Here is a 115,343-nt window from a genome sequence, read left to right on the forward strand (position 1 = left end):
TTGCCCGCCTCAGAGCGCTTAACCATGGAAATGAAAGTGCGAGAAGCAGTTGATAAGTCTATTGTGTTTCTAGAGTCAGACAAATCACTCAGAAGCTAATCCTCGTAACGCGCCAATTCAACAACACAAAAGGGCTCGCCTCTCGGTAAGCCCTTTTGAGCAATTCTTTCTATTTTATGCTTTTATTCGCCTGCAAATAGTTTAGCCCCCCGCCCTCACTCAGAGCTTCGAGCATCTTTATATTTCAGCTCCAAACAGGGGCGCCAATCATAGACTTCAGACATCACGCCATCAATCACGTTGCTATCCATAAATCCGGCGACTGTATCACCTAGTGAGACAGCTTATGCCAAGCAGCACTATTTTTTAACTACCATAACCGCTCTATCATCAGCTTCAACATTTAAACATTAGCCACGCAATCGTGTTGCTTGGCAACATCCCGTATAGATAATTGGAGGTCGTGATCATGAAAAATAAACAACCGCTCGGAACGCTTTTAATGGCTGCGATGGCAATGTTATTAGCCGGCTGTGCTTCAACACCAAAAGTTGAAGCGGATTATGCCAATGACTTTAACTTTGCCCATTTAGAAACCTTTTATATGGTGCCAATTAGTAACAACACGTACGCAGGCCAACCAGGCTACAGTCTCACTGATCAGCGTATTAACGAGTCGGTCAAAACCTATTTGACCAACCGAGGCATGAAAGAAGTACCAGCAGAGCACGCCGACGTGTTGGTGTCTCATTACGTCACCAGTGAGGACAAAACCCAAGTGCGAACCCATAACACCCGTTATGCGCACAGCTCCAGATACAACCGGTATGCGGTTGGCCATGGTTGGGGAAATGACATTAGTGTGCGCCAATTCACTGAAGGGCAATTGCTCATCGACTTGGTCAACCCTAAAACTGATTTAGTGGTGTGGCGCGGTGTTGGCAGTAAGAAACTTAAAAGTTCAGCCAACTCTGAACAGAAGACAGACACTATCAACGAATACGTTGAAGCCATGTTTTCGGAAGTACCAGGCTGGTAACAAACGCCTCAACAATCCGGTCAATTCGCCCCTTTAACGCCTCTCGCGTTCAAAGGGGCTTTTTGTTTTGGCTAATCCGTCACCGAACGCTTCCAGGTAGCCGTAAAGAATCAACCAACCGACGCTACCTCAAACGACTTTTCATTCTTAACTGTTCCACTCAGCGGTACAGTCATTTCCAGTTCAACCTGTTTTTCCCTGCCACAGCAGCGCATAAAATGAGTCCAACATTGAGTCACACAACAAAACACATTTGGAGAACATCATGACCATTATTAATCGCAAACGTATCGCGCTGCTATCAGGTATTTTTGGCCTTCTGTCGGTTTCATCCGTATCGGCGGTTGAACACACAAGCGCAGAACAGCACTTAATTAATGTTGCAGGCAAAGCCATTTATATGAACGAGCATTGCGGTACCGACATCGAGAAAGAAAAGTTCTTCGAAGTTGCCAAACTGTCAGTGTTTGCCAATGGTATCGACTCGAGTGACATGGCCAATGTGGACTGGCAAGGCCTGCAAACGTCAGCTCATCGCGCCTATTATGACTATGCTGTGGCCAACCCAGATGGAAAGGCTTGTAACGACTTGTTAGATCGCTCCGCAAGTGTATTGCCCCTTATAGAAAAACGCGGCATGGCGCTTGATATGGACTTGGAAATGGAACAAGAAATGGTGCAATAGGCGCGGCGAGATTAAGACCTTGTTGTCCCCTCAGCCAGCGCAATTTTCTAGTTCGCCCACCAAGTCGCTCCGAAACGAGCCAACCGCGCATCAAGTATCTTCACCGAAGCCACCATCTAGGTGGCTTTTTTATTGCTACGTAACGCGGTTATTTCGTGACCTTCCGCGCTCGTAATTCAACTGGGCAATCGATATAGTTTGGTAACAAGACCAAAAAAGAATGCGAGCATATGAAGTTAGAAGACATGGAGCTGTTTGTAGTCGTTGCCGAGCTTGGCAGCTTTACCAAAGCTGGCGACTATTGCGACATTCCCAAAAGCACCGTCAGTCGGCGCGTTAAAGAACTAGAGGACAGCCTCAAAGTTCGATTGCTAAATCGCACCACTCGGGCGCTCCACCTCACTCAGCAAGGTGAAGTCTTCTATCAACGGGCGAAAACAATCTTAGAAGATATTAGCCGTATTCAAAACGAAGTGGCCGATGAGCAAGCCACGGCATCGGGACGAATTACGGTATACGCTCCTAGCCTGTTGTTTCATGTATTCGCCCGCTGGATGACCGAATTTCGTAAAAAATTTCCCAACATTTCACTAGAGCTATTATCGCGCGACGACAATGCACCGCTCGGTGACGACAAACGATTTGATCTATTAATCCAAGCTGGGCAATTGCAAGACTCAAGCTTTATCGCCAAGAAGCTTGGCGATATTCCCGGCGGTTACTTCGCAAGTCCAAGTTACCTTGCAGAAGCTGGCACACCGAGCAAGCCAGAAGACCTCACAGAGCACAACATCTTGTTTCGCGAATTAGTGCATGGTGAAGAACCTGAATGGCATTTTTATGATGACCAAGGCGAGCACGTCGTTAGGCTGGAGCCTAGCATCATCACTGACTCACCACAGGGGCTGTTAGCGTTGACCTGTCACGGAGGAGGAATAGCCAGGTTATCGAAGGTTCATGCGAAACCACTTGTTGATGAAGGGAAGCTCGTTTCTTTATTTGATGACCGATATCAACTTGCCATTCCTCTTTATGCCTTGTACCCATCACGTCGTTATATGCCTGAACGCGTCCGTTTATTATTACAATACCTTGAGTCAGAGCTGCCGAAAGCGGTTGCTCAATTAGTTCGTTAACTCGCCGAAATTCAACAATCATCGAAACAAAAAACGCCGCAATCATGCGGCGTTTTTTTTAATCAATGTTATGTCGAGATTAATTGGGAAGATTGATCGCTCTCAATTGGCTTAATGGCCCTTGTAGCTGCGCCAGCAACTCACAGCTAACTGCAGTCAGCTCGGCATTGCGAGCAGTTACGTCCAGCTCCAGATAATACCCTGGGTCAACTGAGTCCAATTCAACGAGGCTGTGGAATATATTTTCAATCGTCACCTGTCGATTGTTGGCCAGTTGCGCACAGCTGCCAGCTTGCTGTAAATCGGCTAGCAATTGAATCGCCGCTGTATTTAAAACCATGTTTGCCACCTTAATAGTTTGCATTGTGGCGCCACTATATCGGCTAGGAGGTAGCGGAAAAATGGCCGTGAGCGGAACAGCTTGTTCCAACAAAAACAACAATCATGAACGTATCAATACAGCGGTGAAGCAGTATATAAGGAAACCAATGAGGTGATTAGATAATGAAGGGTTAATGTTTGCATCAAAAGATTGCATAACCCCAGACTAAAAATCAGTATGTTAGACTAAAATTTGCAGCATAAGTTTGCATAAAATTGAAGCGTAAGTTTAGCATTCCATCAATTTGCCGTAGTAAATTTACAATATGCTTTTGCCCGTATTTTCTTTGCTAGCGCACTCGCCGTCATAAAGGGAACGCTCAGTTTATTCACTTCGTATGAACAAGCTGAGCGTTTCACTCAAAGCTGACAAGTTGTGGTCCAGAGAGAATAGCTATATGTCTCAACGCATTTCTGCACAAAAATGAATTGCTGTTAGCGAATATTGTTGAGCACTTTTTTAGCGACTCTTTTTCCTCCCCAGCGCCCAACTTCTCTAGTGTACTCCGTGTAACATTGTCCAAACTTACTGCCGAGAAAGCGTTCTTCAGGGATAATCTGAAATCGAGTGATGTAGGCCGTGAAGCCAAACACAAGCCCAAGAGCAATCAAATTACAAAGATAGAATGCCCACCCAACCAAACACAGAGCCATTCCGAGGTACATTGGATTTCGCGTGTAGCTAAAAATGTCTGACACCACCAAATGGCTTGAAGCATTTGGGACTCGTGGATCGACTGTTGTTTGGTGGTGCCGAAATACCTGTACACCACGTCCAATGACAATCAATCCAGCAATAGCGAAAAACCAACCTACAGCTTGAGCTGCTGGTACATCAAATGAGAACTGCTCAGTAACTTCCGATGCCAAAAACATTAGGCAGGCGATCAAAAACATCACGATGATTGGCGGAATCTTCAGCTCAAACTTTGATGAATGCCACATGCTTACATACCTCACTAACAACATTAGTGAGCCTATGTTAAAACCTCTAGTAACTAGAGGTTCAAGGCTTATTTTGCTCACGACGAAATGACACGAAAAAAAAATACAGCATCTTTGTCTATAGGGCAGCTGTCTAAAGCTGCCAACGTAAAAGTGCCCACTATTCGTTACTATGAACAGCAGCAACTTATTGCTGCCGTAGGCCGCTCAGAGGGGAATCAACGCCAATATTCTGAACAAGAGTTACAGCAGTTGAAATTCATAAAACATGCGAGGGATCTGGGGTTCTCTCTAAATGACGTACGCACTCTCATTTCACTTGATCACCAGCCAAATGCTTCTTGCGAAAACGCACACTCAATAGCAGCTAAACATTTGGAATCCGTTCGCTGTCGCTTAGCACGTTTGAAGCGGCTAGAGGATGAACTGGAGCGAATTGTTTCGCAGAGTGATAGCGGCTTGAATGATCAATGTTCGGTTATTAAAGCACTTGCTGACCATTCACAGTGCGAGAGTGAACACTAAGACTTAATCAAAGGGTAGCCTACCGCTTCGAGCTGAAGCGGTAGGCTACTTAGTTATGAAGTTTCCTGTAATTTTCCTTTTGAAAACCAAGCAAATAGCACTGGTAGTACAAAGAGTGTTAACAGCGTTGCTGTTACCAACCCTCCGACAATAACGGTAGCCAGTGGTTTTTGGATCTCAGCGCCAACACCATTTGAGAGTAACATCGGGATGAGCCCCAGTGCCGAGGTCATTGCGGTCATTAGTACCGGCCTGAGCCTTGAGAGCGCACCATCAAACACGGCGCTTTCAACAGGTGAACCATCTTTAATGCGTTGATTGATGCTTTCAACCATCACTACACCGTTCAACACCGCGACGCCAAAAAGCGTAATGAAGCCAACAGAACTTGGCACTGATAAGTATTGGCCAGATAGCCACAAAGCGAACACGCCACCAATTACAGCTAATGGAACATTCACAAGGATCAACATCGCCTGCCCAACGGAAGCAAACGTGAAATACAATAGCAGTGCAATTAAACCAAGAGATAGCGGCACAACGAGTGACAACCGTTGCTGTGCCCGCTGCTGGTTTTCGTACTGCCCCCCGATATCCACTGAATAGCCAGGAGGTAAATCAACCTTCTTGGCAATCGCCTCCTGAATATCAGCCACCACACTGCCCATATCTCTGCCATGGACGTTGGCTTGAACAACGACCCTGCGTTGAACATCATCCCGGCGTACTTGCGGTGGACCAGACTCTACCGACACCTCTGCTACATCCCCCAAGCGAACCCATGCACCAGAAGGAGAGCGTAAACGAAGCTCAGCGATTTGTTCTCTGTCTTGGCGGAACGACTCAGCTATTCGCACATAGATGTCATAGCGTTCGTTACCGTTAATGATCTGTCCCGCACTTACCCCTCCCATTCCGTCACGAACCAATGACATGACATCTTCAACATTTAAGCCATATCGGGAAAGAGCACGACGATTAGGTTTCACTACCAATTGAGATTCGCCAGCGATTTGCTCCATGGCGACATCACGCGCACCAGCTACATCCTTTACTGCGGACTCTATCGCTTGCCCTTTCTGCGCCAAAACAGTTAGATCAGGCCCAAACAGTTTAATTGCAAGCTGAGCTTTAACCCCGGAGAGTAGCTCATCGACCCGAGTTGCAATAGGCTGAGAGAAATTGAATAGCAGGCCCGGATGCTGCTCAAGCTTATGCTCCATAAGCTCTTGCAACTTGTAGCGGCTATTTGCACTTGTCCATTCAGCAACGGGCTTTAAGCCAATATAAATTTCTATGTTGTTAACAGGCTCAGGATCGCCACCAATTTCCGCCCGGCCAATACGAGACATGGCATAGGTTACTTCGGGAAATTGCATCAAGATAGCTTCGAGCTTAGGCGCAACTTCTAGTGCTGTATTTAGGCTGGAAGATGGAGCCAATGTAACGCGTAGATTAATCGTTCCTTCTTCAAGCTCGGGTACAAACTCGGTCCCCAGGCGTGGGACTACAATCGCCGTCCCAATGACCAGTAAAACAGCGACACCGACTACAACCCGACTGTGATTCAGGCTCCAGCGAAGTCCTGCTCTATATGCTCGCTCAAGAGGCTGAAGCACAAAGCTTTGCCGTGCTCTGATACCATTTCTGAACAGATATGTCGCAAGCGCAGGTACGATCAACAAAGCGACCACCACCGCAGCTAGCATTGCTAACATGATACTCACGGCCATGGGTTGAAACAGTTTTGCTTCCACTCCCTCGAAGCTAAATAGAGGCATGAATACAACCAGAATAATTGCGGTTGCAAAAAAGATAGGTCGCGCCACTTCCCGACCTGCGAGCTGAAGCCTAAGAGCAATGCTACTTTTGTTCGGAATACCACTCCTAAGAACGCTGGCCGAGTTTCCTGCTCTGGCAGAGCTCTGTTCATCATGTTCAGCATCAGGGTGACTTAAGTGCTTAAACATGTTTTCTACCATCACCACCGAGCCATCAACGAGCATACCAATCGCAACGGCGATACCTCCCAATGACATCAGATTAGCCGAGAGACCAAACCACGCCATCACCATTAGGGCGATACCAATGGAAATGGGAATGGAAAGCAAAACCAGCAATGTTGCTCTGAGGTTCATCAGAAACAGTGCCAATATCACCACGATCAGCGCGAAGGCCAGTAACAGCGCATTGACTACTGTCTGCACCGCTTGCGAAATCAGATCAGCCTGATCATAGAAAGCTTCAAAGTGAACCCCTTCTGGCAATGCTTGATTAATACGCTCAACCCTGTTGTTGATCCCATCAATGGTTGCTTTGGTATTTGCTCCCATACGCTTAAGAACGATGCCAGAGACAACCTCGCCAAGGGGATCGATAGTGCCATCTTCGGCCTTTCGGCTCATGGTTACCGCACCTTGACGGATCTCCCCTCCCAACGAGACATCAGCAACGTTGGCAACAGTGACAGTAACACCGTCAATAGTTCTGACTGGAACCTGCCCAAGTTGCTCCAGCCCAAGATCACCCGAGGCTACCCAGCCAGTTCCTCTGATCACGAGTTGTTCTTGGCCTCTATTCATATACCAACCGCCAACATTGGTATTATTTCGTTCCAGAGCAGCAATTACATCGTTTTGAGAGAGCTCGTATGCCAATAATAGCGAAGGATTTAGGTTGACTTGATACTGGCGAACCTCACCACCGAATGAGAGCACATCGGTCACCCCTTCTGCTGGAATAAGCAGCAGCTTCACAACCCAATCATTAAGGCTCCGTAAGGCCATTGCATCAAATCCAGAATCGGGTTCAGCGACCAAAAGGTACTGATAGACCTGACCCAAACCTGACGTATTCGGCCCCATTTCTGGCGTACCTACGCCCTCAGGAATGAGCTCTTTAGCAGCTTGAAGCCTTTCAAACACCAATTGTCGGGCAAAGTATATGTCGGTGCCTTCTTCGAATACGACAGTCACACCCGACAAGCCTGTCTTTGATATAGAGCGTACTTCCTTCACATCGGGTAGCGCATACATAACCGCTTCAATCGGATAGGTAATAAGCTGCTCAACCTCTTCGGCAGCGAGCCCAGGTGCTTCGGTATTCACTGATACCTGAACATTGGTGACGTCAGGGAATGCGTCCAAATTTAGTTTAGGGATCAGAAACGTAGAACTAACAATAATGACAATGAGGGCTATCAGTACCAACAACCTGTTGGCCACAGCCCAATCAATAATTCGATTAAACATCGGGACTCCAGTTACTTAGTGGTTGTGGGGGTCAAAACCGCCCTTGGCGATCTGTGAAGCAACGAAAAATGCTCCCTTAGTCACAACCCGCGCTCCCGGTTTCATTCCCCGAATTTCGCGAACTTGCCCATAGGAATCTCCCAACTTGACTTCCATAGGAATAAATTCCCCTGGATGATCTTCAACGAAAACAGTCCAATCACCATGTTCATCTCGAATCAACGCCGACTCTGGTACTGCAATTACTGAATGTTTAGTGCGAAAGTTAAAGAACACTTCAGCAAATTGACCTGGGTGAAGTTGATGAGCAGCATTATCAACGACCAGCCGCACGAGGCGTGTACGCGTAACCGGGTCGATGGTATGGGCTTCTTGAGATACAATGGCTTCTAAGCTTTTACCTGCGCTTACCACTTCGGCTTTTGAGCCAGCTTCCAATGACATATCCAAGTTTGGTGATAAGTGAGCCTCTACCCAGAGCTGCTTTTCATCGGCAATTAGGATGAGGGGCTCGCCTGAGTCAATACGTTGCCCTTGTTCAAATTCATCGGATAGTACCGAGCCATCGATTTCAGCTCTCAATGTATACTCACCCAAAGATGGTGCGCTCTGCTTTTTCAAGCTTTCTAAATCACTGAACGACAACCCATACGCCAGCAAGGTCGCTTGAGCCGCTTCAAGGTTCGACTTTGCTTCAACATAGCGTTGAGCGCCAACCGTTTGTTGGCCCAACGATTTGACTCTTTGCCATTCAGGCCATGCGGTACGAAACTGAGATTGAGCTATGGCGACACTTTCGCTAAAGAGCGTGACTAGCTTTTGTCCTTTTTCAATATGCTCCCCCAGAGTTACATGGCGACTTAAAACAACAGAAGGAACGCGAGGTGAGACTCGATAACTTGTGTAGCCATTGGTTAGGATCTCTCCGGGAGCATACAGCTGATAATCAATTTGTTGGAATTGAAGTGGCTCGACAACAATATCAGCAAGAGCCATTTGCTCTGGGCGAAGTGTTACCGCACCGTCAGCATCATGCTCGTTGCCTACAGTGTGTGGCTCGTCTCCAATCTTATGGTCGTCGTGCTCGTCGTGTGCATGTTCACTATGGTCATGCTGACCATGCTCCTCATTATGTTCCTCTTCATGCTCATGAGATTCTTGATGAGGTTCGTGGCTATCAGTTCCTGAGGCTACATGAGCATGCTCTGTCACAGATGCCAATGTAGCCGACGAACTGAGCAATCCGGCAATTAAAATAGTCATAAATTTCATGTTCATTGATACCGTCCTACGCTTAGTTCATCGGTTGAATGAGAGTGGCCAATTGCCCGGATTGGTAGAGTGCTTCTGTTAATGCAAGCAATGCTTGTTTTTCAAGCTCGATACCTGCCAATAGACTCTCTGTGCGCTGGTTTAAAGCTAATAAATAATTGGGGGTTGAGAGGTCGCCACTTTTCCATTGACGCTCTAACAGTTGTTCGCTGTTGTTGACTCTATTGCCTAGTAGAGACTGCCAAGAGTTAAGGTGGTACTCATATCGTTGCCAACTGCTACGTGCAGCCCGCCAATTAACTCGCTGTTTACGAAAGGTCGCTATCCATTGCGCTTCAGCTTCAAGTTCTAGGCTTTGTGCCTCACGACTCTCTGCATCAAAGTTATTTCGCACATGAAGTGGAACGGATACTGTGAGCCCAACTAAGCTATCGCCACCATCCCGGCCAGCATTTATGCCAAATGTGGGATCGGGTTTCGCCGCCCGACGAACAGATTCAGCATGCTCTATTTTTGAACGCCACATTGCTTCAGAGCTTGCGACCAGTGGGTATTGACTAAGATTTTCGTCGGTAGCTTCGACAATTGAGGATGGCCAAAAGTCGTCGGGAAGACCACCTCTTGATTGTGACCATTCGGGCAGAAGCTCCTGAAGTTGAACCTCGGCCCGAACCAAGTTTGCCTCAATATCTGCGACTTGGGCGATTTGCTGCGATAACGACAACAATGTTAGCTGCGCATCAACAGCCCCGATATCGCCAGTCTTTTGCTGAGCATCGACCAATTGAAGTAATGAAGTGAGCTGCACCTTCTGTGATTGAGCAATATCGGCAGCCTGGCTCGCGGTTTTCCATTCAACTAAGGCCGCAACAACCTCCGCAGTTTTATTCAGTACTTGCTGCTTGTACATGTGCATAGCCGCTGTTTTTAGGTATGCGGCCTGCTTGGTATTCACCGACCTTCTATCCCAAAGGTCAATAGTTTGCTCTAAACCCACCACATAATTGTTTTCATCGCCATTGCGATCCGCCCCAACAGACAGTGCGGGGTTGTAAATAGGCTGACCCATTGCTTCAGCATTGGCATTCACCCCCTGCCAACGCTCCTTTGCTTCAAGTACATCAGGGTGCTGATTAATCTGCGTGGCTAACCAGCTATTCCAGTCGCCAGCTAGTGCTTGTGATTGAAGAAATGAGGCACAGACTACGCCAAGCGGAAAGCACCTTATTGCGCCAGTCAGGCGCTTCAAAAAAAGATTTGTCATTGTTTCGACCAAACATTGAATATCGTTAGATACACAGAGGCACGTTGCCTCTGCGAGCTTAAAAAATGAAAGAGTCGATTACGCTATTGGAGGACGGAACAACGGGATAGGTAAGTAATTTGTTTGGCTAGGCAAAAAATCGACAGGCGTTTCCACTGAGGGTAGATACGGGGCTGTAGGAATAAGAACAACAAGAGCTGCTGATGTATGGCCGTGGCAATGTCCACATTGGTGGCAATCATTTGCGGGTTGATCGATGTTTTCGGCATGGGAGGCTGTTTCAATATGTCCAACTGAAACACCAGCACCCTCGGCATGTTGATGAGAATGGTTTGTTTGGTAGTGTTCTAAATCTGATTGATGCGGCTCATAAGTGTACGCAATAGCCAATCCTGATTGTAGAACAACCAGTAGAGTCAGCAGCGATACAAAAAACTTACGAAACACCAGACGACAAATCCATAAACTGACCCAACAAGAGAGGTGAATTTATCAAAGCAATACTCTTTCGACAAGTTTGGAGCTTAATCTGAAGCACTTAGCTCGGATTTCCAAACTAACGTCCTCTGCTACAGATGTATCGACTTCAGGTCAATGAGCTAGCTCAACGCCTTTGGCACGTTATGGATTAGAAAAAGTATCCTTCTCACATCTTGCCCCTGAGAAGGAATGGGGCACTTCCGTGCTAGACCTGCTAGCACGTTGGTGGAGGCTTTTATTTCTTGTTTTCTTTAAGGCAAGAACAAATTGAGCCAGAAAATTTTGGTACTGTGCATCGTTTCTAAACTTGGAGTTTGTTTGAATCACTTCAACTAAAAACAACAAACGAGACAACTGCGACAATGACCGCTATTGCCCATAGTACTGGGTTTCCCCAATTCTCATTTTTTCCGGCTAGGTATTTGGTCAACGGCTTCTTGTTAAGCACGACATGAAATAAAACCAAGGCAATGCTTATGAAACCCAAATACAAATGGATATCTTTGTATTGATGCTTCGTCAAACCAATCCAAGCCCACTGACTTGAGCCGGGGCCATGAGGAGCAACAAATAGGATCAGCCCAGTCACCATCAGCACAGTAAACGAGAAAGCCAAAATAACCGCCGTATATGGCCTTAAACGATTCAAATTCATTCTGTATCTACCCCAGTTATGGAGAACTTTATAAGTTCGCTCATCTGAATAGAGTAAAACCTAGAGCCTATGAAACTAAGTCGAGCGTCGACAGGGGGGCCGAGCTAGAAACTCTTCTGCACTGATGAAACCATCTTGGTCTAAATCGTATTGCTCGAATATTTTCGAAGAGTCGGCAGCATTTCTTTGTAACTTCGCTTGACCAACTCGCCTTAATTGACGAACTGAATGAAAAGTTTCGAACTCTTCTTTGGAAATGAAACCATCGTTATTCGTATCAATGTCGATAAACTCCGGTTGTTGTTGCCTGCCACCGTAACCTCGGCTATCGACTTGCGGGGCAATAGAAATAGCGAGCATACCTACGATTATCGCAAGGGCTAACCTGTTCATTTTCATTTGCCTTACAGAGAGTACACATCTAGGTATAGAGCATAATAACCACTAACTCTGTAAGGTTTTGTAAACTCAACTGCTGATACTGCAATTACCCTGTGACTCAAGGCTCATTGCGTATAATCATCACAACCGCTGAAATGCTGTACCAAGGGTTATCGACCCGAACTGAAGTCATCTTTGAATATTAGCTCAGAGGGAACGCCACTATTGATGAGGATATTCTCAACCTCTATCATCATCTTACTTGGGCCACATAAATAAAATTCAGTAACCTCCCCATTTAGCCAATGTTTGATTTGCCCTAAGATGACCTGCTGAACGTAACCTTGCTTTCCCTCCCAATTACAGGAAGGACTTGACAGAGTGGGTAGATAAAAAAAGTTACCCATCTCTTCCGATAATGTTTCGAATTCTTCATTGTAAGCAAGTTCATCTTCATTTCTTGCGCCTTGAATGAGCCAGGTTTCATGACGATCAGAACCGAGCTCAACCTGCTCCCAAATTATTGCTCTCAATGGTGCCAATCCCGACCCCGCTCCAATTAAAACTCTTCGAACCACTTCATTCTCAGACGCAAAAAAATCAGAAAATGGACCGCTTGCGATAACTTTATCCCCGACATTAAGAGCTCCCAAATAGCTGGAACCCAAGCCTGCTGCTGACTCATGAAGTTGCCACCTAACATTGAATATCAGCTTGTTATCGAGCGAGTCATAGGTTGCCAACGAATAATGCCGCACACCTCCTTGATGAGTGAATGTACCACTAGGAATCTGTTGCCAATATCTCTCATAGTGTTGAGGCAAATCCTTAGGTCTGATGAAATTTGTACCGCCAGGAATGATAAAGCTCATATACGCCCCAGCGCGGTATGGAACTCTCTTTCCTCCAGCAGCGGTAAATTTTATCTCCTTTATAAATGGTGTAACAAACTTGGTCTCCACCGTTGTTAACTCATAGGTCTGAACCTCTTGAGGGGCATCAATTTCTATCTGTTCTATGCCCGAAACAAAATGTTGGCATGCAAGCCTGTATCCTCGATTTAGTTGCTCTGGCGAGAGGAGATCTTGATCTGCCGTTGTTTGGGGAAGGTTTTTACTCGACTTAAACTTGCATGCCCCGCATGTTCCCCCTCCGCCGCAACGAGATGGAAGAAATACTCCTGCCTCAGCCAACCCGTGCAAAATCGTATCTGCTTTGGGTAAGGCTAAATCTGAAGTCGTACCTGAAGCTAAATGCCGAACAGATAATTGCTTTCTATTTTTAGCAAGAGGGACTCTTAGCAGTCCGCTTTTAAATAAAGCGATGAGCCAGACGATCCCTGTAACCGATAGAGTTAATGTCAATCCAGCAGCCGAAACTATGAGCCAATGATTGAAACTTCCTGAATTTCCATAATCCATGAAGTGCAGCCTAAACATAAGATCACGCAAGCGCCGATCATCGTCAATATGGCTGATGACTCGTCCATAATTTTTATCAATGTAAACATTGGTGTGACTGGGATCATCGAATGATACCTTCCAAACAGCATTTTCTTCTCTCGGCAACTCGCGAACAGGAGGCTTTACCAAAGACACAGCAATAACATTTGCAGTTCCGGTGTAGGAACGATTTGCTATCTTTTTTACAAAAGGTTCTGTTAGAACAAAAGGCTCTCCAGAATAGGCATTGAAGAGTTGCACATAATGCTTCTGGTAACGATGTTCGGGTTTCGTATGTATAACCTGATAGTAAGGCTGCTCCAATATCCACAGTAGTTTTACGCTCTCAGCACTTTGCCCAGTTAAGTTCATCCACGGTATAAGTGGCCTTGTTTTAACTCCTTGGTGGTTAACCGAAGTTTTACTGGCATTTCCTCCCGCTACATGATGGTCGACTAGAGCAAAGTAGCCTCCGGTTCCTATCCAAATCATTATTTGGAACCCTACAGCGATAGAAACCCATTTATGTATCGACTTAGTGAAGCCAAGGAGGCTCATAAAGCCTCCTTGGCGAAGTCAGATCGCAACCGCAATACCAATAATATGATGCCAGTCAATCCTGCTGCTAAGGCCGTAGTTGCGCTTAAGATGAACAACAAATTTGAAACATTTTCTCCTTCGGTGTAATCCATAATGTGAAGCCGCCACATCCAATCAAAAATTCTCCATGGGGTATGGCGCTTAGTCACAATTTCGCCAGTATATTCATTGACATAAAAAGTCGGAGCCGAATAGTGATCAAATGTCACTTGCCATACAGGAAGGTGTCTAGCAGATATTTCTGAAGGCTTAAGAGACGCATCTGATATGAGTTTTACGTGACTGATTTCGTCATTACCTGCGTAACTGTATTTCGCAATCTGCCTTGCTTGATGTTCTTTAACTGGAGGAATTCTTTCACCAGTATTTGCATCCACCGCAGCTCCGTGACCTTGGGGAGTTACAAATCGATAGATAGGATGCCCTGAGCTCATTGTTAGCTCGACATTGATAGCTTTAGGGTTGTCTCTAACTAAAGAATCAAACGAATAATTTACCTCCCTCCCGATTAGTTCTTCCCTAGAGTCGACTGAAAGAAATTCACCATGAACATAGTGAATATTCATCAGCACCATGTATAAGCCACTGATGGCCCACAACAGAAACTGTGCTCCCACAACTACCATCAACCACTTGTGGATTACTCTTATGACTCTAATCATTGCTTAACCATATCGGTAATTAAGATTCGAAGGCATTACACACTAACTCAAACTAGCTAATGAACGGAGCAAGAGGGTCTCTTCCCCTCATGCTCCGAAGTCAGAGCTAGTGAGCTGCCGTAGATTTCACATCAATAACGTGTTGCTCCAATATGTTCTGACGCACCAACAAATGTTCAAGCAGCGCCACCACCATAATCAATTGAGTATCCTGGTGGCTTTCTAATTGATAACAGGTCTGCTCATCTGCTGTTTGCCGCTCTAAACATTCAGCATTGGCTATGCGCTTTGCGCGGACCATTTCAGTCAATTGCTCAATACCCGTTGCCATTGCCTCTCGGTGTTCCTTCATAACCCCTTGATTTGGAACTGTGGTGCCATTCACCAGAGTCTTTTCTAATAACGAATTCATTGACTTTATCGTCTGATGCATCTTTTCTTGGTGTTGATACATAGATACAGAAGTATCGTCGGCCATTACAGCCATTGAAGGAGCCGTTAGTAACAAGGCAACAATGAGTTTTTTAACAAAAATTTTCATGGTGAGATTCTCTATTTGAGTGAGTTCGAGTCTTATACGGAAAGTTATATGGGCTAAGAATCTCTATTCTCTAAACACTTCAAACAAGAGAAAAATAGGCGCCTTACGTTGGGCGCTTGGCCTTATCTGCGAGCAGGCATATCTCCTTTGCCGCTCAAAATTTCGCAGCAGTTGCATGCTGGAGTCACTATGAGCAACATCAAATTTTCGCTTTGATTGCGACTCTAGAGCCTGCGCAGCCCTGCAACTTGACAATTCACAACAATCAGTCCGTTCGGCGGATCGCACTTTTACTGAATGGCAGCCTATCTTTTGCATGCCATCATGTTGAGCTATTTTGGGGAACGAGAAGGGTTCAGCACAGGAGCTTAAAAAGCTCATCGCGGATAGCAGACCAAGCAATAAAATCGGGGTAAGTAACTTGGCTTTACAACTAGCAAGCCTACCGTAGTTGCCATACATCAAGGTACTCATCATCATACGTTCCAGTTCGGTGCTTCCGCTCTGTGGCTCCTCACCGCTAAGGAGTGAACGCTATATTTCATGTGAACGTCCTCGAAAATAGCAATGGGCCTGTCCAAACAAGCTTCAAACACAGTTGAGCTGACGAATAACCGAGTCGCAATATGTGACTAAAGAGGCGACAAGAAGCCGCCTCTTGGCTATCAATGGTAATGACTAAACTGCGAAGTTTGTCCATCGTGATGAACAGCAATCACGCTGTAAGCATCTTTACGATTCCCTTCCATTCCAGGTGAGCCCATCGGCATGCCGGGCACTGCGATGCCTTTAATATTTGGGCGCTCATCCAACAATCGCTGAACATCTTTAGCGGGAACGTGACCTTCAATAAAATAACCACCAACAAAAGCGGTATGGCAAGAAGCTGCCGCTGGTGTCACTCCGGCTTGCTCCTTTAACTTGCTAAGATTGTTTTGAATAACAACATTCAATTCAAAACCTTGCTGTTGCATGTAGTCCACCCACTTCTGACAGCAGCCGCAATATTCAGACTTGTACACTTCAATCGTCTCAGATGCAGTGGCAGCCCCGATACTGAGCAAGATACTTGCTACTAAAGCTAACTTTTTCATTTTCACTCTCCGCTATTCTTGCTCGACATCCGGTGATGCTCGCTATGATCCATACTCTGATGGTGACTATGATCCATGCCCTGATGTTGGTTATGTTCACTTTTTCGATGTGGGCACTGCTTGTGCTCCTCTGCCCCTGAGTGGGCTGTTCCTTGTTCTAGGTGAGGACACTGTTTTTTGTCTTCATGTGTGCAGTCGCCAGAGTCGTGGTGAGGACACTTTGTCTGCTCTTGGTGCATGCTTTGATGTTGGCTGTGATCCATACCATTCATCTCGGAGTGTTTCGCCATAGATGTTTCGGCAGCATTAAGGCTCCAAGAAATGGAAGCTGTAGCAAAGAATGCTGCGAATAGAATGTTTTGTAGAGTTAATTTTTTCACTTTATTTTCCTTTCAAATAAGGTTTGATTGTCTGTTTGCACCACAGGTAGTACACAGCAGGCACAAGCAATAGCGTAAGTAAGATGGAAGAGACCATGCCGCCAACCATTGGGGCAGCAATGCGTTGCATGACTTCGGAACCAGTTCCTGTTCCGTACATGATGGGTAATAGGCCGACGATAATAGTGGCTGCAGTCATTACTTTGGGGCGTAAACGTAATGCCGCGCCTTCGATCACTGCATCCTTCAGTCCGCTTAACGTAATTGGTTTTTCTGCTTGCTGACATTCATCAAGCCAGTCATCGAAAGCGTGCCGAAGGTAGAGCAGCATTAGCACACTCGTTTCCACAGCAACCCCAGCCAAAGCAATGAACCCAACGCCAACGGCAACCGAAAAATTAAACCCTTGCCAATAAATCAACCAGATCCCGCCAATCAAAGCCAACGGAAGCGTCCCCATGATGATCAGCACGTCACTAAACCGACGGTGGCTCAAATAAAGCAGTACCACAATGATCGCCAGTGTTAATGGAATCACATAGGAGAGCTTCTCTTTAGCCCGAAGCATGTACTCATATTGGCCGGACCAAGTAATCGAGTAGCCCGGAGGTAGAGCAAGCTCTGAGGCAACAATTTCACTTGCCTGCTCGACATAGCTACCAATATCTACATCTTCCAAGTCAACGTAGGTCCAGCCATTCAGTCGGGCATTTTCACTTTTGATTCCTGGAGGGCCATCTTCGATATAAACATCGGCAACATCACTCAGAGCAATCCGTTGATTAGACGGAGTTACGATCGGCAGCAGAGCAATGCTCTCTGGTGAATCACGATAGGTTTGGGGGTAGCGCAAATTGACCGGGTAACGCTCAAGTCCTTCAACGGTTTGAGTCACGTTCATCCCGCCGATTGCTGTCGCTACGACTTGTTGCACATCAGCAATGTTTAATCCATAGCGAGCAGCCTGCGCCCTATCAATATCAACCTTGATATAGCGCCCTCCCGCGACCCGCTCGGAATAAGCAGATGCGGTGCCAGGCACATCTTTAAGTATTTGTTCTAATTGTTGCCCAATGGTTTGGATTGTATTTAGTTCTGGTCCCGCGATTTTAATGCCAACAGGTGTCTTAATGCCTGTCGCTAACATATCGATGCGAGTTTTGATGGGCATGACCCATGCATTTGTTAACCCAGGGAACTGAACTAAGCTATCGAGCTCTTGTTTAAGAACATCGGTTGTTACTCCTTCTCGCCACTCTTCTTTCGGTTTCAACTGAATAAAGGTTTCAACCATCGTCAAAGGAGCAGGATCTGTAGCAGTATCAGCACGGCCAACCTTACCAAAGACATTCTGAACTTCGGGAATAGTTCGAATCAGTTTATCGGTTTGCTGTAGCAGCTCTCTTGCTTTGCCAATCGAGACCCCCGCGTAAGTGGTTGGCATGTACATTAGATCGCCTTCATCCAGAGGAGGAATGAATTCCGTGCCAATTTTATTGACCGGCCAAAAGCCTATAGCAGTGATCAAAATCGAAACTGCAATGGTCGATTTGGGGTATTTCAGTACGCCGTTTAATAGCGGCATATACAAAGCCATCAGGATACGGTTCACCGGGTTTTTGTTCTCAGCAACAATGTTGCCGCGAATGAAATAGCCCATCAGTACCGGAACCAAGGTAATGGCCAGAGCAGCAGAAGCTGCCATTGCGTAAGTTTTTGTAAAGGCCAATGGAGAAAACATCCGCCCCTCTTGCGCTTCAAGAGTAAATACCGGAAGAAAGCTAACGGTAATAATCAATAGCGAAAAGAATAGTGACGGGCCAACTTCAATTGCAGCCTTGGAGACAACTTGCCAACGGTTCTCATCTGTCACCTTCTCTTTTTCCATGTGTTTGTGCATGTTTTCAATCATCACGATCGCGCCATCGACCATTGCGCCAATTGCAATGGCAATGCCTCCTAACGACATGATGTTGGCATTCAAGCCCTGTAAATGCATCACAACAAAAGCGGCCAATATGCCCACTGGGATAGTAATAATGCCCACCAATGACGAGCGCACATGAAAGAGAAAGATCAGGCAAACCAATGCGACAACAATGAATTCTTCCAGTAGCTTGTGCCAAAGGTTGTCCACCGCTCGCTCTATTAACCCAGATCGATCATAAACAGGCACTATCTCTACACCTTGGGGTAGGCTGGGCTTGAGTTGCTCTAAACGACTTTTAACGGCCTCAATTGTTTTTTGTGCATTCTCGCCAAAGCGCATCACAATGACACCACCGACCGTTTCCCCTTCGCCATTCAGCTCAGCAACCCCACGTCGCATTTGTGGCCCTAATTGAATATCTGCAACATCTCTTAAAAGCAGTGGAGTACCTTGCTGATTAACGCCCAACGGAATGTTGTTTAAGTCGTCAATGCTTTGAATATATCCGGTCGCCCGAACCATATACTCAGCTTCTGAATTCTCGATAACCGAAGCGCCAACCTCCTGGTTTCCTCGTTGAATAGCGGTTTGAATCAGGCTAAGGGGAATACCAAAGGCGCGGAGCTTATCGGGGTCAACTTTGACCTGGTACTGCTTGACCATGCCGCCGACAGTTGCTACTTCAGAGACCCCAGCAACAGTCTGTAGCTCATACTTTAGAAACCAGTCTTGGATGGAGCGAAGTTGTGATAAATCACGCTGGCCGGAGCGGTCTATTAGCGAGTAGATGTAAACCCAGCCCACACCTGTTGCGTCAGGGCCAAGTTGCGGCTTAGCGGTACTTGGTAAGCTCGGAGCAACTTGACTCAAGTATTCTAAAACTCTACTTCTGGCCCAATACAAATCGGTATCATCGTCAAAGATCACGTATACATATGAGTCCCCAAAAAACGAAAAGCCTCTCACAGTTTCAGCACCAGGTACCGACAGCATGGCGGTTGTCAATGGGTAGGTAACTTGCTCTTCAACAACCTGCGGTGCTTGTCCTGGGTATGACGTTTTAATGATGACCTGAACATCAGAGAGATCAGGAATCGCGTCGATCGGTGTTTGCTTGACTGCCCATAGTCCTCCCACCACTAATATAAGCGTCATGAGCAGTACCATGAACCGGTTGTAAATCGACCATCGGATAATGGAAGCAATCATTGCTGTTCTCCACTCTTAGCCTTGTTGGAATTAGAAGCAGAACCTGAATGCTGACTATGATCCATGCCTTCGTGCCCGCTGTGTTCCATGGTTTGATGCTGGCTATGATCCATGCCTTCGTGGCCATTGTGTTCCTTGGTTTGATGCTGGCTATGATCCATGGCTTCGTGTCCGCTGTGTTCCATGGTTTGGTGCTGGCTATGATCCATGTCTTTGTGGCCATTGTGTTCCTTGGTTTGATGCTGGCTATGCTCCATGCCTTCGTGCCCACTGTGTTCCATGGTTTGGTGCTGGCTATGATCCATGCCTTCGTGCCCACTGTGTTCCATGGTTTGGTGCTGGCTATGATCCATGCCTTCGTGGCCGCTGTGTTCCATGGTTTGATGCTGGCTATGATCCATGCCTTGGTGGCCGCTATGCTCTCCCCCAGGAGTCGAAGAGCGGTCTGATCCCGAAGAAATAATGTGAATGCCCTGAATGCTGTATGCATTGTTGGCTTCAGCAATTTCAAAGTGCAGATGTGTGTCAGGCGTCAGCAATTCAATGTCTACTACCTCTGCAACACCGAACTTCATTGTCATAGCGGGCCACTGCCACGCATCAACAGGCTCGTGTTCAACCGTTACTTCTCTATCGATAGGGTTAACCGACTTCACAACACCTTCAGCCCAAACAGTTTTCGCAAGTGCAGTATCAGCCGATGACATCCGTAAAAAATCTGAACTAATGCTGGATTCAGAATCGAGCAAAAACTGTGCGGAAGAGACGATGGAGTCTCCTTGCTGAACTCCGGCAATCAGCTCCGCTTGCTCCGAGTCAATGCGGCCCACTTGAACTGCAACAGACTTGTATTTTCCTTCTCCCATAGCGAGAACAACTCGATCTTGCGAGCCTGTTCTTATGAGCGCTTCTCGAGGCACTATCAGGGTATCTTTGTCAGAATCTGCGTGAATAGCGACTTGAGCAAACATGTTCGGTTTTAACGTCTCGTTTTTATTAGCAAACCTGAGACGAACTCTGGCAGTTCGATTGTCTTGATCGAGCATTGGGTAGATGTAGTCGACACGCCCTTGCCACTCACTCTCTGGCGCGTAGTCCAATGTCATCGAGACCTTGTCACCCACATTGACTAAATTAGCTTGTCTTTCGAATAACTCTGCCGTAACCCAAACTTCATCCAGAGGCCCCACTGACAAAATTGTCTTGCCGGGCTTGACGAAGAACCCTTCATACACATCGAGATTGGCAACTACACCCGATTGAGGTGCCACAATTGTTATTGTCCGAGACACAGCTCTATTCTCAACAACAGCTTGTATTTGGGATTCGGGAACCTGCAATGCTCTCAGGCGCTCTTTAGCGGATTTGATGAGTTTTGTACTTTTTCTATCTAGAGCAAGAAGAAGTTCTTCTTGAGCATTGACAAGCTCTGGCGAGTAGATCGAAAACAGCGGATCCCCCTGAGTCACTCGCTCACCTTCAACTTTGACGAATAACGTCTCAAGCCAGCCTTCAACGCGAGGGTGAACGTGAATTAGCGCATCCTCGTTGAAGCCTACGTAGCCAACCGTGTTGATTTCCGAATGGAAAGGTTGGTGACTCACGTTGATTACTCTGACGCCTAGGTTGTTTTCAACTTCGGGAGAAATGGTCACTGTTCCGGGACTATTTGCACCTTCGCTGTCTGCATAAACAGGAATCAAATCCATTCCCATTGGAGACTTTCCTGGTTGATCTCTTCGGTAATTGGGGTCCATAGGCGCAACCCAATAGAGCGGTTCATCAGCCGCGCTTTGATGTTGAAGAGTTGGCGTCGGGTTCAACACATGGTAACCAGCGGCACCTAACACAACACCCACGGTTATTGTTAGTGATGTTTTGACAAAAGTATTCATTGATTCAAATTCCCTTAAATAACTTCACCGGCTAGTAAGTAGTTGAGCTGCACAACCTTTTTCAAACGCTCGACTTGAATTTGGCTAGCTTCAATCTGAGTGTTGAGCACAGCAATGTATGCACGCATGACTTCTGCAAAGTCTCCGCGATCAGCGGTGTAAGCATTCAAAGCTGAGTCGGCCTGCTGATTGGTTTGCTGCAACAACTTTTGGCTGTATTGAAGTTCGCGTCGTTCTAATCGGTTGATTTGAGCAGTGAGCGATTCAAATTCGGCGCTCAACTTTCGCAATAGCAGTTGGCGTTCGGTTTCAACGGAGAGTGCTCGATAGCGAGCAGCATCGACTTGCTTGTCTTGGCGAGACTCGGTGAAAATAGGCAAATCAAAAGTGACCCCTACTGATAAAAAATCAGCTCGACTGTTGCCGTAAGGATCATCTTGACGATAACCATAGCTTGCGGTCAGTCCCCACTCTGGTTTGTAACTTTGCTTAGCTATTTCAACATCGGTATTTGCAATTTCTCGTTGTTGCTCAATACCTCTTACTGTTGGATGCTTGGCCAGCACTCGTGTCAACGCACTTAATTCTCCAGCTTTGAATACAGCCAGTGGTTCGATTTCAGGCGCGTCGATCGTTAGCGCATTTGCTATTGCTTCAGGTGGTAACCATTCCAATAGCAACTGGAGGCTAGTGTCGAATTGTTGTCGAATTCTTAATACGCGCTCATCTAAACGAGCCAGCTCCAAGTCGGCTCTAATTAAGTCCTGCTGGCGAGTGTTGCCTGCAGCAGATGTGTACCCTTTTTCGGTTACATCAACCAATTGCTCGAACAAATATCGATTGTTTTCGATTAAATCTGCAATATGTTGAGCTAGCCATGCGTCTAGGTATATTTGACTGACGAGTGAAGTGACTTTGGCAGATCGAACTTTTGCAGCAATTAACGTAAGCTCATTTTTTTCTTTTCCCTGCTCACGTCGCAGCTGCAGTGTATCCCCTCGGGGAAACATTTGACTCACGCCAACTTTCAGCTGCGTCATACCTTCTTGGTCGAAGTTGAAAGTGTCCGTTGGAATATTTGCTGCGGAGATGTTTATTCTCGGATCAGGCAAAGAGCTTGCGGCAGTCGCCTCACTCAAAAATGCTTGCCCATTGAGTTTGTTTCCCTCTTGCCAAATATCGCCAGATAGCGCCAGATTGACAGCTTTAGCCAACGATAGTTTGGTCTCTTCAGCCCAAACTCCTGAGGTGTGAGCCAAGGGCAAAAATGAAGCAACTACCAGCGCACACAGGCGCAAGTTACGATTTGGGTTCATCATGTACGGGCCTCTATAAGCCAAATGATTAAATGTACAAATAGGGTTGTGCTGCACTCAAAGAGCACAGTTAATTGGGGTGTTCGGAACTATGTGGCTAATTCAGCAGGCGCTGAATTGTCAGGAAGATGGGGGGGTATCCCGATGTGGGTACTATATGACGCTTTGGTCGAAGGATTGGTTTAGGTCGCACGATGAATAGCGATAGCATTAGTGCCAATACAACAACAACGGCAAGCGTTTGGAAGTTATCTGTTTTAGAGTTAACCAGTTTGGTTATAGAAAAATCATCAGCATTGTCACCACAGCATCCGTGCTCCGAAGCAGCAGGGTCTTCCGTAGTCATGGGTTGGTGGTGCGCATGGGAATTTGCTTCTGTGAAAGCCATATGCTCGGAAGTGCTGACTTGAGAAACGGTATCATCATGAGCAAACAGATTTGAGCAAGTCACCGTGACACAAAATATAAACCACACAGACAGAAGTGCTGCCGTGCGATAGTTGTATTTTTGTAGACGCAATAGTGACATTGATCGGATTGCTAAAATGAACGTTATAAGATGCATCTTAGACCCTTCCCTAAGGGTAAGGTCAATAATAGTTTTAAATTTTTTCTAACGAAATGTTAATCCACTCACTTGGTCAATGAAGCTAAAATTGAGCATGTTGATTTCTCATTGTTCTCACATCGAGTAGCCAACGCAATCAAGTGTTCTTTGATGTGTTCCAACTGAGCTTGTTGCTTTTCAATAGCTTCAACTTTTTGGCAAATAAGTTCATGTACGTCTGCACTATGACGTGCTGGGTTGTTGAACAGCTCAATCAACTCCCGACACTCGTCAACAGAAAAACCTGCGGCTCTTGACCGATGAATCAAGTTGAGGATCGGAAGCACTGAATCGTCATAGCTTCGATACCCGTTTTGCTGTCGAGCTGGCTTTGGGATTAAACCTACATTTTCATAATATCTGACGGCCTTAACCGTCAACCCTGCTTTTTCTGCCACTTCGGAAATTTTCATTGTACTGACTCAAACCTTGACCTTACTGCAAGGGTAAGGTTTAAGCTATTCAATAGCAACACTCATTAATAAAGGTCGTGATATGAAAATGTTTGCCACTTGTGCTCTGCTCGTAGCCATTGTTTTGCTGTACTTGAGCGCCGGTATCGTACCAATCGCCGCTTTAATCCTTGTTGCATTAATTGCGCTTGTTTTCATCAAAACGGCGTCTCAGGGCCGCGACTGTTGTCAAACTAGCAGCTCAAAGTCCAACTGCTGTTCATCTAAGGAGGAGTTGTAATGTCCTTATCTCCAAGCCGGCCTAAAGCGGGTTCGACGCCCAACGGTGAAATTTGGTTATCGGTCACTGGGGCTAAATGTGCCAGTTGTGTCAGTAAAATTGAACAAGCCCTTATTCAAATCGAGGGTGTCAGCAATGCCCAAATGAACTTTGCAGACCGAACAGTTGCCGTAACCGGAAATGCTAGCGCAGAGCGGCTTATATCAACCATTGAACAAATCGGTTACCAAGCCAAGAAATTCGATGAAGATAATTTGTTAGATTCTCAATCAGCGCAGGAGCAACAAGACATATCTACGTACCGCAGCCGTTGGCGACATGCAATCCTGGCCCTAGGGCTTGGTTTCCCTCTGATGCTTTATGGACTGCTCGGTGGTGATATGTCGATTCAAACTCAGAACCAGCAGTTCATTTGGTTGCTGATTGGGCTAGCGACCGGAGGAGTTCTTTTCGCCTCTGGCAAACACTTTTTTGTAGGTGCATGGAAATCGCTCCTCAATCATACGGCAAGTATGGATACCCTAATAGCATTGGGGACAGGAACGGCTTGGCTTTATTCCATGGTTGTTGTGCTCTTCCCTGACGCTATTCCGTTGGCTGCGCGCCATGTTTATTTCGAAGCTTCAGCCATGATCATTGGTCTAATCAACGTGGGCCTGGCACTAGAGCTCAAAGCTAGAGGCTCGGCCTCTTCTGCGATTAAAAAGTTGATCGGCTTGCAAGCTAAAACAGCAAGGGTCTTGCGCAATGAGCTAGAGCTAGATATTCCCATAGAGCATGTTTTGGCTGGCGATCTGATCCGCATTAGGCCAGGAGAGAAGATTCCGGTCGATGGGAAAATCATAGACGGAAGATCTTCTATTGATGAGTCCATGCTGACCGGCGAGCCGATGCCTGTCAGCAAGGAGTCGGGCGATCGCGTATCTGCAGGCACTATTAACAAAAATGGGACGCTTGTTTTTCAAGCGACGCACGTTGGTAAAGAAACCGCTCTTGCGCGAATCATTCACATGGTTAAGCAAGCTCAAGCCTCTAAGCCTTCAATTGGTCGACTTGCCGACTCGATCTCATCGTATTTCGTGCCTGCCATCATGATCATCTCAATCGTCTCTGCGCTTGCTTGGCTCAATTGGGGGCCGGATGGAGCACTGAGTCTAGCCATTATCTCCGCTACAACTGTGCTTATCATTGCCTGCCCCTGCGCATTGGGTCTAGCAACTCCAATGTCGGTTATGGTTGGCGTTGGCAAAGCAGCAGAGTCCGGCGTTTTGATCCGCAACGGCGAAGCACTGCAAACAGCCTCACAATTAACCACCATGGTATTGGATAAAACCGGAACCATCACCGAAGGCAAACCGCAAGTGACGGATCTCAAATTGTTAGGTGACTTGGAGGAATCGCAGGTTTTAACTCTATTGGCAAGCGTTGAGTCAGGTTCAGAGCACCCTATTGCCGAGGCGATATTGAGCGCCGCTCAAGAAAAAGAGCTTTCTTTAAGCCCGGTCGATCAGTTTGACTCAATTGATGGGCATGGCGTGAGTGCCAAGTCTGACGGTAAACATATTCTGATTGGCAACGATAAGCTGATGAATCGATTTTCCATCGAGTATGAGGCCCATGCGATAGCAACCAAAGAAATTGCACAACAGGCCAAGACCCCGTTATTCGTTGCGATAGATGGAAAATTAGAAGCCTTAATCGCAATTTCAGACCCAGTAAAAGCTGATTCTCTAAGCGCAATTCAGAGCCTTAAAAATAGCGGTCTTAGGGTCATCATGATTACTGGTGATAACCAGCACACAGCTCAAGCGATAGCTTCTCAAGTCGGAATTGATGAAGTATTCGCTGAAGTTCTGCCAGAAGGAAAAGCACATGAAGTTCAAAAGCTACAGCAAGCCTTTGAGGTTGTAGGAATGACTGGAGATGGGATTAACGATGCTCCAGCCTTAGCACAAGCTGATGTTGGTTTTGCTATTGGTACAGGAACCGATATAGCAATCGAAAGCGCGGATATAGCACTGATGCAAGGCTCTTTGCACGGCCTCGCTGACGCCATTAATATCAGTAAAGCAACGCTCAAAAATATTAAGCAAAACCTATTTGGAGCATTCATCTATAACGCTGCGGGGGTTCCAATCGCCGCAGGTGTTTTGTATCCGTTTTGGGGAATACTGCTGAATCCAGTTATCGCGGGAGCGGCAATGGCTCTTTCATCTCTCACCGTGGTTAGCAATGCCAATCGCCTGCGTTGGCTTAAACGAAACATGAAGGGGGCTTAGCAGCATGACCACCATCAATATTATCGGGCTTGCTATCATCTTACTAATCGTTTGGTGGTTCTGGCTTTATCGTCCTAAGCCCGCTGTTAAATTACAAAGTAATCTAGTTATTACCGTCGAGAATGGGGTATACACACCAGCTTTTATTCAAATTAATGCGATGCAACAATCTCAACTCACTTTTCATCGTAAAGATCCATCCCCATGTGCAAGCTCTATTGTTATTCCGGCAGCAGATTTTTCTATTGAGCTTCCGTTGAACAAGTCGGTGAGCTTAACATTACCGCCCCTTGCAAAGGGAGAATATGAATTTCATTGTCCGATGAAGATGTATAGCGGAAAAATTCGGGCGGACTAGCTACTCACAAGAGAAGAACCTAGAGCTCCCAAACTTAAACTTGCACAAAGCAACAGCCCTAAAAAAGAAACCCAACCAAATTAGTGGGTTCTTGTTTTCTGCTTGCTCAGCAGGTTTGGTTGCTTTCTTCCTGATCTATTTTTAGCTGCCTATGCGGCAGGTCACTTACTACATGCAAGTGTGTTTGTGCTCGCTATCTTTTTAGCTGCCTATGCGACAGGTCACGATGGCATGTGTGTCAGTATTGCCATTGAACTCTTTTTAGCTGCCTATGCGACAGGTCACACTCAGCGCCTTGAGCTACTACAAGGGTTGATCTTTTTAGCTGCCTATGCGACAGGTCACTATTAAAATTAGTCAGCAAACGCATGAATTACAAGGTGTTTCCTGATCAGGTAATTAGAAAACCAACAATTTATAGGGTTAATTAAGCGCCTGATTTAAAAGATAAATATTGCAACTTAAGAAAAAAGGGGTAAATCGATATTCGGCACGCTTCCTTGCCAACGCTGATTGGTTGCTAGACCATAGGAGTTGAAACCAGCTGCATTCACCTCACGAGCATCCTGCTTTTGCACATGCAAAACAAACTCTTGTTGTGAGCATTTACTTTCGATTGGTATGCGGTGAAAAAAGTCAAACTCACGTTCTTCTGAAGCTTGAGGTATATAGTTATCGCAGCCACTTCGCTCAATAGCCCTGCTCATTCGTCTTCGTTTAGATGCAACAAAGGTTTTAGCAATAGTCTGGTTTCTCACAAAGCGTACTTTAGGCAACTGTTCTGGTAACACTTGCACGCTAGACACATTGAAAAGCCCTTCCTGCTTCATCATCGAGAAATACGGCTGGTAGCTTAGACCGACTAGTTCTTTCTCTGATGGACCGACAAAAGCGATGGCTTTGCCAACCGACTGAATCCCCCAGAGCGGGAATGCAACACCAATGGAGTTTGCTGCGTTTTCATTCGAGCTCAAGAAACCATGCAACGTTTTGATGCACCGGCCTGCAAGCAAGTTGCAATCGGCAGACTCAGGAACAAACTCAACAACAAAGCCATAGCGACTACTCATTTCTTACCCTTAGATGCTCCGTTGAATACACCAGCTTTGATCAAAACAGCCATGATGAAGTGCACTTCGTTTGGGATTTCTTTTCCCTGCTCTAGTCGTTCAATCCAGTGCTCGGTACGTCCGACAAGCTGGTAAAAATCATTCCCATTCTTAGGGTGCCTGCGGGCAATCACATATTCTCTATCAGATCCATACTCATTGACTCTCAATCGCTTATCTGCATTTGGTTGCCACCAATCATCAATCATTTGCAATGCTGCGCCCACCTTTTGCGCATGAAAGGCAACGGTTTCTTGCCCGTTGAGCAGGGTCTTTGCCAACTGTCTTGAGGGCACACCATCATGCTTTGAATCAACGAACTCTTGACTAGGATAAATTTCGTCACCGCCACCCACTGTGAGTTTGGCGTTTACATCGAGGTAATAGAGAGAGTTCGGATCAGTGAGACCTTTTTCGATAAATGCTTTTAGGTTTTCTAGCGCGTCTTGTGCTTCACCCTTCCAAGAGCTTGCCCATTGGAGGCTATATGCGTTTGAGATTGTTATGACTCGGTCGTCGTTCGTCAAAACCTTAATATCTAGTGAGCGGCAGGTGCGATTACGCCACAGCCATGTTCCCATGAGTATGTTCTTCGCAATCCTCTTGGCTATTTGGGCGTAGCCTCCGCGCTGTTTATATAGCTCAGCGAGAGCAGTTAAGGTTTGTCTTGTTTCATCAAGAGCACACACGTTGGGCTTCAGGGAATTAGCATTGATACGCAGTGAAAAGTCACAATAAATCTCAGAAACCCTTGGCGGCACGTAACACTCTTCAATGAACTGCGGGTTCGAATAGGCCAGAGCTTGCGGTGCCGTATCCTTAGGTTTCATGCCTTTGGATTCAAAACCCTCTGCAAAACCAGCTTTTGGCGCTCTAATACGAGTTCGATCGACACCGATAGGCTGTTCTTTGTCATCAACGAGATAATAAAAATATGCCTTACCCGGAGAGAGCGAGCGACAATAATTCAGCTGAGAGCACAATTCCATAGAAGCTTAGTCCTGATCCTTTTCTATAAGAATAGACTCATGACTTGACCTCATGCGCCAAAAAGCGCTGCTAAAAAAGTGAGGTTGGCCAAGTAATCGCACTTCAATGGGATTCAACGCCTTCGCGATTCCCAGCAAGTTATCTGCGTAAGAATGCATCGAAGAAACGCTCCCGCTTCGCTCGCAGGGCGTATGCATATGTTGATAACCAGGCGCCGTTGCGATGAAAGACTCATCTTGCTCTAACTCGTTTAACAGTTCGTAAAACGAATCCGTATGAAACCCTGCCGGGTAAACCCAACTTGCACTGCAATCGATACCCTTAAGAAGAAAAAACAGCTCCGACCGGCAGCTAAAACTTCGAAGCCATGATGTGTTTTTTTTAAGTTCAGGCGGAAAGACAGTTCCCCCGGCCAGCGTTAAAGGAAGGTTCGCCTGAAGACTTTGATATCGCGCCGCTAAGTCGATATTTGTATGGACTTTGATAACAAGATCGAACTCTAAATCAGATCGCCAATTGCATCTAGTGGTAGGTCGCTTGGCCGCCGAAACCACTCGTTTTTTTGCAACGCTTTTCGGCTCGGCCAAGTTTGCAGCATTAAAAAGACGTTCTGAGCGCACGACCAAAGCGAAACTTATGAAGCTTAGCGGTTCACTCTCTTTAAGGCTTGCCCTCATGCCTCGTTCAAACTGATGCATAAAGCCCCAAAATGCTGTCAAACTTGGCAGGCCAACCACAGAAGGGCTGCTTTGTGCATTACAATCTTCTGCTCGCATTTCGGTTAGATAAATATACTGTTCAGTGGATGGCAACTCCGTTGACAACGTTTTTTGAAACTGTTTCAAAATCCAATTGATTTGAGTTCGAATGGGCTGGATCAATCGACCATGAAACGCAAATCGTTTGGAATATTTATTGTTCTGCAAAGTTAAGTGAGCCTGCTGGCTCAGTGCTTTGCCAAGCCTGGTGATCTCATCGGTAGGTAGCTGAATAAACTCCTTAGCAATGGGAGTAAGTTCCTCTGCATCAACCGTTGTCTCTTCGTATTGGTCCCTCAATTCAATCATTGGAAGTAACCACAGCGCCAAATACTTGCGTAAAACTTTGACCTGACTATTGCGGGCTCGGTGATAGTCTTGGCGGGTAAGTGCAGGTTCATAACCGCACAAATGAGCTAATACGTTGCAAATTCTCCGATTGGTTAGCTGATAATCATCAAAATACTTGGCGCGGTTCTTTCGGCTTTGCAACAGGCCATGTTGGGGCTTATGCTTCGTCTGGAGCGGCGAGAAAAGTTGCCTGTGATTACCACCAATACTGGCGCTGAGATTGCTAACGCTTGCAGGATGTGGCAGTTCCGAACTCACAAAGCGATGGTCTGTTTGCATGCGACTTGCTCGTTCCGCTTGAACTTGCTGGGCATGGCTAACAACAGGTGTGACAGAAACATAACCCTGCTGATAAGGGAATTGAACCTGAGGCGAGTATGGGCTTACTTCATCTGGGTACGATGGAATTCTTATACTTTCTCGAACTGTTTCCGTTAGTTTTTCTAACCGATCTTTGTTTAAGCCCAGTTTTTTGAGAGCCCAAAGCCATGCACGGGCCCTCTGCCGCACTTCCTCCATCAAGGAAGTTTCTCTTCCTTCCCACAAAAATGTATTGAACAACCAGATAGTGTGGCGGTAGCACCCCGAATTGTGTGCCCAGCCAAGTTCTGGAGGATTGGCATGCTCAGTAATAATACGCTGCCCATACACTCGCGAATCTGGATATTTAAGGTTGTGAGTATGCGCCCATACCAACTCGCCAAGAGCAATGTCAAAGAAGCTCTCGTGCTCAAAGTAACTTTTGGCACGTTTAACGTCTAAATAGTCGTTGCAAACCGGTTTGCTTAGCGACAGGTTGAGTAGAATTACCAGCGCACTTAATTCGTCTCCGGTAACATCCACAGGCTCGGTATACAGCATGAATGCCCGCTTGATAACCTCTTGCTGCTTTGTCACAGGCTCAATTTTGGTGAGCTCTCGTAATTGCTTCATAATCCACCTTGGGCGCAATCATTAGCGGAACTATTGAAAGCAGTCCCCAACAAGGCGAGCCTCGTATCGACGATCGAACTAAGTGTAAAAGCGGGCTGATATGAGGGCAGCTTGCTATGCAGACTAACTCGGGTTGCAAGCTTAACTTCACCCTGTTCATACAGTAGATAGATTCGGTTGGTCGAGCAAGACAGCAACGCAGCTGCATCAAGTACACTCACCAAAACGTCGCCAAGACCACCAGTCTTCGAGGTTGGCACCGACACTGCAGAAAGTAGCCCTTCAAACAAAGCACTAAGCACAATATTACGTTTGAAATCTCGATACGGTAACCGCGAACAATCGCGTAAGGTTGTGCCCAAGACATCATCGAGCGAAGTTTGTTGCCAGGGCTTCATCCGTGTTTGATCCGCTTTAGCCATCGCGTCTTTGAGTTCAACTTTGAAATTTTCAGGCCATTCACGGCAATAATTATAAAACCATTGAATATCGATATCAGATTCAGCTCGGGAACGAAGAAACCATGACAAGAAGCCGAACCTTGCCGAGATGTCTAAATCGCTCAAGCAATACCCCTCTGCTTTGGTTACCACCAATATGGTTGATAGCCACAGGCTAGCCTCATTTGCCGGCTTCGTTTGCGCATTGCGAAAGTCAAAACCACAATCGCAATGAGTTATATCCTCCGAGTATTTAAAGTCACAACTTTTGCCACATTCTGGGCATTGGTGCAGCAGCTCTCTCCCATGAAAATGACAGGCTGTGTACGGAAGTAACTCCCAGCGCTGTCGAATATAGGCTCTATGACGAAGGCATTGAGGGCATACAGGAGTGTTATTCATGCGGAGCATTGCTAGTGGGAAATCAACGCCCATTCGGTGAACTGCACGTTGGTCTGGCGAGAGATGAGTATCCGAGCGTGTCAAAGCCAACTTGAGAATGGAAAAAGGCTCTAACTGCAAATCCGTTTCTAGTTGGCGCAGGACTCTAACACGCAGTTGGTGACTGCTTTGGGCATGATAGACATTGATGCGCTCTAGTTCTTTGGGTAATGCCCCCGAAACAGCCTCGTTCTGTTCCAGAAAGCGACAAAGACACTCTTCGGCAAAGTGAGTAAAGCGCTCATAGCCTTGATGCTGGCAAAGGCGTAGCAAGCAGCTTTCCAGCGACTCATCAGGGTAGAAGGTGAGATTGCGGTTTTCCATAACACACCAAAACTTAGTTAATCTAAGTTTTAGTGTGTTGTATTTTGCCCTAGTTGCCAGCCGAAGTAAGTCCATTTGTTAACACCGTGACATGTATCAAATAAAACTGGATTAGTCTGGACGTAATCCGTCACTCTTCGGCTCAAGGCTAGAGCAGATCTGGCAAGTATCTCTAACTAGTTTATGCCCCGAAGTGAGTTAGGCCATTGTGCAACATTGACGCCTTAAAGGACGTCTCATCCAAATTTAGGTAATGACATTAATATAAGTTATTTCTAATTTATTGACCCAAGTCTCTTTATGAGTGGCGGGCTGAGAGTAGCTTTGGATAACGTTGGAGGTCAGGTTTTATAACCAAGTAATGTTAAGACAAGGAGTAAACATGGCTGTTAAACATACACCTACAGGAGTTGTTCACAAGGGGGCCAAAGGAGGAAAGACAGGTTGTGGGGTTGACACAAAGAAGCACTCGGCTCATTGGACACCGTCATCACAAAGAATTACCTGTGACAAAAATGGCTGTAAAAATTAGGTAGTAACTCTGTATTCGCCAAGTTTAGAAATGCTTCAGTATTTCAGCTTGGCGAATTTTCATTCGCTCTAGCCCACTAAAATACGGCATAAAATCAAAAAATAGCCGAACTCCGAAGGCTGGGTGTTCCCTGTGTTGATGACTAGCCAAGTGACGATATAAAAGGAATTATTATGATTAGGGCTGAATATCTTCGATTCATGCAAACCCTTCAGGGGCCAAGTACGACGGACTCTGTGCGTAGAATAGCGAACATTGTGTCATATCATTTAGAGGAATTAACTCCTTTAAGTACTCATCAGGGACAGCGTATAAGAAAAATGGTTGACCTATCCCATGCTAACTGGGAAGGGGCTCCAACTCATATTCCACCAATTCCAGACGACAGTGCTGCACCAGAGATACAGCTATCACGATTAAAAACTATGACTGTCGGTCCATTCAGAGGTTTTGCACAACAGGAAGAGTTTGACCTAAACAGCCGTCTAGTACTGGTCTATGGCCCCAATGGAACTGGCAAATCAAGCTTTTGTGAGGCGCTGGAGTATGCATTGCTGGGTAACGTAGCTGAAGCGGAAAGCAAGCGTTTTCGTGATCAAAACGAATACTTAAAAAATGCTCACGTTAATGCTTTTACTGCCCCTGTGGTAGTGTCAGAAGATGAGCAAGGGAGCGATATTAGCGTCACAGCGAATGAGTCAGCATATCGATTTTGTTTTGTCGAGAAAAACCGCATTGATAGCTTTTCAAGAATAGCTGCGCAAGCGCCCGCGAGACAAACTGAGTTAATTGCAACGTTATTTGGCCTAGAGTCATTTACCAGTTTTACACGCAACTTTACCTCAGAAATTAGCAGTCAATACATAGACTTACAAGGTAAGGAGGCTCTTTTGCTTGCACAAAAACAGCAAAGCCTTCAGGGAGCGCAACAACAGATTCAATCAAGTTCCGCCGAGTTACATCGAATTGCCGAGGAAGAACAGAGGTTAGCTAATAGTTTCAGAGCAGGCACCAGCTTTGAGCAAATGAAAGTGGAGCTTAGCGGGAATGATCACACTCCTGGACTAATACAGCAGTTAGAGGTTGAATTACAACACCCAACACCGCTTAAAAGTGGCCTAAGCAAGGGAGCTATAGAGGCTATGGGAAATGAAGCGGCCTCCATGATTTCCGAGTTAAGGATAAAGCAACAAAAATTAGTTGATTCTAGTCATCAGGTCTCATTTAAACAGCTTTATGAAGCGGTAGTTCAAGTCCAGCAGAGTAGTTCAGATGCATGTCCTGCTTGTAAAACACCATTGCAGCAAGTTGTGGTAAACCCGTATATGCATGCAGGACAAGAGTTAACTAAATTGCAGGATTTGGCAGCACTTCAGCAGGGCGTGATTCAACTTAAACAATCTGTACTACAAAATTTGTTTAATATTTCACAAACACTCAACACCTGCTTGAAGTTCTTCTCTCAGGGTAACCCTTTAAAGCCATTTGAGATTGTGAATGCACAGCCCGAATTAACGTGGTGGGATTCGCTGTTGAGGCAGTTGCCAGATAATTATACGGCCTGGCAGCACTTAGTTAGTCAAGTTGAGCAGCTTGAAGCAAGTGATAAAAAAGCAGAAGAAGCGTTAAGACTCAAAGGCGAAAAACAAAATGAACTAAACCGGTTGCGTGACTTAGCACGTCAGGTGACGGTATTAGAGACTCAAATGCAAACAGTGACGAATAACACACTTGCATCTCAAAGGGTTATTGATAATTTTCAGATAGATAATGCTCAATTAATTGAGAGTGTAGAAGCTGAAAAGGCTGTCATTGTAAAGAATCAGGAAATTGTTGCTGCATACGCAGCATTTGTTCAGAAGCTAACAAGCTACAGTAATAGTCTGCCAGCACAGCTAGTAGCTGATTTGGGTGAGCAGGTTGTCCGATTGTATAACTCGTTCAATCGGAATGACGTTCAAAGTGAGTTATTGGCAGATGTGAAGCTTCCATTGGCTCAAAATCAAAGACTAAGAATAGCTTTTCAAAGCAAACCTGAGCAATTTTTCGATGCTCTACACGTCCTGAGTGAGGGGCATGTACGTTGTTTGGGGTTAGCCATTTTGTTGGCCAAAAACCTGAAGGAGCAAGCTCCTTTACTTATCTTTGACGATCCTGTAAATGCGATTGACGATGATCACCGCGAGTCAATTAGACGAACCTTGTTTGCAGATCATTTTTTCATGGCCAAGCAAGTTGTGTTGACCTGTCATGGAGAGGAATTCTTTAAAGATATTCAGAACTTGCTTTCGGTCGCAGACATTCGAGAATCTAAATTACTGAGTTTCTTACCGAGGTTAGGTGAGCAGCATATACGAGTAGATTATAACTGTGCACCAAGAAACTACATCTTGGCAGCAACAACCCATATAGAACGAAATGAGGTGAGAGAAGCGTTAGCAAAGTCCCGTCAGGCACTTGAAGCCCTAACCAAAGATAAGATCTGGAAATACGTACACAGGCACGGGGACGGGAATCTAAGTATAAAGTTACGCTCTTCTACCGAACCAATTGCGTTGAGAAATTTAACTGAGCAGCTCAGAAGTAAGATCGGCCGAGCAGAGTTTACTGATCCAAACAAAAACGCGATTTATGATCCCATTGATACTTTGCTCGGTATTAACCGCGGGAGTCGGGAGTGGCGATATTTGAACAAAGGAACTCATGAAGAGTTTGATCGGGCCGAGTTTGATCGAGGTACTGTTACAGATATTGTTTCAGCATTAGTTGGCTTAGATGAGGCTCTTGGGTAACTATCATTTTGAACAGAGGTGTTTGGCTGTACTTCACAATACCAATGAAGAATTTGCTTTCCATCACTTTTCAGATAGTCACTGAATAGAGAAGCTCTATGATCTGTCATGTTATACATTCTATGGAGAAAAAGTGTCTAAGATATTCGCTTTCGTAAAATTATTTGAAAATAGAGATTATGCTGAAGATTTTGTGAACGGAAAATTGTTCATGAATACCATTCGCTCTTTTAAAGAGTATAAAGACGAATCAGGGGAGTTACGGGGCGATGAGTATGAGGGGGTAGTTGCCTTATACCAGCCAGACAAACTAGGTGAAATCAGGTTGGGTGAGCATACTATTCCGGCTTCTGACTTGGCCGCACCTATAGTTATACACGGGAATAATCTTTTGGATCATAATGTCTTCTGCATTTACTCACTAAATAGTCGAGGGCACGAAACAGTATCGTCAGAAACAATATCTGATTTCAAACGAACGCTTGAGCTTCATGAGTCATGCTTTGGGTTGGGCAAGTTCTGTGTTGTTATCACGAATGCTTCACAGTTTATTGCACGCTGTAGATCAGCAATCGAAAAGATCAACTTAAAAGGTAATCTTGGTTTAGTTGATTATTTCAATGAAGATGAGTTTCATGGGAGCATGCCCGGAGATAAGCTTGGATATCAAAAGCGGAGCTTGTTTTCACAGCAGCGAGAGTACCGAGTGAAGGTTGATATCAATCGGACTGACTCTAGTCCATATATTCTGGATATTGGTAATCTAAACGATATTGCAGTAATAACCACTCCAAAAGAATTCAATTCTAAGCTAGAACTTAAGCTCCCCGATGGCAGCAATGCATAGCAACGTGCTACTAAGTAATATTTAATTTAATCAGCTCTATATGGTTTCTCAGAGTGCATGTTACCCATACATTTTCTCATCAACACCACCAGGCATAGAGAGCCAGGGCTAACAAACTTTTGTCCATAAACGCACTAGTTGATAACACACGCATGACACTTAATGGTTGTGATTAAGGCCAGATTTAACCATTTTATTCGGCTAATTCAGCAAGCTAGAGTGATTAACTTGAATACTCAGCTTTATCAGTATTAGCCAATCATGCGCTCTCATCGCAGAGAGAGAAGTTATGCTAAGTTCCCATGCTCCTGAAAGACTTTAATCACGCGATGATGAAAGTGGCCGAAACTTAGTGTGTCAAAATTTAGGTTGTTGGCAGGAAGTGTCAGTTCGCTAAAGCTGAGCACGCCGGTACCCAAGCTTTGCGGGGGCAAGGCTTGCACTGATTGATGCTCGCAGTCTATTAGCGCAATATCAGGCAAGGTTTTGTTTTGAGGCTCAACGGTCACCAATGAGCAACTTTCTGGGATGTCGTCTTGGACTCGCTGCGCGTATTCAACTAAACGGCGCTCAGCAAAGGTAAATAGCCACGCTTCTTGGTTGGGCGCTTGATTCACTCGAAGGATTCGCCCTAGAACTTGCCTGAAATAGAGCTCTGTTCGTACCGTACTAACATGGCAGCAGACTTGTAGGCGTGGAATGTCAGTGCCTTCGCTAATCATGCCAACGCTAACAATCCATTGCAGATTGTTGTGACGAAACGATTCGATTTGCTGATGTGGGCGCTCTTTTTGATAGGTGACGATGCAAACTGACTGGTCAAATTCGCACTTGAGCAGCTGAGCAATTTCATTCGCGTGAGCCACTGACGATGCCACCACAAGTCCGCCTGCATTTGGGGACTGTTGACGTATTGCAGACAGCTTACGGCACGCCAGTTTTAGCAAGTGTTTTAGCGCTGTAGGCTCCTCAACAACGCTACGGTATGAGTGCTTGGTTTCTTTAAGCATCTGCTGCAGGCTGGAAAAGTGCTTAACACCGTCGTTTTGCGAGCGACTTTCAACCTGATTATCCACTAGCACAATTTTAGGAATGCGGCATACACCATCCGCAACGGCTTGTGTAAGGCCGTATTGGTAATCAACCACAAGTTTACCTTCTGGGTTGGTATATTTTGCCAACGCAATAGGAAGCTCGTCTGAGCGCCATGGCGTGCCAGACATGGCAAGCGTGTAACTTGCAAGGCTTTGCACTCGCCTCATGATCATTTGCCCCCACATGTTGGCCTGTGGCGACCCCGTTGAGCAATGATGGATTTCATCAAAAACCACGAATACTCGGTAACGCGATAACGTCTGCCAGAAGCTGTCTGAAAGGAACTGTATAGCCTGATATGTTAGGCATTTTCCTATCGAGCCAAGCCCGCCATCAAAGCTGCAACCGAGATGTTTTGAGAATGTTGCTGTGATGCCATTGCAGACTTCTTTAGCTGGCGCAAAACAAAGCACTAAATCAATTTGACGACTTTGGAGCAGTCGCTTAGCAACTTCTGCGGCAAGGAAGGTTTTACCGCTGCCAGGCGTTGCCTGCAGGAAGAAATGAGCTTCGTCAGAGAAGTATTTGTGTTCTACGAGTTGTGCACACTCTTGCTGCCAGCCTCTTAGCACTTGGTTTCACTCCTCAGCGAGTCGATGGTGGCAGTGACAGCTTTTACTTTACCTAACAAATTTGCGGAGCGAATTTGTGCTTCGTACAGTAATTTACTTAGTGATACGCCTAGACTTGGAAAGCGAGCGATAAGGGATTGGTATTCTTGGATTTCACCCAGCGTTATCTCAAGCTCGCCTTTGTGGCAGCTCAACTCTTCACACAATACCTTTTTATCATCATTCTGAATGAGGCGACTTGTTTTAGGCTGCTGATATTTGGCTTTGTGCGAAGCAAACGATTGCGCAAGAAATTCGTCTGAAACGACATAACGCTTGGAACCATCAACCTCTGTAGTATTCAACCAACCTTTACGCTGAAAGTTCAAAATTTGCCGGTATATTTTCTTTCTTGCCTCATTAGGGTCTTGCGGTAACAAGTTCGCGTCTAATGCTGCATTCCTCAATTCAACAACCGTAAAATTATTCATCTCCTTTTCAATCAGCAGCTTAAACATGATGGCATTAATTTTTGGGACAGCTTTCACTAACGTCAGACACCTTGACAAAACTTAGGATTGCTAAGTATACAGAAATCAGCAAAACTTAGACAATCTAAGTTACCTACGGTTGTTTGATGATGAATAAGTGCTCAACGAAAACCCGATCCCAGCGAGGCTCAAAGCCGCCCGTAAAAAAGCCAAGATCACGCAAAAGGAACTTGGGGTAAAAATTGGCATGGAGGAGAGCTCAGCGAGTGGCCGCATGAACCACTACGAAAAAGGGCGACATATGCCCGACATAGGAACGTTGCGGCGAATGGCACAAGAGCTCAATGTGCCGCTCAATTACTTTTTTTGCGATGATGACCTAAGCGCTGAAATAGCCTGTGCAATTGCAAAATTAAGCACTGAACAACAAACCAAGTTACTCGAAGATTTGGTAAAACAATCAGACTAAGCTTTAAGTGGCTTTTTGCTAAGCAGCATACTCAAAGGTAGATGGTCACTAAACCGAGGTTTGAGAAGTTTGTCCTCATCGTTAGTTGCTGTGGTGTTATAGCTTGAACTGACTTGAATTTGGCTCAAGTCGATAGCATCGAACGGCATGGTAAAGGGATTTTCATCTTGCTTAAACTTTTGCTCAAATGCTTTGGCAAGTACGCCTTTATCGAGTGGAGCATCTTGTTGAAGGCTCAGCATCAAGGCATATTGCAGGAAGTTTTTTAAAGCTCGCGGTTCGCCTTTCGACATTGCAAATAGCGGATAAAGAACGTCATTGCTTGTTAGGTTTGGCTTATCCTCAAAGCCCATCCTTGATGCCAAACCAGCTACAAACATTGCAAAGTGGCGCTTTTTCTCGGTATCGATTCGATACTCGATTTTTCCTGACTCTCTTATCGTGCGTATCAATTTAAAGTACTCCAACTCTCGCCGCCAGGTTAAGCGGGAATTCCATTGGGGCTCTTCGGCTAAAATTTCCGCATACGGCATCCCAGCAAGTACAAAAGATACGCAGGCCTCTTCACTAATGTACTTAAATGTATTGGCGATCTCCTGTCTCTGTTGAGGAGATGAATACTCAACTAATTCCTGAACTTCATTGACGATGATTAACTCTACCGATTTACGTTTGAGCTGAGTTACGAGACCTTTAGCGAGCGCTACTTCGCTTCGATTTCGAATCGGGCGCGAACCAGAATTTTGCCCTAAGTCGACGAGCAATTGCATTAAAGAGTTACGTTCAGAAACTTTACTAGGAACTCGAGTCGACAAAACCGGCTGCGCTGCGAATGAGCCTGCGGAGACTTCAAAGCGAGATAAGTAATTGGCTATTAGCGCGGACTTTCCTGAGCCAGCCTCTCCAGTTAAAAGAAACGATTCGGCCTCGGCTCCAAGTGAATGTTGAAACCTAAGCTGATCAAATATGTCATATATTTCGGTTATTTGAGGGTGCTCAATGTAGCAGTTGGCAAATACAGATAACTGCTCACGTTGTGGGAGGGTAAGATTTTTCAATGTTAATAACCCTCAATGTCACCAAGATCATCATCGGATAAACTCGAAAGCTCCTCTCGGGGAACCACAGTCTTGTTCATGGGTTTGGAGATGATGGTTGTTGGCCCATCACTGCCAACATCACGGATTTTGGCTAGCTTGGATGTGTGCCCGGTTTTGATTCGTGACGTCTTTTTCTGTTGCAGTTGAGCGAGCCGGTCTGTTTCTTGTTGAAGTCGTTGCTCAAGATAGAGTTGAGTATCAGCCAAACTCTCTTCATCAACCAAAGCCTGAGTATTCGTTCGGCGCACTTTTTGAATGACCTTGTGCTCAAAAAGAGATAGTCCTTTGGTGTAACCAGTGACATCTACAGCAGGAACTTTGATATAGCGCTCCTCTTGCTCCAGGTAGACATAAATCGCACCAATATCAGATGGGTCGGTCTTAGTTTTCACCTCAATGTAGCCGTTTGAAGCCGGCGTGTATTTTCGGTAGTTATTTAACTCATCCGACTGATAGCGCAGCCCATGTATATTGATGCCGTTTTGCCTAACAGTCCGCGTGCTAAGCACTCCCAACTCCACACGCAAACGGTCAGCATCTTGACGACTGTATGTAATTGGAGGCCACTCAGAGCTTTTCCAACTATGGTAAGGAATTCCGCGGCCTCGAGCATCTGGCGACATGTGGTAATGATCGACAACCCATTTGTGAACAAGCTCCATAAACGTTGAGATTCGAATCACTGACTCTTTTTTGGGGTCGTAATCTTCGAGCTGCGTAGGGTTGGTGAACGTTTTACCCGGCATTTCATTGATGAGCCCCTTGTTGAGTTGATCAAATAGTTTTTCAATGCCGGTTTTGCGCCAAGGTTTTGCTGCTTGGCTGTAGTGAATGTCAGTCACTAAGGGTTTAAGTGATTCTTCAAGGCTAGCACTCCAAAATTCAGCGCCATTATCAACAATTAAGTAATCAATTTTACCGCAGCAAGGCCACTCATTTTTTATTGACGGATATTTTTTTCGCAGCCACGACTTATCAAGCAAGGTATTGAGCAGAGCTTTCCGGACTGAGTCATAACTAGGCTCTCTGAAATTAACGCTCAGACCAACAATACACTTACTGAAGCGATCATAGAGCATCGTCAGGTAAGGCCGTCCGAGAGAAACATCCAGCTCATCATCAATAAGAATTACAGGAACTGGAGTATGGTCAATTTCAACGTACTCCATTGGTTTAGTTGCAGGAATTTGCTGGCCAACGGTTCTAAACTCTCGATCCGCATAACGCTTACCAAACCTTGCTACAGCAACATCATACGGAGGAAGACTATTCACCCGCTGGTAAAACGCACGTTGGCTAAGAGGTTTGACTTTCCCCTCAACAATCGAGCGGTTTTCAATTATGACTCGACTCTTGTAATAACGGTAAGTCGCAGCAATAGAGACTCTTTCTTTGGTCAGGTACTTCTTTTCAATTGCCTCATCAACCAGCCATTGTGAATCGCGCACCATTTGACGGCATCCCTTGGAGCGATGCTTGGGGACTAGTGAATCAACTGATTTACCTGATTCAAAGTAAAGCTTTTTCCAATTCACAAGCGTTCGCCAACTTGGTGGAGATACCTCCAATTGCTCTTCAATAAGCTCTAATACTGGTTTGATATTTTTTTCGGTCCAGCCTCCTTCAAGACGCTTTGCGACAAATTGAATGATTTTCTGCCTCCGCATGGCTTCCTGTTGCAGACTTGGGGAAACTGAATCAAAGGCAGGTTCAGTAAGCTGAGGAGGTGGGGCGATATCATTCGATGTTAACTCTGGTTGCGCATCAAATTGCTGTTCGCTGGCTTCCATCTCGTCAATGAAGCCAAACATACTGCCATCGCCCATATCAACTTAACTCCACACGACGCTATCTAAGCCGAACGCAGTGTTGCGAACGTTGGTTTTTAGTGTGCCGTTAGAAATCCATGACAATGCTGAAATTAGTGTTTCGCGTTCAGAAGTACCTAGAGATAGTGCAACGTCCAACAAGGTCACTTGCTGGTGTTTTTGCACAAACTTTAATACCGCTTTTTGTAGCGCAGTTATTGTTTGAAGGCCTGAGTAGCGGTGCAACAACTTAAGGTTGCCAATAACAGGGTCTAAGCGGATCTGTTTCTCAGTAACGAGAATCAAGCGCTTGCCATACTCACTTAGCGAAATACGCTGTTTTTCGGCAAATCTCGCACGAAAATCAGGCTTGAGGATCTGACTTGAATGTTTCACCTCAAAGAAAGCAGCTTCAGAGTTGCCATCTTCCACAAGAAAATCTGGCGTATAGCGACAAAGGCGGTTGTTGAAGCGGTATTTGAATCCGTCGGGCTGCGACTGGTAGGAGGCTACCTCAGGGTCGTATTCAAGGTGGAAGCAAAAATCAAATTCGAGGATTGATAGAGTGCGCACAACAGCATCATTCTTCAAGCTCATGAACTTGCAGATGTTGTGGACATGAGAGGATTTTTTGGTTTGGTCGTACATGCTTAGGCCACCGTTTTGTTGTAAACCTACAACAAAACGTAGTCTATGCAGACTTAGTGTGCAAATTTGCAAACTTCTTTGCAATTTATGCAATCTTTTGATGCAAACATCAAGGGTGGCGGTCCCACCAGCCACATCCCGGCACTCGAGTCACTTGCTGTGGCTGCTTCCTTCCGGATCTGACCAGGTTCACAAGCTATCAATGCGAGAGGACCCGAGGGACCACCATAAAAGCGGCGAGCATTATTACTTAATCACCGCTTTGGTTGCAAGGGGATTTATTAGTTCTTATCGTCCTTATTACCGCCTAAAAATCCGCCAAGCTTATCTGACAATTTTTTCAGGCCTTTTTCTTTCTCTTGTTCAAGCTTCTCTTCGTACTCACCTTTCAATGCGGCACTCATGTCAATGCCATAATCGAGATCATCTAATGGCCCGCTAACTTTCAGGGGCACGGTCAAACCAGCCAAATCATCTGACTCAGAACCGCCCTGACCTTTTGACGTCGCTACCATTTCAACACTCGCAGCATAATCAAGCGTGCTGGCCACAACGTCCATATCGCCTTTACCATCGACACGAAGCAGCGGAGAAGCGAGTTTTAGGTCCGGATTATTAACCACACCTTTGGCTAGAGAGAAGCTACCGGTCAATGCAGAAAAATCGGTTTTCTTCACCTCTTCGCTCGCCTTCTCACCTTTCAGCATGGCTTTGGCCGAGCGAATCATCTGGGCAATATTTACGCCTTCTAGGGCGCCGTCTTTAAACGCAAAATTACCGTTACCGGTGCTCGCCGTTTTTAATTTATTAGTCGATAAACCAGTGCCGCGAATATCCATATCAAAATTGGCGTTGCCTGACACCATCGTGAGCTCGGCCAAGTCAGTTAGCAGTGGCAAAGCTTGCACCGAGTTCAATTTGAACTCACTTCGATATGAACCCACAGGCTGCTGAGCATTTAAAACCGCTCTGGCATCGGCTGTGCCATCGTATAAATCAAGGTGAATTGGGTTCGCATCCAACACACCATCTTTTAGGTTGGCGTGTAGTTTTACGTTGGTCACCGTCAGGCCGGCAACAAGCACTTTATTAAAGCTCAAGTCACCATCAAAATTGACACTTTTTAAAGCGCTTAAATCTGGTTCCGCGTCCGGATCACCCGGTGTTTTTTTCGCTTCCTCTGGCGATTCGCCATTGCTTACCGGTGTAAACTCATCCACATTCAAGGTATCAAATGCCAATGCCATTTGAATGTCCGGCACCGCTTGTTGTTGGAACTTGAACCAGCCACTGCCCGTCAAGCTGCCCACTTCAATTTGAATGTCTTTCAAGTCCACGCTAGGGCCAGCTAAATCAATCAGCCCATGACCGCTAATTTTCTTGTTGAGTTCGCCATTTGGAATCGACGGCCCTTTGATGTCGGCTTGTAACGCCAGTTCATGCAGCTCGATGAGATCAAATGCCTCAGCAATGGTAATTGCGGACTCGATGGCAATAGAAATGTCGGTGTCATCACTTTTAACTTCAGCCATCAATGCCGCTTCAGAACGCTCACCAGGCACGAATTGGTTCAATTTGAAGTAGTTCAACGTCACTTGCTGCTGTGACATTGTTTGCTGGTTATCAACTGCCAACGAAATGTTAGTGATGGCAATAGCGCCTAGCTTCACACTCGCTAAGCTGCCTTTTGACGAGGAGCTATCGGCTGGCTGCGTCTCAACAGGCTTATCGGCACTGCTGGCTGAGGTTAAATCGGCCAAGTTGTCGGTACCATCCGGCAAAGTGGTGAGTTTTACGCTCAGTTCATCCACCGCAATGTGGCTGACTTCTAAATTACCGCCAATAAGCGGCAACAAGGCAACTGACACATCTAACTTTTTCAGCGAGGCCATAATGGGCTCGGCAAAACCGGCAGGGTTTGAAAAGGTTACATCAGCCAAGCCGAGGCCAAAGTTAGGAAATAAATTCCAACCGATATCGCCAGCAATCACTAAGTCGCGGCCAGTAGCATCTTTCACCGCGCCACTAATTTCATCTTTGTAATCATTCGGGTCAAATACTGCGGTAAACACAACGACAGCTAGCACCAGCGCTGCGACTACACCAGCAACGATATACAAGAGTTTTTTCACGAATCTATCCTTTTTTGTCAACGACTCATCATAATCCTAATAGGATAGTTGCATTTAACCCTAACTCATTGTCAAATTTGTTATAAATCTAAGAAAATTTTTGAGATTGAAAATGTTTTTACGTGAAATTCGATGCCGATTGCTTATCGCCAGCGCACTGCTAGCCGTTGGCAATTATGCCTATGCCGTTGAAACGGATAGTGAACAGGTTTGCCAACGTCAAATTGATCGCTTTGTTGGCATGCAAAATCACGTCAAACAACTTGGTGACAACAGCGTGCCAGCTATGTCGGTGGGCTTAACGCCTGCTCAAATTGACGCCATTACCGAACAATTCGGCGCTTGCTCGGCTTGGCAACGTTTAGTGGCGAGCCTGCAACAACAACATGGCACCGTGTTGGATAAAACCGAACAAAAAACCGGCTTACCCTCCCCCAAGCGATAAATGTCAGCCATAAAAAAACCGGCCAATCAGCCGGTTTTTTTTATGGTCAGCCGCACATTTGACTATGCACTAGCGGCACGCGCTTGCTTAATGTGCTCGGCAATCAAGAATGCCAGCTCTAACGCTTGGTCTGCGTTCAATCGAGGATCGCAGTGGGTGTGATAGCGCTCAGCTAAGTCGTGCTCAGTAATTTCAAACGCACCACCAACACACTCGGTGACATCGCGGCCGGTCATTTCAAAATGAACGCCACCAGCGTAAGTACCTTCTGAGCCATGGATCTCAAAGAACTGAGTCACTTCGCGCAAAATCGAATTCACTGAGCGAGTTTTATAACCCGTATCAGCCTTGATGGTATTGCCGTGCATCGGATCACAGCTCCAAACCACGTTGTAGCCTTCCTTCTCTACGGTGCGAATAATTTGTGGCAAATGATCAGCAACGTTATCGGCACCCATGCGAACAATGAGATTTAAGCGACCCGCTTCATTATTTGGGTTTAGGGTATCGACTAAGGTGCGCAAATCATCCATTTGGGTTGTTGGACCAACTTTCAGGCCAATTGGATTATGAACACCTCGACAGAACTCCACATGAGCACCATCAGGTTGACGCGTGCGATCGCCAATCCACAGCATATGCGAGGCACAGTCGTACCAGTCGCCAGTTAAGGTGTCACAGCGAGTCAGTGCTTGTTCATATGGCAACAACAAGGCTTCATGGGATGTATACAGCGTGGTTTCATGAAGCTGCGGCGTATTTTGCGACGTCAGGCCACACGCATTCATGAACGCCAACGTTTCATCGATACGATTTGCTAGTACCTGATAGCGCTCGCCGAGCGGGCTTTTGGCAACGAAGTCCAAGTTCCATTTATGAACTTGATGGAGATCCGCTAAGCCACCTTGAGCAAATGCACGTAGCAGGTTGAGCGTTGATGTGGCTTGGTTATAAGCCATCATCATACGTTCAGGATCGGGCACGCGGCTCGACTCAGTAAAAGCGATGTCATTAATGATGTCACCGCGGTAAGACGGCAAGCTAACACCATCAATGGTTTCCATATCGGCAGAGCGAGGCTTGGCGAATTGACCAGCAATACGGCCAATCTTGACCACCGGGCACTGGCCCGCAAAGGTCAAAGCAACGGCCATTTGCAGCATGACTTTAAAGGTATCGCGGATATGACCCGTTCGAAATTCAGCAAAACTCTCAGCACAATCGCCGCCTTGAAGCAAAAACGCTTCACCACGAGAAACTCGCGCCAAATCAGCTTTTAGCGCTCTTGCTTCGCCCGCGAAAACTAGCGGCGGCTGCTGGGCAAGGTGTTGTTCGACGGCGTGTAATTTTGCTGCATCAGGATATGTTGGCAGCTGCTTTACTGGCTTTGAGCGCCAGCTATCCGGGCTCCAGGGAGTCATTGTGGGTCACCAATTTATTATTAGGGATTGAGCATTATACGAATTCATTCGGCTACGTCAGCTTTAACAGCCCGCTATTTTGAATTTCTCCTTATTCCACCTCAATTGCTGTGCTTGGCTACTAATTATTTCTGCCAACATGAGCTGCCTTGGGCTCGTCCGGTTTCACGCCAACTAGATGCTTTCGTTCAGTTAGTACGTCCGTTAACCAAAGTGCATTAGTGCAATAGCTCTTGAAAATAACAAGGTATTAGAAGTGGCTCTCATAACGTTACATAAAGCCCCGTTCAAACTTGCCGATACAACATAAGAATCTACGCTAAATTCAGCATCCGATACTTTCTAACGGGTCAATCGATAGGGAAATTTATGCGAAATAATCAACCTGTTACTCAGGTAGAACAGCGCTTTAAGAGCCAAGAAGATTTAGTTTCAATTACCGACCTTCAAGGAAAAATCCAGTACGTTAACGAAGCATTCATCGAAATTAGTGGGTTTACCAGCGAAGAGCTTATCGGCCAAGATCACAATATCGTTCGCCACCCCGACATGCCTCCAGCGGCGTTTGCCGATTTATGGGGGACAGTGAAATCAGGTAAAGCATGGCGGGGCATGGTTAAAAACCGTTGCAATAACGGTGACCACTATTGGGTAGATGCCTTTGTCACGCCCATTGTTCGTCAGGGCAAAACCATTGGCTATCAGTCCGTTCGTGCAGAGCCATCCCGAGCTCAAGTCGAACAAGCTAGCAAGCTCTACAGCGCGATGCGCAACAAGCCGCAAATGAAGTTACCACCAGCGCCTCTACGCGAGCGACTGTCCGTGGCATCACTCAATACTTGGGGCAACTTACTGATCATTGCATTGTTCATTGCAGTCTGCATTTTTGCCGACAACGGATTGGCACAAACACTGGCGATCATTGGCCTTATTGGCCAACTGATGCTGTGGTTATACAACCATAGCCAACTGTTAAAGCCACTAGCGCAAATTGCTCAGCACAATAAAGACATCGCAAGCGGCGATTTCACCAGCGAGATTTCGGTGCAAGGCAACCAAGAAATCATCACCATGCAGCAGTCAACCAAGATGGTGCAGGCTTGCTACAAAGCCATTTTTATGCAAGTTTCAGACTCGCTAAAAACCATGATTGCGATTGCCGATGACTTATCTGCCTCCAGCCACGATGTGCTATCGCGGATGAAAAAACAGAATAATCATACGACTCAAATTGCAACGGGCATGAGTCAAATGTCGGCAACCGTTGAAGACGTTACTCAAAATGTGAGTAACACATCGGAAACGACCAACGACATGTCGGACAAAGTGGTTGAAAGCGATCAAGTCGTTGCTGATGCGCTGTCGACCATGCAAGATTTCTCAGAGCAAATGGCCCACACCACCGAGCATATCAACAAGATCGCGCAGGAAAGTGAGCAAATCAGTTCCATTACCGACACCATTAGTGGCATCGCAGAGCAAACCAATCTATTGGCACTTAATGCCGCCATTGAAGCCGCTCGTGCCGGCGAGCAAGGCCGAGGTTTTGCGGTTGTTGCCGATGAAGTGCGTGGTTTGGCCGCTCGAACTCAAGATGCGACTCAAGAAATTAGGAATATGTTGGAGCATTTATCCACCGAGATAAGTAATTCCGCATCGACCATCGAACAAAATAACAACGCGGCTCACTTAGCGCTCGATAAAGTATCAACGTCGCGCGAAAAGTTCAGGGATATTGCAGAAGGCGTCGAGCGAATTAATCACATGAGCAGTGAAATTGCGACAGCCGTTAGTCAGCAGGCTGTGGTGACCAACGAAATGGCCGCGAGTATCGAGACCATTAGTAACGAGAGTGCCGCAACTGAAAATGAAGGCGAAAAGCTACAGCGCAACGCCATGGAAATTAATCAATGCTCATTTGAGCTACAGGGTCAGCTAAACGAATTGGAATTGTCTAAATTCCAAATGCTCGACTTTAAGGCTGCCAAGCAAGCGCATTTGGCTTGGAAAACAAAGATACGCTCCTATTTAAATGGTGATCACTCAGCACTGTCAAAAGATCAAGCCTGTTCACACCACCATTGTGCTCTTGGTAAATGGTATTACGGCGATGGTAAAAAACACTTTGGCCAATTGCCCGAATTTAAGAGCATTGAAGAGCCGCATGCCACGCTTCACCGTACCATTAAACAAATTCTCGAGGCATCAGAACAACATGACGAGGATTTGGCTGAGCAGCTCTATACTTCAATTGAGCCTCTATCTAACACCATTGTGTCGCAATTAGACACGCTTGAAATTACCGCCAAGCGGATAGTGAAAAGTTAACCCAGCCCAAGCGTTAATTTAGACGTTACAACAACGAATCAATGTCTGTGTCTTGCTGAGTCAGCGAGGCATTGACGTTGTCCTCAGTAAACGTCATCGCGCCTTTGAGCATGGCATGGGTTAATTCGTTTGCATCAAACTTGGTGAGCGCCTCATTGGCACCGACTTGCTGAGCACGATCAACACTGATTTCACTCGACAGAGACGTGTGAAGGATAATAAAAGCATTGCTCAACGCTCTATTTGAGCGAATCTCGAAGGTGAGTTCATAGCCGTCAAGTCCGGGCATTTCGATGTCACTCACAACCAGTTGAAATGGGTTATTTTCGCTGGCGGCTTGTTCCATCATCTTCAGTGCACTTTTACCGTTATCAGTGACCGCATAAGCCACTTCAATACTGTCTAGCGCATTACTGAGTTGCTTGCGCGCTGTGGCGGAGTCATCCACCAGCAAAATATTCGTTTGGCTCAACAGCGCTTGCTCGGGCAGGCTTAGCTCTACATTCGTTTGATTAAACTGCTCGGGATAAATAGCTTCGAGCAACATTTCGATATCCAGCAGTTGGATCAGCTTTTCGTCACTCCGCGTCACACCCGAAATGTAAGCATGCTTACCCACAGTGGCCGGAGCGGGTTGAATATCTTCCCATCGGCACTCGCTGATTTTGTCAATCTGGCGTACTAAAAAGCCAACCGTCTGACGGCAAATATCCACCACGATAATCGAGCAGGATTCACGCAGCTCCGGCTGCACAGGTTGAAAACCCACGGCCGCCGCCAAATCAATGACCGATAAGGTTATTCCACGCATCGACACCGAGCCCAAAATATGAGGGTGAGATTTCGGTAACATGGTCAATTGCATGTAAGGAACAATCTCTTTCACCTTTAAGGTACCAATAGCAAATAGTTGCGTTTGCGTCAGGTAGAAGTGAAGAAGTCCTTGCGTTTGACTGGTAGCTTTCGACATCGTGTACTCGCTAAAAATTGAGGTTTCTCATAGCCATAGCACTAACCCTACTATCAACAGAAGGGAACCGAAAGTCTATTGGCTGAACTATGCAGACTTGCGCCAGTATATTCAGCGCAACGTCGTCAAATTACTTATATGGGTTGATTGAACTTATTAAATTACAGAGCCTGAGCACACGCCCAACCACTGCTCCAAGCCCATTGAAAATTGTAGCCGCCGAGCCAGCCGGTGACATCGACCACCTCGCCGATAAAATACAGCCCAGGCTGCTTTTTCGCTTCCATTGTTTTGGATGACAGCTCATTGGTGTCAACGCCACCTAGTGTGACTTCTGCAGTACGGTAGCCTTCGGTGCCTGATGGTTTAATCGGCCAGCGAGCGAGCCGCTGCGCCAGTTCAACTAACTGTTTATCATCGAACTGCTTGAGCGGTTTATTCTCTATTTGCTGATGCAGCAACCACTGCTCTACGATACGTTTGGCCAAATGCTCAGAAAGCAGCGTTTTAAGCGTCCGCTCACCTTGTTGCTTGCGAGCGTCAAGTAACCAGTTTTCATCGGATTGAGACGGGATCAGATTGATATAAACAGGCTCACCTGATTGCCAGAACGAGGAAATTTGTAGCACTGCCGGCCCACTTATGCCGCGATGAGTAAACAGCAGGTTTTCTTTAAAACTAGTGCCTGACTCAGATTCAATAACTGAGGGTGCGCTAACGCCAGAAATAGGCTCAAAACATCGCTTGTCATCAGGTTGGAGAGTAAAAGGAACAAGCCCGGCGCGTGTTTCAAGCAGGTTTAAACCAAACTGGCGGGCCAGCTCAAAGCCAAACGCGGTAGCGCCTAATTTTGGCATCGACAGGCCACCTGTTGCGACGACTAGCCTATTCGCTTGAAATAAGCCGTCCGACGTCGCGATCTGATATTGATTGTCGACATAATCCACCGATGTGACTGCAGTTCTTAATTGAATTGTCACGCCTGCTTGATTGCATTCATCAACCAACATATTGACGATGTCTTTCGCGCTATCATCACAAAACAACTGCCCCAAGGTTTTTTCATGGTAGGCAATGCCATGTTTATCAACGAGGGCAATAAAGTCCCACTGAGTGTATCGGCTCAGCGCTGACTTACAAAAATGGGGGTTTTGGCTGAGATAAGCATTGGCTTCAACGTAGTAATTGGTGAAGTTGCAGCGCCCGCCACCAGAAATCAGAATTTTCTTGCCCACTTGCTTAGCGTGATCCAACAGTAAAACGTTTAAACCACGCTTGCCTGCTTCAGCGGCACACATTAACCCCGCCGCACCAGCCCCAATTACAATAGCGTCATAGACCTTACTATGGCTTTGATTAGTCATTGGCTTGAGCCTTTGAGGTTTTACTTGCCAATGCGCTATCGATGTAACGGCCAATTTGATCTTCGAGCACACTCAAGGGCACCGAGCCATGACGCAAAATTTGATGATGAAATTCGCGTACATCAAAGTCTGCACCTAACGCTTGCTCGGTTTGTTGACGTAGTTGTTTGATCGTGATTTCACCCACTTTGTACGACAGCGCTTGGCCCGGCCATGAGATATAGCGGTCCACTTCTGTGGTGATATTGTGCAAGCTCAACGCGCTATTTTCCGCCATGTAGTCGATGGCTTGTTGACGCGTCCAGCCTTTGGCATGCATGCCCGTATCAACCACTAATCGGAGCGCTCGCCACATTTCATAACTTAAACGGCCAAAATTATCGTATGGCGTTTGGTAAAACCCCATTTCCAAACCAAGCCATTCGCTATACAGCCCCCATCCTTCGCCGAATGCTGAAATATACGAATGCGTTCGAAACGGCAGTAGCTCGGTCATTTCTTGGTTCAACGAAATTTGTAGATGGTGGCCAGGCACCGCTTCGTGTAGCGTCAGCGCTTCAAGCACATATAACGGGCGCTTGTCCAACGCGTGTGTATTGACCCAATACAAGCCAGGCTCTTTGTCGTTTCTTGGTGACACATAACGGCCCGTCGTGTATTTCGGGGCAATACTGTCTGGCACAGGCTCAACACCGTAAGGCGTGCGAGGCAGCAAATGGAAGAATTTGGGGAGCTGGGCATCCGCTTTTTTAGCGATCCATGAAGCTTGTTTGAGAAGTTCCTTTGGGGATGTTGCATAAAACTGACTGTCGGTTCGCAGGAACTGTAAAAACGCAGCAAAGTCGCCGTCAAACGCCAACTCATTAATGATCTGCTGCATCTCTTGCCGGATGCGGTCAACTTCTTCTAACCCAAGTTGATGAACTTGCTCAACGGTTAAATCTCGGGTCGTATAATGACGAACACGATTAGCGTAGAAATCAGCACCATCGGGCGTATCTGAAACGGCTATCGAGTCACGTGCATTAGGGATGTAACGGTCAACAAAAAACTCATAAAGACCAGCAAACGCAGGGATTACTTGTTGCTCAATCAGGCGTAAGCCTTTTTGCTGTAATTCGGCTTGCTGGGCAGAGCTAATAAACTCGGGTAACTTGGTGAGCGGTTGATACAGGACGTGCTCACTACCCTGCTCAACATCATAGGCGGAGATGGAGTGTTCAAAGCCTTTTAGCACCAACTTGGGTTGCGTTATGCCTTGCGCTAATCCTTTTTCCAACCACAGTTGCTGCTGCGAAAAATAATCAGGAATTTGTGCCAATGCGGCCAAGTATGCTTCGGCTTGCTCAACGGTTTTAAGCTGGCGATGCTGCAAGTAACTCACCACGTTGTTATGAAAACCGCTTTCCGCAGTGATCGGTATCAAGTGCTGGTTGAAGTCATAGTAGTCAACTCGGTCTTGCAACTGATAAATCAAGATATCCAAATCAATTTTTCGTACTGCAGGCAACTGTTCGCGAGCAATTGCTTTTGCCTGCTGCAAAAAATCTTTAAACGCCAAATGTTTGCCAGCAATCGACAACTCCGACATATCGTTCAAAGCCATTTGATCTGGCCGCCCCATATACGCGGCGCTCATCGGGAAGCTATTCAACTGGAATTGCCAGCTTCCAGCAATCACATCACCTAAGATTTGCTCTGCCGATTGTTCAACCACAGGCTCAATAACTTCAGAAAACCTTTCCGGCGAGTCAGGTTTACCGCATGCCAAAAGCAGTAATGACAAGATAACAACGGAGGCTGTTTGCCAGCCTTGCAAAGAACGAAATGTCATAGCAATCACAAGTAATAATTTAGTCAATGAGTCGATGCTAATTAGCGCCGTTTGATATGGTCAGGAAAAATCTCGATCAGCTGTTGCTTTCGAAGCGAACCGATCGCTTGCTTAAACGCTTTTTTACTACACTGGAATTCACTTTTGATCATCTCAGGCGATGACTTGTCGGACAATTTAAGCTCGCCTTTTGATTGTTCTAGACGCTGCATAATGCGGTCTGTTAGACCAGAAATTTTGCCATAGCCCGGCTCTTGAGTGGAAACATCGAGCAAGCCATCTTCTCGTACCTGACGCACATAGCCGGTAATTTGGTCGCCACGCTTTACGCTGCGAAACACTTGATCTTGGTAAAGCAACGCCGAGTGCAGGTAGTCCACCACGCAGTTGTAACCCAATGGCGTTTGTTCGGTGATGGTGAGGTGAACTTTATCGCCGTCGCGGTAAGCATGACGCTCTTGATCGATATAGCGCTTATAACGACTGCTCGCAGCCAGACGCTGCTGTTCATCAACATAAACATAAACTAAATACGATTCGCCAACGTCCATTCGATCGTACTGCTCACGATTCGGGACGAGTAAATCTTTACTCATTCCCCAATCCATGAACATCCCATAAGGGCTAGCTTGTTTGGCCTTTAACAGTGCCAATTGGCCTGCGAGTACTTTCGGCCGGCTGGTTGTTGCCTGCAATTGTTGCTCTGGGCCGACAAAAACAAACACCGACAATGAATCATCAATGGCCAGCTCTTCAGGAGCGTCAGCCGCAGCCAACAATACCGCGTCATCAGTATTAGCGTCATCGCCAGCATCAGGTTCAACTAACAGCCAACCTTCAGCGTGCTTTTCAGCCACTGTTAATCGATTCATTTGTCCTAATCGGATCACGGGTTACTCCTCTGGCCAGAGCCATCACTTGCAGGAAAAAAGATGCGGCAGCATGATACCACAGCCAGCCTCATGCTTAGCGGTTGTTATTTAACATGGATTCAATCTTCAGCTGGTACCCCTTGCGCTCATCAACTTGGTCGGTAAGCTGAGGGCTTGCATCGTTCTTTGCCTAGGCTTTACCCATGCTCATTCAACAGCTGACCACAGACCGCCGAAATCAAACTAGAGGCAAACCACCGCTTATCATTGAACGATGGGATTTGGCGAATGTCAGCTGGGCAGTCGTTGGCAATAATGATAGTGGCAAAGAGCAACTGCTCGATATCTTACGGGGCGATTTGCTCTACCAAGGCTCTATTTCTGGAGCCACAAGCCCAGTAGCCGAGGTTAGTTTAGGCTTACAACAACGATTAGTTGAACGAGAAATTGAACAAGACGAAAGCGACCTACTCGATGAAGTAGATCCCGGCACACGTGTTTTTGATTTAATGCTAGAAGCTGGCGCGCAGCCAAATCAAGTGACATCCATCGCGCATCAACTCAACCTCCATCATCTGCTTGAACAAGGGTTCCGCTCCCTATCAACTGGCGAAACAAAACGGCTATTAATTGCGCGCGCACTATTGGCCAAGCCGAGCTTATTGCTGGTGCAGGATCCCTTTGACGGACTAGATCAAACCAGCAAGTCGTTGATCAGCAATTTATTGCAACAACGTCATGCCGACGGTCTGCAACTCATCGTACTCATTGATCGGTTGTTGGATGTGCCAACATGGCTCAAATATGGGGCAATATTTTACCAAGGGCGTCTCGTTGAACATGGCGCATTACCCGAGATCTGCACTCGTGATACCTGGCTCAATTTAAAACTTGCCGAAGCGCCTCCACGCATTCCTTTGGCGCTCGCGCCATCGTCATCACTACCAATAAATGAGCCCGTGTTTGAAATTCGCCACGGTAAAGTCAGCTATGGCGATAAGGTGGTCTTTTCTGATCTAAATTGGCGCATTGAACAAGGTCAACATTGGCGTGTCATTGGCCCCAATGGCTCAGGCAAATCAACACTGCTAAAACTCATTAGCGGCGATCATCCACAATGTTATGCCAATCAAATTCGTCAATTTGGCTTTCAACGAGGTAGTGGCGAGTCCATTTGGCAAATCAAGCAACACATCGGCTTGGTTAGTGCCGAATTCCATCTAAATTACCGAGCACGTGTCACCACAATTGCCGTTGTGTTATCTGGCTTTTTTGATTCTATAGGGCTGTATCAAGAGCCGAATCGTCACCAAATCAATCTCGCGCTTAGTTGGCTGGACTGGTTTCATTTGGCAGACAAAGCACAGCAACCATTTCATCAATTAAGCTATGGCCAGCAACGCTTGGTATTGATTATCCGAGCACTCATTAAAAGCCCGTATTTGTTGATCTTAGATGAGCCACTGCAAGGGCTTGATGAAGCCTCATCTCAACTTGTCTTAACGGCCATTAACCGAATGATGGCAGCAGGTGTTGGCCAGCTGTTATATGTCAGCCACCGTGATGAGCCCCAATTAAAGCCAAGTTGTCAGGTATTAGAACTTACTAAGTAGTGCAACCGATTGATGCGGCATATCATCCGATCATGCGACGGTGTAAATCGCGTAAGACATCACCATTGCCATCCATTTTTAACTGATATAACAATTGTAATTGCTCACCCAATGTCCCCGCAGGAAAGCCCTTGCGCTCAAACCATTGCAAATAAGCCACGGGTAAATCAATCAACCAACGCCCTTGGTACTTACCAAATGGCATACGCTGGCCAATGAGTGTCTGAATTTGATGCGCGAGTTGCTCCATCAATACATCCTTTATCATTCGACGATAATATACGTTTTATTCTGCTACAGGCGTCTGATTCTAATGCCTATAGCATTGCTTATCAGCAGCGAATGGCCAATCATCCATCGGTTGATTTTATGCCCCCTGGTGTGGAAGAGGTTATCAGGTTGAAAAAAATACTCGCCTTGCTCACGTTGCTATGTAGCTTTGCCGCGCTTGGCCAACCAGAACGCTCACTGTTTGACATCGAACATGAGCTCAAGCGCATTATATTGTTCGACTTCTCTGCCACAGAGGCGATTGAGCGCAGAGCAGCAATTGAACCGTTAATTATCGGCACACGTTATCGTACTCAATTTTTATTCGAATTGAGTAACTGCGGTATTGAATCGAATACACTCAACACAGACTGGATACGCCAAGCAACTAAGCTCATTAAAAAAGCCCAGGAAATTGGTTCGAAAGAACTAGAGATGTATGCCCGCTTTTGCAGAGCACATACAAATTCCATGCAAGAAGATTCAGCCCCTGCACTTACCGATGCCAATATCATTGCTGATTGGGCAGAAAATAACTTGCCAACCTACAAACACCTCGCTTATGCCAACCGTGTTCGTTTGCTGGCATTCAAAAAATCGACCCTGTATTCGGCTTCGGATTCCTATCGAGACTACATCATTGGATTGAGCTTCGCCGAAGGTGATGATCAACTTGCCGAAACCAAAATTGCCATCGCAGATTTGCTGATTTTATTAAACGATTTCGAGCAAACGAAACCATTATTTGATGAGATTGAACAACACTTGCAGTTTAGTAATAACTTTCGAACCAAGTCAGAATATCTGATAACGCGAACGGTCTACCACCGGCACAAAAAAGAATACGCCGAAGCGCTTGCAACAGCAGAGCAGGCAATTGAAATTGCCCAGCAAGGGCAGTTGGATTATCACGCAGGAATTGGTTACATCTACCAAATACTGATTCATGGCGAGTTAGGCAACGTCGCGCAGGCATTGAAGAACATTGATGAAATACCTAAGGGCAATAAGTATCTGACAGGGAGCCGGCGCAAACTCTATTTAGACCTAGCATTTGCCAAAATTTACAGCGTTCAACAGTTGCCCAATAAAGCCATTGTGCATGCTGAAGATGCATACACAGCGCTAAAGCAAATCCCCGAAAGCCACTATCACATTACCGCAACGCTGCAATTTGCTGAGTTACTAGCACAAACAAAACAATGGCAGCGGTCAGCCACAGTTTTCCAAGAATATATAGATCTAAGCACCAACCACATGGAGCAAGTGCAGTCGCAGTACAACGATGTTACGAACATCAGATTTCAATTTGAACAACAGCGACACCAAAAGCAGCAGGCATCACTTCAACATCAATTGCAGCAACAACAAATACGAGGCCTAGAAGCAAGTCAAAAATGGCAAATTCTCGCAATCGGAACATTCCTGACGTTGTTTTTGATGATGGCGGCGTCAGCCTTGCACTACCGCCGCCGCAATAAGCATTCCCTTGAATCCGTAAGCGTGGATCAGTTAACTCAACTGGCCAACCGAAACGAAATCATCCACCTCGCCTCACAAGCGTTGGTTAAGGCTCAAAAATCCAAGCAGCCTATCAGTATTGCTTTGTTAGATATCGAATCATTTCGTTCGGTGAATGACAATTTTGGCGTGGAAATCGGTGACCAAATATTAGCGGAATTTGCCGAAATTCTAGCGCGCAGGGTTGGCAGTAAAGGTATGTTAGGGCGCTATGGTGGCGATGAGTTTATGGTCGTGCTGCCGAGCGTGATAGCACATGAAGCGGAAACGATTTGCGCAGAACTGTTAGCCATCATTCAACAGACGACATTCCGCCAAGCAGAATTAGAAATACAGCTGTCGGTTAGCTTTGGCATATCGTCCAGCAATGCTGAAGCGGTATCTGTATCAACCCTGCTGACCCGAGCAGAAGACGGCCTTGCAACCGCCAAACAGCAAGGTGGTTCAAAAGTCGTGAGCAATGCCATCGGGTAACTATTCGAGCCATAAAAAAACGCAGCCTAGGCTGCGTTTTTTTATGGCTGCGTATTGCCCTATTGCCAGCCTTCAACGCCAGACATGTCGGGCAAGGAGTGTGCAATTCCTTTGTGGCAATCAATACAGGTTTTCTCTCCCGAGGCTAAGGAGGTTGAGTGCATATTGACCGCTCTCACACCCTGTTCGGTAAAGTCCATGAATTCAAAATCATGGCAATTTCGGCACTCCAGTGAATCATTTTCCTTCAGGCGATGCCATTCTCGCTCAGCTAAGTGTTTGCGCCGCGCCTCAAATTTTTCGGGAGTATCAATCGTGCCAAGTAAGTGCATCACTAATTCTTTACTTGCTTGCACCTTGCGAACAATTTTATCTGTCCAAGCGTGGGGAACATGGCAGTCGGAGCAAATAGCGCGTACGCCAGATCGATTTGTGTAGTGGATTGTTGGCTGAATCTCAATCACGATCGGAGCGTGACACCCTGAACAAAACTCTTCGGTATTGGTCGCTTCCATCCCCCAGTTAAAACCACCCCAAAATAGGATGCCGCCAATAAATCCCATCCCTAACAGGGCGCCGGTAGCAATTCGCGCCGGTTTAGAAAACAGTTGCCACAACGATTTGAGCAGCCCAACAAATGAACTCTTAGACATCAGCCTTCCCCTAACTAGTTTGATAGACCACTGGCACTAAGCGCTTCAACTGCCGAGAAATCATTTGCGATTAGAGGCGGCGCATCCGCTTGCGGCACATGACACTGCAAGCAAAAGTAGCGACGCGGCGCCACATCAGAAAGCGTTAAGCCATCAGCCGTTTCAAAATGAGTTGGGCTTACCTTGGTGGCGCCAACTTGACTTGCAAACTTCCATCCATGACACGATAAGCATTTGTTGCTTTTTATATCCACTTGATAGCCACGAATATCATGAGGGATTAAAGGAGGCTGATGAACGTAGTTTCTATCGATGACTTGATCGTTTTGAATCGGCTTTTTAATCAATTCAGCTTGCTTCGTATCACTCAACTCCGAAGAGCCTCGCAGCGATTCTAGGCCACCATTATTGACATACTCTTCATTTGCCACAGGATTAGCGGTAACCCAAGTCGTTACCAGTATCAAACTCGCTATCACAGATGAAACTAGCGTCTTCATTTATTATTCTCCACTTTTGTTCGCGGCCGGTTGCCAGTGGCAACCGGTTGAATCGAATTATTAGTTTTCAGCGATGCTGTAACATCAAATACATCTTGCCCACAGACATCAATACAACGCAGACAACGAGTGCAGTCTTGCGCAGAAACCAATGGCGAGCTTCCCTGCTTCATCTCTCGCAACGGAGCTTTGAGTATGTGGGGCTCAGGGCAAACCACATAGCAATCCATACACTGGTTGCAGTCTTCTCGGCGGTTGGCGACCACTTTCACTGGGCTAATACGTCCAATAAGGCCGTAACAAGCGCCCATTGGGCAAAGCTGCGAGCACCAACCTTTTTCAACCACAAACACATCAAATAAAAATACAGCGACGATTAACAGCCAACCGGCACCAAGGCCAAATAGAATGCCACGATGCAGCAAGGAAACTGGGTTTATCAGCTCCCAAACCAAGCCTTGCACAAATGCCGTTGCCAACAGAGCACCGGCCACAACGCCCCAGCGAATCGAGCTCGGCATGGTGATTTGGCTGCGCACTTTAAGTTGCCGCCTTAGCCAATGTGCGGTGTCGGTCACCACGTTCATTGGACATACCCAACTGCAGTAACTCCGGCCACCAATCAACCAATAAATGGCGATCACAATACCTGCACCGAGCAATAATGTGGCTTGAGGCCAATAGCCAGAAACCAAACTCTGTAGCAGCATCCAAGGTTCGGTAAAAGGAATCGCCCCGAGCAATTCACTACTACTCAAATTCCCTCGGATTAGCCACACATCAAACCATGGCCCGAGTAAGAAAAGCCCCATGACCGACAGTTGCATGAGTCGGCGTAACAGTAAAAAGCGATGCGCCCGCATCCAGCCGAATCGAGCAACGGCATCTAGACCCACCTGCGCCTTCATCAGTTAGCCACCTTCTGGACGACGGTCCGGTAAATCAAGCACATCTTGCTCGAGAAGCGAATGGCCAGCTTTATCTTTTTCCACCCAGCCCCACCGGTAATGTTTGCCGAGTTCGCCTTTCGCAACATCGCGCGGCAAAACCTTAATGGCAGATGTTTCCAGCACACAGGCTTGTTCACATTTGCCACAACCAGTGCACGCATCTGAGTGCACTGTAGGAATGAACATGGCGTGGTGACCGGTTCGTGTATTGCGTTGCGCTTCGAGCGTAATGGCCTCATCAATTAATGGGCAAACCCGATAACACACGTCACACCGTAAGCCCTGCCAGTTCAAACACGTTTCTTGATCGATGAGCACTGCAAGCCCCATGCGGGCATCATCGATGCTTGCCAATTCTGGTGAAATCGCACCACTTGGGCACGCCACCTGACATGGAATGTCGTCACACATCTCACAGGGCACCGCTCGTGCATCAAAGTACGGTGTTCCCATCGGCGCGGGCTCAAACAAGGTTGCCAATTTCAATGTGTCATAAGGGCATGCTTCAACACACAAACCACAACGAACACACGCTGCCATAAACTCGGCTTCAGCCAACGCACCGGGCGGCCTTAACGCTTGTGCGCCTGATGCGCCCGAGCTACCGCTCACCAGCGCTAGGCCACTGACGGTTACGCCAGCAACACACGCGCCCTTAGCGGAATTATGTAAAAACTGACGCCGAGTTAGTGAGATGGAGCCCTTGCCCACAGTTAATTCCTCACCGCTTCAATTAGTTAAACTTTGCGGATCCGTACCGCACATTTTTTAAAGTCAGTTTCTTTTGACAGCGGATCGGTTGCATCTAAGGTCAACTTATTGACCAACTGCTTGGCATCGAAAAATGGCATAAACACCAACCCTTTCGGTGGGCGGTTTCGGCCGCGCGTCTCAATGCGAGTTTTGATCTCTCCTCGGCGCGATTCCACCACAACCTCTTCGCCCCGGCGTAGTTTTAGCGATTTTGCATCATCAGGGTGAATAAAGAGCAAGGAGTCTGGGTAAGCTCGATACAGCTCAGGCACTCGGCGCGTCATGGTGCCGGTATGCCAATGCTCGAGCACTCGGCCTGTGCTCAGCCAGAATGGGTATTCGTCATCCGGAGATTCTGCGGCAGGCTCAAATGGCAACGCAAAAATAACCGCCTTGCCATCTTTTTTACCGTAAAATTCCCATCCATTCCCTTCTTTGACGTAAGGGTCATAACCTTCTTTATAGCGCCATAGCGTTTCTTTACCATCGACCACAGGCCAACGCAGACCACGAGCAGCGTGATAATCATCGAAGTCCGCCAAATCATGATGATGGCCTCGGCCAAAGACGGCATATTCTTCAAACAAGCCTTTTTGACAATAGAAACCGAAATCGTCTGATTCTTGGTTCATTTTGCCGCGGCATTCTTTGGCAGAGAATTTGTCTACGTTACCGTTACGGTAGAGCACCTCGTATAAAGTACGGCCTTTTAACTCAGGCGAGCTCGCAATTAATTCGGCGGGCCATACTTCTTCAACTTTAAAGCGTTTAGAAAATTCCATTAATTGCCACAAATCGGACTTAGCTTCACCCGGTGGCATGACTTGTTGATGCCAGAATTGTGTACGACGTTCGGCATTACCATACGCGCCTTCTTTTTCGACCCACATGGCTGTTGGTAGAATCAAATCTGCGGCCTGAGCAGTGACCGTTGGGTATGGGTCAGATACAACGATGAAATTGCGTGGATCACGGTAGCCCGGCAAGCGCTCTTCGTTAATGTTTGGCCCAGCTTGCATGTTGTTATTACACATCACCCAATAGGCATTTAACTTACCGTCTTTGAGCATGCGATCTTGCAACACCGCGTGATAGCCAACTTTCCCAGGAATTGTCCCCTCCGGAAGTTTCCAAACTTTCTCGGCAAAGTCCCGGTGTGCTTTGTTAGCAACCACCATATCGGCCGGTAAGCGGTGAGCAAATGTCCCTACTTCTCGAGCCGTACCACAGGCTGAAGGCTGGCCGGTAAGAGAAAATGGGCCGTTGCCTGGTTCCGAGATCTTACCGGTCAATAGATGGATGTTATAAACCAGATTATTGGCCCAAACACCGCGTGTGTGTTGGTTAAAGCCCATCGTCCAGTAAGACACCACTTTCTTAGTCGGATCAGCGTAAACTTCGGCTAACCGTAGCAAGTTATCTTTCGGTACGCCGGTCAATTCAGATGTGTAATCCAGCGTGTATGTGCTGACAAACTTGGCAAACTCTTCCATGGATATGGGTTTTGAGTCGCCAGAGCCTGCATTTTTTGCTTGCTGCTCGAGAGGGTGAGTCGGGCGCAGGCCATAACCAATATCCGTCGCGCCTTCTCGGAAGTTCACATGCTTAGAAACAAAGTCTTCGTTTACCTTGTCATTTTCAATAATGTAGTTGGCAATGTAATTGAGAATCGCCAAATCAGTTTGGGGCGTAAAAATCAAACCATTGTCGGCCAGCTCAAAACTTCGATGCTCAAATGTCGACAACACGTGGACTTGAACATCAGGAGCACTTAATCGACGATCGGTCAGCCGTGACCATAAAATGGGGTGCATTTCGGCCATGTTCGAGCCCCATAAAACAAACACATCGGCATTTTCTAAGTCATCGTAGCAACCCATCGGCTCATCCATGCCGAAGGTACGGGCAAAACCAACCACAGCGGACGCCATACAGTGGCGCGCATTCGGATCAATGTTATTGGAGCGAAAGCCCGCTTTGAACAACTTAGAGGCTGCATAGCCTTCCCAAACCGTCCACTGCCCAGAGCCAAACATACCAACCGTTGAAGTAATCTCGGACACCGATTTACCAGCGTTACGCTCGTTGTCAGCTTTGATAGCTGTTTTCCATTTTTCAGCCATGATGTCGAACGCTTGGTCCCAAGACACAGGCTCAAAGTCGCCTTGCTTGTCGTACTTACCATTTTTCATACGCAGCAATGGTTGAGTAAGACGGTCGTTGCCATACATGATTTTCGACAAAAAGTAGCCTTTAATGCAGTTCAGCCCTTTGTTGACCGGTGCATCGGGATCGCCCTGAGTTGCCACCACTCGACCATTCTGTGTTCCGACCAACACACTACAGCCGGTACCACAGAATCTGCACGGAGCTTTGTCCCAGTCAACTTTAGCTTGACTGCGCTGCGTTGTTACATTTGTTGCAATTGCCGGCACACTTAAGCCAGCAGCAGCGGCTGTAGCGGCAACAGCCTGCGTTTTAATGAAGTCACGACGGTTTAGTTTCACGACGCCATCTCCTTGTTGCCGGTTTCGGCAGTGTCGTTGTGGTGGTAGATCAGAGCAACAGACAGAACGCTCTGAATATTTTGAATTCGGGTGATTTGTTCAGTTAGGTATATGGTGTTGGGGGTTTCTTCGATGATTACGATCAGCGCGTTATCACTGCTTTCTGGTTGCACAGTCGCACCAGCTTCAGCTTCTATTGCTGTCACAACTTGGAGTCGTTGAGCTGGCGAGCAACGCACGAGAACACCAGCTAACTTAATCACGTCATCGCAATCAGCTGCACTGTGCTCACTCATGATGAGATATCCGTGTCCACTGGCTGGACGCCCATCCATTTAAGGATAAACAAGCAGACAACAGCGATTCCAATAAATCCAAATAAAAAGATTGCTGGCATGGCGGCGTAGCCCAGCACATGCCATATAAAAGACTCTAGCTGACTCATGTATATCTCTTCTTATGCGTTAGCCCAGAGGACTGTACTAACTTATTTTTATAGTTAGATAAGACTAGTTGAAAACAAGAAAGTACGTTCTTGCTATAGCCGATCAACTTAATATTTATTGTTGTTAGGCGAGTATAGTTGAGGGGTTTGTAACCAACTGTGACATCGCCTATTTATTTAGCATTTAACATGTAGCATATGGCATAAAGACCCATTCAAGGCGGAGTCTTATAACACCGAGAGTTCGTTTAGATACCATTGGCGACAGGAGAATGACGCATGAGTAGCAAGTCGAAATATGAGCCCGCTGACGTGTGGACTTGGCAACAACCTAGTGGTGGACAATTCGCAAATATTAATCGCCCTATAGCCGGAGCAACTCATCAACAGTCACTGCCGAAAGGGGAACATTCGCTGCAGCTCTACTCGCTGGCAACCCCAAATGGCGTCAAAGTGACCATCATGCTTGAAGAGCTATTGGCCATTGGTAAATCTGAGGCTGAATACGATGCCTGGCTCATACGGATTCAAGAAGGTGATCAATTTTCATCCGGCTTTGTTGAAATCAACCCCAATTCCAAAATCCCAGCTCTTATTGATTACAGCACTCCCGAGCCGGCCAAGATATTTGAATCTGGCTCCATTTTGCTTTATCTCGCTGAGAAGTTTGGCGAGTTTTTACCATCACAATTGCAGGAACGAACCGAAACCTTGAACTGGTTGTTTTGGCAAATGGGCTCTGCCCCTTATCTCGGTGGTGGCTTCGGTCATTTTTACGCTTACGCGCCAGAAAAATTCGAATACCCCATTAATCGCTTCACCATGGAAGTGAAACGCCAATTGGATGTGCTCGATCGTAATTTGGCGACACGCCGGTATATGGCGGGAGAGCAATACACCATCGCAGACATCGCCATTTGGCCATGGTACGGCAATTTAGTGTTGGGTCGCTTATACGATGCGGCTAAATTTTTAAGCACGGAGGAGTACCCGAATGTACTGCGATGGGCAAACGAGATCGACAAGCGCGCGGCGGTGCAACGCGGCAGAAAAGTGAACCGAACCTGGGGCGACGAAACTGAGCAAGTGCCAGAGCGGCACCAAGCCAGCGATTTAGACTAGCGCCAACAATGCAATCGGAGTAAAGGGCTTAACCATTGCTGCGCTTTATCTCCGAGTTGCGGGCTTTCACCCATAATAACTTTTGTACCAACGAACAAATTCGCCAAGTCCTTTGTCGATACTGGTTGATGGCGTGAACCCGACATCAGCAACTAAGTCGTCAATATTAGCCGCTGTCGCTTCTACATCACCGGGTTGAATTGGCATCATCTGCTTATTGGCTTCAACACCTAGGTGCTTTTCCAACGTGCTGATAAATTCGCCCAGTTGCACTGAGTTGTTATTGCCAATGTTGTATACCTTATAAGGCGCTTTACTTGATGATGGGTCACCATCATGCCAATCAGGGTTGTGAGCAGGCACTTTGTTTAGTACCCGCACCACGCCCTCAACAATGTCGTCGATGTAGGTGAAATCACGCTTCATCTTACCAAAGTTGAATACTTTGATTGGATCGCCAGCAAGCATTGCCTTGGCAAACAAAAAATACGCCATATCTGGGCGCCCCCACGGGCCATATACCGTAAAAAAGCGTAAGCCTGTGGTTGGCAAACCATATAAATGTGAATAGCTATGCGCCATCAATTCGTTGGCTTTTTTACTCGCAGCGTACAGTGAAACTGGGTGATCAACATTGTCACTGGTAGAAAATGGCATGGCTTCATTCATGCCATACACTGAGCTTGATGAGGCATAAACAAGGTGCTCAATGTTATGATGACGACAACCTTCGAGTATGGTCATCATGCCCGTGAAGTTAGAGTCAACGTATTCAAATGGGGCTTTCAACGAATGGCGAACCCCCGCTTGCGCCGCCAAATGGACCACCCGATTAAACTGATATTGCTCGAACAATGTTGCGACAGCTGGACGGTCAGCCAAATCGAGTTCGACAAACTCAAAGCCCGGTAAGGCTTCGAGTTGAGCAAGTCGAGCGTGTTTAAGACCCACATCATAGTAGTGGTTCATGTTGTCGATACCGACAACATGATGACCGTCGGCAATTAGCCGTTGGCTCACAAAGAAGCCGATGAAGCCAGCAGCTCCCGTAACCAGTACTTTCATATCGCGTTGTCCTGTTTGTATTTAACTGCTGATACTATCACCACGACCCATTGCATAATACGCCAAGCCATATCGCTTAACTTGCTCTGGATCGTATAGGTTCCGGCCATCAAAAATAACAGGATCGGTTAATTGCTCTTTAATATCATCGAAGTTAGCAGCACGAAATACTTTCCATTCGGTACAAATCACTAAACAGTCAGCACCTTTAAGTGCCGCATCTTTAGTACCAACCAGCTCTAGGTCATCACGAGTGCCATAGATTCGTTGAACTTCTTCCATCGCTTCTGGATCGAAGGCTCGAACTTTTGCACCTGCTTGCCAAAGTGATTCCATTAGCACCCGGCTTGACGCTTCACGCATGTCATCGGTATTTGGCTTGAATGACAAGCCCCAGATCGCTACCGTTTTACCGGCCAGATCAGCTTTGTAGAAATCGTTAAGGCGCTTAAAGAGCACCTCTTTTTGGCCATAGTTAACAGTTTCGACGGCTTTTAGTAGAGTCGACTCGTAGCCAATGGAATCAGCAGTACGAACCAAGGCTTGCACATCTTTCGGGAAACACGAACCGCCGTAACCACAGCCAGGATAAATAAAGTGGTAGCCAATTCGAGCATCGGAGCCAATACCTTGGCGGACCTTTTCAATATCAGCGCCTAGCCGTTCAGCTAGATTAGACATTTCGTTCATGAAGCTAATTTTTGTAGCCAACATGCAGTTGGCTGCATACTTAGTCAACTCAGCAGACTTCACATCCATGAAAATCATACGATCATGATTGCGGGTAAATGGCGCGTAAAGCTCTCGAATTAACTGGCGCGCTTGTTCATCATCGGTGCCAATCACAATTCGGTCTGGGCTCATACAATCGCTAACCGCAGCCCCTTCCTTCAAAAATTCAGGATTAGAAACCACTGAATAATCATAATCAACGTCGCGCTCTTTGAGCACTTCGGCAATTGCAGCATCAACCTTATCAGCCGTGCCGACAGGAACCGTGCTTTTATCGATCACTACTTTATAGCCGTTCTGGTACTGCGCAATAGTACGGGCAACAGCCAATACATATTTTAAGTCGGCGGAACCATCTTCATCCGGCGGGGTACCAACAGCAATAAACTGCAACTCGCCAAATTCAACACCTTGTTTGGCGTCGGTCGTGAAGTGCAAGCGACCTTCTTTATAGTTCGTTTCTACCAGCGGTGTTAAACCTGGCTCAAAAATCGGAATGATGCCTTTTTTCAGGTTATCCACTTTAGCTTGGTCGACATCAACGCACATCACTTCATGACCAAAGTCAGCCATTACGGCGGCTTGCACTAAGCCCACATAACCAATTCCAAAAACAGTAACTTTCATAAGCAGCGACCTTCTAATGTAGATAAATATGTGATTCGTAAATTCATTATCGATGTATTCATTCTACTGAATACCCGTTGGGATTTTGAGATTGCCAGCGCCAAGCATCTTCGGCCATTTCAGCTAGCGAAAGAGTTGCTCGCCAATTGAGTTCACTCGCAGCTAGCGAAGGTTCGGCATAACATTCAGCAATATCACCTGGGCGCCGTTCAACAATTTGATAGGGGATGTCGCGTTGACATGCTTGTGCAAACGCGGCGATCACTTCCAATACTGAATAGCCATTTCCAGTGCCTAAATTGTAAGTGACTAGACCCGGTGATTGGCTGAGTTTGTCAAGTGCTCTCACATGGCCGGCAGCCAAGTCTACAACATGAATATAATCTCGAACGCCGGTGCCATCGACAGTTGGGTAATCCCCACCAAACACACTCAGCTGTTTTAATTTGCCAACAGCTACTTGTGTAATGTACGGCGTCAAGTTATTCGGAATACCGGATGGATCTTCACCAATCAAACCACTTTTATGAGCGCCAACGGGATTGAAGTAGCGAAGCAAGGCAATATCCCAACGGTCGTCGGACTTAGCAAAATCTTGGAGGATTTCCTCAACCATTAACTTAGAACGACCATATGGATTCGTTGCTGAGGTTGGAAACGATTCGACAATCGGCACCGAAGCAGGATCGCCATAAACGGTAGCGGATGAGCTAAACACTAACTTGGTGACGCCAGCCTGCTGCATAGCCTGACAGAGCGTTAACGTGCCAGCGACATTATTCTGATAATAATCAAGCGGGATTTGAGTTGACTCACCTACAGCCTTCAAGCCGGCGAAATGAATCACGGACTTGACCTCGTACTGAGCGAATACTGCGTCTAACGCAGCACGCTCTCGAATGTCAACGTGATGGAATGGGATGTCATCACAGCCGGTGATCTGTTTCACGCGGCGCAAAGACTCTTCACTCGAGTTACACAGGTTATCGACCACAATAGGCCGATGACCTGCTTCAATAAGCGCTATTAAAGTGTGGCTGCCGATATAACCGGCACCACCTGTCACTAGAACATCCATGTATTGGATCTCAAACTAAAGTTAAAGTTTGCTGGCAAACTCTTTGACAAAGGATACGAACGAGTCGCCGATATCGCTATGGCGAATACCATACTCCAAGTTCGCTTGCATATAGCCGAGCTTACTACCACAGTCGTGACTGCGGCCTTTCATGTAATAAGCATTAACTTGTTCGACTTTCATCAGTGAGGCAATAGCATCCGTTAGCTGAATTTCCCCGCCAGCGCCCGGGGGCGTGTATTCGAGCAAGTCCCAACATTCAGCACTTAGCACATAACGGCCCACAACGGCTAAGTTTGATGGCGCTTCATCTGGATCTGGCTTCTCAACGGTACCAACCATTTTAACCGACTCACCGGGTTTCATTTCATTGCCACCTAAATCAACCACACCGTAGCTACCAATTTTTTCATGGGGAACAGCTTCCACCATAATTTGGCTAGCTTGGGTTTCGTCAAACAGGCGAGTCATTTCAGCTAAGTTGTCTTTTTTCGGATCGGCATCGTATTTATCAATCAACACATCCGGCAAAACGACAGCAAATGGCACATTTCCAACAAGAGGCTTGGCACATAAAATAGCGTGGCCTAAGCCGAGCGCAGTGCCTTGACGCACGTGCATGATAGTGACGTCAGGAGGGCAAATCTTTTGTACTTCTTCGAGCAACTGTCGTTTTACACGCTTTTCTAGGGTTGCTTCCAATTCAAAGCTCGTATCAAAGTGGTTTTCAATGGAGTTTTTACTGGAGTGGGTTACTAACACGATTTCTTTGATACCAGCTTTTACGCATTCTTCAACGACGTATTGAATTAGCGGGCGGTCAACTACAGGCAACATTTCTTTTGGAATGGCTTTTGTAGCGGGTAACATACGGGTGCCGAGGCCGGCAACAGGGATCACAGCTTTCCTGATTTGCATCTTGATGTCCTTTCCTTTGCGTGCTTATTTTTAATCCGTTTATCAATTTAGCGGACTTTTCAGCCCCTATAAATTGTCAACGTTGTTCCAGTTCGTCATGGGAGCATGAAGTATAATGTGATCTACATTACACTGAATATGGCTGAAGGTTAAGCCTTGAAATTAACTCCGACTCTACGAAGCAATTTAGCATCAATATTCAAAATTGATGAACTTAAAAACTGAGGCTAGGCTTAATAAGCTGGCATGGTGACATGCAGCATTGAATGGAAACTACTAGCTTAAGGATTAAGCCAATGAAAAAGTTAATTACTATTATCGCGTTCACCTTTCTATCAGCCATCTCGGTATCAGCAGCAGACAACACCGCAGCTCAAACCGAACCCGTTATGTCTGAATCACTTAACAAAATAAGTATTAATCACGCGAGCGCTGAGCTTTTAGCCGAACGATTAAATGGCGTTGGCGATAAAAAAGCACAAGCGATCGTGAGTTACCGTGATGATCACGGGCCGTTTCAATCGCTCGAACAACTGCTTGATGTAAAAGGCATAGGCCCATCCATCATCGAAAAAAATCGTGACTTTCTGAGCCTATAAAACAGAACAGTTACTATGGCGTTTACATTTAACTAGCGGTAGACGCCTTCTTGTTAACACTCGCCTGCTGTATCTGATTCAGCCGTTTAAGCTCCAACATCGCATACCGATGTTCAACAAAGTCATACACATTGGTGGCTAAGGCTAAACGGAAGAAGTTACCCGCATAGATTAATTCGTCAGTCTGCGCTGCCAACTTACCTAAATAGAAGTAGGCTTCACAAAGCCGCTCGGCATAAGCTGCTTCGCTTTTAATCCCTTCTGGCACTTGTTGTAGGAATTCAGTGACGGTTAAGCGATTCAGGTATAAGTCGACCAATTGCGTGGCCCAATCCTCATCGCGCAACTTAGTGCGGTTCGCCTGCAAATGTTGCTTAGCGGACTCAGGAGCAATTTGGTACTCCGCTAAATAGAGCCAGAGCACTCGATATGGGTCGGACTCTTGGCGATGTAGAAAGTCACCAAAATCTTCTGCAGCTAGACTGTTTCGTCCGGCATAATAGCGCGCGATTCCGCGATTGAGCAGCGCATACTTATGATCAGGATTCAATTCAATAGCCGAACCAAACGCTTCAAATGCTTCGACAAACTGTTCACCTTGGGTGTAATGAATACCCACAAAATTGTATGCATCGGCGAAATCAGCTTTCATTCGCAAAGCCCGGCTGAAATCTAAGTGAGCGAGTGCTTTTAATCCCAAGGAGTCATAGCGTACTCCTCGGTCGTAAAACAAATGTGCTAATTTGGCGTCTTCGGCATCAGACAAACTAATAATTTCTGTCAGTTTAGCAATCGCAGCCTGTTGCTCGATATTAGGCTGACGGGGAACTGCCAGTAACATTTCATGGGCTTGTGTTGGAGGCCGCTGACTGTTTGCACAGCCACTGAGTGCAACTACCAACAACAGCATCATCCATTTCATATAAGACATATTTACGCCTGAAATAAAAAAGGCCAATCTTGAGATTGGCCCATTATGCAGAATTGCTGATTTAGGGCCAACCTTCGCAGGCCCCAATCTACCTTATTCCGCGTCTGATTGCTCAGTCGCTTCAGCCGCTTCTGGCTTAGCTTCTGCAGCTTTCGCTTCTTTGATGCTCAAGCGAACACGACCTTGACGATCGATTTCTAATACTTTCACATCAACGTTTTGGCCGTTTTCGAGATAGTCAGTCACTTTTTCAATGCGTTTTTCTGCAATTTGAGAAATGTGTACCAGACCTTCTTTACCCGGCAAGATTTCAACGAAAGCACCGAAATCAACGATGCGAGTAACACGACCGTGGTAAATAGTACCCACTTCAATTTCAGCAGTAATTTCTTCAATGCGCTTCAGTGCAGCTTTAGCGGCAGTGCCGTCAACTGCAGCAACATTGATTGTGCCGTCATCTTGAATGTCGATGCTACAACCCGTTTCTTCAGTGATCGAACGAATGGTTGCACCACCCTTACCAATCACGTCTTTAATCTTCTCAGGGTTGATCTTAACGGTATGAATGCGAGGAGCAAAGTCAGAGACTTCGTCACGGTGCGTACCGATCGCTTCGTCCATAACACCCAAGATGTGCAAACGAGCACCACGAGCTTGGCGCAGCGCGATTTGCATGATCTCTTTGGTAATACCTTCGATTTTGATGTCCATCTGCAACGCAGTAACACCGTCGTTAGTACCGGCCACTTTAAAGTCCATGTCACCCAAGTGATCTTCATCACCGAGAATGTCAGAAAGAACAACAAAGTCATCGCCTTCTTTCACCAAACCCATGGCGATACCGGCAACCGATGCTTTGACCGGAACACCAGCATCCATCAGAGCTAATGACGAACCACAAACAGACGCCATTGAGCTTGAACCGTTGGATTCAGTAATTTCAGACACGATACGAACCGTGTACGGGAATTCGTCTTCATCCGGCATAACCGCAGCAACGCCACGTTTAGCTAAACGGCCGTGACCGATTTCGCGACGTTTTGGAGAACCGATGAAGCCAGTTTCGCCAACACAGTACGGAGGGAAGTTATAGTGGAACAAGAACTTGTCGGTACGTTCGCCTGACAGTTCGTCCAAAATTTGCGCGTCACGTTTGGTACCGAGCGTACAAGTAACCAAGGCTTGCGTCTCACCACGAGTAAACAGCGATGAGCCGTGAGTACGTGATAATACGCCAGTTGCAACATTCAATGCGCGAACCATTTCAGGATCACGACCATCGATGCGAGGCTCACCAGCAATGATGCGCTGACGAACAACATTCTTCTCTACAGAGTAAAGAATGTCGCTGATCTCACCGGCATCCAATTCTTCGTTAGCAGTGGTCAGCTGTTCGGTAACAGTTTTCTTGATTTCGCCAACTTTGGTGTAACGCTCAGCTTTTTCAGTAATTTGATAAGCTTCCACGAACAAAGCTTCAGATGCAGCTTTAACTTGCTCGTACAGGCTTTCATTTTTAGCTGGCGCAACCCAATCCCAAGCTGGAGTAGCAACTTCTGCTGCTAATTCATTAATGGCTTGGATGGCTGTTTGCAGTTGCTCATGACCGTAAACCACGGCTTCGAGCATGACATCTTCAGGCAAAACTTCGGCTTCAGATTCAACCATCAGTACAGCTGATTCAGTACCAGCCACAATGAGGTCTAATTTTGAGTTTGGTAACTCAGAGCGCAGTGGGTTCAGTACAAAACTGTTATCCACATAACCAACTCGAGCGGCACCAATCGGTCCGTTGAACGGAATACCAGAGATTGACAATGCTGCAGACGTACCCAGCATTGTAACGATGTCAGCTGGTACTTCAGGGTTCAACGATACAACAGTGGCTACGACTTGAACTTCGTTCAAGAACCCTTCTGGAAATAATGGACGGATCGGACGGTCAACCAAACGTGCAATCAGAGTCTCGCCTTCAGATGGGCGCCCTTCACGTTTGAAAAAGCCACCTGGGATCTTACCAGCAGCATAAGCTTTTTCTTGGTAGTTAACAGTCAGAGGGAAGAAGTCCTGGCCTGGGTTGGCTTCTTTTTTACCAACAACAGAGACCAGTACAGATGTGTCATCCATGGTTGCCAGAACGGCAGCGGTGGCTTGACGTGCAATCACGCCGGTTTCCAAGGTCACAGTGTGTTGACCATACTGGAATGTTTTTACAATCGGCTTCACGATTTATATTCCTGTTTGTCTTTTCAGATTTTTACTTTCAATTTTCGCCGCATAAGTATACTGGAATCCGTCAAATTGCATAGCTCTGTTGAGCATTGCTGCGTGCTTTAACATCAATTATTTGAAGCAGTATGTGATGGCTATGTAGAAGAAGTTTTACGACAGTTACTTTTGGCGGGAATTTGTTAATAAAAAAGGGGCTGAATGCAGCCCCTTTTTCGTATTCTTTGCTTAGCGACGTAGGCCTAATTTTTCAATCAGAGCTTCGTAGCGAGCTTGGTTTTTACCTTTCAGGTAATCAAGCAATTTACGGCGCTGGCTAACCATGCGCAGCAGACCACGACGGCTGTGGTGATCGTGGATGTGAGTTTTGAAGTGACCTTGCAAGTGGTTGATTTGTGCAGTCAACAAAGCAACTTGCACTTCTGGAGAACCAGTATCGCCTTCGCCTTGCGCAAACTCAGCAACAATTTCTGCTTTCTTTTCGGTAGTTAGTGACATAGTCAATCTCCTAAAAAATGTATGTATCCAGCGCCGATCACTAATTCAGCAGCTGGCAGAGGCGGCGTACTATACCGACTCAAACAGTAAACGGCAAGTTTTATTGGCTTAGCCGCAATGCAGCAGGAACCACCAGTCGCTTAGGTGCCAACTCGCCTTCATCATTGAGCTCACCAACACCTAAAAACTCACCCGATTCAGACTTGATCCGAACTTGTCCAATGGGTTGATTGCTGACCACTTGTACCGGTTGGCCATTGCGCAAAAAGTCAGCGCTTTGCAGATCAATTTCGACTAATGGTAGTGCCACGACAGGTGAATCGGTTGGCAGCAAACAAGGATCTAAATATTCGCCTGCGGGCAACTCGGCTTGATCCGCTTTATCACGCAATGCCTGTAGTTGCTCTAAGGTCATCATTTGCTCGGTCGGATAATGTGCAACGTGTGTTCGGCGCAGCTCAGCTACATGAGCACCGCAGCCCAGCACTTCACCTAAATCATCAACCAAAGTACGCACATAAGTCCCTTTAGAACAATGTACGTCCATGGTGAGCCAAACATCATTTAGCTCGACAATTTCAAATGAAAAAATATGAATGGGCCTTGGTGGCCGCTCAATGTGAATGCCTTGACGAGCGTAATGGTAAAGAGGTTTACCTTGATGTTTGAGCGCCGAAAACATGGTGGGCACTTGTTCAATGTCGCCACGAAATTGCACCAGCGCATGTTCAACTTGCTCGGAAGTAACGTCGACTGGCTTTTCCGACACCAGCTCACCGTCAGCATCAGAAGTCGTGGTACGCTGCCCTAAGCGCGCAACAACGCGATAGCGTTTATCAGCATCAAGTAAAAATTGGCTGAACTTGGTCGCTTCGCCTAAGCAAATCGGCAGCATGCCTGTTGCTAGAGGGTCGAGAGCGCCAGTATGGCCAGCTTTTTGGGCAGTAAACATACCCCGCACTTTAATCATCACCCCATTGCTGCTCATCCCTGTTGGTTTATCAACCAGAATGACACCGTCAATCGGACGACCACGTTTGCGCCTAGCCATTACTCCTCAGACTCTCCATCTAAGTCACCGCGCTTACGTTTATCTTCTTCTACTGCAGATGTCACCACATTAGAAAGGCGCATGCCTTCAACCAACGAGTCGTCATAAATAAATTGCAGCTCAGGTGTCAGGCGCATTTTAACTTCTGAACCAAGTAAGCTACGGATGTAGCCCGCCGCGTCTTTTAAAACTTTCATGCCGGCTTTGATCGCGTCAGCATCGTCAAACAAAAACGTGACATAGATTTTGGCGTAGGCGATATCACGCGACACTTCCACGTCAGACACTGTCACCATACCAATGCGCGGATCTTTAATTTCACGCTGCAAAATCATCGCAATAGATTTTTTCACTTGTTGTGAAACGCGATCAGTACGCTTAAATGCTTTGGCCATAATTAACCTCTTTAAGCCCACATCGGGGCAATACAAAAGTGGGGGCCAAGGCCCCCACTTTTTATAACTTACTGAATTTTATGAGTGGCCGATTAGAGCGTACGCGCTACTTCGACTGTCTCAAATACTTCGATTTGGTCGCCAATGCGAACATCGTTGTAGTTCTTCACGCCGATACCACATTCCATCCCGTTGCGAACTTCTTGCACATCGTCTTTAAAGCGACGCAGTGATTCCAGTTCACCTTCGTAAATCACCACGTTTTCACGTAGGACACGAATTGGCGCAGAACGCTTAACGATACCTTCGGTCACCATACAACCAGCAATTGCACCCAGTTTTGGTGACTTAAATACGTCACGAACTTCGGCTAAGCCAATGATTTCTTGTTTGAATTCAGGCGCGAGCATACCAGTCATCGCTTGCTTAACTTCGTCAATCAAGCTGTAAATCACGCTGTAGTAGCGTAAATCGACACTTTCAGCTTCTAGCAAACGGCGCGCAGTTGCATCGGCACGAACGTTAAAGCCAAGCACAATGGCATTCGACGCGGCAGCCAGACTTGCATCTGTTTCAGTGATACCACCAACACCGGTACCAATAATCTTAACCTTCACTTCATCAGTAGAAAGTTTCAACAAGGCATCGGTAATCGCTTCCAGTGAGCCCTGCACGTCGGCTTTCAGTACGATGTTCAATTCAGACACATCGCCTTCGGTCATGTTGGCGAACATGTTCTCCAACTTGGCCTTCTGCTGACGAGCCAGTTTCACATCGCGGAATTTACCCTGACGATACAAGGCAACTTCGCGAGCTTTACGCTCATCTTTAACTGCAGTGGCTTCATCACCGGCAGACGGCACACCAGACAGACCTAAAATCTCGACTGGAATTGATGGGCCGGCCGATTCGATTTCACGACCATTCTCATCACGCATGGCGCGAACTCGGCCATACTCGAGGCCACAAAGAACGATATCGCCTTTGTTTAACTGACCTTGCTGAACCAGAACCGAAGCAACCGGACCACGACCTTTATCAAGGCGCGATTCGATAACGATGCCGCTTGCCATACCGCTAGCAACAGCTTCTAACTCAAGTACTTCTGAAACCAACAGAATGCCTTCAAGTAGATCGTCAATGCCTTCACCGCTCTTCGCAGAAACGTGAACGAACTGAACGTCGCCGCCCCAATCTTCTGGAATAACATCATGCTGCGCCAGTTCGTTCTTAACGCGATCTGGATCGGCTTCTTCTTTGTCAATCTTGTTAACCGCAACAACCAAAGGCACTTCAGCCGCTCGGGCGTGCTGAATCGCTTCAATGGTTTGTGGCATCACGCCATCATCGGCGGCAACAACCAGTACGACGATATCGGTAGACTTAGCACCACGAGCACGCATAGCAGTAAACGCTGCGTGACCCGGAGTATCTAAGAAAGTGACCATGCCATTTTCAGTTTCAACATGGTAAGCACCAATATGCTGGGTAATACCACCGGCTTCACCGTCGGCCACTTTCGCTTTACGAATGTGGTCGAGCAGCGATGTTTTACCGTGATCAACGTGGCCCATAATGGTTACCACTGGCGCACGCGATGTTTTATCGCCTGACGCTTCTGCTTCAGCCAGTACGTTAACTTCCAGCTGGTTTTCTTTAACCAACACAACTTTGTGGCCCATTTCTTCGGCAATCAGCTGTGCAGTTTCTTGATCGATAACCTGATTGATGGTCGCCATCACGCCCATCTTCATCATGGCCTTAATGACTTCAGCGCCTTTAACAGCCATTTTCTGAGCTAATTCGCCAACAGAAATGGTTTCGCCGATGCGCACGTCACGTTCAACCGGTTGTGCAGGCTTATTGAAGCCCTGCTGTAATGTTGAACCGCTTTTATTGCGAGCACCACGACGGCCACGCTGGCCACGACCAAAGTCACGGTCACCACCGGCTTTTTTCTTCTTAGGACGGCGACGACGTGCTTCTTCTGAACGGTCTTGCTCATCTTCAGCTTCTTGCGCATGGCGCGAGCTCGTGAAGTGAACATCTTGTTTTTCAGTTTCTTTTTGTTTCTTTTCTTGTTCGGCCCAGCGAGCAGCGTTTTCTTCAGCCAGCTTACGTGCCTCTTCCGCTTGACGAGCAGCTTCTTCTTCCGCTTTACGTGCTGCTTCGGCTTCCTGCTTCGCTTTTATCGCTTCAGCTTCAAGACGAGCCGCTTCTTTCACGCGCTCTTCTTCTTCGCGCTTAATTTTCGCTTCAGGTGACTCGTTCGCCAATTGCTTTTGACGCGCAACTTCTTTGCGACGTGCTTCTTCGTCAGCTTTGGCTTTGGCTTCAGCTTCAGCTTTGGCTTTGGCTTCGGCTTTAGCTTTCGCTTCAGCGGCGGCTTTTGCTTCCGCTTCTAGGCGTGCTTTTTCTTCAGCTTCACGCTGAGCTTGTTGCTCAGCTTCTAGGCGAGCTTGTTCAGCTGCTGGATCTCGTTTGACGTAGGTACGCTTTTTACGGACTTCAACCTGAACTTGCTTATTACGGCCTTCAGAGCTTGTTACCTGTAACGTGCTTTTCTTGGTACGGCGCAATGTCATGCGCTTCGGCGCAGCATCGCCTTCACCGCCATGCTGCTTGTTCAAATGTGAAACCAAAGTTTGCTTTTCGTCTTCGGTCACCATGTCATCTGCTTTTTTGCTGATACCGGCTTCTTTAAATTGTTCGATCAATCGATCGACATTGGTACCAACATCAGTCGCGAGCTTCTCTATGCTTACTTCTGCCATGCTTCGCTACTCTCCCGTTAATTCTATCTTTAAGCTTCGTCACTGAACCAACAAATCTGGCGAGCAGCCATGATCAGTTCACCGGCAGAAGTCTCATTTAAGTCTTCAAGATCTGAAATGTCATCAACACCTTGCTCTGCAAGGTCTTCTAAGGTGACAACACCGCGAGCCGCTAAGCGGAACGCTACTTGACGATCTAAGCCCTCGAGCGCAAGAAGATCTTCCGCTGGCTCAGCATTTTCCAACGACTCTTCGTTGGCCAGCGCTTTGGTCGTAATGGCCGCTTTGGCACGATCGCGTAACTCTTCAACGAGATCTTCATCGAAGCCATCAATTTCCAGTAATTCATTTACAGGTACAAAAGCGATTTCTTCGAGGGTGTTGAAACCTTCGTCAACCAGAACACCGGCAAATTCTTCATCAATACCCAAGTCAGTCACCAGCCCTTCAATGAATTTCTGGGATTCAGCTTGATGTTTAGTATTCATGTCTTCTTGGGTCATCACGTTCAATTCCCATTCAGTCAGCTGACTGGCAAGGCGAACGTTCTGGCCGTTACGACCAATAGCTTGCGCTAAATTTGATGCTTCAACGGCAACATCGATTGAACCCGCATCCTCATCAACGATGATCGCTGCAACATCAGCAGGTGCCATGGCGTTAATCACATATTGAGCAACGTTGTCGTCCCACAATACGATATCAATGCGTTCGCCACCGAGTTCACCAGAGACGGCTTGCACGCGAGATCCGCGCATGCCAACACAGGCACCAACAGGATCAATACGACGGTCATTGGTTTTAACTGCGATTTTTGCACGACTACCTGGATCACGAGCGGCGCCAAAAATTTCAATCATCTCTTCGCCAATTTCTGGCACTTCAACGCGGAATAATTCGATCAACATTTCCGGCTTAGTGCGAGAAACAAACAGCTGAGCGCCACGAGCTTCTGGGCGAACGGCATACAACAGACCGCGAACTCGGTCGCCTGGGCGGAATGACTCGCGCGGCAACATATCTTCACGATACATAATAGCTTCTGCATTGCTACCCAAGTCGAGAATCACGCTGTCGCGGTTAACTTTCTTTACGACACCGGTGATCAACTCACCTTCTTGATCCGCAAACTGTTCAACAACTTGCTGACGTTCTGCTTCACGTACTTTTTGAACAATAACCTGCTTCGCTGTTTGTGTAGTGATACGGTCGAAGACAATTGATTCAATTGATTCTTCAACATAATCACCTTCTTGCAGTGACTCGTCTTCCCAAAGGGCACGCGCCACTTCCAGTGAGTATTCCTTGGTTGGGAACTCAGAAAGCTGGTCATCAGCAATAACTAACCAACGACGAAACGTTTCAAAATCACCGGTTTTACGGTCGATATCGATACGAACTTCAATGTCAGTAGAATTTTTCTTTTTAGTCGCAGTAGCTAGGGCGGACTCAAGCGCCTCAAAAATTTTCTCTCGCGGCACTGCTTTTTCGTTAGAAACTGCATCGACGACTTGCAGAATTTCTTTATTATTCATGTATTCAACCTCTTCCTAACTACGCCGATTAAAACTTGGCAACCAAGTTGGCTTTGTCGACATTATCGATCATCAACTCAACTTCATGCTTAGCAGTTTCGACAACAGCCATGCCGTTATCCACTGCCTTCAGAGTTCCTTGGAATTTACGTTGGCCGAACTGTGGCAAGCGGGTTTTTACCGCAATGACATGACCAACGTACATTTCATAATGGTGGGGCTTTAACAAAGGCCGCTCCATACCTGGCGAAGAAACTTCCAGGTAATACTCGGAGCTGATTGGATCTTCAACATCCATTACAGCACTGACTTGACGACTTGCTTCGGCGCAATCGTCGATATTCACACCGTCAGGACTATCAATGTATAAACGTAGTGTTGAGTGTTTGCCCGCGCGGACAAATTCCAAACCCCACAGCTCAAAACCTAAGGCTTCAACGGCCGGCTCTAACAAGTCTGTGAGTCTAGATTCCAGTGTAGCCATATGTCTCCCGGAAACAAAAAAAGGGCGCAAGGCCCCAGTCAACAAGCGTCAGATACTTCTCTGACACTCACATAGCAAAAAGCCCCAAGTCACCCGGGGCTTATGCTGCTTTACCCTTTCCTTCAAGATGTGAATCTTGACTGGATGTTGGTTGCGAAACGGACGTTAAATCAACCGTCTGCTTCGCTGAGCTAATGAAGCGCTGAGCATTGACTCAAAGCATCTTCATCCAAATAATTCAAAGCTCAAATTTGGTTACGGAGGTCGAATTGAAGGTAAGACCTTTTCCGCGGAGCTTATAAAGAGCTGAGCCTTGGCTCATAACAACTCTTTACCCAAACGTTTCAAAACTCGAATTTGGTTGCGGGGGCTGGATTTGAACCAACGACCTTCGGGTTATGAGCCCGACGAGCTACCAAACTGCTCCACCCCGCGTCATTTTCGCAACGCATTGTACTGGCTTGAACCGTTAGATTCAAGCAAACAATCTATGCTTAATTGGTGCCGAGAGCGGGACTTGAACCCGCACGTCCGAAAGGACACTACCCCCTCAAGATAGCGTGTCTACCAATTCCACCACCTCGGCGAAGAATTTATTGCGGAATATCCGATTCCGGCGCTGATGCAGGTACGTCTTGTTCAATCACAACAGGAGCTGCATCGGTCAGGTTTTCCCATTCCTGACTTTGCTTCACTCGATTATTGGTGAGGTTACCAATGATCAAGCTCAGCACGAAGAAGATAGTCGCCAATACGGAGGTTGAACGAGTCAGGAAGTTACCAGAGCCGCCAGAACCAAATAGGCTAGCAGATGCACCTGCGCCAAATGAGGCACCCATGTCTGCACCTTTACCTTGCTGAATCAACACCAAGCCAATAATTGCCAAGGCAACCAGCAGATAAACAATGATAATCAGTTCGTACATTCGTCACTCTCAAGCGCTTTTTGCGCTGATTTGTCTCGTATTTAAGCCCACCATCATCAGGGCGGGCGAGATATTAACGAACCTGCAGGGAAGATACAAGTTCATTTTCCTGCTTTTCCGTCAAGCGGTTATTCAGTGGCCAATTTTACCTGTTCAGCAATAGTTTCAGCGCTTTTCTGAACCAGTGCCTGATTATCGCCTTCAACCATCACTCGAACCAGTGGTTCTGTACCTGATTTACGCAATAAAACTCGACCAGTGCGCCCTAACTCGGCTTCTACCGCAACAACAGACGCTTTAACTTGTTCGTTTGATAACGGGTCGCTGCCTTCCTTAAAGCGAATATTAATAAGCACTTGTGGGAATTTCTCCATGCCGCGGGCCATTTCATGCAAGGACAACTCAGAGTGGTGAGATGCAGTTAACACTTGAAGAGCCGCGACAATGCCATCACCCGTTGAGGTGCGATCTAAACAGATAATATGACCAGATCCTTCACCGCCGAAAAGCCAACCTTTCTCTTGCAGCATTTCCATCACATAGCGATCGCCCACTTTGGAGCGGACAAATGGAATACCAAGCGTGCCTAATGCAAGCTCCATCCCGAGATTGGTCATTTGGGTGCCGACAACGCCACCTTTTAAGCGACCTTGACGCATAGCATCGCGTGCAATAATAAACAGCAGTTGATCACCGTCGAGCACTTGGCCAGTATGATCGACCATGATGCAGCGATCACCATCGCCATCAAGCGCAATTCCAACATCAGCCTGCTCGGCAACCACCGTATCCACCAATAGTTGCGTATCGGTAGCGCCACATTTTTCATTAATGTTGGTACCGTTTGGCGAGACACCAATGGTAATCACCTCAGCACCCAATTCGCGGAAGACAGAAGGCGCGATGTCGTAGGTTGCACCATTGGCGCAGTCCACCACAATTTTCATACCTTGCAGGTTCATGTAGTAAGGCACGGTGCTTTTACAAAATTCGATATAACGACCTGCAGCATCATCGATTCGAACGGCTTTACCAAGCTCAGCGTTATCGACGCAAGTCAGTGGTCTATCAAGCTCGGCTTCAATAGCAAGCTCTAGATCATCATCCAGCTTGGTCCCCATGGCGGAAAAGAATTTAATACCGTTGTCGTAATAAGGGTTGTGAGAGGCACTCAATACAATGCCTGCTTCTGCGCGAAAAGTGCGAGTCAAATAGGCCACTGCCGGCGTTGGCATTGGCCCCATTAAATTCGCTTTTAAACCTGCCGCAGCTAAACCTGCTTCTAACGCCGCTTCGAGCATGTAATTCGAGATGCGAGTGTCTTTGCCAATCAACACGTTATTGGTGCCTTGCTTAGATAAAACGCGCCCAGCCGCCCAGCCAAGTTTCAACATAAAATCGGGTGTAATGGCGCCTTCGCCTACCCGCCCACGAATACCATCGGTACCAAAATATTTACGTTCACTCATGCTTTTTGCTCCTTGACGGCTTGCCATACACGCAAGCAATCCATTGTTTCTTTCACATCGTGCACACGGAATATATGCGCACCTTGATTCAAAGTTACCATCATGCCAGCCAAGCTGGCCGCTAATCTATCATCAACATCACGATCTAATAACTTACCAAACATCGACTTACGTGATAGGCCAATCAATACCGGATACCCTAACTCAACCAGCGCTTCGACTTGCGCTAACAAGCTCAAATTGTGAGGTAGTGTTTTTCCGAATCCAAAGCCTGGATCTAACACAATATGGTCCTTGGCGATCCCGGCCTCAATACAGGTTTGCGCCCTCGCCCGTAAAAATTCGTTAACCTCGTCCGCCACATCGCCATAGGATGGCTCGACTTGCATCGTCCTTGGCGTCCCCTGCATGTGCATTAAGCAAACCGGTACATTTGCCTTAGCGGCAGCTTGCAGCGCTCCAGGCTCCTGTAAAGCGCAGACATCATTAATCATCGACGCACCGGCTGCTACCGCTTCGGTCATCACCTTCGCTTTTGTGGTGTCGATAGAAATAGGCACATCAAAGCGCTGACGAATTGCTTCAATAACCGGAATAACGCGCGACAATTCTTCCGCTTCTGCAACATCCTCAGCGCCTGGCCGTGTGGATTCGCCACCGATATCAATGATGCTCGCGCCGTCGGCAATCATTTGTTCGGTCTGCTTTAACGCGTTATCGAGCGAATTAAAGGCGCCGCCATCGGAAAAGGAGTCGGGCGTGACATTTAAGATCCCCATTACCTGGGGTTTATATAAATCGAATGTCATTTGGTGTTGATTCTCTGGGCTAACAAAAAGCCCCGCATGCGGGGCTTTTTTTCTGGGGCAACTATAGCAGATTATTTGGCTTCAGCGTCTTCTGCACCATCTACCTTTGGCTCTTGTGATTCATTCACATCAAGCTTGGTATCAGAGCTGCCATTTGAGCCAGAGCCGGCAGAGTCATCATTGTTCCAATCTGCTGGCGGTCTCACTTCGCGACGAGCCATCAGATCGTCAATTTGCTTAGCATCAATGGTTTCATACTTCATCAACGCATCTTTCATCGAGTGCAGCACATCGAGATTATCCGTCAAGATTTTCTGTGAACGCTGGTAGTTACGATCAATCAGCAACTTGATTTCTTCATCAATGGCGCGCGCCGTTTCATCAGACATGTGCTTCACTTTTGCCGCAGTACGGCCTAAGAACACTTCGCCCTCTTCTTCGGCATATAGCATTGGGCCCATTTTTTCGGACAAGCCCCATTGCGTCACCATCTTACGAGCAATGTCAGTGGCACGCTCGATATCATTTGACGCACCAGTCGTCACTTTGTCATTACCATAAATAATCGCTTCTGCGATCCGGCCACCAAACAGGCTTGAGACCATGCTTTCTAAGTGCAATTTCGAGTGACTAACACGATCTTGCTCTGGTAGATACATAGTGACACCTAGGGCTCGGCCTCGAGGAATGATAGAGACCTTATAGACAGGATCATGATCAGGCACGATACGACCAACAATGGCGTGTCCCGCTTCGTGATAAGCGGTCATCTCTTTCTCTTGCTCGGTCATCACCATGGACTTGCGCTCGGCGCCCATCATGATTTTATCTTTGGCTTTTTCAAACTCTTCCATGCTGACTTTACGACGGCTACCACGAGCAGCAAACAGTGCCGCCTCGTTCACCAAGTTCGATAAATCGGCACCGGAGAAGCCTGGCGTACCACGAGCAATAACAGATGCTTCAACATCATCAGCAATCGGAACTTTGCGCATGTGTACTTTTAGAATTTGCTCTCGACCACGCACATCAGGCAAGCCAACAACAACTTGGCGGTCAAAGCGACCAGGGCGAAGCAACGCTGGGTCTAATACGTCTGGGCGGTTGGTTGCAGCAATAACGATAATGCCTTCATTGCCTTCAAAACCATCCATTTCGACCAGCATTTGGTTAAGCGTTTGCTCACGTTCATCGTGACCACCACCTAAACCGGCACCACGCTGACGGCCTACCGCATCAATTTCATCAATAAATACGATACAAGGCGCTGCTTTCTTAGCTTGTTCGAACATGTCACGAACACGCGAAGCACCAACACCAACAAACATTTCAACAAAGTCAGAACCTGAAATGGTGAAGAACGGCACTTTCGCTTCACCAGCAATGGCTCGCGCCAGCAAGGTTTTACCTGTACCCGGCTGACCGACCATTAAAATACCTGTAGGAATCTTGCCGCCGAGACGTTGGAACTTGGATGGATCTTTTAAGTAATCCACCAGCTCAGCTACTTCTTCTTTGGCTTCATCGACACCAGCGACATCGGCAAACGTTGTTTTGATCTGATCTTCGCTCATCAAGCGAGCTTTACTTTTGCCAAACGACATGGCGCCTTTACCGCCGCCGCCTTGCATTTGACGCATGAAGAAAATCCAGACGCCAATGAGTAACAACATTGGGAACCAGGAAATAAAGATCTGCGAAATGAAGCTTGGCTCTTCTGGTTTTTTACCAAAAGCACGCACATCTTGTTTGATTAAGTCATTCAGCAAATCGTCATCATAGAACGGCATCACGGTTTCAAATGCTTCACCGTTACGCTTGGTGCCATTAATAATTTGCCCATCAATGGTTACTTCGCGAATATCACCACGCCGAACATCTTGTACAAACGCCGTGTAATCTTGTTGACCACTTGTCGATTCGCTGGGCGAAAAACTCTGAAACACAGACATCAGCACAACGGCGATGACCAACCAGAGAATTAAATTTTTCACCATATCACTCAAAGGAGTTGTCCTCTCTCAGCTTTATTATTTAGTAGGGTTAAACTCTAACAACTAGAGATTACCGCAGTTTATAGCCCGTCGCTACCATGAACACTTCTCTTGAACGTGATCGCGACGAATCAGGTTTACGAATCTTAACCGATTTAAACGAACGTCGAACTTCCGCTAAAAACGGGTCAAACCCTTCTCCCTGAAATACCTTTACGACAAAGTTGCCATTAGCCGCCAGTACTTGATGACACATTTCTAGCGCCAACTCGACCAAATACATGCGTCGAGGCTGATCAACACTCGGGTTACCCGACATGTTGGGCGCCATATCTGATAGCACAACATCCACCATTTGGTCGCCGACACGATTCAGTAGCGCGGCCAGCACAGCCTCGTCACGGAAATCGCCTTTTAAAAATTCAACACCGGCAATCGGATCCATATCCAAGATGTCACAGGCAATAACCCGACCCGAGTCATCAACTTGTTCGGCGCAAAACTGCGACCACCCACCGGGAGCCGCTCCCAAATCCACCACGGTATTGCCACGCCGGATAACTTTATCTTTTTGCTGGATCTCATCCAACTTAAACACCGCACGCGAGCGCAACCCCTGTTTCTGGGCTTCTTTGACGTATTTATCGTCAAAATGTTCTTTCAGCCAACGCTTACTACTGGCACTGCGTTTCTTATTCGACATGACTAAATTAAGTTTGTTGTAGGCTAATTCCTGCAGATGGAGGTAAACTTAGCAGAATTCAAGTCTCTAACAGCAAAGAAAGCACATTCATGCAACTTAGCAATAAGCAAAAACAATACCTTAAAGCCGAAGCTCACCCGTTAAAAGCGGTCGTCATGCTTGGCAACAATGGCCTAACCGAAGGGGTTATGGCTGAAATCGACTTGGCGTTAGCTCACCACGAACTGATTAAAGTAAAAATTCTGGGCGAAGATAAAGCAGAGCGCCAGCTCATTTGCGATGCAATTTGCCGTGAATCAGGCGCCAGCTTGGTGCAAATCATTGGGAAAGTCGCAATTTTCTTTTTACCAAGCGAAGAATCTAAATTCTCTTTGCCAAAAGGCTAACCGTACCTTTCGCAAGTCGATAAAAAACCCGGCAGTTGCCGGGTTTTTATTTGTAAGCAAAGATGACCGAATTAAGCGTACTTTACTTCCAGAATTTCAAATTCAACATCGCCACCGGGAGTTTTAACCGTCACTTCATCGCCTTCAGATTTACCAATGAGTCCACGAGCAATTGGGCTGTTAACTGAAATCAAATTCTTTTTCAGATCGGCTTCATCGTCACCAACAATACGGTAAGTCAGCTCAGCATCGGTATCAATATTCAGCAGATCTACGGTAGCGCCAAAAATAACTTTGCCGTTGGCATCCATTTTACTGACATCAATAATTTGCGCATTGGACAACTTAGCTTCAATTTCTTGAATGCGACCTTCACAAAACCCTTGCTGCTCTCGGGCGGCGTGGTATTCAGCGTTTTCTTTCAAATCACCATGTTCACGGGCTTCCGCAATCGCTTCGATAATTTTCGGGCGACGGGTACCTTTTAGGTAATCAAGCTCTTCGCGCAAGCTATCGGCGCCCTGCACAGTCATTGGAATTTTCATATCGTCAAATACCACACTAAGCGACCATCATAAGCCGCAAATTACATTTAAATAGGTTGAAAAAAAGAGGCAAAAAAAACCGCCTCAATGAGGCGGCTTTTATCAGCCGATGCGACGATTCTATACCGAATCGCCAATCAAATCATCTGCTACTGCTTAGATCAGCTTGTGAAGCTCCTGAACTGAGCGAACAATCGCACTTGGGTCGGCACTGTGAGCCATGCACGTCGCAAAGGCACCATTAAGCGTCGTGGTGTAGTTCACCTTGTGCTGCAAGGCGCCACGGCGCAGAACTTTCGAGTCTTCAATCGCCTGACGACCTTGGGTGGTGTTGACGATGTAGCTGTACTCACCGTTCTTGATACGGTCAAGAATGTGTGGACGGCCTTCATGCACCTTGTTCACCAAGCGTACATTAATGCCAGCTTCACCCAACACCACGGCAGTGCCGTGAGTCGCATCAAGTTCGTAGCCCAAATCAACCAATTGCTTGGCTAATTCAACAATGCGTTTTTTATCACCCGGACGAACCGATAGCAAAGCACGGCCTTGTTTTGGTACATCTTTAATAGAGCCCAATTGTGCTTTTGCGTAGGCTTCAGCAAAAGTTTCACCAACGCCCATCACCTCACCGGTAGAGCGCATTTCTGGCCCAAGAATTGGGTCAACGCCAAGGAATTTATTGAACGGCAACACCACTTCTTTCACCGAGTAATACGGTGGAATAACTTCTTCTTCAAAGCCTTGTTCAGCTAACGACGTACCGGCCATGACACGAGCGGCAACTTTTGCCAATGCAACACCGGTCGCTTTTGAGACGAACGGTACCGTACGTGCGGCACGAGGGTTCACCTCAATCAGGTAAACTTCATTGTCCTTGATGGCGAACTGAGTATTCATCAAACCAATAACGCCCAGTTCAAAGGCCAGTTTAGCCACTTGCTCACGCAATACCGCCTGAATTTCAGCGCTTAGCGTGTATGGCGGTAATGAACAGGCAGAATCACCCGAGTGAACACCGGCTTGCTCAATGTGCTCCATGATGCCGCCAATAACCACTTGCTTACCATCGCAGATGGCATCGATATCAACCTCAATGGCGTCATCTAGGAAGCGATCAAGCAACACTGGCGATTCATTCGATACCGACACGGCTTCATTAAAGTAACGACGCAGATCTTGTTCGTCAGAAACAATTTCCATGGCGCGGCCACCCAGTACATAAGATGGACGAACAACCAATGGATAAGTAATGCGTTCAGCATCACGAACCGCATCTTCTAGGTTCGTTACCGTTGCATTTTCAGGTTGTTTCAAGCCTAAGCGTTCAACGGCCTGCTGGAAACGTTCCCGATCTTCCGCACGGTCAATTGCATCAGGGCTGGTACCGATAACCGGTACACCTGCAGCTTCAAGAGCACGAGCAAGTTTCAGAGGGGTTTGACCACCATACTGAACAATCACGCCTTTAGGCTGTTCAACACGAACAATCTCGAGTACGTCTTCCAGTGTGACTGGCTCGAAGTACAAGCGATCAGAGGTGTCATAGTCGGTCGAAACGGTTTCAGGGTTACAGTTCACCATGATGGTTTCGTAACCGTCTTCGCGCATGGCTAAAGCGGCATGAACACAACAGTAGTCAAACTCGATACCTTGGCCAATACGGTTTGGACCGCCACCAAGTACCATGATTTTATCTTTATCAGACGGCTGCGCTTCACACTCTTCGTCGTAACTTGAGTACATGTAAGCCGTACTGGTTGAAAATTCTGCAGCACAGGTATCAACACGCTTGTAAACAGGCAGAATGCCTTCGCGCTGACGTAATTTGCGCACTTCTTTTTCAGACACACCCAGCAACAATGCCAAGCGAGCATCAGCAAAACCTTTGCGTTTGAGTAAACGCAGCAGGTCGGCATCAAGCCCAGATAAGCCAGCGTCAGCGACGCGAGCTTCCAGCTCAACCAATTGGTGGATCTGAACCAGATACCATGGGTCGACTTTGGTCAGCTTAAAGACATCTTCAACGGTAAAGCCGTGACGGAATGCATCGGCGATATACCAAATGCGCTCTGCACCAGCTTCTTTCAATTCGTAGGTTAAGATCGTTTTGGCTTCTGGATCGTCCAATGCAACGATTGGATCGAAACCAGTGGCACCAACTTCCAAGCCACGAAGGGCTTTTTGCAACGACTCTTGTTGGTTACGGCCAATGGCCATTACCTCACCGACTGACTTCATCTGAGTAGTCAGGCGGTCGTTAGCACCGGCAAACTTCTCAAAGTTAAAGCGTGGGATTTTTGTAACGACGTAGTCAATCGCAGGTTCGAACGACGCAGGTGTTGCGCCGCCAGTGATGTCATTGGCTAGTTCATCGAGGGTGTAGCCCACCGCCAACTTGGCTGCGATTTTTGCAATCGGGAAACCCGTCGCTTTAGACGCCAGTGCCGATGAACGGCTTACCCGCGGGTTCATCTCAATGATCACCATGCGGCCATCATCAGGGTTCACACCAAACTGAACGTTTGAGCCGCCGGTTTCTACGCCAATTTCACGCAGTACTGCCATCGAGGCATTACGCATGATTTGGTATTCTTTATCGGTCAGGGTTTGTGCTGGTGCCACGGTGATGGAGTCACCCGTATGCACGCCCATTGGGTCGAAGTTTTCGATAGAACAAACGATAATGCAGTTATCCGCTTTGTCGCGAACCACTTCCATTTCGTATTCTTTCCAACCAATCAAAGATTCGTCAATCAACAGCTCGTTGGTTGGGCTCAAGTCCAATCCGCGAGTACAGATTTCTTCGAATTCTTCAACGTTATAGGCAATCCCACCGCCCGTGCCGCCCATGGTGAAAGACGGTCGAATGATACATGGGAAGCCAATACGCGAGACCACGTCATGAGCTTCTTCCATGCTGTGCGCGGTTTCCGCACGTGGCGTTTCAAGGCCAATAGATTTCATCGCTTTATCAAAGCGATCTCGATCTTCGGCTTTGTCGATGGCGTCAGCGGTAGCACCAATCATGGTCACGCCGTACTTCTCAAGCACGCCATGACGATCTAAATCCAAAGCACAGTTCAATGCCGTTTGGCCGCCCATGGTTGGCAGCACCGCATCAGGCTTTTCTTTTTCAATGATCTTGGCAACCACTTCCCATTGAATTGGCTCGATGTATGTCGCATCCGCCATTTCAGGATCGGTCATGATCGTCGCTGGGTTCGAGTTCACCAGGACAACCCGGTACCCTTCTTCACGCAGCGCTTTACAGGCCTGAGCACCCGAGTAATCAAACTCACATGCTTGACCAATTACAATTGGGCCGGCGCCCAAAATCAGAATACTTTTAATATCCGTACGTTTTGGCATGTCTCGTTGTCTCGCTCGTTTTAGGCGCGGGCCTGCATTAATTCAATGAAGTGGTCAAACAATGGTGCCGCATCGTGCGGGCCAGGGCTGGCTTCAGGGTGCCCCTGGAAGCTGAATGCTGGCTTGTCGGTGCGGTGAATACCTTGTAATGAACCATCGAACAATGACACGTGAGTTGCCTTCAGGTTGGCTGGCAAGGTTTCTTCATCAACCGCAAAACCGTGGTTTTGCGCGGTGATCATGACCACATTGCGCTCTAAATCTTTCACCGGATGGTTGGCACCATGGTGGCCAAACTTCATTTTCACTGTTTTCGCACCGCTCGCTAACGCAAGCAGCTGGTGACCCAAACAAATACCAAAAACTGGAATGTCTGTTTCAAGGAACGATTGAATCGCAGTAATTGCGTAGTCACATGGTTCCGGATCACCTGGACCATTGGAAAGAAAGATTCCGTCTGGTTTTAGTGCTAACACTTCTTCCGCAGAGGTTTGCGCAGGAACAATTGTCAGGCGACAGCCTCGTTCAACCAACATGCGTAAAATATTGCGTTTGGCACCGAAATCGTAAGCAACAACGTGAAAATCTTCATTTTCTAACTTTCCGTGACCTTCACCCAATTTCCAGGTGCTGTCCGTCCAGCTATAAAGTTTGTCGGTTGTCACTTCTTTGGCCAAATCCATGCCCTTCAGGCCAGGAAAGCCTTTTGCTTCCGCTAGCGCTGTTGCTTCATCGAAGCTTTCCGCTGCCACGATACAACCAGCCTGCGCTCCTTTTTCTCGGAGGATGCGAGTCAGTTTACGTGTGTCAATGTCACAAATACCTACCACGTTCCGTGATTCGAGGTATTCACTCAGGGTTTGCTCATTTCGGAAATTGCTGGCAATGATAGGCAGATCGCGAATCACAAGGCCTTTGGCCCATATTTCAGAAGATTCTTCATCTTCAGAATTGGTGCCCGTATTACCGATATGAGGGTAAGTTAAGGTGACGATTTGGCGAGCGTATGATGGATCAGTCAAAATTTCCTGATAACCGGTCATTGAAGTGTTAAAGACAACTTCACCGGTTGCCATACCGTCTGCACCAATAGATGTGCCGCGGAAAATAGTACCGTCTTCGAGTACCAAGAGGGCAGCTTTAGCCAAGATAACCTCCACAGTTGTGGTCAGCTGTTCAAGTCGATAATGGGAGCGACAGAACGTCGCGAATGATTCCCATTAATCCCTCTTTGCCTACGTGCTGGCAAATTGAACGCATTCTAGAGCAAAAACTGACTACCGTCCATCACCAATTAAAAAAACCTTCATAAATGAAGGTTTCATATAAAAAAGCCACTATAAAGCTAGAAAAGATAGTTAAAGTTCTGCCTTTAACTACTTTAAGTCCAACACATCGAACATATCGTAAAGGCCAGTTTCTTTATCCATCAACCAGTTTGCGGCTCGCATCGCACCGTTGGCGTACGTTGCACGGCTAGAGGATTTATGGGTTATTTCCAAACGTTCGCCGATATCGGCAAACATTGCGGTGTGCTCACCAATAATATCGCCAGCACGAACGGTGGCAAAACCAATGGTCTTTGGATCACGCTCACCGGTGATCCCTTCGCGCCCATAAACGGCGCATTCATTTAAGTCACGACCTAAGGTGTCAGCAATGACTTGCCCCATCTTCAAGGCAGTACCAGAAGGCGCATCTTTCTTGAAACGATGGTGTGCTTCGATAATTTCAATGTCGTGTTCAGACATAACCGCGGAGGCTTGCTCCAGCAGTTTAAACATTAAATTGACCGCAACGCTCATATTAGGCGCCATCATCACCGCTGTGTCTTTTGCCATTTCGGCAATGTCAGCTTGCTGAGCATCGGTAAAGCCTGTCGTACCAATCACCAGCTTTTTGCCATGTTCGCGGCACCAAGCCAAATTCACCAAGGTTGCTTCTGGAACAGTAAAGTCGATCACCACATCAACATGGTCTTCGAGGCCTTGCAAACCAGCAGTCACAGGTACATTAATGACACCAAGCCCAGCCAATTCACCGGCATCGACACCAATAAGACTGCTTTCTGGACGTTCAAACGCGCCACCAATTGTAACGGAGTCTTTCTGGTGGCCAACTTCCAATAACGTTTTGCCCATGCGGCCCTGGCAGCCAGCAATCGCAACGCGAACTTGATTGCTCATTATTCCTTTCCTGTCTGATGATGTGGGGGGATTAGCGGGCGACAACTGTACTGGCTTCGATGACAAATGCCAACTCCAAGCCAGTACATTTTAGGGGGTGCTTATTGGTCCCACCAGTCTTCAGCTGGCGGTAATTCAATCACAAAGCATGCACCTTCCAGCTCAGACTCTTCGATTCGAATATCGCCGCGATAGCTTTCAACAATGTCAGCGCATACGGCTAGGCCAATGCCTTGCCCTGTTGGTTTTTCATCGAGACGCACGCCTCGTTGGAAAACTTGCTCGCGACGAGACGGGTCGATCCCCGGGCCATCATCTTCAATACGAAGCTGTACGCCGCCATTGGCGAGTGGTATGTGCGATATCCGCAACTTAGAAATGGCATAGCGGAAGCTGTTTTCCAATAAATTGCCCATAATTTCCATCAGATCATCTTTGCCCATTGGCACTTCATCATCTTTGGAAATCAACTTATCGAGTGCAATCTGCTTATCGGCATAAATTTTATCGAGTAATTGGTGCAGGTTATCAACAATATCTAACAAAGGCGTCGCTTGTTTATTCAACGCTTGTTGACCTGTTAAGCCACGTTTTAGCTGATACTGCACCATGGCATTCATTTGGCTGAGGTTCGTCAGCAATTCATTTTGAACGTGCGGTGCGATGGAGTTTTCCTGACACACGACATTCATTGCGGCTAAGCGCGTCTTCAAACTATGAGCCAAATCGTTGAGGCTATGGCGATAACGTTGTGAACGGTGGATATTTTCTCCCATCACACTGTTCAAAGCCGTCACGACAGGTTTAAGTTCATAAGGATAAGCGGCATTCAGAGCCGATTGTTTTTGTTCGGAAACGCTTTGCAGCTCGCGCTCTAGGGTTTTAAGTGGGCGCATTGCCCAGCGAAACGTCATATACAACGCCAAACCGGAGCCGACTAAAAACAATACGACGGTAATTAATGATTTTTCAACAGACTCAGCACGCCATTGCTCATAGGCTTGGCCATCGCGCAGAGCAACAAACTCACCGCGGATGCCATTAAAGGTGCCAGATAGGACATGGGCAAAAAATAACTTTCCATCGTCAACCCATACCGGCGTCGTTAACGTGCCGGTATTGTTATCCTTAACTTGCTGACATAAATCATCCAATTCAAACGCTTTGGCTTGAACAGATTTCCAGATCACTTCGCCATAATCATCGCACAACGCGCCCATATAACCTTGTAGGGGCATTTGTTCAGATACCGTACCTTCAAAGCTGACGCCCTGCGTCACCATGGTTTCAATCACCATGGGCAAGCGTTCAAGCAAATCGCCGCCATATTCAAGGGCAAGGCTTTGCTGTTTGTCGTTGTAATAGACATTTGCTAAAGCCAAGGTCACAGCACTAATGATGGCCATCGAAACTAAGAAGTTTCGAAACCAGAGTGATCCGTTTGTTTTCATGTATTTATTAACCGATATCCTTGTCCGCGAATGGTGCTGATCGGCACATCAGGCAACACTTTCGCTAATTTTTTACGCAGCCGACTAATTAACACTTCAATAGTATTAGAGTCACCATCACCATCACGATATAAGGTGTCGATGAGCCGCTGCTTCGATACAACTTGTTCTGGGTGGCGAACGAAATACTCAAGAATTTGGTATTCAAATGCCGTGAGTTCAAGCACTTGTCCGTCAACCGATACTTCTTTTGATAACAAGTTTAACGTAAAGCCAGCACAATGTACCTCGGCTTTTACATATCCAGCACTACGTCTTACCAGTGCATTCAAACGCGCCAATAGCTCTGGTACTTCAAATGGTTTGACCAAATAATCATCAGCGCCAGCATTCAAGCCGTCGACTTTGTCTTGCCAGTTAGCGCGAGCCGTGAGGATCAGCACAGGGAATGGCTTTTCCTGCGCACGGAATTTTTTAATGAGTTGAATACCATCACCGTCGGGTAATCCCAAGTCGACAATGGCTAATTCTATCGGGTATTGCTCAGCGAAAAACAACGCATCCTTAACTGTTTTCACGGCATAAACCTGATTACCGGCATCTTGCAATTGCACGGTTAGGTGGTGATTCAGTATCGGATCGTCTTCAACTACCAATATAAGCATGTGTGTTTAACCTTTGGTGTTGCAACCACTTATGGTCTGGCATCTCAAAGCTGCCAATTATCAGCAATAAGGCTAGCCTAAAACAGGCTAAGCGCAGATGCCAGAAAGACCGTAACGTCGCATTTTAATAAGAAAATTTCTTTGATTTACAGCGCAGTTGCTGTGTTATTTTGAATGATACCGTCGGTTACTGAACACAAACTGAATTGTTTATCGAGTTGTTACGATTTCTAGATCATCGAGTAACAAAGAAAAAGGCCCGACAAGCGGGCCTTTTGAAATTGATCGGCTGGCAGGAGTCTAAAATAGCCTGCAAGCTCATCCAAGAATTTTTAACGCGCGATTAAAAGCGGTAGTTCACACCCATGAAGACCTGCTCGGTGCGATCTAATGCGAACTGCTCGCCGGTATTACCGTTTGTGCCGGAATAATCTTGTTTCAGATAACGGTAACCAATTTCAGTTTCCCACTGCTGATTGATACGGTAGTTTAAGCCTGCTTGGGCACCGTAAACCAAGTCATTGGAAGTGCCTGCACCATCATACTTGGTGTTGGCCATACCGGCACTGACACCACCAAAAGCACGCCAGCTATTATCATCCGTTAAGCTATACATATAGTCATAAGAGGCCAGAAGGTTCTTTTGATCATAATCGCCTGTTTTACTGCCGCCATTGGCTTCGGTGTAAGTCATGGTCAGACGATGCTGATCATTGTCACCGAGGTAGCGACCGGCTTTAAGCTCGTAACCCCAATCACGATCCTTTTGATCAAACGATGAGGTATCTGCTGGCATCGCGCCAGGAGCTTGTTCACTCTTACTCATTTGCTTATTAATAGCGCCACCAACGAACCAGTCATTAGTCGAATCATTTGCCAATACTGGCGAAGCAATTAAGGCCGTTGGAATGAGTGCCAAAAGAGTTTTATTTTTCATGAGATTTCCTTCTAAGGGAGTTTTGTTAACGCGGCGCTAGGTTAGCCTTTGAGACTGAACTCAACCTGAACCAAAAAAACGGAAGAAGAATAACTAAGAAACTGTTTTTAAAGACAAAAACAAAAAGCCCAGCAAAGGCTGGGCTGACACAAAAATGGGTCTAAGTTCAATATTCGAATGCGGGGATTTGCTGTTTTCTCGGTGCTAGTGAAGCTGCAACTTCACTCGCTGAGCGATAACAGTGGGGCTATCATACAAACCGAGTCTGAACTCAAACTGAATCAGTTAATCAGTCACTCAGAACCAATCAATCGCTATCATTTCTTGACCTGTCGCTAGCTCTCTTACGCTAAAGCGCTGCCCATCAAAATAGCCAAAACTAGCAACGTTACCCCCTTTAGGAATCGTCACCGAACCAGGATTAAACAGCAGTACATCATCTTCAATCGCTGCCACAGGCAAATGGGTGTGGCCAAAGACCAAGCCATCACCAGCAGCAAGCGGCGGACGATTGTCAGGCGAAAACAAGTGGCCGTGCGTCAAACACAGCCGGCGACCATTCACAATCAGCCAGTTGTAATCAGCCATCATAGGGAATTGGCAAAGCATCTGGTCAACTTCACTATCGCAGTTACCACGCACCGCAATAATGCTATCGGCATGTTTGTTGAGCTCTGTGGCTACCGCAGCAGGGTTATAACCTGCAGGCACAGGATTACGCGGGCCGTGGTTTAATACATCCCCCAACAGCATAATGTGCTTGGCATTTAGCTTGTCTTTAAATGCCAATGCAGCATGTAAAGAGTCAATACAACCATGGATATCTGAGATAAAAATCATGTCTAATTTCGCAGTCAACTAAACAAAGCCGCCATGGTAGTCATAAATGATGAAAGTCCCGTTGCTCAATATCAAACTAACGGGCGCCTTGGGCAAATATGCAAACACAGCGAGAACATCACACTAAACAGTTATTAATAGCCCACAAGTTATGACAAGCTTACCCCAACTAAATTTCAATCCGGTAGACTGATTGCATATACTCAGGGCCAAGCCAATGAGTTGTTCAGTTTAGCCGCAATGCCCAATAGCGCACTTAAGCCATCACTTAGGTCGCATGGAATCAGGAGCAAAAATAGCAGTGCCTTTTCGATGCTTTATTTTAGTGTTTGTTGCCTTGGTAGCCGTCATGCCGGTCAAGGCGGAAAACCTTAAGCTGACAATTAAAGCTGAAACCAAGCAACAACAGGACAATATTAAAGCTCACCTTGGTACGCTGCCCAGCTCCGAGCAACATCGCGCTAGCTTTGTGTTCAATGCTGAACCCGCAACAGAAAAAGCACTCGCCGCCCTTGGTTACTATCAGCCAGATATAGACATTAACCTCAACAAGCAAAAAGAGCCTTGGCAACTCACCATTACCGTGACCGCTGGCGTTGCTACTAAATGGCAACAGGTTGATGTCAAAATTACCGGCGAAGCGAGTGCTCTCAAACCATTTCAACGCATCGCGCAAGAACAAGGCCTCATTGAAGGCGAACGCGTTATTCATAGTCACTACGATCAAACCAAGTCTGCACTGGTGAGTCGTGCCGTACGTCTCGGTTTTTTTGACGGCGAAATGACCACGTCAAGACTGGAAGTGGATAGAAAGCGTCGACAAGCAAACGCCGTGCTTCATTATCACAGTGGCAACCGCTATCAATTCGGTGAGATTTCATTTGAAGGCTCAGATCTCGAGCCAGAACTGTTACAAACAATGCTTAATTTTCAGCAAGGTGATTCCTATAGCCTGACACAAATCACCGCGCTCAACCGCGCGCTAGTGCAAAGTGGCTACTTTGGCTCGGTCAAAGTTCTGCCGTTGATTGATCAGCGCAGCAACAACCAAGTACCTATTTTAATTAGCCTGACGCCTGCCAAAAGCCATAGTTTTGATGTTGGTGTTGGTTATGCCACCGACACCAAGCAGCGCGCATCAATCACTTGGCGAACACCACAAATTAACCGCTATGGTCATTCGCAAGAAACCAAAATCGAATATTCCGATGTAAACCCCTATGTTCGTTTCTTGTATGACATTCCGCTATCAAACCCCAATACCGATATTCTGCAGTTTGGCTTGGGGTTAGAGAGCAATGAATACGCCGACATTGAAAGCGAATTACGTCACGCCCGTATTGGCCGTAAAACCATTCACGAAGGTTGGGTACGGCAATATTATTTGCGCCACCTCGATGAGCGTTGGGACATTTTAGAAGATAGCGAAAAAAGTCAGTTCATTATGCCCGGCGTGACCTGGGCGAATACCAGCCGTAGCGGTAACCCAGTCGATCCTGAAGCTGGCTTGCGGCAATATTATTTATTGGAGTTTGCCTCCGATAAACTTCGCTCTGATGCCAATATTGCTCGCTTCGCGGCACAAATAAAATGGCTCAATCGTTTCAACGATAATCACCGCGTGGTGATTCGCACCGGCCTAGGCGCGAGTTATTTCGAAGATAAAGATCTCAGCGATGTGCCGCCGTCGCTCCGTTTCTATGCAGGTGGTGATGAAAGTATTCGAGGCTTTGCTTATCAATCATTGGGCCCCACCATTGATTACGAAGATGATGAAGGCAATCAACAAAAAATTACCGTCGGCGGCCGTTATATGGCAACCGGCAGTTTGGAATATCAATACTATTTAAATGATGAGTGGCGCGTCGCGGCATTTACTGACGCCGGTAATGCGTTTGAAGATTTAGAAGATAGCATTGACTGGGCCTACTCCGTTGGCGGAGGTGTTCATTGGTTGTCGGTTATTGGCCCCATTAAATTGGACATTGCACGCAGCATTAGTGAAAACAACCCCAAATGGCGGTTACACATAAACATTGGAGCAGAGCTGTGATTTGGTTACGCCGCAGCCTGCGTTGGCTGATTTACATTCCATTAAGCGCCCTACTTCTAACGGCGGTTTTGGTCTCCACCGAATTTGGTAGCCGGTTAGCGGTTGGCCTTGCCAGCACTCTAATTCCCGGAATAGATATCGACTATCGCTCTGGCCGCCTCAATGACGAAATAAGCCTCCATAAATTTGAGCTTGATTTAGATTTCCTGACCATTACGGCAATCGACGCAGATATTAGCTGGAACCCTTGGTGTAGCGTTCGCCAAGAGCTCTGTATCAATACAGTTCGAGTCACCGATTTTGATTTACGGCTCGACACCGATGAAGACGAACCTGCCAGTCCGTCTGCCAGTGCTGAATCAGTAGACGATGACACGCCCTACCAGCTCGACTTACCGTTTGCCATGCACATTAAGCAAGCTCAAGTCGCCAACGGCATCGTTCAAGTCGATGACATTATTATTCAATGGCAAGGCGCAACTGCATCCGCTCATCTATATGACGACACCATTGATATTCAGCAGGCTAACTTCACTTCCGGCTCAGTCCATGTCGATGCAAACACCACATCATCATCGGAGCAGCCAGCATCGAATTCAGCCTCGAACGAGCAAGCTTGGCCACTAGCTCACTTAAGTGACACCCGGCTCCCATTGAAACTATTTGTCGAACAAGCCTCCGCAGACCGGTTTGCCTTTGCCTATCAAGATTGGTTACAGGAGTCTTTTAGCAACATTACGATTGATGGCGACTGGCAATATGTGTCGGTCAATATCAAGCAAGTTGCATTTCACCACGAGCCCTACGGCAAACTTGATGTGGCCGGTGTCGCTGAGCTCAACCATCCCTATCCCATGCAACTTGATATCAAGTTAAGCCCCAGCGAGCTGCCAAGTTTCGCAGGATTAAACGGCAGCCAATGGCAAGCCACCATTGATGGCGATCTGAACAACCTGGTATTAGCCGCTAGCGAACAACAGCAATTGTTCTGGCAAATTCATGGTGATGCCGCTTTGGCAGACGAAAACCTACCATTCAATCTGACCCTCGCTGGCCAACAGATGATTTGGCCTGATGATCTCGAGCAATTGGTGCAGTATCAGGCTATTAACGGCCACGCTTCGGGCACTTTGGCACAACAGGATTTTGAGCTAACCGGTAAGTTTACCGGCACGGTTGCCGATGAACCGATGAAAAGTAATGTGGTACTAGCGGGCCACCACGCCAACCAGACCTTAACCATTACAACTCTCGAACTTACCGAGATTAATGAGGGCGGCAAGCTAACCGCCAATGGCCAGCTGCAATACAATATTGACCCTCACGCCACCTCCAGTGCCAGCACCAACGGAGACGAGTTGCAGTGGCAGCTCAATGCGAGCTTCGATCAGCTGCAATTACCTAAATTTGATCAAGCCGATAGCGCCATTATCTCAGGGCAACTTCAGCATCAGGGAAGTTTCACCAGCGTCACTGGCAACGCCGACCGGCCGCAACAATGGCAGTTAGCATTTGACGACACCCAAATCAGCGGCGAGTACATGGGCTTGCCCATGACGATACACGGAGATCTTGCTGTCAACGATCTGCTGCAAGGCCACGCCGATAACCTTCATGTTGAAGTTGCGGGTTCAACCCTGCAACTAAATGGCCGTGTTGATAACAATTGGCAGCTCAATGGCCAGTTACAAGGGCGTCAGCTCAAGCAATGGTTACCCGGTTTATCCGGTGATTTAGACGGTACATTTAGCGTATCTGGGCCTTACCAAGATCCGTTAATTTCTGTATCCGCAGCGATGGAGCGCGGCGGTTATGACTCAGCACTTCAATTTGAATTAGCGCAACTAGACGCCACCTATCAGCCACTGTCCGATCATCAACATCAGTTGCAATTAACCTTTATCGATACCGAGCTCGGCCACTTACCGAGCGAAAAATTAACAGCGAGCAGCTCCGGTACCTTGAGCCAACACCAGTTTGACATCGCCGGCCTTGGCGAGTTTGCTCCGATTGTTAAGCTGTCGGGTCAATGGCAAGCGCCACAACAGCGCTGGCAAGGGGAGCTTGCAGCAGCTCAATTTGATACATCTGCCGGTCATTGGCAGTTGAATAAAGCCGTTCAACTGGCTTTCCTCCAAGATCAGCAACAGCTTACAGTTAGTGCTCACTGCTGGCGTGCTAGTGATAGTGAGCTGTGTTTACAGCAAGATGCCACGCTAGGTAAGACCGGCAATGCCGATATCAGCCTGAAAATTTCTGGGCGCGATCTAACCCGCGAATTATTGCATGAAGACTATCAAGTACGAGGGAGTTTAATTGGTGAGTTGGACGCCCATTGGCGCGACGGGCAACCGGCCAACGCATCACTGCAACTGAACTCGTCTGATATTGAAATGTCGTTTCACAACCCACTGGAAGAGCAAACCCAAACCGTGGCCATTAACAGTGTCAACATTGTCGGCCAAATTACCGAGCAACAAACTAGCTTTGAACTGGGTATGGTCGCCCAGCATGGTTCGGAAGTTGATTTTAATGGCAGCCTTGAACATGAATCCGGCGCTCTACAGGCCAATATTGCTGTGAACAACGTCGAGCTCGGTCATTTCAAATCATTACTGCCCGATATTGAGCGCGTACAAGGTTTGCTAAAAGGCCAAGCCAAGGTGACAGGTACGCTCGAACAACCCGATATTCACGGCCAATTTAATCTGTCCGATGGCGTCATTTTGTTGCTATCTAACCCAACCCCAATTGATGCGCTTCAGGCTGAGCTTGTATTTGATGGTAACTCGGCGTTGATCAACACCAGTCTCAATCTTGGTGAAAACACCGCCACGCTAACCGCCGCTGCGGATTGGGCTGACGAATTTGAACTGCAATCGAATTTTCGCGGTGACAAGCTGAAGATCTTGCTACCGCCAGAGTCAGATTTTTTGGTGTCGCCCGATCTACAATTTAATATCGCCAACGGCCAACAATCACTGTCAGGCCGCATTGGCGTGCCGGCGGCCAATATTATCTTTCGAAGCCTACCCGATAGCGGTATCGACTTGAGTGATGATGAGGTCTTTATTGATCAAACATCGCAGCAGTCAACCTCCGCCACCAATTTAAGTGCCAAGGTGGACATTGAGCTTGGCGACGAAATTAAAGTTGAAGCGGTCGGCTTTACGGGGCGTATTGGCGGCCACCTCGAAGTACGCAAGCGAGTCAATGCGCCGCTGCAGCTTTACGGCCCGATTCAACTGCAGAGTGGTCGCTATCGTGCATACGGCCAGCGGCTGGAAATTCAAAACGACTCAGTGATCCATTTTAATGGCCCACCGAGACTCGCCAATCTTAACATTCGTGCGGCTCGTGAAATCAAATCGGCCGATGTGATCGCCGGTATTCATGCCACCGGCACCGTCGAGCAACCAACCATTGAATTCTTCTCGGATCCAACCATGGAGCAGCAAGAAATCCTGTCGTATATCGTCAGGGGGCGAGGGTTAGATTCAGATGACAACAGCAGCATGGCAGCTGCGGCCGCATTTGGCGTATCGGCTGCCGAGTCAATGGGGCTGACCAATTCGATGGAGCAGCTGACGGGTATTCAACAAGTCGCACTCGATACCGAAGGTGAAGGTGATGAAACCCAAGTAACCATTAGTGGGTATGTTGGCGAACGCTTTTACCTCAAATACGGCATGGGTGTATTTGAGCCAATCAATGAAGTCACCGTGCGCTTTTATTTGCTGAATCAACTTTGGCTAGAGACAGTGTCCGGCATCGAAAATTCTGCCGACTTGTATTACTCATTCTTTATTGAGTAATGCTTCTACTCAGCGTCATAGCTCTGCTCGTCAAGCTGGCGAACCTACCCCGTATGCGCCGATTGAATCGGCTCAGCCAGTGCTTCTGAATAATCACGTTGTGCCGCAATTTTCAGCGCCAGTTGAACAACGCCTTGTTGCGTTAAGCTTTTCGTCGCAGGAAAGTAATGCGAGCTGTTGACGGCTTCTACGTGCAAGTGTTGCGTTAAACCAAGCCGTTTGAGGTCGCCTAAAATGGCATCAGAAGCGGCGAGCGCTGACGATGCTTTAACGATCTCTGCGCGGGCATAACCGTCACTGCAAAACGACACATCCGCAGCGCGCAAGCCAGGATCAGTACCAGGTATTTGCTGTGCACCATATAACGGTTTAGCGGCGACCTTGGCGTTGGCAAATGCAGGAAAGAACTGCGAGGCGTGATTAACCGCCGCTTGTGTTCGGCTGGCGACTTCTTGCTCTGGCCATTGGTGTTCAATTTTGTTCAAAAATCGGGTTGAGAGCTTAGGCTGTGCACTAGTGGCATGACTAGCCACCAAGCCTCCTTCGAATAAGGTAATGTCGTGCGTCATCCCATGCAGTTGGAAAAATCCATTTGGGTATGGGGTTAGCTGTGCCATGCCTTGTGGCGTGCCGCGTTCGCCATGAATAATCACTTCCGGCCATTGCCCAAACGTATCTGGCCAATGCGCGACATAAGCAGCTTTAAATTCAACTAATCGCTGGCGCGGCAGATTCAACAAATCATCGATTTCGCCACTTCTAAAACCGCAAGCATTGACCACGTAATCGCAATCAAACAGGTTCAATGCGCCAGCGGAGTCTTTGTAGCTCAGCTGCCATCGCTTTGAGACGGCTCCATTTGTAGCCGGTGTACTATTTGTTGCGAGTGCATCATTTGTTTCCAGCGATCCACTTGGTGCAAGTGCGCCACTGGTGTCGGTGATCGCAACAATTTGGTGATTTAGGCGCAGTTCACAATCAGCAATAGATTTCATGGCTAAGGTTGCCGCGGCGGCAAAGCGAAAAGCACTAAGACCATATTCCTGCACTAAAAACACAGGGAATTGCAGCGTGTCCAAATTGACAGTTTTAGCCACTGGGATCAGCCAATCATCGAAGCCTTGCGCAACCTTAGGTGTTGGCCGCTTCGCAAGCGCTTCGAGTTGTTCACGCTCATAAGGTCGAAAATAATGCTCAGGGCTTCCCAACACTTCATTGGTTTCATCGTCTGCAACCAATTCTCGGTAACGTTGTTGAAGCTTATATAGCCGAGGCAGCAAAGCCGCTGGCGTGCTTTTATCGGTCGTAGGCAGCGCAATAACGGTAGGACGCCAATCAACACAGTGGCGAAAGACTTTGAGTGTATCGATGGACTGCTGCAACAACGTGAAGCATTGCTCATCAGAAATATCGCGATAGAGATTGCCACCCGCATGTAAATGACACATCGGCGGGCCGTTGACCAAGCTCGGGCCTTTTTCAAATAAGGTGGTTTTGATGCCCAATTCAGACAAGCGCAGCGCAATCGTTGAACCAGCAACACCACCGCCAATTACAGCAACTTTTACTTGAGATGAAGTTGGAATGCTCTGTGACACGAAGAGAACCATGAATATAACCGAAGCCCATATGTATAAAGCATTTTATGCGCCATTACGATAAAAGATCAGGGCGATGAACCAAATTTGTTTAGCGCCGCTGTCAAGCTGAACAATTATCGGTCAAATCAGCCGCTAATCTCCGGATGCGTCTGGCCACGCGGGTAACAACACAACGTCCGGCTTAGTTTTGCCACTAAAGAGGTAGCGTTGCAGTAATTGGTAGCTGTCGCGCTCAAATGTAAGTGCCGGTTGCTGCTGAGTTTGCCAGTCATAAAAGCTTTGCTCATCACTGACGGTAACTAAATGACACCACTGCCAAACCACATGAAACTGCTCTATGCCGGTAAAATCGTCTTTCTCTCGAATACCAATGGGTCCATCCCACGGCCAGCTTTTTAACTTCAAGCCCTGCAACGCAAGGTTCACTCGGGCGTTATAACTGGCGCAGTCTTCTTGTTGTTCACAGGCGCCTTTGCACTGTTCAATTTGGCGGCCAAAACACGGTCCAGTTGCAGTTTCCAGCCCCATTAGCGCATTGCATAACTGGTATGTACGCGTTAGTCCGGCGAGCGCTTTTTCGGCTTCTTTGCGCGTTTTGAATAAGCCAAAGTGCTGCGGTAACTGCGCCATATCGATGTCTTCTTCAATGCTGGCAATCAAATAACCGTGGCCGTTGTCTTGCAAACGAATGGTTTTTAACTCTTTTGCCGCCCGGCTCCGGCGATTATGGATCGGTTGCCGTTGTTTGATTTCCTGCAGCTCAAGTAATTGCGCCCCTAAATCACCGGCGGTTTGGGTGTAATCAATACGATAGACTTGCTGTGATAATTGTTGTGACTTATGCAGACGGTGATCGTCCTGAAAGTGACTGCTCACTCGCTGATAAATGTTGACGCTTTTGCCCACGTAAAGCAGCGCCCCGTCTTCGCCCCAAAATCGATAGACGCCGGGGCTAGTCGGTAACCCGTCCAATGCATCTGGCGGCAAATTTGGCGGCATGGTAGGTCGTAAGATGAGTCGATGTACGGCGTCATTTACCGTTTGCTCACCAAACTCAGCCATCGCATGTTGGTAAAAAGCAACGGTGGCAGCGGCATCGCCCATTGCTCGGTGTCTCGATTCGCAAGTTAAATGGTGCCGCTGGATCAGTTGATCGAGGCCGTGCTTGCGAAACTCAGGATATAGCGAACGAGAAAGCTTAACGGTACATAAGTTCCGAGCTTGCCATGGCCGCTGAATACGGCGAAATTCATTCTTTAAAAAACCATAATCAAAGCGCGCGTTATGAGCCACGAACACGGCATCATTGAGCTGGTGTTCAATCTCGGAGGCAATGTCGGCAAACAATGGCGCTTGCGCAAGCTGGGCATCCGTCAGCCCCGTTAAACGTTGAATAAAAGGAGACAGCTTTTGTTGTGGGTTGATTAGACTTGACCAGCGGCTGACTTCGAGGCCTTCGCGCACTCGAATCACCGCGATTTCAGTGATGCGATCTCGCTGAGCTACGCCGCCCGTTGTTTCTAAATCAACAAATGCTAAGTCCACTGGTTCGCTCTCCCGCGCTATCGTTTTAATGGGTCAGTTTAAGTTTGAGCAACCCGATAAGCGATTCGTCCACCTATCACTATTTGTCAATTGTGCCATGATTAAACAAGGATTAATTGTGGCTCGACCAATTACCGCAACTATTGAAAAGCCAATCGTAGCTCGGTAAGGTTCAGCCAATTCACCTTATTGAGAATCATTACATGCTCATTCGACTGTTAATCACTTTTCTTGCCGTACTGTCGCTTTGTGCCTGCCAGGAAGAAAACCCCAAACAAGATCCGGAAGACATTGCGGTCGCGTTCTTTCATGCGATTTATGTCGATGGTGATGTTGAAAAGGCGAAAAGCCTAGCAGGCCCAGAGCTTGCCGAATTACTTGGCCATTACCGCAACTTAGACGCAGTGAAGCGCCATATTGTTGGCATGGAAATGAGCAATCCGGAAATTGAAGTCAAAGATAGTAGCGCCGACTTCTTTCGTCGTCTTGACGAAGATGTGTGGGTCGAACTGCATTTTAAATCCGTGCAGGGTCGCAGCACGATCATGGATGTACGCGTGGTTCACCTGTCTCAGCAATTTGCCGAAAGCTGGGTGGTTGATAGCATCGATCCGGATCCTTTTGCCACCAACGGCTAAACTTAGTTCGCTACCGCTACACCTTCGCGGCGCGGATCTGCGCCGCCTAACCAGCCATTTTTAACCCGCTGAATACCATGCAAGCCCGAGTTCAGATCACGAACTTTGACCTTATAACCCATGTCTTCAAAAGTCTCGATGGTTTGCTCAGGCCAATTGCCCGTTTCCAACGCTAAATAATCGTTCCGATGAGAGACTCGCGGTAAGTTAATGGCCTGCTGTATATCCAAGTCACCATCAATCACCGCGATCAGCACCTGTGACACATAATTGATAATGCGGCTGCCACCTGGCGAGCCAACGACTAGATAGAGATCATCGTTGTCATCAAATACCATGACCGGTGCCATAGAGCTGCGCGGTCGTTTGCCTGCCAACACTGAATTGGCCACCAACACACCATTTTTAGCCGGCGAAAAAGAAAAGTCCGTCAGTTGGTTATTGAGTAAGAAACCGTTCACCATTAGGCCGCTACCAAAAGCCATTTCAATGCTACTGGTCATCGACACCGCGTTGCCTTGGCGATCAACAATACTCATGTGCGAGGTGCTCGGTAATTCCGGTGATTCATCATCGCCGCGCCTGGCATCTTCTACCGCGCCATGAACCGCTTTGGCCATGTTCTTTTTCGGGTCGATGAGTGCGCGACGCTCGGCTAGATAAGCTTCATCGAGCAAACCATCAATGGGCACGCGCACAAAGTCAGGATCGCCAATGTAATGACCACGATCGGCGAAAGCTAATTTGGAAGCTTGAGCAAAACGATGTACCGCCGGAATCGACAGAGAAGCCATATCCGCCATCGGCGAATCATTAAGCAATAACAATGTTTGTGCGACTGCGATTCCGCCAGAGCTAGGCGGCGCCATAGAGCATATTCGGTAGCCTCGGTAAGGCGCACACAAGGGTTCACGCAATAACGGCTGGTAGTTGGCCAAATCATCTGACGTTAAGTCGCCTGGATTTTGCGCTGCCGACTGTACGGTTGCGGCAAGGCGATCAGCCATTGGGCCTTCATAAAACGCTCGATGACCTTCATTGGCAAGAATGGTCAAGGTATTGGCTAGCGGTTTATTCACTAGTAATTGGCCCGCTTGAAGCGGCTTACCTTCGGGGTAAAAATAGCTAGCAGCCGGCTCTAACTTAGCCAACCCTGGGTTATGTCGTTTTGCTAATAAACCAGCCAACCGAGGCGACACCTCAAAGCCATTGCTGGCTAGCTCAATGGCCGGCTCGAATAATGTTTTCCACGGTAACTGCCCACCTTGCTCATGAGCTTGCGCCATCATCGCGACCACACCAGGCACACCTACCGAACGACCTCCGACCAACGCATTTAGCCATCCCATGGGCTGACCGTCAGGCTTCAAAAAGCGATTTGGTTTTGCCGCTGCGGGCGCAGTTTCTCGACCATCAAACGACAATAATCGATCGCCTTCAGCGTCAAAGAACAACATGAACGCGCCACCGCCAATACCACTGGATTGCGGCTCAACGAGCGTCAGCACCAATTGTGCTGCAATAGCAGCATCAATCGCTGAACCTCCGGCATTCAGTATGGTCATTGCTGCCGCTGAGGCGTGTGGATTCGCCGTCACAACCATCTGCTTGTCACCAACAACTCCTTGCTTTTTCTCGCGGTGCGTTGTGACTTCGGGATCGAGTTGCTCCTGTGCGGAAAAGGCTGTTCCCACACTCAAAAAAACCATTAAGGCAGCCGCTTTTACTAAGCGGCAAAGGTGTTGCGTCATAGAAAATTTCACAATAATTCGATTAGTCTGCAGTTAACGAGCAGGCGCCATTAAGGCTGTTGTTGTCGATGGGTGGCGATCGCTTGTTCGAGCTGTTCGATTTGTTCCGGCGTAAGCTCACCGTCTTTAATCATCTCGGCAATGTGGTTGACATACTCATGCTTCATTTTGCCCAAGAATTCACTGGTGTGCTGCTCTGCTTGCTTAGCTAACGCCACGGCTTCGTCATTCAGTTGGCCCATATTTTGTTCCAGCTTACGCTGGTACTCATCGGTATTTTCAGCCAAATCTTGCTGTAATTCGTTAAGGTCTTTGCCTAAGGATTTGAGCAAGTGATCGAGCGCATCAACACTGCGGCTCAGCTTGCCAGGAATTGGCGCTGGCGGCGGCGCCTCAACGTGCTCTAGCATGGCCAGAACCTCGGCGCGCAGCTCGTCAGGCAAAGATGCCAGCGAAGCTTGTAATTCAGCTGGTGTATTCAATTGTTCGGCAGGCAAGCTGAATTGATAAGCTCGCTGATCCGACTGCACATCTACTTTCATTTGCTCGGGTTGCGGAAACTCAACCTGAAGCTGCTCAAGCTTTTCTGGCGGTGAACAGGCTTGTAACAGACTCAAGGCAGCAACGCTCAGCAATGTAACCAGTCGTCGACCGCTCCGATTGATTCGATTCTGTTGCTGACTATTCATGATATTGAGCCTCATAACAGTTAGGCTCAATAACGTTCGAGCCAAAGTAGAAGATGAAAATTGATGGCTCAGTATACTCAAGCCACCCCGTCATTCCAGTGCAACGAAGCTTTGATTAAGAAAGGATTTAGCTAGTAACCATCTATTCACAGAATGTTTAGCAGATGTTAACACGGGTTATTTCTGATGCATTGATTATGCTAGGTTATAGCCAATTAACGCGAACAAGGAGTCTGTTATGTCTGGTACAACGCTGGTTTTTCTAATTGTGGTGACGGTGGTCATTGGCGGAGGCATTCTTCGTTTAATCGACAAGCGTATGAAATATAAAGATGGGCCGAAAATAGAAGCCCTTGAGCGCCAATTAAGCCTCCTCGAACAAGATACGATTGTTAGTCTTAAAAAACGGATCCAAGTGCTAGAAAAAATCGTAACGGATGAAGGATACGAATTGCGCCGCACCATCAGCAAACTCGATCAGTCATAACGCAGTCCAGTGGCTAACAAGCTCGGCGGCTGCAACCTCACTTCACTCACAAGGATTTTTTATGCAAGGTGCTATTGCGACCATACGAATTAAAAACTTACGCCTGCGGACTTACATCGGTATCAATGACGATGAAATCGCCAACAAGCAAGATGTGGTCGTTAACGTCGTCATCAATTATCCAGCCGACAGCGCAACGGAGTCGGACAACATGGACGACGCGCTCAATTACCGCACCATTACCAAACGAATTATCAAACTCGTGGAATCCAATCGTTTTTCGTTACTGGAAAAACTCACGGCCGACGTACTCGCCATCGCAACAGAGCATGCTTGGGTGATCTCAGCACAGGTCGAAATTGACAAGCCCCATGCGTTGCGATTTGCCGATTCGGTATCAATGAGCCTGAGTTACCAAAAAAGCTAAAAGGCGTTCAAAACATGCGAGTGTTAATCACCGGTGGCACAGGTTTTATTGGTCGACATTTGATTCGCGCCCTCCATCAACGTGGCGCTGAGATCACGGTGTTATCGCGCAATACAAAGGCAGCGTCAGTTCTGCTCGGGCCTAAGGTTAATGTGATTGATCATCTACCGTCGGCCAGCGAGCTCAACAATATTGATGCGGTGTTTAACTTGGCGGGCGAGCCCATTGCAGAGAAGCGCTGGAGTCAAAGCCAAAAGCGCAAGATTTGCGACAGCCGCTGGCAATTAACGGAGCAACTCGCCAACACCCTTGAAAACTGCGCCAACCCGCCCGTGTTCATTAGCGGATCGGCTATCGGCTTTTATGGCAACCAAGGCAATAACTGGGTTGATGAACACACGCCCATCGATGAAAAAACACTGCAGCAGGATTTTGCCCATCAGGTTTGTTTCCAGTGGGAACAAAACGCACTGCGCGTTGCTCAACTGACTCGAGTGTGTATCGTTCGCACCGGACTGGTGTTAGCGCCACAATTTGGCGCTCTGAAAAAGATGTTGCCACCTTACCGTTTGGGTCTAGGCGGCCCAATCGGCTCAGGGCAGCAATACATGAGCTGGATTCACATTGATGACATGGTGCAGCTGTTGTTGTTCTTATTGGATTCAGCCGATGCCCACGGCATTTACAATGCCACCGCTCCTCAACCGGCAACCAATGCAGAATTCAGCCGACAGCTGGCTGCCACACTCAACCGCCCACATTTCTTATTTACGCCAGCGCTACTGCTCAAACTGGCGCTCGGTGAAATGGCGCAGTTACTGATAGAGGGTCAGCGCGTTAAGCCAACGCGCTTACTTGATGCGGGTTTTAACTTCCAATACCCAGATCTTAGTTCAGCCCTACATCAGCTGCTTGATGAGCCAAAAGTCTGAGCGATTTAGCCGCCACTGATCTGTTGCCGCAACCGGGTCAACGCGCCTTCGCGTAACAACTGTCGACATTGCTGCCACCCTACCGCCGTAATAATAATGGCGGCAAATCCAGGCCCGATTAGCCATAAACTAAAATGAGCTTGTGCTGACAAGTTAAATAGCCAAACAAACAACCCAGCCAACAGCAGTTCAGTGGCAATCACGGCCACACCGCCCGCAATCAAACCTAATACCAGAAACTCAAACAAGGTACTACGCACCAATACCTTGCGCCTTGCGCCCATGGTTTGCATGGTGATCAACTCTTGTTGCCGCGCATCCATACCGGCACGGATCTGGGCAATAAGTAATAACGCAGCGGCAACCGTTACCAGTACCAACACAACGGTCATCGCTAAGGTCGATTGCTTGATGACCGATTCAACACGACTGATAGCTTCATCCACGTCGAGCAGGGTCACATTTGGAAATTGCCGCACCAAGTCTGCCGCTAAGCTGGTTTGATCTTTAGTCAGATGGAAGCTGGCCAAGTAACTCGCCGCAAACGGCGCTAACACGTCGTCAGACAAAATCATGTAGAAGTTGGGCCGCATGCTGTTCCAATCCACTTTTCGTAAACTGGTGACGGTAGCTGTTGCAGCGATACCCGCCATATCGAACGTTAGTACATCGCCGAGGTTGACGTCGAGCCGGTCTGCCAAGCGCGTTTCAATTGAAACCTCACCTGGGCCAGTTAAAAACGTGCCTTCACTCAGCTCGTTCCCCTCGGGTAACTCGGGTCGCATGGTGAGACTCAACTCGCGGCGAATACCGCGGCGGGCGTTGTCATTCTCTTTACTCACCAACTGTTGCACTGGCTCGCCATTAATTGCCGATAAGCGGCCGCGCACAATCGGGTACATGTAGCTGGTTTCAATCCCGTGGGACACCAGCCAATCGTCAAAAGCTTGCTGTTGATGTTGTTGAATATTGAGTGCGAACCGGTTGGCGGCACCGGAGGGTAATTGCTCACGCCATTGATTGAGCAAGTCTCCACGTACATAAAAAATGCTCATGACCATTAAGCTAGCCAGCGTGAAACCCGCTAATAGTAAACGATTTTCAGTCATCCGCCGCTGTACATTGCGCACTGCCAGTCGCCAACTGAGTTGCTGACCTTGGCTGACACGATTGAGACCGGCGATTAACCCCATACTGGCCAATGCGACAAGCACCAAGCTCACGACACCAACTAGCGCCAATAGGCCTGCCAGCTCCCAATCCTTAGCAAAACTTAACAGCAGGCCAAAAACAGCAATGCCTTGTAGTAACCGCCAGCGCCAACTGACTTGTTCATCAAGTTGAGCATTGCCTTGAATGAGAGCACTAGATGGCGTTGCAAGTAGCTGTTGGAACGGGCGCCAACAAAACAGTAAGCAACCGCCACAGGCGGCAATAACACTCAACAAAGCGGCACTGAGAACCAGTTCATTTTGTAAGTGCGGCATCACGGCTTTGACTTGATCGGCTAGCACCCACAAAGCTCCGTAAGAGCACGCAATACCGATGACCGTAGCCGAGGCCAACACGCTCGTCATAAGTGCCGCATAACGGCGAATGAGGTGCTTCCGGCTTTGACCAAAGGCTTTGAGCAAAGCAACTTCACGGCGCTGCCGCTCGGTAAAGCGGCGACAGATCACCGCCATTGCCGCAAGCGTGAGTAGCACCGTTAATAGGCCGGCTAAGCGTAGAAAAGTATCCGAGCGTTTGAGCGATTTAGATAACGCAAAATCATCATCCGTCACACCGCGATAGCGATAAATCTCGCTCAATTGCGGCTTAATCCATTCATCATATTCACTCAACGCTTGCTCATTGCCGGTTAGTAAATAGCGGTACCGTAAACGTGAGCCTGGTTGAACAATTTCAGTTGCCGCTACATCTTCTAAGCGAATGAGCAAAGAAGGCAAGTTACCAAACAGGCTAAAACCGGTATCTGGCTCTTGTAGCAACCAGCCAGATAGTTTGAATTTAGCAGCACCTACTTCAAGGCTGTCACCGAGTTCGATCTGCAACAAGTCACGCAAGCGTTGATCGGCATATACCTCACCAGAGTTTGGCAAACTAGATATTTGACCCTGTTCGGTCGCGGCGCGGAGCTCGCCCTTGGCAGGGTAATTGTCATCAACGGCTTTGGTCGAGACCAATTGCATTGGCGCATCAAGTCCTTCACCAGCAAACACCATGGAATTGAAGCTCCATTGCTCACTGATACGCAATTGGTGCTGCTCTGCGTGGGCGATCCAGTCGGCCTCGGCTGGACGAGTAGCACTAAGAATGCGATCGGCCCCCATCAACTCAGCACTCGTTCGAACCAGTGATTGCTGCATTAAAACGCCCACAGAGGTGAGGCTATAACAGGCAAATATGGCTAACAGTACCGAGCTAAATAGCAGCCAAGTTTCCGTTTGCCGCCAATGTTGCCAAACCGCTCTAAGCATCATCATGGTGTGATCTCCGCCAGCACACCAGCTTGCATGCGGTATTGAAATTGGCATTGGCGTGCCAGTTCGTTGTCGTGAGTCACAAGGATCAGCGTGGTTTTCAGCTCTGCGTGAGTGTCAAACAACAGTTGATTGATGGCTTCCCCCGTTTGACTATCGAGGTTGCCGGTTGGCTCATCGGCAAAAACCAGTTTCGGCGACGTGACAAACGCACGAGCAATCGCCACCCGCTGCTGCTCACCACCGGACAGCTCCGACGGTTTGTGGCCCGCGCGATCAGCAAGGCCCACTTTGTCGAGCCAGTGCATGGCGCGTTCGCGCGCATCAGCCAATCCCTGAAGTTCAGCAGGCAGCATGGCATTCTCAATTGCGGTAAGCGCAGGGAGCAACATAAATGACTGAAAGACAAAGCCAACCTGACCGGCACGAACCGCAGCACGTTCATCTTCATTTAGTTGATCGATACGTTGGCCTAATAAGGTCATCTGGCCATCGCTTGGCCGATCTAGCCCGGCTAGTAAACTGAGTAATGTTGATTTACCTGAACCCGATGCGCCCACGACACTCGCTGTTGTGCCTGACTTGACTTTCAAGTGCGTCGATTGAAGTATGGTCAGCTGATGATCGCGGGTCGCAACCAGCTTGCTGATCCCATCGGCGTGCAATACATAATCTGGAGTTTGCTTGGTCATGTGGAAACATCTCTTTTTTTGTTTTTTATTTGTTGTTACTGCAGGTCATGCCCAAACAGTACTGATCTACGGCGATAGTTTAAGCGCCGGTTATGGTATGGAGCCAGAACAAGCTTGGCCAAGCCTAATTGCTCAACGTTGGCAGCAGGACCAGCCTTGGACCATCGTCAACGCAAGTGTTAGTGGCGAGACCACACAAGGCGGCTTAGCTCGAATGCCGGCGGCGTTAGCAGCGCACCAACCGAGCTTGGTACTACTTGAGCTTGGCGCCAACGATGGCTTGCGCGGTTATCAGCTATCAGCCACTAAACAGAATCTCCAGCGTATGGTTGAGTTAAGTCAACAACAAGGCGCACAAGTGATTCTTGCTGAAATGATGATCCCGCCCAACTACGGCCCACGATATAGCAAAGCGTTTAGCCAAATTTACCGCGATTTGGCCACCGAATTAAATATCGAACTATTACCTTTTTTTCTGGAAACCGTAGCTGTTGAACAAACTCTGATGCAAGCCGATGGGCTCCACCCCAATGTAAACGCACAACCACTAATAGCGGATCTCATTGAGCCGTGGCTACATAAGCACTTATTACGTCAACAGATAGGGGCAAGCAAGCTCAAAAAGGCCCCCTAAATGTAACTAGTTATGAATATTGCAGGCTAAAAAACACAGTTTTATTGTTTCTAAACCAGCCTGCTGTTGGCTATCTCAATGACCTGCCAATAGTTTTAGAGATTGCATACAACATACTCATATTTCAGTGAAATATTCGGTCATTTTACTGCAACCCAAAATAACAATTGCTTCTCTACACTGCTCTGCGTGGACATAAAAACCCCCTACACAGATTTATGGAGAGCTTTGTGATGATAAAAAAATTAACCCTTACAGCAGCAGTAACAAGCCTAATGATTGCCACCGGTGCTAACGCAAGCATGGACCCTTTCATTGAAAAGGCGCTAGAGGATGTCTGTTATTCAGCTAAAAACGACCCAGTATGGAAATTACAACAAACCATGGAAAGCTACCGATTAGATGCCGATGATGTAGCCAATAAAGTGGTTTGTAATGGCATGCCAATATCCGAGTTTGCGGCGAGCCATAATTCTCATGAAACAGCTGCGTATTTAGGTGAGTATCGGGACCAAGACGATCTAATCGCCAAAAACTAACGCCATGCGACTTGTTGTTGCTCGGCCAAAACGATAAAGCCACCGAATGCTGAAAGGTGGCTTTACGTTTTACTGTTTGACCTTACGAATCAAGATCGCGCTCAGCAAATAATTTGCACGTTGAGTTCGCTAGCCTAGAAATTTCCCACTTCGGCAACTGTTGTTTGTACAACTTGCTCATGCCAACTTTTTCTCAATACCATCCAGCAAGAAAAAATCAAGTCTAGAACAATGACTCAAGACAATTAATTCGGGGTTTTGGGTGGTCAAAATGTAACCAATTGTAAATCTAGGTAAGCAGGCGTGTATTCGAGAATTCTTATCGATAGATAGCTGAATTAGCTAGCTTGCTGAGTATAGACACATTTAACATAGTTGCATGCAATATACCCATATTTCTAATGTATTTCTGTTACAAGTGGCAACAGTCATTTAAAAGAATCTGAGCTTTACTAATTGGTGTCTGCACCCAACCAGAAAGCTGGAGATTAAAATGAACAAGGTATGTTTAACTGTCGCGGCAGCGGCAATCGGATTGAGCTCTGCAGCAACCTCAACCGCTGCAATGGACTCTTATGTAGAAAATGCGTTAATTGATATTTGCCGCACCAGTCAACTTGACCGCGTCCATAAATTCAAACGCACAGTCGCGTCGTATCGACTGAAAATGAACACCGTCGCCAACAACGTAGTATGCAACGGCGATGATATTGGCACCTTTGCAGCTGAAGCTGGCGCTGTGAATACGGCTAACTTCATTCGCAACCGACAGACCGGCCACGTAGAAGTACGTGATCTGGCCAACAAGCTTGCAGTGACCGTGCCTCAAGCCTAACGCTTTTATCAACGCGAGTTGTAATAGAAACAAAAAAACCAGAACGAAAGTTCTGGTTTTTTTTATGTCCGAAGCGGAAATTTGCCAAAGTAATTGCAGTGCAGCCACTGACGGAATCAGAGCAAACAAAATTAAGTTAGTTGGAATAAG

At 47.2% G+C, this 115,343-nt stretch carries 99 protein-coding genes, 2 tRNA genes and 1 other RNA gene (1 of these 102 only partly in view); 27 read left to right on the forward strand and 75 right to left on the reverse strand.

Translation table 11 applies throughout. The features are described from left to right. The 4 genes from K0504_RS07700 to K0504_RS07715 all read left to right on the forward strand — a co-directional run. Positions 1 to 99, forward strand: partial view of a late competence development ComFB family protein gene (locus K0504_RS07700; RefSeq protein WP_220103602.1) — the 3' end only. Its footprint begins 171 nt before the window's first position; only the last 99 of its 270 coding nucleotides appear in the window; its start codon lies off the left edge, out of view; its stop codon occupies positions 97 to 99. Positions 100 to 469: 370 nt separating this feature from the next. Then, positions 470 to 1,039, forward strand: coding sequence for a DUF4136 domain-containing protein (locus K0504_RS07705; RefSeq protein WP_220103603.1), 570 nt, complete (start codon positions 470 to 472; stop codon positions 1,037 to 1,039). Between the two features lie 265 nt (positions 1,040 to 1,304). Beyond that, entirely contained in the window at positions 1,305 to 1,724 is a 420-nt protein-coding gene (locus tag K0504_RS07710) for a hypothetical protein (RefSeq protein WP_220103604.1), read from the forward strand. A 230-nt stretch (positions 1,725 to 1,954) separates the two neighbouring features. Next, positions 1,955 to 2,860 carry a LysR family transcriptional regulator gene (locus tag K0504_RS07715; protein ID WP_220103605.1) on the forward strand — a complete coding sequence of 302 codons (906 nt, stop codon included), beginning with the start codon at positions 1,955 to 1,957 and terminating at the stop codon, positions 2,858 to 2,860. A gap of 79 nt (positions 2,861 to 2,939) precedes the next feature. Here K0504_RS07715 and K0504_RS07720 read toward each other — a convergent pair whose 3' ends face one another. Together K0504_RS07720 and K0504_RS07725 are read right to left on the reverse strand one after the other, a co-directional pair. Beyond that, on the reverse strand, positions 2,940 to 3,200 hold the full coding sequence (locus tag K0504_RS07720; protein WP_220103606.1) for a hypothetical protein: 261 nt from the start codon (positions 3,198 to 3,200) through the stop codon (positions 2,940 to 2,942). A gap of 476 nt (positions 3,201 to 3,676) precedes the next feature. After that, complete coding sequence (locus K0504_RS07725) at positions 3,677 to 4,186, reverse strand: methyltransferase family protein (protein WP_220103607.1); 510 nt, start codon at positions 4,184 to 4,186, stop codon at positions 3,677 to 3,679. A gap of 87 nt (positions 4,187 to 4,273) precedes the next feature. On the opposite strand from K0504_RS07725, the gene K0504_RS07730 reads away from it, so the two are divergent. Beyond that, positions 4,274 to 4,711 (forward strand): MerR family transcriptional regulator, encoded by a 438-nt coding sequence (locus tag K0504_RS07730; RefSeq protein ID WP_220103608.1) that lies wholly within the window; start codon positions 4,274 to 4,276, stop codon positions 4,709 to 4,711. Positions 4,712 to 4,764: 53 nt separating this feature from the next. On the opposite strand, the gene K0504_RS07735 is transcribed toward K0504_RS07730, so the two are convergent. The 16 genes from K0504_RS07735 to K0504_RS07810 all read right to left on the reverse strand — a co-directional run bounded on the left by K0504_RS07735 (position 4,765) and on the right by K0504_RS07810 (position 24,103). After that, entirely contained in the window at positions 4,765 to 7,962 is a 3,198-nt protein-coding gene (locus K0504_RS07735; RefSeq protein WP_220103609.1) for an efflux RND transporter permease subunit, read from the reverse strand. 15 nt (positions 7,963 to 7,977) lie between these two features. Next, positions 7,978 to 9,240, reverse strand: coding sequence for an efflux RND transporter periplasmic adaptor subunit (locus K0504_RS07740; protein ID WP_225918038.1), 1,263 nt, complete (start codon positions 9,238 to 9,240; stop codon positions 7,978 to 7,980). Between the two features lie 16 nt (positions 9,241 to 9,256). Next, positions 9,257 to 10,498, reverse strand: coding sequence for a TolC family protein (locus K0504_RS07745; protein ID WP_220103610.1), 1,242 nt, complete (start codon positions 10,496 to 10,498; stop codon positions 9,257 to 9,259). Positions 10,499 to 10,576: 78 nt separating this feature from the next. After that, on the reverse strand, positions 10,577 to 10,945 hold the full coding sequence (locus tag K0504_RS07750; protein ID WP_220103611.1) for a hypothetical protein: 369 nt from the start codon (positions 10,943 to 10,945) through the stop codon (positions 10,577 to 10,579). Between the two features lie 361 nt (positions 10,946 to 11,306). Beyond that, entirely contained in the window at positions 11,307 to 11,633 is a 327-nt protein-coding gene (locus K0504_RS07755; RefSeq protein ID WP_220103612.1) for a DUF4405 domain-containing protein, read from the reverse strand. Positions 11,634 to 11,708: 75 nt separating this feature from the next. Beyond that, the gene (locus tag K0504_RS07760; RefSeq protein ID WP_220103613.1) at positions 11,709 to 12,026 is read right to left on the reverse strand and encodes an EF-hand domain-containing protein; all 318 of its coding nucleotides are present in this window, start codon (positions 12,024 to 12,026) and stop codon (positions 11,709 to 11,711) included. 158 nt (positions 12,027 to 12,184) lie between these two features. Then, complete coding sequence (locus K0504_RS07765) at positions 12,185 to 14,014, reverse strand: 2Fe-2S iron-sulfur cluster-binding protein (RefSeq protein ID WP_220103614.1); 1,830 nt, start codon at positions 14,012 to 14,014, stop codon at positions 12,185 to 12,187. Then, positions 14,011 to 14,718 (reverse strand): PepSY domain-containing protein, encoded by a 708-nt coding sequence (locus K0504_RS07770; protein WP_220103615.1) that lies wholly within the window; start codon positions 14,716 to 14,718, stop codon positions 14,011 to 14,013. Before K0504_RS07770 ends, K0504_RS07765 begins: the two co-directional genes overlap by 4 nt. A gap of 106 nt (positions 14,719 to 14,824) precedes the next feature. Next, positions 14,825 to 15,259: a hypothetical protein gene (locus K0504_RS07775; RefSeq protein ID WP_220103616.1), complete on the reverse strand. Its 435-nt coding sequence runs from the start codon at positions 15,257 to 15,259 to the stop codon at positions 14,825 to 14,827. A gap of 665 nt (positions 15,260 to 15,924) precedes the next feature. Beyond that, positions 15,925 to 16,353: a DUF411 domain-containing protein gene (locus K0504_RS07780; protein ID WP_191143673.1), complete on the reverse strand. Its 429-nt coding sequence runs from the start codon at positions 16,351 to 16,353 to the stop codon at positions 15,925 to 15,927. Positions 16,354 to 16,355: 2 nt separating this feature from the next. After that, positions 16,356 to 16,733, reverse strand: a complete 378-nt coding sequence (locus K0504_RS07785) for a hypothetical protein (protein WP_220103617.1) — start codon at positions 16,731 to 16,733, stop codon at positions 16,356 to 16,358. A gap of 1 nt (position 16,734) precedes the next feature. Beyond that, positions 16,735 to 19,872 carry an efflux RND transporter permease subunit gene (locus K0504_RS07790; protein ID WP_220103618.1) on the reverse strand — a complete coding sequence of 1,046 codons (3,138 nt, stop codon included), beginning with the start codon at positions 19,870 to 19,872 and terminating at the stop codon, positions 16,735 to 16,737. After that, positions 19,869 to 21,767 (reverse strand): efflux RND transporter periplasmic adaptor subunit, encoded by a 1,899-nt coding sequence (locus K0504_RS07795; RefSeq protein WP_220103619.1) that lies wholly within the window; start codon positions 21,765 to 21,767, stop codon positions 19,869 to 19,871. The genes K0504_RS07790 and K0504_RS07795 overlap by 4 nt, the downstream gene beginning before the upstream one ends. 14 nt (positions 21,768 to 21,781) lie before the next feature. Then, positions 21,782 to 23,086 carry a TolC family protein gene (locus K0504_RS07800; RefSeq protein ID WP_220103620.1) on the reverse strand — a complete coding sequence of 435 codons (1,305 nt, stop codon included), beginning with the start codon at positions 23,084 to 23,086 and terminating at the stop codon, positions 21,782 to 21,784. 94 nt (positions 23,087 to 23,180) lie between these two features. Beyond that, positions 23,181 to 23,612, reverse strand: a complete 432-nt coding sequence (locus K0504_RS07805; RefSeq protein ID WP_220103621.1) for a hypothetical protein — start codon at positions 23,610 to 23,612, stop codon at positions 23,181 to 23,183. Positions 23,613 to 23,716: 104 nt separating this feature from the next. Next, positions 23,717 to 24,103, reverse strand: coding sequence for a MerR family DNA-binding protein (locus tag K0504_RS07810; protein WP_220103622.1), 387 nt, complete (start codon positions 24,101 to 24,103; stop codon positions 23,717 to 23,719). Positions 24,104 to 24,382: 279 nt separating this feature from the next. Between K0504_RS07810 and K0504_RS07815 the strand changes: the two genes are divergently transcribed. The 3 genes from K0504_RS07815 to K0504_RS18660 all read left to right on the forward strand — a co-directional run bounded on the left by K0504_RS07815 (position 24,383) and on the right by K0504_RS18660 (position 27,371). Continuing rightward, on the forward strand, positions 24,383 to 26,662 hold the full coding sequence (locus K0504_RS07815; RefSeq protein ID WP_220103623.1) for a heavy metal translocating P-type ATPase: 2,280 nt from the start codon (positions 24,383 to 24,385) through the stop codon (positions 26,660 to 26,662). A gap of 4 nt (positions 26,663 to 26,666) precedes the next feature. After that, positions 26,667 to 27,020, forward strand: a complete 354-nt coding sequence (locus K0504_RS07820; protein WP_220103624.1) for a cupredoxin domain-containing protein — start codon at positions 26,667 to 26,669, stop codon at positions 27,018 to 27,020. Between the two features lie 186 nt (positions 27,021 to 27,206). After that, positions 27,207 to 27,371 (forward strand): hypothetical protein, encoded by a 165-nt coding sequence (locus tag K0504_RS18660; RefSeq protein ID WP_449867076.1) that lies wholly within the window; start codon positions 27,207 to 27,209, stop codon positions 27,369 to 27,371. Between the two features lie 110 nt (positions 27,372 to 27,481). Here K0504_RS18660 and cas6f read toward each other — a convergent pair whose 3' ends face one another. The 4 genes from cas6f to K0504_RS07840 are packed head-to-tail and all read right to left on the reverse strand — an operon-like array spanning position 27,482 to position 32,366. Then, positions 27,482 to 28,090 carry a type I-F CRISPR-associated endoribonuclease Cas6/Csy4 gene (gene cas6f / locus K0504_RS07825; RefSeq protein ID WP_220103625.1) on the reverse strand — a complete coding sequence of 203 codons (609 nt, stop codon included), beginning with the start codon at positions 28,088 to 28,090 and terminating at the stop codon, positions 27,482 to 27,484. Continuing rightward, positions 28,087 to 29,118 carry a type I-F CRISPR-associated protein Csy3 gene (gene csy3 / locus K0504_RS07830; RefSeq protein ID WP_220103626.1) on the reverse strand — a complete coding sequence of 344 codons (1,032 nt, stop codon included), beginning with the start codon at positions 29,116 to 29,118 and terminating at the stop codon, positions 28,087 to 28,089. The genes cas6f and csy3 overlap by 4 nt, the downstream gene beginning before the upstream one ends. A 6-nt stretch (positions 29,119 to 29,124) precedes the next feature. Next, positions 29,125 to 31,161, reverse strand: coding sequence for a type I-F CRISPR-associated protein Csy2 (locus K0504_RS07835; RefSeq protein WP_220103627.1), 2,037 nt, complete (start codon positions 31,159 to 31,161; stop codon positions 29,125 to 29,127). Next, a complete protein-coding gene (locus K0504_RS07840; RefSeq protein ID WP_220103628.1) occupies positions 31,158 to 32,366 on the reverse strand; it encodes a TniQ family protein in 1,209 nt (402 codons plus the stop codon). Before K0504_RS07840 ends, K0504_RS07835 begins: the two co-directional genes overlap by 4 nt. A 705-nt stretch (positions 32,367 to 33,071) precedes the next feature. Between K0504_RS07840 and K0504_RS07845 the strand changes: the two genes are divergently transcribed. Together K0504_RS07845 and K0504_RS07850 are read left to right on the forward strand one after the other, a co-directional pair. Next, the gene (locus K0504_RS07845) at positions 33,072 to 35,690 is read left to right on the forward strand and encodes an ATP-binding protein (RefSeq protein ID WP_220103629.1); all 2,619 of its coding nucleotides are present in this window, start codon (positions 33,072 to 33,074) and stop codon (positions 35,688 to 35,690) included. Positions 35,691 to 35,823: 133 nt separating this feature from the next. Further along, a complete protein-coding gene (locus K0504_RS07850; RefSeq protein ID WP_220103630.1) occupies positions 35,824 to 36,537 on the forward strand; it encodes a hypothetical protein in 714 nt (237 codons plus the stop codon). A 287-nt stretch (positions 36,538 to 36,824) separates the two neighbouring features. Here the strand turns inward: K0504_RS07850 and K0504_RS18550 are convergent, their stop codons facing one another. Beyond that, positions 36,825 to 38,204: a DEAD/DEAH box helicase gene (locus K0504_RS18550; RefSeq protein WP_220103631.1), complete on the reverse strand. Its 1,380-nt coding sequence runs from the start codon at positions 38,202 to 38,204 to the stop codon at positions 36,825 to 36,827. Next, entirely contained in the window at positions 38,198 to 38,731 is a 534-nt protein-coding gene (locus K0504_RS07860; protein ID WP_220103632.1) for a hypothetical protein, read from the reverse strand. The genes K0504_RS18550 and K0504_RS07860 overlap by 7 nt, the downstream gene beginning before the upstream one ends. Positions 38,732 to 38,831: 100 nt before the next feature. On the opposite strand from K0504_RS07860, the gene K0504_RS07865 reads away from it, so the two are divergent. Continuing rightward, entirely contained in the window at positions 38,832 to 39,143 is a 312-nt protein-coding gene (locus K0504_RS07865) for a helix-turn-helix domain-containing protein (protein WP_220103633.1), read from the forward strand. On the opposite strand, the gene K0504_RS07870 is transcribed toward K0504_RS07865, so the two are convergent. The 5 genes from K0504_RS07870 to K0504_RS07890 all read right to left on the reverse strand — a co-directional run bounded on the left by K0504_RS07870 (position 39,140) and on the right by K0504_RS07890 (position 44,831). After that, positions 39,140 to 40,201, reverse strand: a complete 1,062-nt coding sequence (locus K0504_RS07870; protein WP_220103634.1) for a TniB family NTP-binding protein — start codon at positions 40,199 to 40,201, stop codon at positions 39,140 to 39,142. The genes K0504_RS07865 and K0504_RS07870 overlap by 4 nt on opposite strands. A gap of 2 nt (positions 40,202 to 40,203) precedes the next feature. Beyond that, a complete protein-coding gene (locus K0504_RS07875; RefSeq protein ID WP_220103635.1) occupies positions 40,204 to 42,069 on the reverse strand; it encodes a Mu transposase C-terminal domain-containing protein in 1,866 nt (621 codons plus the stop codon). 6 nt (positions 42,070 to 42,075) lie between these two features. Then, a complete protein-coding gene (locus K0504_RS07880) occupies positions 42,076 to 42,699 on the reverse strand; it encodes a TnsA endonuclease N-terminal domain-containing protein (RefSeq protein WP_220103636.1) in 624 nt (207 codons plus the stop codon). 122 nt (positions 42,700 to 42,821) lie between these two features. Continuing rightward, an RNA gene (gene ffs / locus K0504_RS07885) (signal recognition particle sRNA small type) lies at positions 42,822 to 42,918 on the reverse strand. Positions 42,919 to 42,980: 62 nt separating this feature from the next. Continuing rightward, complete coding sequence (locus tag K0504_RS07890) at positions 42,981 to 44,831, reverse strand: AsmA family protein (protein ID WP_220103637.1); 1,851 nt, start codon at positions 44,829 to 44,831, stop codon at positions 42,981 to 42,983. A gap of 112 nt (positions 44,832 to 44,943) precedes the next feature. Between K0504_RS07890 and K0504_RS07895 the strand changes: the two genes are divergently transcribed. Continuing rightward, positions 44,944 to 45,276: a hypothetical protein gene (locus tag K0504_RS07895; protein ID WP_220103638.1), complete on the forward strand. Its 333-nt coding sequence runs from the start codon at positions 44,944 to 44,946 to the stop codon at positions 45,274 to 45,276. A 62-nt stretch (positions 45,277 to 45,338) separates the two neighbouring features. On the opposite strand, the gene K0504_RS07900 is transcribed toward K0504_RS07895, so the two are convergent. After that, positions 45,339 to 46,697 carry a class II 3-deoxy-7-phosphoheptulonate synthase gene (locus tag K0504_RS07900; protein WP_220103639.1) on the reverse strand — a complete coding sequence of 453 codons (1,359 nt, stop codon included), beginning with the start codon at positions 46,695 to 46,697 and terminating at the stop codon, positions 45,339 to 45,341. 369 nt (positions 46,698 to 47,066) lie between these two features. On the opposite strand from K0504_RS07900, the gene K0504_RS07905 reads away from it, so the two are divergent. Then, complete coding sequence (locus K0504_RS07905; protein ID WP_220103640.1) at positions 47,067 to 49,025, forward strand: methyl-accepting chemotaxis protein; 1,959 nt, start codon at positions 47,067 to 47,069, stop codon at positions 49,023 to 49,025. 25 nt (positions 49,026 to 49,050) lie between these two features. Here the strand turns inward: K0504_RS07905 and K0504_RS07910 are convergent, their stop codons facing one another. The 4 genes from K0504_RS07910 to K0504_RS07925 all read right to left on the reverse strand — a co-directional run bounded on the left by K0504_RS07910 (position 49,051) and on the right by K0504_RS07925 (position 54,083). Continuing rightward, positions 49,051 to 49,995 carry a chemotaxis protein gene (locus K0504_RS07910; protein ID WP_220103641.1) on the reverse strand — a complete coding sequence of 315 codons (945 nt, stop codon included), beginning with the start codon at positions 49,993 to 49,995 and terminating at the stop codon, positions 49,051 to 49,053. 161 nt (positions 49,996 to 50,156) lie between these two features. Continuing rightward, positions 50,157 to 51,359 carry a BaiN/RdsA family NAD(P)/FAD-dependent oxidoreductase gene (locus tag K0504_RS07915; protein WP_220103642.1) on the reverse strand — a complete coding sequence of 401 codons (1,203 nt, stop codon included), beginning with the start codon at positions 51,357 to 51,359 and terminating at the stop codon, positions 50,157 to 50,159. Continuing rightward, entirely contained in the window at positions 51,352 to 53,193 is a 1,842-nt protein-coding gene (locus K0504_RS07920; protein ID WP_220103643.1) for a DUF885 domain-containing protein, read from the reverse strand. Before K0504_RS07920 ends, K0504_RS07915 begins: the two co-directional genes overlap by 8 nt. Positions 53,194 to 53,234: 41 nt before the next feature. Beyond that, positions 53,235 to 54,083 carry a S1-like domain-containing RNA-binding protein gene (locus K0504_RS07925; RefSeq protein WP_220103644.1) on the reverse strand — a complete coding sequence of 283 codons (849 nt, stop codon included), beginning with the start codon at positions 54,081 to 54,083 and terminating at the stop codon, positions 53,235 to 53,237. A gap of 185 nt (positions 54,084 to 54,268) precedes the next feature. On the opposite strand from K0504_RS07925, the gene K0504_RS07930 reads away from it, so the two are divergent. Next, positions 54,269 to 55,678, forward strand: coding sequence for an ATP-binding cassette domain-containing protein (locus K0504_RS07930; protein ID WP_220103645.1), 1,410 nt, complete (start codon positions 54,269 to 54,271; stop codon positions 55,676 to 55,678). 22 nt (positions 55,679 to 55,700) lie between these two features. Here K0504_RS07930 and K0504_RS07935 read toward each other — a convergent pair whose 3' ends face one another. After that, a complete protein-coding gene (locus tag K0504_RS07935) occupies positions 55,701 to 55,928 on the reverse strand; it encodes a DUF3820 family protein (protein ID WP_225918040.1) in 228 nt (75 codons plus the stop codon). 149 nt (positions 55,929 to 56,077) lie between these two features. Between K0504_RS07935 and K0504_RS07940 the strand changes: the two genes are divergently transcribed. Beyond that, positions 56,078 to 57,943 (forward strand): GGDEF domain-containing protein, encoded by a 1,866-nt coding sequence (locus K0504_RS07940; protein ID WP_220103647.1) that lies wholly within the window; start codon positions 56,078 to 56,080, stop codon positions 57,941 to 57,943. Between the two features lie 59 nt (positions 57,944 to 58,002). Here K0504_RS07940 and K0504_RS07945 read toward each other — a convergent pair whose 3' ends face one another. The 7 genes from K0504_RS07945 to K0504_RS07975 are packed head-to-tail and all read right to left on the reverse strand — an operon-like array spanning position 58,003 to position 63,751. Beyond that, positions 58,003 to 58,596 carry a NapC/NirT family cytochrome c gene (locus K0504_RS07945; RefSeq protein ID WP_220103648.1) on the reverse strand — a complete coding sequence of 198 codons (594 nt, stop codon included), beginning with the start codon at positions 58,594 to 58,596 and terminating at the stop codon, positions 58,003 to 58,005. 14 nt (positions 58,597 to 58,610) lie between these two features. Continuing rightward, complete coding sequence (locus tag K0504_RS07950) at positions 58,611 to 59,096, reverse strand: nitrate reductase cytochrome c-type subunit (protein WP_220103649.1); 486 nt, start codon at positions 59,094 to 59,096, stop codon at positions 58,611 to 58,613. Continuing rightward, positions 59,093 to 60,004, reverse strand: coding sequence for a quinol dehydrogenase ferredoxin subunit NapH (gene napH, locus K0504_RS07955; RefSeq protein WP_220103650.1), 912 nt, complete (start codon positions 60,002 to 60,004; stop codon positions 59,093 to 59,095). Before napH ends, K0504_RS07950 begins: the two co-directional genes overlap by 4 nt. Before the next feature lie 3 nt (positions 60,005 to 60,007). Beyond that, positions 60,008 to 60,757 (reverse strand): ferredoxin-type protein NapG, encoded by a 750-nt coding sequence (gene napG, locus K0504_RS07960; RefSeq protein WP_220103651.1) that lies wholly within the window; start codon positions 60,755 to 60,757, stop codon positions 60,008 to 60,010. Between the two features lie 26 nt (positions 60,758 to 60,783). Then, positions 60,784 to 63,306, reverse strand: coding sequence for a nitrate reductase catalytic subunit NapA (napA, locus tag K0504_RS07965; protein WP_220103652.1), 2,523 nt, complete (start codon positions 63,304 to 63,306; stop codon positions 60,784 to 60,786). Continuing rightward, complete coding sequence (locus tag K0504_RS07970; protein WP_220103653.1) at positions 63,303 to 63,602, reverse strand: chaperone NapD; 300 nt, start codon at positions 63,600 to 63,602, stop codon at positions 63,303 to 63,305. Before K0504_RS07970 ends, napA begins: the two co-directional genes overlap by 4 nt. After that, positions 63,599 to 63,751, reverse strand: a complete 153-nt coding sequence (locus K0504_RS07975) for a TIGR02808 family protein (protein ID WP_220103654.1) — start codon at positions 63,749 to 63,751, stop codon at positions 63,599 to 63,601. The genes K0504_RS07970 and K0504_RS07975 overlap by 4 nt, the downstream gene beginning before the upstream one ends. Before the next feature lie 279 nt (positions 63,752 to 64,030). Between K0504_RS07975 and yghU the strand changes: the two genes are divergently transcribed. After that, positions 64,031 to 64,873, forward strand: a complete 843-nt coding sequence (gene yghU / locus K0504_RS07980; protein WP_220103655.1) for a glutathione-dependent disulfide-bond oxidoreductase — start codon at positions 64,031 to 64,033, stop codon at positions 64,871 to 64,873. A 66-nt stretch (positions 64,874 to 64,939) separates the two neighbouring features. On the opposite strand, the gene K0504_RS07985 is transcribed toward yghU, so the two are convergent. From K0504_RS07985 to galU, 4 genes are read right to left on the reverse strand one after another with little or no spacing between them, the layout of a single operon-like run. Beyond that, positions 64,940 to 65,938 carry an NAD-dependent epimerase gene (locus K0504_RS07985; RefSeq protein ID WP_220103656.1) on the reverse strand — a complete coding sequence of 333 codons (999 nt, stop codon included), beginning with the start codon at positions 65,936 to 65,938 and terminating at the stop codon, positions 64,940 to 64,942. 21 nt (positions 65,939 to 65,959) lie between these two features. Then, on the reverse strand, positions 65,960 to 67,297 hold the full coding sequence (locus tag K0504_RS07990; RefSeq protein ID WP_220103657.1) for a UDP-glucose dehydrogenase family protein: 1,338 nt from the start codon (positions 67,295 to 67,297) through the stop codon (positions 65,960 to 65,962). Between the two features lie 58 nt (positions 67,298 to 67,355). After that, positions 67,356 to 68,375, reverse strand: a complete 1,020-nt coding sequence (gene galE, locus K0504_RS07995; protein ID WP_220103658.1) for a UDP-glucose 4-epimerase GalE — start codon at positions 68,373 to 68,375, stop codon at positions 67,356 to 67,358. A 21-nt stretch (positions 68,376 to 68,396) separates the two neighbouring features. Further along, positions 68,397 to 69,293 carry a UTP--glucose-1-phosphate uridylyltransferase GalU gene (galU, locus tag K0504_RS08000; protein ID WP_220103659.1) on the reverse strand — a complete coding sequence of 299 codons (897 nt, stop codon included), beginning with the start codon at positions 69,291 to 69,293 and terminating at the stop codon, positions 68,397 to 68,399. A 296-nt stretch (positions 69,294 to 69,589) separates the two neighbouring features. On the opposite strand from galU, the gene K0504_RS08005 reads away from it, so the two are divergent. Further along, positions 69,590 to 69,892 carry a ComEA family DNA-binding protein gene (locus K0504_RS08005; RefSeq protein ID WP_225918041.1) on the forward strand — a complete coding sequence of 101 codons (303 nt, stop codon included), beginning with the start codon at positions 69,590 to 69,592 and terminating at the stop codon, positions 69,890 to 69,892. A gap of 28 nt (positions 69,893 to 69,920) precedes the next feature. Here the strand turns inward: K0504_RS08005 and nlpI are convergent, their stop codons facing one another. From nlpI to rlmE, 15 genes are all read right to left on the reverse strand, one after another. Continuing rightward, positions 69,921 to 70,823, reverse strand: coding sequence for a lipoprotein NlpI (nlpI, locus tag K0504_RS08010; protein ID WP_220103661.1), 903 nt, complete (start codon positions 70,821 to 70,823; stop codon positions 69,921 to 69,923). 93 nt (positions 70,824 to 70,916) lie between these two features. Further along, complete coding sequence (gene pnp / locus K0504_RS08015; protein ID WP_220103662.1) at positions 70,917 to 73,049, reverse strand: polyribonucleotide nucleotidyltransferase; 2,133 nt, start codon at positions 73,047 to 73,049, stop codon at positions 70,917 to 70,919. 231 nt (positions 73,050 to 73,280) lie between these two features. Beyond that, positions 73,281 to 73,550, reverse strand: coding sequence for a 30S ribosomal protein S15 (gene rpsO / locus K0504_RS08020; protein ID WP_220103663.1), 270 nt, complete (start codon positions 73,548 to 73,550; stop codon positions 73,281 to 73,283). 100 nt (positions 73,551 to 73,650) lie between these two features. Further along, positions 73,651 to 74,601, reverse strand: a complete 951-nt coding sequence (truB, locus tag K0504_RS08025) for a tRNA pseudouridine(55) synthase TruB (protein ID WP_220103664.1) — start codon at positions 74,599 to 74,601, stop codon at positions 73,651 to 73,653. Beyond that, complete coding sequence (rbfA, locus tag K0504_RS08030) at positions 74,601 to 74,996, reverse strand: 30S ribosome-binding factor RbfA (protein WP_220103665.1); 396 nt, start codon at positions 74,994 to 74,996, stop codon at positions 74,601 to 74,603. The genes truB and rbfA overlap by 1 nt, the downstream gene beginning before the upstream one ends. A 92-nt stretch (positions 74,997 to 75,088) precedes the next feature. Then, positions 75,089 to 77,770, reverse strand: coding sequence for a translation initiation factor IF-2 (gene infB / locus K0504_RS08035; protein WP_220103666.1), 2,682 nt, complete (start codon positions 77,768 to 77,770; stop codon positions 75,089 to 75,091). A 29-nt stretch (positions 77,771 to 77,799) separates the two neighbouring features. Beyond that, positions 77,800 to 79,305: a transcription termination factor NusA gene (nusA, locus tag K0504_RS08040; protein ID WP_220103667.1), complete on the reverse strand. Its 1,506-nt coding sequence runs from the start codon at positions 79,303 to 79,305 to the stop codon at positions 77,800 to 77,802. 28 nt (positions 79,306 to 79,333) lie between these two features. Continuing rightward, positions 79,334 to 79,789: a ribosome maturation factor RimP gene (gene rimP, locus K0504_RS08045; RefSeq protein WP_220103668.1), complete on the reverse strand. Its 456-nt coding sequence runs from the start codon at positions 79,787 to 79,789 to the stop codon at positions 79,334 to 79,336. 358 nt (positions 79,790 to 80,147) lie between these two features. Beyond that, positions 80,148 to 80,224 (reverse strand) — tRNA-Met (locus K0504_RS08050). A 64-nt stretch (positions 80,225 to 80,288) separates the two neighbouring features. Continuing rightward, positions 80,289 to 80,375 (reverse strand) — tRNA-Leu (locus K0504_RS08055). 7 nt (positions 80,376 to 80,382) lie between these two features. Then, a complete protein-coding gene (gene secG / locus K0504_RS08060; protein ID WP_220103669.1) occupies positions 80,383 to 80,715 on the reverse strand; it encodes a preprotein translocase subunit SecG in 333 nt (110 codons plus the stop codon). A 128-nt stretch (positions 80,716 to 80,843) separates the two neighbouring features. Continuing rightward, the gene (gene glmM, locus K0504_RS08065; RefSeq protein WP_220103670.1) at positions 80,844 to 82,184 is read right to left on the reverse strand and encodes a phosphoglucosamine mutase; all 1,341 of its coding nucleotides are present in this window, start codon (positions 82,182 to 82,184) and stop codon (positions 80,844 to 80,846) included. After that, the gene (gene folP, locus K0504_RS08070) at positions 82,181 to 82,993 is read right to left on the reverse strand and encodes a dihydropteroate synthase (protein ID WP_220103671.1); all 813 of its coding nucleotides are present in this window, start codon (positions 82,991 to 82,993) and stop codon (positions 82,181 to 82,183) included. Before folP ends, glmM begins: the two co-directional genes overlap by 4 nt. A 71-nt stretch (positions 82,994 to 83,064) precedes the next feature. Beyond that, entirely contained in the window at positions 83,065 to 84,999 is a 1,935-nt protein-coding gene (gene ftsH / locus K0504_RS08075) for an ATP-dependent zinc metalloprotease FtsH (RefSeq protein WP_318837951.1), read from the reverse strand. A 58-nt stretch (positions 85,000 to 85,057) separates the two neighbouring features. Then, positions 85,058 to 85,690 carry a 23S rRNA (uridine(2552)-2'-O)-methyltransferase RlmE gene (rlmE, locus tag K0504_RS08080; protein WP_220103673.1) on the reverse strand — a complete coding sequence of 211 codons (633 nt, stop codon included), beginning with the start codon at positions 85,688 to 85,690 and terminating at the stop codon, positions 85,058 to 85,060. A gap of 89 nt (positions 85,691 to 85,779) precedes the next feature. Here rlmE and yhbY point away from each other — a divergent pair, with 89 nt between their 5' ends. After that, on the forward strand, positions 85,780 to 86,076 hold the full coding sequence (gene yhbY / locus K0504_RS08085; protein WP_220103674.1) for a ribosome assembly RNA-binding protein YhbY: 297 nt from the start codon (positions 85,780 to 85,782) through the stop codon (positions 86,074 to 86,076). Positions 86,077 to 86,147: 71 nt separating this feature from the next. On the opposite strand, the gene greA is transcribed toward yhbY, so the two are convergent. The 8 genes from greA to yfcE all read right to left on the reverse strand — a co-directional run bounded on the left by greA (position 86,148) and on the right by yfcE (position 96,072). Beyond that, positions 86,148 to 86,621 (reverse strand): transcription elongation factor GreA, encoded by a 474-nt coding sequence (gene greA / locus K0504_RS08090; RefSeq protein ID WP_220103675.1) that lies wholly within the window; start codon positions 86,619 to 86,621, stop codon positions 86,148 to 86,150. Positions 86,622 to 86,777: 156 nt separating this feature from the next. Next, positions 86,778 to 89,993 (reverse strand): carbamoyl-phosphate synthase large subunit, encoded by a 3,216-nt coding sequence (carB, locus tag K0504_RS08095; protein WP_220103676.1) that lies wholly within the window; start codon positions 89,991 to 89,993, stop codon positions 86,778 to 86,780. A gap of 20 nt (positions 89,994 to 90,013) precedes the next feature. Next, positions 90,014 to 91,141, reverse strand: a complete 1,128-nt coding sequence (carA, locus tag K0504_RS08100) for a glutamine-hydrolyzing carbamoyl-phosphate synthase small subunit (RefSeq protein ID WP_220103677.1) — start codon at positions 91,139 to 91,141, stop codon at positions 90,014 to 90,016. Between the two features lie 228 nt (positions 91,142 to 91,369). Beyond that, positions 91,370 to 92,179, reverse strand: a complete 810-nt coding sequence (gene dapB, locus K0504_RS08105; RefSeq protein ID WP_220103678.1) for a 4-hydroxy-tetrahydrodipicolinate reductase — start codon at positions 92,177 to 92,179, stop codon at positions 91,370 to 91,372. Positions 92,180 to 92,280: 101 nt separating this feature from the next. Continuing rightward, on the reverse strand, positions 92,281 to 93,630 hold the full coding sequence (locus K0504_RS08110) for an ATP-binding protein (protein ID WP_220103679.1): 1,350 nt from the start codon (positions 93,628 to 93,630) through the stop codon (positions 92,281 to 92,283). Continuing rightward, on the reverse strand, positions 93,627 to 94,295 hold the full coding sequence (locus K0504_RS08115; RefSeq protein ID WP_220103680.1) for a response regulator: 669 nt from the start codon (positions 94,293 to 94,295) through the stop codon (positions 93,627 to 93,629). Before K0504_RS08115 ends, K0504_RS08110 begins: the two co-directional genes overlap by 4 nt. 343 nt (positions 94,296 to 94,638) lie before the next feature. Further along, a complete protein-coding gene (locus tag K0504_RS08120) occupies positions 94,639 to 95,232 on the reverse strand; it encodes an outer membrane beta-barrel protein (RefSeq protein WP_220103681.1) in 594 nt (197 codons plus the stop codon). 297 nt (positions 95,233 to 95,529) lie between these two features. After that, positions 95,530 to 96,072, reverse strand: coding sequence for a phosphodiesterase (gene yfcE, locus K0504_RS08125; protein WP_220103682.1), 543 nt, complete (start codon positions 96,070 to 96,072; stop codon positions 95,530 to 95,532). Positions 96,073 to 96,373: 301 nt separating this feature from the next. Here yfcE and K0504_RS08130 point away from each other — a divergent pair, with 301 nt between their 5' ends. Together K0504_RS08130 and K0504_RS18555 are read left to right on the forward strand one after the other, a co-directional pair. After that, positions 96,374 to 98,125: an autotransporter assembly complex protein TamA gene (locus K0504_RS08130; RefSeq protein WP_220103683.1), complete on the forward strand. Its 1,752-nt coding sequence runs from the start codon at positions 96,374 to 96,376 to the stop codon at positions 98,123 to 98,125. After that, positions 98,122 to 101,940 (forward strand): translocation/assembly module TamB domain-containing protein, encoded by a 3,819-nt coding sequence (locus tag K0504_RS18555; RefSeq protein WP_220103684.1) that lies wholly within the window; start codon positions 98,122 to 98,124, stop codon positions 101,938 to 101,940. The genes K0504_RS08130 and K0504_RS18555 overlap by 4 nt, the downstream gene beginning before the upstream one ends. Positions 101,941 to 101,984: 44 nt before the next feature. Here the strand turns inward: K0504_RS18555 and K0504_RS08140 are convergent, their stop codons facing one another. Both K0504_RS08140 and K0504_RS18560 read right to left on the reverse strand, forming a co-directional pair. Beyond that, positions 101,985 to 103,538: an FAD-dependent oxidoreductase gene (locus K0504_RS08140; RefSeq protein WP_318837952.1), complete on the reverse strand. Its 1,554-nt coding sequence runs from the start codon at positions 103,536 to 103,538 to the stop codon at positions 101,985 to 101,987. Between the two features lie 135 nt (positions 103,539 to 103,673). Continuing rightward, entirely contained in the window at positions 103,674 to 105,086 is a 1,413-nt protein-coding gene (locus K0504_RS18560) for an exonuclease domain-containing protein (protein WP_220103686.1), read from the reverse strand. A gap of 203 nt (positions 105,087 to 105,289) precedes the next feature. Between K0504_RS18560 and K0504_RS08150 the strand changes: the two genes are divergently transcribed. After that, on the forward strand, positions 105,290 to 105,724 hold the full coding sequence (locus tag K0504_RS08150; RefSeq protein ID WP_220103687.1) for a hypothetical protein: 435 nt from the start codon (positions 105,290 to 105,292) through the stop codon (positions 105,722 to 105,724). Between the two features lie 2 nt (positions 105,725 to 105,726). On the opposite strand, the gene ggt is transcribed toward K0504_RS08150, so the two are convergent. Next, entirely contained in the window at positions 105,727 to 107,475 is a 1,749-nt protein-coding gene (gene ggt / locus K0504_RS08155) for a gamma-glutamyltransferase (RefSeq protein ID WP_220103688.1), read from the reverse strand. A 50-nt stretch (positions 107,476 to 107,525) separates the two neighbouring features. After that, on the reverse strand, positions 107,526 to 108,164 hold the full coding sequence (locus K0504_RS08160) for a hypothetical protein (RefSeq protein WP_220103689.1): 639 nt from the start codon (positions 108,162 to 108,164) through the stop codon (positions 107,526 to 107,528). Positions 108,165 to 108,402: 238 nt separating this feature from the next. Here K0504_RS08160 and K0504_RS08165 point away from each other — a divergent pair, with 238 nt between their 5' ends. The 3 genes from K0504_RS08165 to K0504_RS08175 all read left to right on the forward strand — a co-directional run bounded on the left by K0504_RS08165 (position 108,403) and on the right by K0504_RS08175 (position 110,010). Next, a complete protein-coding gene (locus tag K0504_RS08165) occupies positions 108,403 to 108,651 on the forward strand; it encodes a hypothetical protein (RefSeq protein ID WP_220103690.1) in 249 nt (82 codons plus the stop codon). Positions 108,652 to 108,712: 61 nt separating this feature from the next. Further along, positions 108,713 to 109,078: a dihydroneopterin triphosphate 2'-epimerase gene (folX, locus tag K0504_RS08170; RefSeq protein ID WP_220103691.1), complete on the forward strand. Its 366-nt coding sequence runs from the start codon at positions 108,713 to 108,715 to the stop codon at positions 109,076 to 109,078. Positions 109,079 to 109,092: 14 nt separating this feature from the next. After that, a complete protein-coding gene (locus K0504_RS08175) occupies positions 109,093 to 110,010 on the forward strand; it encodes a TIGR01777 family oxidoreductase (RefSeq protein WP_220103692.1) in 918 nt (305 codons plus the stop codon). A 5-nt stretch (positions 110,011 to 110,015) separates the two neighbouring features. Here the strand turns inward: K0504_RS08175 and K0504_RS08180 are convergent, their stop codons facing one another. Together K0504_RS08180 and K0504_RS08185 are read right to left on the reverse strand one after the other, a co-directional pair. Further along, positions 110,016 to 112,496: an ABC transporter permease gene (locus tag K0504_RS08180; protein WP_220103693.1), complete on the reverse strand. Its 2,481-nt coding sequence runs from the start codon at positions 112,494 to 112,496 to the stop codon at positions 110,016 to 110,018. Beyond that, entirely contained in the window at positions 112,493 to 113,185 is a 693-nt protein-coding gene (locus K0504_RS08185) for an ABC transporter ATP-binding protein (protein WP_220103694.1), read from the reverse strand. Before K0504_RS08185 ends, K0504_RS08180 begins: the two co-directional genes overlap by 4 nt. On the opposite strand from K0504_RS08185, the gene K0504_RS08190 reads away from it, so the two are divergent. The 3 genes from K0504_RS08190 to K0504_RS08200 all read left to right on the forward strand — a co-directional run bounded on the left by K0504_RS08190 (position 113,184) and on the right by K0504_RS08200 (position 115,193). Next, entirely contained in the window at positions 113,184 to 113,819 is a 636-nt protein-coding gene (locus tag K0504_RS08190; RefSeq protein WP_220103695.1) for an arylesterase, read from the forward strand. The two genes, K0504_RS08185 and K0504_RS08190, sit on opposite strands and share 2 nt — an antisense overlap. Positions 113,820 to 114,052: 233 nt before the next feature. Beyond that, positions 114,053 to 114,358, forward strand: a complete 306-nt coding sequence (locus K0504_RS08195) for a DUF3718 domain-containing protein (RefSeq protein WP_220103696.1) — start codon at positions 114,053 to 114,055, stop codon at positions 114,356 to 114,358. A 493-nt stretch (positions 114,359 to 114,851) separates the two neighbouring features. Beyond that, on the forward strand, positions 114,852 to 115,193 hold the full coding sequence (locus tag K0504_RS08200) for a DUF3718 domain-containing protein (RefSeq protein ID WP_220103697.1): 342 nt from the start codon (positions 114,852 to 114,854) through the stop codon (positions 115,191 to 115,193). Positions 115,194 to 115,343: the final 150 nt, after the last annotated feature.

It is taken from the genome of Neiella holothuriorum, from assembly GCF_019457915.1.
In the GTDB taxonomy this organism is placed as follows: Bacteria; Pseudomonadota; Gammaproteobacteria; order Enterobacterales; family Neiellaceae; genus Neiella; species Neiella holothuriorum.

Excerpts from the sequence above, each read along its gene's own strand:
- K0504_RS08115 (WP_220103680.1), bottom strand. The coding sequence starts at position 94,295 with ATGCTTATATTGGTAGTTGAAGACGATCCGATACTGAATCACCACCTA.
- csy3 (WP_220103626.1), bottom strand. The coding sequence starts at position 29,118 with ATGGAATTGTGCTCTCAGCTGAATTATTGTCGCTCGCTCTCTCCGGGT.
- K0504_RS07945 (WP_220103648.1), bottom strand. The coding sequence starts at position 58,596 with ATGTCTAAGAGTTCATTTGTTGGGCTGCTCAAATCGTTGTGGCAACTG.
- K0504_RS08160 (WP_220103689.1), bottom strand. The coding sequence starts at position 108,164 with ATGAATAGTCAGCAACAGAATCGAATCAATCGGAGCGGTCGACGACTG.
- nlpI (WP_220103661.1), bottom strand. The coding sequence starts at position 70,823 with ATGTCTTATATGAAATGGATGATGCTGTTGTTGGTAGTTGCACTCAGT.
- rimP (WP_220103668.1), bottom strand. The coding sequence starts at position 79,789 with ATGGCTACACTGGAATCTAGACTCACAGACTTGTTAGAGCCGGCCGTT.
- K0504_RS07735 (WP_220103609.1), bottom strand. The coding sequence starts at position 7,962 with ATGTTTAATCGAATTATTGATTGGGCTGTGGCCAACAGGTTGTTGGTA.
- rbfA (WP_220103665.1), bottom strand. The coding sequence starts at position 74,996 with ATGGCCAAAGCATTTAAGCGTACTGATCGCGTTTCACAACAAGTGAAA.
- greA (WP_220103675.1), bottom strand. The coding sequence starts at position 86,621 with ATGAAAATTCCAATGACTGTGCAGGGCGCCGATAGCTTGCGCGAAGAG.
- K0504_RS07815 (WP_220103623.1), top strand. The coding sequence starts at position 24,383 with ATGTCCTTATCTCCAAGCCGGCCTAAAGCGGGTTCGACGCCCAACGGT.
- secG (WP_220103669.1), bottom strand. The coding sequence starts at position 80,715 with ATGTACGAACTGATTATCATTGTTTATCTGCTGGTTGCCTTGGCAATT.
- K0504_RS07800 (WP_220103620.1), bottom strand. The coding sequence starts at position 23,086 with ATGATGAACCCAAATCGTAACTTGCGCCTGTGTGCGCTGGTAGTTGCT.
- yfcE (WP_220103682.1), bottom strand. The coding sequence starts at position 96,072 with ATGATTTTTATCTCAGATATCCATGGTTGTATTGACTCTTTACATGCT.
- K0504_RS07760 (WP_220103613.1), bottom strand. The coding sequence starts at position 12,026 with ATGAACAGGTTAGCCCTTGCGATAATCGTAGGTATGCTCGCTATTTCT.
- K0504_RS07745 (WP_220103610.1), bottom strand. The coding sequence starts at position 10,498 with ATGACAAATCTTTTTTTGAAGCGCCTGACTGGCGCAATAAGGTGCTTT.
- K0504_RS07780 (WP_191143673.1), bottom strand. The coding sequence starts at position 16,353 with ATGAAAAAGTTAGCTTTAGTAGCAAGTATCTTGCTCAGTATCGGGGCT.
- K0504_RS07765 (WP_220103614.1), bottom strand. The coding sequence starts at position 14,014 with ATGAGCCTCCTTGGCTTCACTAAGTCGATACATAAATGGGTTTCTATC.
- K0504_RS08110 (WP_220103679.1), bottom strand. The coding sequence starts at position 93,630 with ATGAAAACAAACGGATCACTCTGGTTTCGAAACTTCTTAGTTTCGATG.
- K0504_RS07720 (WP_220103606.1), bottom strand. The coding sequence starts at position 3,200 with ATGGTTTTAAATACAGCGGCGATTCAATTGCTAGCCGATTTACAGCAA.
- rlmE (WP_220103673.1), bottom strand. The coding sequence starts at position 85,690 with ATGTCGAATAAGAAACGCAGTGCCAGTAGTAAGCGTTGGCTGAAAGAA.
- galE (WP_220103658.1), bottom strand. The coding sequence starts at position 68,375 with ATGGATGTTCTAGTGACAGGTGGTGCCGGTTATATCGGCAGCCACACT.
- K0504_RS08190 (WP_220103695.1), top strand. The coding sequence starts at position 113,184 with ATGTGGAAACATCTCTTTTTTTGTTTTTTATTTGTTGTTACTGCAGGT.
- rpsO (WP_220103663.1), bottom strand. The coding sequence starts at position 73,550 with ATGTCACTAACTACCGAAAAGAAAGCAGAAATTGTTGCTGAGTTTGCG.
- K0504_RS08195 (WP_220103696.1), top strand. The coding sequence starts at position 114,053 with ATGATAAAAAAATTAACCCTTACAGCAGCAGTAACAAGCCTAATGATT.
- K0504_RS07740 (WP_225918038.1), bottom strand. The coding sequence starts at position 9,240 with ATGAACATGAAATTTATGACTATTTTAATTGCCGGATTGCTCAGTTCG.
- K0504_RS07990 (WP_220103657.1), bottom strand. The coding sequence starts at position 67,297 with ATGAAAGTTACTGTTTTTGGAATTGGTTATGTGGGCTTAGTGCAAGCC.
- K0504_RS07935 (WP_225918040.1), bottom strand. The coding sequence starts at position 55,928 with ATGGAGCAACTCGCGCATCAAATTCAGACACTCATTGGCCAGCGTATG.
- glmM (WP_220103670.1), bottom strand. The coding sequence starts at position 82,184 with ATGAGTGAACGTAAATATTTTGGTACCGATGGTATTCGTGGGCGGGTA.
- K0504_RS07775 (WP_220103616.1), bottom strand. The coding sequence starts at position 15,259 with ATGAAAATTTTTGTTAAAAAACTCATTGTTGCCTTGTTACTAACGGCT.
- K0504_RS07840 (WP_220103628.1), bottom strand. The coding sequence starts at position 32,366 with ATGGAAAACCGCAATCTCACCTTCTACCCTGATGAGTCGCTGGAAAGC.
- K0504_RS07970 (WP_220103653.1), bottom strand. The coding sequence starts at position 63,602 with ATGAGTGAGCACAGTGCAGCTGATTGCGATGACGTGATTAAGTTAGCT.
- K0504_RS07835 (WP_220103627.1), bottom strand. The coding sequence starts at position 31,161 with ATGAAGCAATTACGAGAGCTCACCAAAATTGAGCCTGTGACAAAGCAG.
- K0504_RS07770 (WP_220103615.1), bottom strand. The coding sequence starts at position 14,718 with ATGATTAGAGTCATAAGAGTAATCCACAAGTGGTTGATGGTAGTTGTG.
- yghU (WP_220103655.1), top strand. The coding sequence starts at position 64,031 with ATGAGTAGCAAGTCGAAATATGAGCCCGCTGACGTGTGGACTTGGCAA.
- K0504_RS07705 (WP_220103603.1), top strand. The coding sequence starts at position 470 with ATGAAAAATAAACAACCGCTCGGAACGCTTTTAATGGCTGCGATGGCA.
- dapB (WP_220103678.1), bottom strand. The coding sequence starts at position 92,179 with ATGAGCAATCAAGTTCGCGTTGCGATTGCTGGCTGCCAGGGCCGCATG.
- K0504_RS08005 (WP_225918041.1), top strand. The coding sequence starts at position 69,590 with ATGAAAAAGTTAATTACTATTATCGCGTTCACCTTTCTATCAGCCATC.
- K0504_RS07875 (WP_220103635.1), bottom strand. The coding sequence starts at position 42,069 with ATGGGCGATGGCAGTATGTTTGGCTTCATTGACGAGATGGAAGCCAGC.
- K0504_RS07810 (WP_220103622.1), bottom strand. The coding sequence starts at position 24,103 with ATGAAAATTTCCGAAGTGGCAGAAAAAGCAGGGTTGACGGTTAAGGCC.
- K0504_RS07845 (WP_220103629.1), top strand. The coding sequence starts at position 33,072 with ATGATTAGGGCTGAATATCTTCGATTCATGCAAACCCTTCAGGGGCCA.
- folX (WP_220103691.1), top strand. The coding sequence starts at position 108,713 with ATGCAAGGTGCTATTGCGACCATACGAATTAAAAACTTACGCCTGCGG.
- K0504_RS08150 (WP_220103687.1), top strand. The coding sequence starts at position 105,290 with ATGCTCATTCGACTGTTAATCACTTTTCTTGCCGTACTGTCGCTTTGT.
- K0504_RS07795 (WP_220103619.1), bottom strand. The coding sequence starts at position 21,767 with ATGAATACTTTTGTCAAAACATCACTAACAATAACCGTGGGTGTTGTG.
- infB (WP_220103666.1), bottom strand. The coding sequence starts at position 77,770 with ATGGCAGAAGTAAGCATAGAGAAGCTCGCGACTGATGTTGGTACCAAT.
- folP (WP_220103671.1), bottom strand. The coding sequence starts at position 82,993 with ATGACATTCGATTTATATAAACCCCAGGTAATGGGGATCTTAAATGTC.
- K0504_RS07900 (WP_220103639.1), bottom strand. The coding sequence starts at position 46,697 with ATGACTCCCTGGAGCCCGGATAGCTGGCGCTCAAAGCCAGTAAAGCAG.
- carB (WP_220103676.1), bottom strand. The coding sequence starts at position 89,993 with ATGCCAAAACGTACGGATATTAAAAGTATTCTGATTTTGGGCGCCGGC.
- galU (WP_220103659.1), bottom strand. The coding sequence starts at position 69,293 with ATGCAAATCAGGAAAGCTGTGATCCCTGTTGCCGGCCTCGGCACCCGT.
- K0504_RS07715 (WP_220103605.1), top strand. The coding sequence starts at position 1,955 with ATGAAGTTAGAAGACATGGAGCTGTTTGTAGTCGTTGCCGAGCTTGGC.
- napH (WP_220103650.1), bottom strand. The coding sequence starts at position 60,004 with ATGAAGGCGCAGGTGGGTCTAGATGCCGTTGCTCGATTCGGCTGGATG.
- K0504_RS08165 (WP_220103690.1), top strand. The coding sequence starts at position 108,403 with ATGTCTGGTACAACGCTGGTTTTTCTAATTGTGGTGACGGTGGTCATT.
- truB (WP_220103664.1), bottom strand. The coding sequence starts at position 74,601 with ATGGCTAGGCGCAAACGTGGTCGTCCGATTGACGGTGTCATTCTGGTT.
- K0504_RS07710 (WP_220103604.1), top strand. The coding sequence starts at position 1,305 with ATGACCATTATTAATCGCAAACGTATCGCGCTGCTATCAGGTATTTTT.
- K0504_RS07880 (WP_220103636.1), bottom strand. The coding sequence starts at position 42,699 with ATGTACGACCAAACCAAAAAATCCTCTCATGTCCACAACATCTGCAAG.
- cas6f (WP_220103625.1), bottom strand. The coding sequence starts at position 28,090 with ATGAGTAGTCGCTATGGCTTTGTTGTTGAGTTTGTTCCTGAGTCTGCC.
- K0504_RS07730 (WP_220103608.1), top strand. The coding sequence starts at position 4,274 with ATGACACGAAAAAAAAATACAGCATCTTTGTCTATAGGGCAGCTGTCT.
- K0504_RS07920 (WP_220103643.1), bottom strand. The coding sequence starts at position 53,193 with ATGACATTTCGTTCTTTGCAAGGCTGGCAAACAGCCTCCGTTGTTATC.
- nusA (WP_220103667.1), bottom strand. The coding sequence starts at position 79,305 with ATGAATAATAAAGAAATTCTGCAAGTCGTCGATGCAGTTTCTAACGAA.
- K0504_RS07975 (WP_220103654.1), bottom strand. The coding sequence starts at position 63,751 with ATGAGTCAGCTAGAGTCTTTTATATGGCATGTGCTGGGCTACGCCGCC.
- K0504_RS07895 (WP_220103638.1), top strand. The coding sequence starts at position 44,944 with ATGTTTTTACGTGAAATTCGATGCCGATTGCTTATCGCCAGCGCACTG.
- K0504_RS07725 (WP_220103607.1), bottom strand. The coding sequence starts at position 4,186 with ATGTGGCATTCATCAAAGTTTGAGCTGAAGATTCCGCCAATCATCGTG.
- K0504_RS07915 (WP_220103642.1), bottom strand. The coding sequence starts at position 51,359 with ATGACTAATCAAAGCCATAGTAAGGTCTATGACGCTATTGTAATTGGG.
- K0504_RS08180 (WP_220103693.1), bottom strand. The coding sequence starts at position 112,496 with ATGATGATGCTTAGAGCGGTTTGGCAACATTGGCGGCAAACGGAAACT.
- K0504_RS07805 (WP_220103621.1), bottom strand. The coding sequence starts at position 23,612 with ATGTCACTATTGCGTCTACAAAAATACAACTATCGCACGGCAGCACTT.
- K0504_RS07905 (WP_220103640.1), top strand. The coding sequence starts at position 47,067 with ATGCGAAATAATCAACCTGTTACTCAGGTAGAACAGCGCTTTAAGAGC.
- K0504_RS08120 (WP_220103681.1), bottom strand. The coding sequence starts at position 95,232 with ATGAAAAATAAAACTCTTTTGGCACTCATTCCAACGGCCTTAATTGCT.
- yhbY (WP_220103674.1), top strand. The coding sequence starts at position 85,780 with ATGCAACTTAGCAATAAGCAAAAACAATACCTTAAAGCCGAAGCTCAC.
- K0504_RS07790 (WP_220103618.1), bottom strand. The coding sequence starts at position 19,872 with ATGATTGCTTCCATTATCCGATGGTCGATTTACAACCGGTTCATGGTA.
- K0504_RS07950 (WP_220103649.1), bottom strand. The coding sequence starts at position 59,096 with ATGAAGACGCTAGTTTCATCTGTGATAGCGAGTTTGATACTGGTAACG.
- K0504_RS07930 (WP_220103645.1), top strand. The coding sequence starts at position 54,269 with ATGCTCATTCAACAGCTGACCACAGACCGCCGAAATCAAACTAGAGGC.
- K0504_RS07755 (WP_220103612.1), bottom strand. The coding sequence starts at position 11,633 with ATGAATTTGAATCGTTTAAGGCCATATACGGCGGTTATTTTGGCTTTC.
- K0504_RS08175 (WP_220103692.1), top strand. The coding sequence starts at position 109,093 with ATGCGAGTGTTAATCACCGGTGGCACAGGTTTTATTGGTCGACATTTG.
- K0504_RS07820 (WP_220103624.1), top strand. The coding sequence starts at position 26,667 with ATGACCACCATCAATATTATCGGGCTTGCTATCATCTTACTAATCGTT.
- K0504_RS08200 (WP_220103697.1), top strand. The coding sequence starts at position 114,852 with ATGAACAAGGTATGTTTAACTGTCGCGGCAGCGGCAATCGGATTGAGC.
- K0504_RS07910 (WP_220103641.1), bottom strand. The coding sequence starts at position 49,995 with ATGTCGAAAGCTACCAGTCAAACGCAAGGACTTCTTCACTTCTACCTG.
- K0504_RS08185 (WP_220103694.1), bottom strand. The coding sequence starts at position 113,185 with ATGACCAAGCAAACTCCAGATTATGTATTGCACGCCGATGGGATCAGC.
- K0504_RS07985 (WP_220103656.1), bottom strand. The coding sequence starts at position 65,938 with ATGAAAGTACTGGTTACGGGAGCTGCTGGCTTCATCGGCTTCTTTGTG.
- ggt (WP_220103688.1), bottom strand. The coding sequence starts at position 107,475 with ATGACGCAACACCTTTGCCGCTTAGTAAAAGCGGCTGCCTTAATGGTT.